This window comes from Shewanella japonica (assembly GCF_002075795.1).
Classification (GTDB): Bacteria; Pseudomonadota; Gammaproteobacteria; order Enterobacterales; family Shewanellaceae; genus Shewanella; species Shewanella japonica.
On record NZ_CP020472.1, the window covers coordinates 45,001 to 160,343 of the forward strand.

General features: G+C 41.4%; 94 protein-coding genes, 2 rRNA genes and 2 riboswitches (2 of these 98 only partly in view). Of the genes, 48 read left to right on the forward strand and 48 right to left on the reverse strand.

Features of this window, described 5'->3' with window-relative positions:
* The 3 genes from SJ2017_RS00190 to SJ2017_RS00200 all read left to right on the forward strand — a co-directional run.
* Positions 1–1,102, forward strand: a 23S ribosomal RNA gene (locus SJ2017_RS00190); it begins 1,790 nt to the left of the window's first position.
* A 161-nt stretch (positions 1,103–1,263) separates the two neighbouring features.
* A 5S ribosomal RNA gene (gene rrf, locus SJ2017_RS00195) occupies positions 1,264–1,379 on the forward strand.
* Between the two features lie 874 nt (positions 1,380–2,253).
* Positions 2,254–4,764 carry a bifunctional diguanylate cyclase/phosphodiesterase gene (locus SJ2017_RS00200; protein ID WP_080914509.1) on the forward strand — a complete coding sequence of 837 codons (2,511 nt, stop codon included), beginning with the start codon at positions 2,254–2,256 and terminating at the stop codon, positions 4,762–4,764.
* Between the two features lie 9 nt (positions 4,765–4,773).
* Here SJ2017_RS00200 and SJ2017_RS00205 read toward each other — a convergent pair whose 3' ends face one another.
* Positions 4,774–5,718, reverse strand: coding sequence for an alpha/beta fold hydrolase (locus SJ2017_RS00205; protein ID WP_244899744.1), 945 nt, complete (start codon positions 5,716–5,718; stop codon positions 4,774–4,776).
* A gap of 152 nt (positions 5,719–5,870) precedes the next feature.
* Positions 5,871–7,706: a DUF885 domain-containing protein gene (locus SJ2017_RS00210; RefSeq protein WP_080914510.1), complete on the reverse strand. Its 1,836-nt coding sequence runs from the start codon at positions 7,704–7,706 to the stop codon at positions 5,871–5,873.
* A 225-nt stretch (positions 7,707–7,931) separates the two neighbouring features.
* Between SJ2017_RS00210 and add the strand changes: the two genes are divergently transcribed.
* On the forward strand, positions 7,932–8,927 hold the full coding sequence (gene add / locus SJ2017_RS00215; RefSeq protein WP_080914511.1) for an adenosine deaminase: 996 nt from the start codon (positions 7,932–7,934) through the stop codon (positions 8,925–8,927).
* Positions 8,928–8,989: 62 nt separating this feature from the next.
* Here add and hemN read toward each other — a convergent pair whose 3' ends face one another.
* The 5 genes from hemN to SJ2017_RS00240 form a co-directional block, all read right to left on the reverse strand.
* Positions 8,990–10,366, reverse strand: coding sequence for an oxygen-independent coproporphyrinogen III oxidase (gene hemN / locus SJ2017_RS00220; protein ID WP_080914512.1), 1,377 nt, complete (start codon positions 10,364–10,366; stop codon positions 8,990–8,992).
* A 255-nt stretch (positions 10,367–10,621) separates the two neighbouring features.
* On the reverse strand, positions 10,622–11,083 hold the full coding sequence (locus SJ2017_RS00225) for a DUF2489 domain-containing protein (protein ID WP_080914513.1): 462 nt from the start codon (positions 11,081–11,083) through the stop codon (positions 10,622–10,624).
* A gap of 78 nt (positions 11,084–11,161) precedes the next feature.
* Positions 11,162–11,701: a Der GTPase-activating protein YihI gene (yihI, locus tag SJ2017_RS00230; protein WP_065110308.1), complete on the reverse strand. Its 540-nt coding sequence runs from the start codon at positions 11,699–11,701 to the stop codon at positions 11,162–11,164.
* Positions 11,702–11,756: 55 nt separating this feature from the next.
* Positions 11,757–12,419 carry a methyltransferase domain-containing protein gene (locus SJ2017_RS00235; RefSeq protein WP_080914514.1) on the reverse strand — a complete coding sequence of 221 codons (663 nt, stop codon included), beginning with the start codon at positions 12,417–12,419 and terminating at the stop codon, positions 11,757–11,759.
* Between the two features lie 813 nt (positions 12,420–13,232).
* Entirely contained in the window at positions 13,233–13,853 is a 621-nt protein-coding gene (locus SJ2017_RS00240; RefSeq protein ID WP_055025819.1) for a c-type cytochrome, read from the reverse strand.
* A 167-nt stretch (positions 13,854–14,020) separates the two neighbouring features.
* Between SJ2017_RS00240 and yihA the strand changes: the two genes are divergently transcribed.
* Positions 14,021–14,671: a ribosome biogenesis GTP-binding protein YihA/YsxC gene (yihA, locus tag SJ2017_RS00245; RefSeq protein ID WP_080914515.1), complete on the forward strand. Its 651-nt coding sequence runs from the start codon at positions 14,021–14,023 to the stop codon at positions 14,669–14,671.
* A 641-nt stretch (positions 14,672–15,312) separates the two neighbouring features.
* Here yihA and polA read toward each other — a convergent pair.
* Positions 15,313–18,072, reverse strand: coding sequence for a DNA polymerase I (gene polA, locus SJ2017_RS00250; protein WP_080914516.1), 2,760 nt, complete (start codon positions 18,070–18,072; stop codon positions 15,313–15,315).
* 385 nt (positions 18,073–18,457) lie between these two features.
* Between polA and elbB the strand changes: the two genes are divergently transcribed.
* On the forward strand, positions 18,458–19,111 hold the full coding sequence (gene elbB / locus SJ2017_RS00255) for an isoprenoid biosynthesis glyoxalase ElbB (RefSeq protein ID WP_080914517.1): 654 nt from the start codon (positions 18,458–18,460) through the stop codon (positions 19,109–19,111).
* Between the two features lie 102 nt (positions 19,112–19,213).
* On the opposite strand, the gene glpG is transcribed toward elbB, so the two are convergent.
* The 5 genes from glpG to SJ2017_RS00280 form a co-directional block, all read right to left on the reverse strand.
* The gene (gene glpG / locus SJ2017_RS00260; protein WP_080914518.1) at positions 19,214–20,068 is read right to left on the reverse strand and encodes a rhomboid family intramembrane serine protease GlpG; all 855 of its coding nucleotides are present in this window, start codon (positions 20,066–20,068) and stop codon (positions 19,214–19,216) included.
* Positions 20,065–20,373 (reverse strand): thiosulfate sulfurtransferase GlpE, encoded by a 309-nt coding sequence (glpE, locus tag SJ2017_RS00265; protein WP_080914519.1) that lies wholly within the window; start codon positions 20,371–20,373, stop codon positions 20,065–20,067. Before glpE ends, glpG begins: the two co-directional genes overlap by 4 nt.
* 106 nt (positions 20,374–20,479) lie before the next feature.
* Positions 20,480–21,505 carry an L-threonine 3-dehydrogenase gene (gene tdh, locus SJ2017_RS00270; RefSeq protein WP_080914520.1) on the reverse strand — a complete coding sequence of 342 codons (1,026 nt, stop codon included), beginning with the start codon at positions 21,503–21,505 and terminating at the stop codon, positions 20,480–20,482.
* 10 nt (positions 21,506–21,515) lie between these two features.
* Complete coding sequence (locus SJ2017_RS00275; RefSeq protein WP_080914521.1) at positions 21,516–22,709, reverse strand: glycine C-acetyltransferase; 1,194 nt, start codon at positions 22,707–22,709, stop codon at positions 21,516–21,518.
* Between the two features lie 273 nt (positions 22,710–22,982).
* Positions 22,983–23,639 (reverse strand): TetR/AcrR family transcriptional regulator, encoded by a 657-nt coding sequence (locus SJ2017_RS00280; protein WP_055025827.1) that lies wholly within the window; start codon positions 23,637–23,639, stop codon positions 22,983–22,985.
* A gap of 303 nt (positions 23,640–23,942) precedes the next feature.
* Here SJ2017_RS00280 and waaA point away from each other — a divergent pair, with 303 nt between their 5' ends.
* Entirely contained in the window at positions 23,943–25,232 is a 1,290-nt protein-coding gene (gene waaA, locus SJ2017_RS00285) for a lipid IV(A) 3-deoxy-D-manno-octulosonic acid transferase (RefSeq protein ID WP_080914522.1), read from the forward strand.
* Positions 25,233–25,240: 8 nt separating this feature from the next.
* Here waaA and SJ2017_RS00290 read toward each other — a convergent pair whose 3' ends face one another.
* Positions 25,241–25,957, reverse strand: coding sequence for a 3-deoxy-D-manno-octulosonic acid kinase (locus SJ2017_RS00290; protein WP_080914523.1), 717 nt, complete (start codon positions 25,955–25,957; stop codon positions 25,241–25,243).
* A gap of 104 nt (positions 25,958–26,061) precedes the next feature.
* On the opposite strand from SJ2017_RS00290, the gene SJ2017_RS00295 reads away from it, so the two are divergent.
* A complete protein-coding gene (locus SJ2017_RS00295; protein WP_080914524.1) occupies positions 26,062–27,093 on the forward strand; it encodes a glycosyltransferase family 9 protein in 1,032 nt (343 codons plus the stop codon).
* 371 nt (positions 27,094–27,464) lie between these two features.
* On the opposite strand, the gene SJ2017_RS00300 is transcribed toward SJ2017_RS00295, so the two are convergent.
* The 3 genes from SJ2017_RS00300 to SJ2017_RS00310 all read right to left on the reverse strand — a co-directional run bounded on the left by SJ2017_RS00300 (position 27,465) and on the right by SJ2017_RS00310 (position 30,610).
* Positions 27,465–28,313, reverse strand: a complete 849-nt coding sequence (locus SJ2017_RS00300) for a glycosyltransferase (protein WP_055025831.1) — start codon at positions 28,311–28,313, stop codon at positions 27,465–27,467.
* Between the two features lie 26 nt (positions 28,314–28,339).
* Positions 28,340–29,461 (reverse strand): glycosyltransferase family 9 protein, encoded by a 1,122-nt coding sequence (locus tag SJ2017_RS00305; protein WP_244899745.1) that lies wholly within the window; start codon positions 29,459–29,461, stop codon positions 28,340–28,342.
* A gap of 75 nt (positions 29,462–29,536) precedes the next feature.
* On the reverse strand, positions 29,537–30,610 hold the full coding sequence (locus SJ2017_RS00310) for a CDP-glycerol glycerophosphotransferase family protein (protein WP_080914525.1): 1,074 nt from the start codon (positions 30,608–30,610) through the stop codon (positions 29,537–29,539).
* Between the two features lie 149 nt (positions 30,611–30,759).
* Between SJ2017_RS00310 and SJ2017_RS21645 the strand changes: the two genes are divergently transcribed.
* Both SJ2017_RS21645 and SJ2017_RS00320 read left to right on the forward strand, forming a co-directional pair.
* Complete coding sequence (locus SJ2017_RS21645; RefSeq protein WP_244899746.1) at positions 30,760–31,641, forward strand: adenylyltransferase/cytidyltransferase family protein; 882 nt, start codon at positions 30,760–30,762, stop codon at positions 31,639–31,641.
* 94 nt (positions 31,642–31,735) lie between these two features.
* Positions 31,736–32,488 carry a glycosyltransferase family 25 protein gene (locus SJ2017_RS00320; RefSeq protein ID WP_080914526.1) on the forward strand — a complete coding sequence of 251 codons (753 nt, stop codon included), beginning with the start codon at positions 31,736–31,738 and terminating at the stop codon, positions 32,486–32,488.
* 90 nt (positions 32,489–32,578) lie between these two features.
* Here SJ2017_RS00320 and SJ2017_RS00325 read toward each other — a convergent pair whose 3' ends face one another.
* Together SJ2017_RS00325 and wecB are read right to left on the reverse strand one after the other, a co-directional pair.
* Positions 32,579–33,712: a glycosyltransferase family 4 protein gene (locus SJ2017_RS00325; protein WP_080914527.1), complete on the reverse strand. Its 1,134-nt coding sequence runs from the start codon at positions 33,710–33,712 to the stop codon at positions 32,579–32,581.
* Positions 33,713–33,725: 13 nt separating this feature from the next.
* Positions 33,726–34,859: a non-hydrolyzing UDP-N-acetylglucosamine 2-epimerase gene (gene wecB / locus SJ2017_RS00330; protein WP_268788288.1), complete on the reverse strand. Its 1,134-nt coding sequence runs from the start codon at positions 34,857–34,859 to the stop codon at positions 33,726–33,728.
* Positions 34,860–35,099: 240 nt separating this feature from the next.
* Here wecB and coaD point away from each other — a divergent pair, with 240 nt between their 5' ends.
* Together coaD and SJ2017_RS00340 are read left to right on the forward strand one after the other, a co-directional pair.
* Positions 35,100–35,591 (forward strand): pantetheine-phosphate adenylyltransferase, encoded by a 492-nt coding sequence (gene coaD, locus SJ2017_RS00335; RefSeq protein WP_055025835.1) that lies wholly within the window; start codon positions 35,100–35,102, stop codon positions 35,589–35,591.
* Positions 35,592–35,654: 63 nt separating this feature from the next.
* Positions 35,655–37,181 (forward strand): capsule assembly Wzi family protein, encoded by a 1,527-nt coding sequence (locus SJ2017_RS00340; protein ID WP_080914528.1) that lies wholly within the window; start codon positions 35,655–35,657, stop codon positions 37,179–37,181.
* A gap of 103 nt (positions 37,182–37,284) precedes the next feature.
* Here the strand turns inward: SJ2017_RS00340 and mutM are convergent, their stop codons facing one another.
* The 8 genes from mutM to SJ2017_RS00380 all read right to left on the reverse strand — a co-directional run bounded on the left by mutM (position 37,285) and on the right by SJ2017_RS00380 (position 44,482).
* Positions 37,285–38,100, reverse strand: coding sequence for a bifunctional DNA-formamidopyrimidine glycosylase/DNA-(apurinic or apyrimidinic site) lyase (gene mutM, locus SJ2017_RS00345; RefSeq protein ID WP_080914529.1), 816 nt, complete (start codon positions 38,098–38,100; stop codon positions 37,285–37,287).
* 85 nt (positions 38,101–38,185) lie between these two features.
* Positions 38,186–38,641, reverse strand: a complete 456-nt coding sequence (locus tag SJ2017_RS00350) for a hypothetical protein (RefSeq protein ID WP_055025837.1) — start codon at positions 38,639–38,641, stop codon at positions 38,186–38,188.
* Positions 38,642–38,814: 173 nt separating this feature from the next.
* Positions 38,815–39,801, reverse strand: coding sequence for a GTP 3',8-cyclase MoaA (gene moaA, locus SJ2017_RS00355; protein WP_055025838.1), 987 nt, complete (start codon positions 39,799–39,801; stop codon positions 38,815–38,817).
* Positions 39,802–39,824: 23 nt separating this feature from the next.
* Positions 39,825–41,639: a bifunctional molybdopterin-guanine dinucleotide biosynthesis adaptor protein MobB/molybdopterin molybdotransferase MoeA gene (locus SJ2017_RS00360; protein WP_080914530.1), complete on the reverse strand. Its 1,815-nt coding sequence runs from the start codon at positions 41,637–41,639 to the stop codon at positions 39,825–39,827.
* Positions 41,640–41,678: 39 nt separating this feature from the next.
* Positions 41,679–42,263 carry a molybdenum cofactor guanylyltransferase MobA gene (gene mobA, locus SJ2017_RS00365; RefSeq protein ID WP_055025840.1) on the reverse strand — a complete coding sequence of 195 codons (585 nt, stop codon included), beginning with the start codon at positions 42,261–42,263 and terminating at the stop codon, positions 41,679–41,681.
* Positions 42,247–42,957, reverse strand: coding sequence for an energy-coupling factor ABC transporter ATP-binding protein (locus tag SJ2017_RS00370; RefSeq protein WP_119968074.1), 711 nt, complete (start codon positions 42,955–42,957; stop codon positions 42,247–42,249). Before SJ2017_RS00370 ends, mobA begins: the two co-directional genes overlap by 17 nt.
* Positions 42,954–43,661 (reverse strand): ABC transporter permease, encoded by a 708-nt coding sequence (locus SJ2017_RS00375; protein ID WP_055025842.1) that lies wholly within the window; start codon positions 43,659–43,661, stop codon positions 42,954–42,956. The genes SJ2017_RS00370 and SJ2017_RS00375 overlap by 4 nt, the downstream gene beginning before the upstream one ends.
* Entirely contained in the window at positions 43,661–44,482 is an 822-nt protein-coding gene (locus tag SJ2017_RS00380; protein WP_055025843.1) for an ABC transporter substrate-binding protein, read from the reverse strand. The genes SJ2017_RS00375 and SJ2017_RS00380 overlap by 1 nt, the downstream gene beginning before the upstream one ends.
* Positions 44,483–44,782: 300 nt before the next feature.
* On the opposite strand from SJ2017_RS00380, the gene SJ2017_RS00385 reads away from it, so the two are divergent.
* Both SJ2017_RS00385 and SJ2017_RS00390 read left to right on the forward strand, forming a co-directional pair.
* Complete coding sequence (locus SJ2017_RS00385; RefSeq protein ID WP_080914531.1) at positions 44,783–46,165, forward strand: sigma-54-dependent transcriptional regulator; 1,383 nt, start codon at positions 44,783–44,785, stop codon at positions 46,163–46,165.
* A gap of 3 nt (positions 46,166–46,168) precedes the next feature.
* Positions 46,169–48,301 (forward strand): sensor histidine kinase, encoded by a 2,133-nt coding sequence (locus SJ2017_RS00390; RefSeq protein WP_055025845.1) that lies wholly within the window; start codon positions 46,169–46,171, stop codon positions 48,299–48,301.
* 931 nt (positions 48,302–49,232) lie between these two features.
* On the opposite strand, the gene SJ2017_RS00395 is transcribed toward SJ2017_RS00390, so the two are convergent.
* The 3 genes from SJ2017_RS00395 to SJ2017_RS00405 all read right to left on the reverse strand — a co-directional run bounded on the left by SJ2017_RS00395 (position 49,233) and on the right by SJ2017_RS00405 (position 52,229).
* Positions 49,233–49,688: a GNAT family N-acetyltransferase gene (locus tag SJ2017_RS00395; RefSeq protein WP_080917327.1), complete on the reverse strand. Its 456-nt coding sequence runs from the start codon at positions 49,686–49,688 to the stop codon at positions 49,233–49,235.
* Between the two features lie 257 nt (positions 49,689–49,945).
* Complete coding sequence (locus SJ2017_RS00400) at positions 49,946–50,623, reverse strand: 7-cyano-7-deazaguanine/7-aminomethyl-7-deazaguanine transporter (protein WP_080914532.1); 678 nt, start codon at positions 50,621–50,623, stop codon at positions 49,946–49,948.
* 247 nt (positions 50,624–50,870) lie between these two features.
* Complete coding sequence (locus SJ2017_RS00405) at positions 50,871–52,229, reverse strand: isochorismate synthase (protein WP_372038179.1); 1,359 nt, start codon at positions 52,227–52,229, stop codon at positions 50,871–50,873.
* A gap of 346 nt (positions 52,230–52,575) precedes the next feature.
* On the opposite strand from SJ2017_RS00405, the gene SJ2017_RS00410 reads away from it, so the two are divergent.
* The 3 genes from SJ2017_RS00410 to SJ2017_RS00420 all read left to right on the forward strand — a co-directional run bounded on the left by SJ2017_RS00410 (position 52,576) and on the right by SJ2017_RS00420 (position 54,837).
* The gene (locus SJ2017_RS00410) at positions 52,576–53,754 is read left to right on the forward strand and encodes an HD-GYP domain-containing protein (RefSeq protein WP_055025847.1); all 1,179 of its coding nucleotides are present in this window, start codon (positions 52,576–52,578) and stop codon (positions 53,752–53,754) included.
* A gap of 143 nt (positions 53,755–53,897) precedes the next feature.
* Complete coding sequence (locus SJ2017_RS00415; RefSeq protein ID WP_080914533.1) at positions 53,898–54,527, forward strand: paraquat-inducible protein A; 630 nt, start codon at positions 53,898–53,900, stop codon at positions 54,525–54,527.
* Positions 54,528–54,642: 115 nt separating this feature from the next.
* On the forward strand, positions 54,643–54,837 hold the full coding sequence (locus SJ2017_RS00420) for a hypothetical protein (RefSeq protein ID WP_167692871.1): 195 nt from the start codon (positions 54,643–54,645) through the stop codon (positions 54,835–54,837).
* A 97-nt stretch (positions 54,838–54,934) separates the two neighbouring features.
* Here the strand turns inward: SJ2017_RS00420 and SJ2017_RS00425 are convergent, their stop codons facing one another.
* Positions 54,935–55,867, reverse strand: a complete 933-nt coding sequence (locus SJ2017_RS00425; protein WP_055025850.1) for a YeiH family protein — start codon at positions 55,865–55,867, stop codon at positions 54,935–54,937.
* 191 nt (positions 55,868–56,058) lie between these two features.
* Here SJ2017_RS00425 and SJ2017_RS00430 point away from each other — a divergent pair, with 191 nt between their 5' ends.
* From SJ2017_RS00430 to SJ2017_RS00445, 4 genes are all read left to right on the forward strand, one after another.
* Positions 56,059–57,504 carry a sigma-54 interaction domain-containing protein gene (locus SJ2017_RS00430; protein ID WP_080914534.1) on the forward strand — a complete coding sequence of 482 codons (1,446 nt, stop codon included), beginning with the start codon at positions 56,059–56,061 and terminating at the stop codon, positions 57,502–57,504.
* A gap of 185 nt (positions 57,505–57,689) precedes the next feature.
* The gene (gene ccoG, locus SJ2017_RS00435) at positions 57,690–59,231 is read left to right on the forward strand and encodes a cytochrome c oxidase accessory protein CcoG (protein WP_080914535.1); all 1,542 of its coding nucleotides are present in this window, start codon (positions 57,690–57,692) and stop codon (positions 59,229–59,231) included.
* Between the two features lie 210 nt (positions 59,232–59,441).
* Positions 59,442–60,284 carry a formate/nitrite transporter family protein gene (locus SJ2017_RS00440; RefSeq protein ID WP_065110285.1) on the forward strand — a complete coding sequence of 281 codons (843 nt, stop codon included), beginning with the start codon at positions 59,442–59,444 and terminating at the stop codon, positions 60,282–60,284.
* Positions 60,285–60,365: 81 nt separating this feature from the next.
* Positions 60,366–62,087 carry a bifunctional protein-serine/threonine kinase/phosphatase gene (locus SJ2017_RS00445; RefSeq protein ID WP_080914536.1) on the forward strand — a complete coding sequence of 574 codons (1,722 nt, stop codon included), beginning with the start codon at positions 60,366–60,368 and terminating at the stop codon, positions 62,085–62,087.
* A gap of 96 nt (positions 62,088–62,183) precedes the next feature.
* Here SJ2017_RS00445 and cynS read toward each other — a convergent pair whose 3' ends face one another.
* A complete protein-coding gene (gene cynS / locus SJ2017_RS00450; protein ID WP_080914537.1) occupies positions 62,184–62,624 on the reverse strand; it encodes a cyanase in 441 nt (146 codons plus the stop codon).
* 235 nt (positions 62,625–62,859) lie between these two features.
* Entirely contained in the window at positions 62,860–63,378 is a 519-nt protein-coding gene (locus SJ2017_RS00455; protein ID WP_080914538.1) for an aldolase/citrate lyase/malate synthase family protein, read from the reverse strand.
* Between the two features lie 206 nt (positions 63,379–63,584).
* On the opposite strand from SJ2017_RS00455, the gene SJ2017_RS00460 reads away from it, so the two are divergent.
* The 3 genes from SJ2017_RS00460 to SJ2017_RS00470 all read left to right on the forward strand — a co-directional run bounded on the left by SJ2017_RS00460 (position 63,585) and on the right by SJ2017_RS00470 (position 67,771).
* Positions 63,585–65,108, forward strand: a complete 1,524-nt coding sequence (locus tag SJ2017_RS00460; protein ID WP_055025857.1) for a DUF3612 domain-containing protein — start codon at positions 63,585–63,587, stop codon at positions 65,106–65,108.
* Positions 65,109–65,272: 164 nt separating this feature from the next.
* Positions 65,273–65,917 (forward strand): YqiJ family protein, encoded by a 645-nt coding sequence (locus SJ2017_RS00465; protein ID WP_080914539.1) that lies wholly within the window; start codon positions 65,273–65,275, stop codon positions 65,915–65,917.
* Positions 65,918–66,019: 102 nt separating this feature from the next.
* Positions 66,020–67,771 (forward strand): flotillin family protein, encoded by a 1,752-nt coding sequence (locus tag SJ2017_RS00470; RefSeq protein ID WP_408005087.1) that lies wholly within the window; start codon positions 66,020–66,022, stop codon positions 67,769–67,771.
* Positions 67,772–67,930: 159 nt separating this feature from the next.
* On the opposite strand, the gene SJ2017_RS00475 is transcribed toward SJ2017_RS00470, so the two are convergent.
* Positions 67,931–68,644, reverse strand: a complete 714-nt coding sequence (locus SJ2017_RS00475; protein WP_080914541.1) for a type 1 glutamine amidotransferase — start codon at positions 68,642–68,644, stop codon at positions 67,931–67,933.
* Positions 68,644–69,357 carry a hypothetical protein gene (locus tag SJ2017_RS00480; protein WP_156003096.1) on the reverse strand — a complete coding sequence of 238 codons (714 nt, stop codon included), beginning with the start codon at positions 69,355–69,357 and terminating at the stop codon, positions 68,644–68,646. The genes SJ2017_RS00475 and SJ2017_RS00480 overlap by 1 nt, the downstream gene beginning before the upstream one ends.
* 497 nt (positions 69,358–69,854) lie before the next feature.
* On the opposite strand from SJ2017_RS00480, the gene SJ2017_RS00485 reads away from it, so the two are divergent.
* Both SJ2017_RS00485 and SJ2017_RS00490 read left to right on the forward strand, forming a co-directional pair.
* Entirely contained in the window at positions 69,855–71,774 is a 1,920-nt protein-coding gene (locus SJ2017_RS00485) for an alpha/beta hydrolase family protein (RefSeq protein ID WP_244899748.1), read from the forward strand.
* A gap of 470 nt (positions 71,775–72,244) precedes the next feature.
* A complete protein-coding gene (locus SJ2017_RS00490) occupies positions 72,245–74,197 on the forward strand; it encodes a BCCT family transporter (protein WP_080914543.1) in 1,953 nt (650 codons plus the stop codon).
* Positions 74,198–74,313: 116 nt separating this feature from the next.
* On the opposite strand, the gene SJ2017_RS00495 is transcribed toward SJ2017_RS00490, so the two are convergent.
* The 4 genes from SJ2017_RS00495 to SJ2017_RS00510 all read right to left on the reverse strand — a co-directional run bounded on the left by SJ2017_RS00495 (position 74,314) and on the right by SJ2017_RS00510 (position 78,580).
* Positions 74,314–75,234, reverse strand: coding sequence for a helix-turn-helix transcriptional regulator (locus tag SJ2017_RS00495; protein ID WP_055025863.1), 921 nt, complete (start codon positions 75,232–75,234; stop codon positions 74,314–74,316).
* Between the two features lie 277 nt (positions 75,235–75,511).
* Positions 75,512–76,867 (reverse strand): glutathione-disulfide reductase, encoded by a 1,356-nt coding sequence (gene gorA, locus SJ2017_RS00500; RefSeq protein ID WP_080914544.1) that lies wholly within the window; start codon positions 76,865–76,867, stop codon positions 75,512–75,514.
* Between the two features lie 273 nt (positions 76,868–77,140).
* On the reverse strand, positions 77,141–77,704 hold the full coding sequence (locus SJ2017_RS00505) for a hypothetical protein (protein ID WP_080914545.1): 564 nt from the start codon (positions 77,702–77,704) through the stop codon (positions 77,141–77,143).
* Between the two features lie 141 nt (positions 77,705–77,845).
* On the reverse strand, positions 77,846–78,580 hold the full coding sequence (locus SJ2017_RS00510; RefSeq protein ID WP_156003098.1) for a hypothetical protein: 735 nt from the start codon (positions 78,578–78,580) through the stop codon (positions 77,846–77,848).
* Positions 78,581–78,876: 296 nt separating this feature from the next.
* On the opposite strand from SJ2017_RS00510, the gene prlC reads away from it, so the two are divergent.
* Together prlC and SJ2017_RS00520 are read left to right on the forward strand one after the other, a co-directional pair.
* The gene (gene prlC, locus SJ2017_RS00515; protein WP_080914547.1) at positions 78,877–80,931 is read left to right on the forward strand and encodes an oligopeptidase A; all 2,055 of its coding nucleotides are present in this window, start codon (positions 78,877–78,879) and stop codon (positions 80,929–80,931) included.
* Positions 80,932–81,127: 196 nt separating this feature from the next.
* Positions 81,128–81,799 (forward strand): flagellar brake protein, encoded by a 672-nt coding sequence (locus SJ2017_RS00520; RefSeq protein WP_055026401.1) that lies wholly within the window; start codon positions 81,128–81,130, stop codon positions 81,797–81,799.
* Between the two features lie 81 nt (positions 81,800–81,880).
* Here the strand turns inward: SJ2017_RS00520 and ribB are convergent, their stop codons facing one another.
* Positions 81,881–82,537, reverse strand: a complete 657-nt coding sequence (ribB, locus tag SJ2017_RS00525) for a 3,4-dihydroxy-2-butanone-4-phosphate synthase (RefSeq protein ID WP_080914548.1) — start codon at positions 82,535–82,537, stop codon at positions 81,881–81,883.
* A gap of 93 nt (positions 82,538–82,630) precedes the next feature.
* A riboswitch (FMN riboswitch) is annotated at positions 82,631–82,806 on the reverse strand.
* A 239-nt stretch (positions 82,807–83,045) separates the two neighbouring features.
* On the opposite strand from ribB, the gene SJ2017_RS00530 reads away from it, so the two are divergent.
* Complete coding sequence (locus SJ2017_RS00530) at positions 83,046–83,600, forward strand: thioesterase family protein (protein ID WP_080914549.1); 555 nt, start codon at positions 83,046–83,048, stop codon at positions 83,598–83,600.
* Positions 83,601–83,646: 46 nt separating this feature from the next.
* Entirely contained in the window at positions 83,647–84,336 is a 690-nt protein-coding gene (locus SJ2017_RS00535) for a DNA-3-methyladenine glycosylase I (RefSeq protein ID WP_055026397.1), read from the forward strand.
* A 7-nt stretch (positions 84,337–84,343) separates the two neighbouring features.
* Here SJ2017_RS00535 and SJ2017_RS00540 read toward each other — a convergent pair whose 3' ends face one another.
* The gene (locus SJ2017_RS00540) at positions 84,344–84,964 is read right to left on the reverse strand and encodes a TetR/AcrR family transcriptional regulator (RefSeq protein ID WP_080914550.1); all 621 of its coding nucleotides are present in this window, start codon (positions 84,962–84,964) and stop codon (positions 84,344–84,346) included.
* Positions 84,965–85,070: 106 nt separating this feature from the next.
* Between SJ2017_RS00540 and SJ2017_RS00545 the strand changes: the two genes are divergently transcribed.
* The 4 genes from SJ2017_RS00545 to SJ2017_RS00560 all read left to right on the forward strand — a co-directional run bounded on the left by SJ2017_RS00545 (position 85,071) and on the right by SJ2017_RS00560 (position 91,591).
* Complete coding sequence (locus SJ2017_RS00545) at positions 85,071–86,162, forward strand: MBL fold metallo-hydrolase (protein ID WP_080914551.1); 1,092 nt, start codon at positions 85,071–85,073, stop codon at positions 86,160–86,162.
* Between the two features lie 378 nt (positions 86,163–86,540).
* The gene (locus tag SJ2017_RS00550) at positions 86,541–87,686 is read left to right on the forward strand and encodes an efflux RND transporter periplasmic adaptor subunit (protein ID WP_080914552.1); all 1,146 of its coding nucleotides are present in this window, start codon (positions 86,541–86,543) and stop codon (positions 87,684–87,686) included.
* A 9-nt stretch (positions 87,687–87,695) separates the two neighbouring features.
* Positions 87,696–90,854 (forward strand): efflux RND transporter permease subunit, encoded by a 3,159-nt coding sequence (locus SJ2017_RS00555; protein ID WP_080914553.1) that lies wholly within the window; start codon positions 87,696–87,698, stop codon positions 90,852–90,854.
* A 275-nt stretch (positions 90,855–91,129) separates the two neighbouring features.
* On the forward strand, positions 91,130–91,591 hold the full coding sequence (locus tag SJ2017_RS00560; protein ID WP_119968226.1) for a TlpA disulfide reductase family protein: 462 nt from the start codon (positions 91,130–91,132) through the stop codon (positions 91,589–91,591).
* Between the two features lie 84 nt (positions 91,592–91,675).
* Here the strand turns inward: SJ2017_RS00560 and SJ2017_RS00565 are convergent, their stop codons facing one another.
* A complete protein-coding gene (locus SJ2017_RS00565; protein WP_055026392.1) occupies positions 91,676–93,304 on the reverse strand; it encodes an AbgT family transporter in 1,629 nt (542 codons plus the stop codon).
* A gap of 576 nt (positions 93,305–93,880) precedes the next feature.
* On the opposite strand from SJ2017_RS00565, the gene SJ2017_RS21930 reads away from it, so the two are divergent.
* Genes SJ2017_RS21930 through SJ2017_RS00580 form a run of 3 tightly spaced genes read left to right on the forward strand, consistent with a single transcriptional unit; the run spans position 93,881 to position 96,780 of the window.
* On the forward strand, positions 93,881–95,095 hold the full coding sequence (locus tag SJ2017_RS21930) for a lytic transglycosylase domain-containing protein (RefSeq protein WP_420876294.1): 1,215 nt from the start codon (positions 93,881–93,883) through the stop codon (positions 95,093–95,095).
* Positions 95,096–95,103: 8 nt separating this feature from the next.
* Complete coding sequence (locus tag SJ2017_RS00575; protein ID WP_080914554.1) at positions 95,104–96,483, forward strand: M28 family peptidase; 1,380 nt, start codon at positions 95,104–95,106, stop codon at positions 96,481–96,483.
* 36 nt (positions 96,484–96,519) lie between these two features.
* Positions 96,520–96,780 carry a hypothetical protein gene (locus SJ2017_RS00580; RefSeq protein WP_080914555.1) on the forward strand — a complete coding sequence of 87 codons (261 nt, stop codon included), beginning with the start codon at positions 96,520–96,522 and terminating at the stop codon, positions 96,778–96,780.
* 184 nt (positions 96,781–96,964) lie between these two features.
* On the opposite strand, the gene SJ2017_RS00585 is transcribed toward SJ2017_RS00580, so the two are convergent.
* Entirely contained in the window at positions 96,965–97,807 is an 843-nt protein-coding gene (locus tag SJ2017_RS00585; RefSeq protein ID WP_080914556.1) for a 23S rRNA (adenine(2030)-N(6))-methyltransferase RlmJ, read from the reverse strand.
* Positions 97,808–97,957: 150 nt separating this feature from the next.
* On the opposite strand from SJ2017_RS00585, the gene SJ2017_RS00590 reads away from it, so the two are divergent.
* Positions 97,958–98,713: a class I SAM-dependent methyltransferase gene (locus tag SJ2017_RS00590; protein WP_080914557.1), complete on the forward strand. Its 756-nt coding sequence runs from the start codon at positions 97,958–97,960 to the stop codon at positions 98,711–98,713.
* 143 nt (positions 98,714–98,856) lie between these two features.
* On the opposite strand, the gene SJ2017_RS00595 is transcribed toward SJ2017_RS00590, so the two are convergent.
* Entirely contained in the window at positions 98,857–99,414 is a 558-nt protein-coding gene (locus SJ2017_RS00595) for a TMEM165/GDT1 family protein (protein ID WP_080914558.1), read from the reverse strand.
* Positions 99,415–99,505: 91 nt separating this feature from the next.
* Positions 99,506–99,626, reverse strand: a riboswitch (yybP-ykoY riboswitch).
* Positions 99,627–99,827: 201 nt separating this feature from the next.
* Between SJ2017_RS00595 and dmeF the strand changes: the two genes are divergently transcribed.
* The 3 genes from dmeF (at position 99,828) to SJ2017_RS00610 (ending at position 103,268) form a co-directional block, all read left to right on the forward strand.
* A complete protein-coding gene (gene dmeF, locus SJ2017_RS00600) occupies positions 99,828–100,823 on the forward strand; it encodes a CDF family Co(II)/Ni(II) efflux transporter DmeF (protein ID WP_080914559.1) in 996 nt (331 codons plus the stop codon).
* A 3-nt stretch (positions 100,824–100,826) separates the two neighbouring features.
* On the forward strand, positions 100,827–101,243 hold the full coding sequence (locus tag SJ2017_RS00605) for a MarR family winged helix-turn-helix transcriptional regulator (protein ID WP_055026387.1): 417 nt from the start codon (positions 100,827–100,829) through the stop codon (positions 101,241–101,243).
* A gap of 195 nt (positions 101,244–101,438) precedes the next feature.
* Positions 101,439–103,268: a tetratricopeptide repeat-containing diguanylate cyclase gene (locus SJ2017_RS00610; protein WP_225442140.1), complete on the forward strand. Its 1,830-nt coding sequence runs from the start codon at positions 101,439–101,441 to the stop codon at positions 103,266–103,268.
* Positions 103,269–103,464: 196 nt separating this feature from the next.
* Here SJ2017_RS00610 and SJ2017_RS00615 read toward each other — a convergent pair whose 3' ends face one another.
* A complete protein-coding gene (locus SJ2017_RS00615; RefSeq protein ID WP_065110240.1) occupies positions 103,465–103,920 on the reverse strand; it encodes a hypothetical protein in 456 nt (151 codons plus the stop codon).
* 340 nt (positions 103,921–104,260) lie between these two features.
* On the opposite strand from SJ2017_RS00615, the gene SJ2017_RS00620 reads away from it, so the two are divergent.
* From SJ2017_RS00620 to SJ2017_RS00630, 3 genes are all read left to right on the forward strand, one after another.
* On the forward strand, positions 104,261–105,112 hold the full coding sequence (locus SJ2017_RS00620) for an HAD-IIB family hydrolase (RefSeq protein WP_055025931.1): 852 nt from the start codon (positions 104,261–104,263) through the stop codon (positions 105,110–105,112).
* 1 nt (position 105,113) lies between these two features.
* Positions 105,114–106,334 (forward strand): glycosyltransferase family protein, encoded by a 1,221-nt coding sequence (locus SJ2017_RS00625; RefSeq protein WP_055025932.1) that lies wholly within the window; start codon positions 105,114–105,116, stop codon positions 106,332–106,334.
* Positions 106,335–106,398: 64 nt separating this feature from the next.
* A complete protein-coding gene (locus tag SJ2017_RS00630) occupies positions 106,399–108,141 on the forward strand; it encodes a sugar phosphorylase (RefSeq protein WP_080914561.1) in 1,743 nt (580 codons plus the stop codon).
* Between the two features lie 80 nt (positions 108,142–108,221).
* Here the strand turns inward: SJ2017_RS00630 and SJ2017_RS00635 are convergent, their stop codons facing one another.
* Complete coding sequence (locus SJ2017_RS00635; RefSeq protein ID WP_080914562.1) at positions 108,222–109,676, reverse strand: methyl-accepting chemotaxis protein; 1,455 nt, start codon at positions 109,674–109,676, stop codon at positions 108,222–108,224.
* 607 nt (positions 109,677–110,283) lie between these two features.
* On the opposite strand from SJ2017_RS00635, the gene SJ2017_RS00640 reads away from it, so the two are divergent.
* Positions 110,284–111,081, forward strand: coding sequence for a molybdate ABC transporter substrate-binding protein (locus tag SJ2017_RS00640; RefSeq protein WP_080914563.1), 798 nt, complete (start codon positions 110,284–110,286; stop codon positions 111,079–111,081).
* A 44-nt stretch (positions 111,082–111,125) separates the two neighbouring features.
* On the opposite strand, the gene SJ2017_RS00645 is transcribed toward SJ2017_RS00640, so the two are convergent.
* Positions 111,126–113,063: a sensor domain-containing diguanylate cyclase gene (locus SJ2017_RS00645; RefSeq protein WP_080914564.1), complete on the reverse strand. Its 1,938-nt coding sequence runs from the start codon at positions 113,061–113,063 to the stop codon at positions 111,126–111,128.
* 484 nt (positions 113,064–113,547) lie between these two features.
* On the opposite strand from SJ2017_RS00645, the gene SJ2017_RS00650 reads away from it, so the two are divergent.
* The 3 genes from SJ2017_RS00650 to SJ2017_RS00660 all read left to right on the forward strand — a co-directional run bounded on the left by SJ2017_RS00650 (position 113,548) and on the right by SJ2017_RS00660 (position 115,258).
* A complete protein-coding gene (locus tag SJ2017_RS00650) occupies positions 113,548–113,898 on the forward strand; it encodes a DUF4870 domain-containing protein (protein WP_055025937.1) in 351 nt (116 codons plus the stop codon).
* A gap of 107 nt (positions 113,899–114,005) precedes the next feature.
* Entirely contained in the window at positions 114,006–114,662 is a 657-nt protein-coding gene (locus tag SJ2017_RS00655) for a Bax inhibitor-1 family protein (RefSeq protein WP_080914565.1), read from the forward strand.
* A gap of 74 nt (positions 114,663–114,736) precedes the next feature.
* Positions 114,737–115,258: a GNAT family N-acetyltransferase gene (locus tag SJ2017_RS00660; protein WP_080914566.1), complete on the forward strand. Its 522-nt coding sequence runs from the start codon at positions 114,737–114,739 to the stop codon at positions 115,256–115,258.
* 5 nt (positions 115,259–115,263) lie between these two features.
* On the opposite strand, the gene SJ2017_RS00665 is transcribed toward SJ2017_RS00660, so the two are convergent.
* Positions 115,264–115,343: the 3' end of an NADPH-dependent FMN reductase gene (locus tag SJ2017_RS00665; RefSeq protein ID WP_055025940.1), read on the reverse strand. 460 nt of this gene lie beyond the right edge of the window; 80 of the gene's 540 nt are visible here — the last part of the coding sequence; its start codon lies off the right edge, out of view; its stop codon occupies positions 115,264–115,266.

A 115,343-nucleotide genomic window follows, 5' to 3' on the forward strand; every position in this document is an offset into this window, starting at 1 on the left:
AATCGCAAGATGACGTATACGGTATGACGCCTGCCCGGTGCTTGAAGGTTAATTGATTGGGTTATCTTCGGAGAAGCTCATGATCGAAGCCCAAGTAAACGGCGGCCGTAACTATAACGGTCCTAAGGTAGCGAAATTCCTTGTCGGGTAAGTTCCGACCTGCACGAATGGCGTAATGATGGCCACGCTGTCTCCAGCCGAGACTCAGTGAAGTTGAAATTGCGGTGAAGATGCCGTATACCCGCGGCTAGACGGAAAGACCCCGTGAACCTTTACTATAGCTTGGCACTGAACATTGAACCTACATGTGTAGGATAGGTGGGAGACTTTGAAGCTCAATCGCTAGATGGAGTGGAGTCAATCTTGAAATACCACCCTTGTAGTTTTGATGTTCTAACCGCGGCCCCTAATCGGGGTTCGGGACAGTGCCTGGTGGGTAGTTTGACTGGGGCGGTCTCCTCTCAAAGAGTAACGGAGGAGCACGAAGGTTGGCTAAGTACGGTCGGACATCGTACGGTTAGTGCAATGGCATAAGCCAGCTTAACTGCGAGACATACACGTCGAGCAGGTACGAAAGTAGGTCATAGTGATCCGGTGGTTCTGTATGGAAGGGCCATCGCTCAACGGATAAAAGGTACTCCGGGGATAACAGGCTGATACCGCCCAAGAGTTCATATCGACGGCGGTGTTTGGCACCTCGATGTCGGCTCATCACATCCTGGGGCTGAAGTCGGTCCCAAGGGTATGGCTGTTCGCCATTTAAAGTGGTACGCGAGCTGGGTTCAGAACGTCGTGAGACAGTTCGGTCCCTATCTGCCGTGGGCGTTGGATGATTGAAGGAAGCTGCTCCTAGTACGAGAGGACCGGAGTGGACGAACCGCTGGTGTTCGGGTTGTTATGCCAATAGCATTGCCCGGTAGCTACGTTCGGAATCGATAACCGCTGAAAGCATCTAAGCGGGAAGCGAGTCCTAAGATGAGTCATCCCTAGGAATTTAATTCCTCTAAAGAGCCGTTCGAGACTAGGGCGTTGATAGGCAGGGTGTGTAAGCGTTGTGAGGCGTTGAGCTAACCTGTACTAATGACTCGTGAGGCTTAACCATACAACCCAGATGAGTTTTTATCTGAGTTGATGGTAACTAGATTTATTACTTACTGTTGAAGGTAAGACTTAGTGAAGAATATAAAGCGCTTAGTAAAGTAGAAAACTCAAACAGCTTTCCGAATTTAGTTAATTGCGATAAGCGATTAACACCCGAATTTGCTTGGTGACAATAGCATTGTGGTACCACCTGATCCCATCCCGAACTCAGTAGTGAAACGCAATTGCGCCGATGATAGTGTGGGGTCTCCCCATGTGAAAGTAGGTCATCGCCAAGTGCCTAATTTCTCTTTTTAAGAGAGCAGATAGCCCGTTACTCACGTAACGGGCTTTTTTGTGTCTGTAATTTAAGATAAACAGGTTCAGGAACGAAGCTAAAGCTTAAGTTTAGACTCATCAACTGCTGACAGTGTGGTCAATATGCCCATGTAAAAGTAGGTCATTGCCAAGTGCCTAATTTCTCTTTTAAGAGAGTAGATAGCCCGTTACTCACGTAATGGGCTTTTTTGTGTCTGTAATTTAAGATAAACATGCTCAGGAACGAAGCTAAAGCTCAATTTTAGACTCATCAACTTCTGATAGTTTGTTTGATATGCCCATGTAAATGTTGGTCATTGCTAAGCGCCTAATTTCTCTTAATTGAGAGCAGATAGCTCGTTACTTACGTAACGGGCTTTTTTGTGTCTGTAGTTTAAGAATACATCCTCGGAAACAAAGCTATAGCTTAAGTTTAGACACATCAACTGCTGATCGTGTGATTGATATGCCAATGTGAAAGTAGGTCATTGCTAAGTGCCTAATTTCTCTTTTAAGAGAGCAGATAGCTCGTTACTCACGTAACGGGCTTTTTTGTGTTTGATCATTGAGGCAGGTTGCTGTGAAAGTTATTCTCATTTTTGTGTGAGCTCATTATGAGCACTGGTAGATTTTTCCTCACAATGTGTCACTTAAGCAAACGAAATTTCTTATTTGTGTTTTTATCTAATAGCTAATTAATTCGTATATAAAAATGCTGGAAGAGCGTTAATATCCCTTAATAATCAGACAAATGTATTATGTTTTGGTTAAAGTCGTTTTTATAGTTGTTGATTGTGTTTGTCTTTAGTATGTTATCAATGCGATACATTCTTATTAACAACTAACGGTGTACATTTGCCAAAGCGACCTTCTTTTTCACTATCGTTCTTAGTGCCATTTTTCTTATGTTCTCTGTACTTATTATTAGTTAGCGGAGAGTTTTACTATGAGAGAGATGAATTACGTTCAGAGGTCGCAGCAAGAGAGACTAAACAGATTCAGAAAGATCTATTTAGGATGATCCATGTGGTAGAGTCAGCTCTGTCTGTACAAGATATTTCGAGAATTGAGCAAGAAGTATCCTTAGTTTCTACTGATAGCCATATGATGGTGTATGTCATTCTTGATGCTTCTAGTAGGATCAAGTTTGCTAACCATGTAATTTGGCGAGAAAGTGATGCGCAGAATGTTGTTGAAGGTTATTCAAACGATATTCATCAACAAGTTGTTGCCGATGGTGAGTCTTTTATCAAGGTCAATAAAGACCGTTTATCAATTCAAGCTTATTACCCTATTAACACATCTTCTAATTACAGCTACTCAAGTGCTGTAGATGTGATTTATCTAGAATATGATATTTCTTCACTTATTGCTGATGCATCAGATCAGTTACAAAAACGCTTTGTTTTCATCTGGGGAGCAGGTGGCTTACTTGTCGTATTTTTCTGTTGGGCTTTATATTGGCTATTAGTCAGACCGGTAAAGCAATTAACTACAAGAGCAAAAAATGTTCTGCAATCTAAACCAGATAACACGAGAATTAATTGTCTAGTTGAAGAGGTGTATAACCTTGGCGAATCGTTATTGCAGGCTGAAAAGCTAATTCAAGATAATAACCAAAAGGTGACCAACTCTGAGCAGCGTTGGCTATATTCAATCAGTGCTAATAATAATGGCATATGGGATTGGAATACCCAGACGAATGAGGTCTTCTTATCTGATAATTGGAAAGAAATATTAGGTTATGAGACGAGTGAAGTTACAAATAATTATGACGCGTGGGAATCTAGACTGCACCCAGATGAGAAAAACACTGTACTACGCGCTATTGAGCAATGCTTAGCTAATAAAACCGATCACTATGAGAGCGTGCACAGGTTACTCAATAAAAGTAACGAGTACATATGGGTGCTGGATAAAGGACAGATTATTCAGTGGGATGACAAAGGTAATCCGATTCGCATGATTGGGTCTATTACTGATGTCACTGCAGAGCTGCAAAATCAAAAAATTACTGTAGAGCGCCAAAGTCATGCTGGTGTGTCTGATATTAAAGACCGTGAAGCATTAGCAAATGAACTATTTGATTTACAGGCTTATGCACGTAAGTCTGGTCAGTATTGCACTATGATGCTAATTAATTTGAGCAATATTAAGCTGGTTAATGAAGCTGTTGGCGAGCAATTGAGTGACAGATTATTAATGCAGATATCAGCACGATTAGCGGGGTCTTTTGCAGGAAGTTGCTTATTGAGCCGCTTAGGTGATGATGAGTTTGTTATTGCAGCTAAAAACTTAGGGGCGAACTTAGAACATGCTAACAAACGGGCTTTAGCGTTAGCGAGCGAAGTCAGGCAAGTTGTTGGACGAAGCTTTAATCTTTCAGGACAAGACTTTTCTGTTTTTACTCAAATTGGCATGGTCGTATTTGATGGTAAGGAGTCTTTAGACCCGAGTCAGTTATTATCTAGGGCAGATACTGCTTTAGGTAAAGCCATAGAGAGTCCCAATAACAGTTGTGTGTTACATAGTCTGCAGCTAGATGGAAGTCATCATGAACCTCAAAAGCTTCATCAAGAATTAAAGAAAGCCATTAAGCTCAATCAAATGTCTTTAGTGTATCAACCTGTTGTTGATATTGATGGTAATACAGAAAGTGTCGAAGTACTGATGCGTTGGCATCATCCTGAGTTCGGTTACATTAGTCCTAAGCAGTTTATTCCAGTCGCAGAGCTGTCTAACTCTATTTTTGAGCTTGAATTATGGATGTTAGATGAAGTGTGCCGTTTCATCGATAGCTTGCACAATACAGAACTTTCTTGTCCTTGTTTTTCGATCAATATTTCCTCGAGGCACTTTCATCAAGATATGTTTGTCAGTGTTATCCAATCAAAAATTGAGTCTAGAGGTGTAAAACCGGAATATATTCAATTGGAGTTGTCAGAGGATATCTTTTCGATTAATCCTGTGACGGCGAAAGCTAAAATACAATCGTTGCAACGTTTAGGTGTCAGAGTCGCTTTGGATGACTTTGGCTCAGGATTATGTCCGTTATATCGTTTACATGGGATCCATTTTTCACAAGTTAAGTTTGCAGCAAGTTATATCAACGATATTACGATTTCTGAAGACTCGAGAAACATATTCACCTCATTGGTTAATATGACTACAGAGCTTAACTACCCTGTCGTGGTAAAACAAATTGAAGACCGACAGCAATTAACCACACTCAGTCAGCTGAAGAGTAATCTATTCCAAGGATATGTGATTAGCCGACCGCTAACTCAACAGGACATAAAACACCTTCTAGAGTCAGAGTTGACCTTAAGTGTGGTTTGGAAGGTGCCTTTTAATGCCTTGTCTTAGTGCCTAAATTCAATACTGATTTAAAAAAGTGACTAAGCTACGTAGTGCTTGGTTGCGTGCCTCATCTGCTTCGACAAAGACTTCATGGCGACAGTTAGCAATCCTTTTTATCTGGCAAAGGTTATTCTCAGCTCTATTTTGCGCCATGTTATCGACAATTTCATCATCTAGCGCTTGGAGTATCAGGATTGGCTTAATGCTTAATGCTGCTGCATTTATTGCGCGCTCTGCGGCATCAATTGCTTCAAGTAACCAATGATTAGTGGGTGAGCCTAGTTGAATTTCAGGGTGTTGAGCAAACACATCTAAAATCTGTTGGTACCTTGCTTGACTATGTGTCAGATGGTTTTTTTCGAACTCTACTGCTTGGTAATTGGTACCGCCGAGTACGTAGTTAGGCTGTTTATTTGGTTGTTTTTCATTGTAAGTATCTAATAGTGTTGCCAATGAGCGGATGAAAGCCTTATTAAATGGCAACTTTATTCCATACATGGGGGCGGAAAATACAGCAGCATTAAATACTGTCGGATGTTGCTGCATATATAAGGTTCCAATTGTTCCCCCCATTGAATGGCCAACTAAATATAAATCTTGGTGCGCTTGTGGCTTAACCACTTGCTCAACGAAGTCATTTAGATCATCAATGTATGTTTGGAACTTATTAATATGCCCTTGATGCTTGTTGGTGGTTGTTCGAGTTGAAAGCCCCTGACCTCTATGATCGATAATATATAAACTAAAGCCTTGTTGATAAAGATCGAACATTAGTTCTTTGTACTTCAAATAGCTTTCAACTCGGCCACTGCTTATTACAATCGCTTTGCGACTATGTGGGTGATTAACATGAGCATAGGCGATGGAGATGTTCTCTTTGACCATGGTGGATTGCGTGACTGTTTGCCAGAATGCTTGTTGTTGATCGCTATTGAGTTGTTGTTCTGACGAAAAATACAAATCACTCACCTTTGGTTATCTGAGAATATATCGATATAAGATTGGGGCAGTGTAGCAAACTAACAGATGATATTTTAGTGAAAGTGATGTGTTGCGAGGAAACTTGCTATATTGACTGGTTTAGAGAACCAGTCAATATAGCGTTGACTTAGTTAAGCTTGTTTCTGTTGTTCCGCTATAAACTCATTTACTTTTTGCTCTAAAATTTCCATGGTGATTGAACCATTTTCTAGTAACGCATCGTGAAATAATCGGATATCGAAGTCTTCGCCTAATGCTTCTTCAGCTTTATTGCGTAAACGCTTAATCGTGAGCTCACCGATTTTGTATGATAATGCTTGTCCTGGCCATGAAATATAACGGTCGATCTCTGTGGTCACATTGTGCATTGATAGCGCAGTATTACTTGCCATAAAGTCAATGGCTTCCTGTCTTGTCCAACCTTTAGCATGCATGCCAGTATCGACGACAAGTCTTGCAGCGCGCCACATTTCATATGTTAAGCGACCAAAATTACTATACGGGTCTTGATAAAAACCTGCTTCAAGGCCGAGATATTCAGAGTATAAACCCCAACCTTCACCAAATGCAGAGATATAACTGTATCGTCTGAAGTTAGGTAAATCAGTTAGCTCTTTGTTTAAAGATATTTGTAGATGATGACCCGGTACAGCTTCGTGTAAGGTGAGTGCTTCCATTTCATAAAGTGGACGTTTATCTAAGGCATAGGTATTGACCCAGTAATAGCCTGGCTCATCGTCTCTATTGGAGCCAGAATAGCGACCTGTTGTGTACTTAGGTGCTATTTCGGCAGGTACAGGCTTAATACCATAAGGCGTGCGGGGTAGCGTTGCGAAGTATTTAGGCAATACGGCATCGGCTTTTTTGGCAATATATGCCGCTTCTTTTAATAGCTCTTCTGCCGTTTTGGGGTAGAACTGAGGATCTGTACGTAAAAAGTGTAGGAAGTCAGCGAAGCTGCCTTCAAACTCAACATCTGATATCACTTGTTCCATTTCCGCTTTGATTCTCGCGACTTCCTCAAGACCGAGCGCGTGTACTTCATCAGCTGTCATATCAAGAGTTGTGTAGTAAGCAACTCTGTTTTGATAAAAAGCTTTGCCATTAGGTAGATCGTTAGCAGCAATCGAGGTTCGCGCATTCGGGATATATTCTTGCGTCATAAAGTCAAAAAACTGCTGATACAAGGGGAGCACTTGTTCACTGACCACTTGTTTGCCTTTTTTCTCAAGTTTCGCTTTTTGCTCAGCAGTAAAGTGACTTGGAAATTGGGTAAATGGTTTGAAGTATCGACTTTGCTCTACAGGCACAATGTACGCGCTAATGCTGTCTTCGAACCCTGTTAAAGTCGCTTTAGCTGGTGTAATACCACTACTTAGCCCTTGTTTTAGCCAAAAGGTCTGTTGAGCAAAGTAATTTGATAACGCTGCTAATTTGGTTAAGTAGTTTTCATAATCTTGAGTTGTGTTGAATGTGGCGTTAGCCATAGATGCGACATATGCATGGAAACCACTTTCTGCGGTTATTGGTAGGTAATGATCTTTATAACGGTATAAATCAACCTCATTTTGCAGTTGGTATTGTAGCAACTGTGCATTTATCTTACCTGTTGCAGATAGCGTGTTTTGGTCAAGTTGCTTTAAAGATGACAGGAGTTCTTGCTGACGTATGTTTTTGGCTGCCAGTGTCTCAGGCGACAAGTCGGGTAGTTGTGAAGCTTTGGATTCATCACCAAGTGAATAAGCGAGCTGAGGAGAAAAATCTAAGTTAACTTGCCAGGCTTTATCTATAATTGATTGAAGGTCCATGTCTTCAACTTTTTTGCTGGCTGAGACATTTTGCGTTTCGCTTGCGACTTCTTCACTTTTGTAATTATCGCCAAGATAATATTGGGCTTTTGAGCCAGTGGTCATTTTACAGCCAGTTATTGACAGCATGATTATCGCGGGCAAGATTAGCTTACGCATGTTGTATCCCTATGTAGACTTTGAATTTTGGGTTAAATTTCTCAGTTACAACATAACAATTCAACAGTTAGCACGCTAGCGGTTCAGGCGGAAATATTTGTTACTGATTGTACTATTTAGGCGATTAAAACGTCATTTTTTTGTGGAGGCGTGTTAAACTTCGCCATGCTAGATGTTCATTATATAGAAAACAGATTTAGCTTAAAAAATTAATAGGGGTTAATAATGATCAATACATCCATTCCATTAGTTGATTTGCATCGTCACTTAGATGGCAACGTTAGAGTCAATACCATTTGGGAACTCGGACATCAGCATGGAATTAAGCTGCCTGCACAAACGTTAGAAGCTCTTGCTCCGTTTGTTCAGATCCAAGGTAAGGAAAACAGCTTAGTCGCTTTTTTAAAAAAGCTGGATTGGATGGTAGCTGTATTAGCGGACTTAGATGCAGTCAAACGTGTCGCATATGAAAATGTCGCAGATGCAGCCATATCAGGATTAGATTATACCGAGTTACGCTTTAGCCCGTATTATATGGCAATGAATCACAACTTACCGATTGAAGGTGTGGTTGAGGCTGTCATTGATGGTGTCAAAGCTGGTGTGAAGGAGCACGATGTTAAAGTTAACCTTATTGGCATTATGTCGCGTTCGTTTGGTCAAGAAAAATGCCGCTTAGAGCTTGAAGGTCTGCTTGCTCACCGTGATGCATTAGTTGGTATGGATTTAGCCGGAGATGAATTGGGTTTCCCTGGTGACTTATTTAATGAACATTTTAAATTAGTCCGTGATGCAGGCTTACAGATTACAGCACATGCTGGTGAAGCAGCTGGTGCAGAGAGCATGTGGCAAGCGATTCAAGAGCTAGGTGCGACTAGGATAGGGCATGGTGTAAATGCTATTCATGATCCTAAGTCGATGGAGTATTTGGTTAAACACTCAATAGGTATTGAATCTTGCCCTACCAGTAATTTACATACTTCTACAGTGGCTGATTATGATGCTCACCCATTTACGCAATTCTTAGATGCGGGTGTATTGATTGGACTCAATACCGATGACCCTGGTGTGAGCAATATTGATATTCAGCATGAATATCGTATTGCCAAGTCTGAACTTAACCTATCTGATGAGCAAATTGCCCAAGTACAACGTAATGGCGTTGAAATGGCATTTCTATCAGACAGTGAAAGAAAAGCACTATACGCATCAAAAAAGTAATCAATGTTTAGATAATAAAAAACCGCTGAAATCAGCGGTTTTTTTGTTTTCATTTCCGTGTATTAGATAACACGTGAGAACTGTTGTTGACGTGCTTTTTGACGATAATAAACATCAAAACACATACAAATATTACGAATTAATAAACGGCCTGTAGGGCTAATTGTTAGTTTACGATCTGTAATATCAACCAGTTTGTCATCGATGAAGGTTTGTAGCAGCTTTAAGTCTTCTGCAAAGTATTCTTCAAAGTTCAAGTCAAATTGCTGTTCAATTTTAGTTAAATCTAAATCGAAGTGACAGATCATTTGCTTAATGACGACACGGCGAATTTCGTCATCACGATTTAAGCTACAGCCTTTCCACAATGCATGACCAGTTTCATCAATTGACTCGTAGTAAGGGCGAATATCTTTCTGGTTTTGAGCGTAACAATCACCAATCTGGCTGATTGAAGAAACACCTAAGCCCAGCAAGTCACACTCTTCTTGCGTTGTATAACCTTGGAAATTACGGTGAAGCTTACCTTCGTTTTGTAGCTTAGATAACTCGTCGTCAGGCTTAGCAAAGTGATCCATGCCAATGAACTGATAACCTGCAGAGGTCAATGATTCAATGGTTTGGTGCAGCATGTCGAGCTTTTGCTGTGGCGATGCCATATCTTCATCTTTAATTTTACGCTGCGCTGCAAAACGAGACGGTAAATGAGCATAGTTAAAGATTGATAAACGATCAGGTGATAGCTCAATAACACGCTGAATCGTTTCAGCGAAAGTTTCTGGTGTTTGATGTGGTAAGCCGTAAATTAAATCGGCATTAGTAGACACAAACCCCATGTCTTTTGCTTTAGCCATTAGGTCAAAAATGAATTTCTCATCTTGCTCACGGTTAACAGCAACTTGTACTTTTTTATTGAAGTCTTGAACACCAATAGAAATACGATTAAAGCCGGCTTCTTTAAGTGTATCCAACATCGATAGTTCGATTTCACGTGGATCGACTTCAATTGAGAACTCGCCTTCATCTGCAAAGTTAAAGTGACTTTTTATTAATTTAGACAGGGTTAAGATTTGCTCTGGGTTTAAGAATGTCGGTGTACCGCCACCCCAGTGCATTTGAGTCACGGTGTAATGTTTGAATAAAGGAGCGCGTTTTATGATTTCGCTGGCAAGATATTCAATATACTGATCAGCCTTATGAGCATGACGAGTAATGACTTTATTACATCCACAGTAATAACAAAGCTTGGCGCAGAAGGGGATGTGAATATATAAAGACAGCTTATCGCTTTTACTGGTTTCGATAGCAGATAGTAGGTTTTGCTCAGTAAAAGTATCATCAAACTCTAATGCCGTTGGATACGACGTATAGCGTGGACCACTGTAGTTATATTTTTCGATCATCGACTGATCCCAACTTATTTGTGTGGGCTGCTTCAAGGCGCGTCCTCCGAGTAAATTAGCAATAGACGAAGTATGCAGCCATCTTTGACAAAAAACCTTGAACTACGTTGTAAATTTGAAACTTGATGTTGCTAGAAAGGCCATATTTAGCCAGAAAGCTGTGAAGTTTTGTGAATTTGTGCAATGGCTCACAGCCTTAGCTACGCACTTGGGGCAGAAACCTGCCTCATATTAACTTATTGATAATAATGAGACTTGTTATCAAATAGAAGTCTTAGTCGTTAATAAACTCTAATGCACGAAATGAAATTGTGTGATTTTTTTTGCATCATCGAGTATGCCTTGTTCTAGTTTAGCTTCAGACTTCATCCGCGCTAAATCTAGCTTCATTCGCTGTTGTTTGGCTAATGCTTTACGCTCATCTTTAATCGGATGCGCTTTGATGCAGTCGTAATGCTCAAAAATGCTCGGGAACTCAACAGCCATTTGTTCAGACATGGATAATGCTTCAAATAATTTAGCGATACGCATGGCACCCTCTGAAGGCTCACATCGTTCTTCAAGCATTGCTGAAGCGATATATTTAATATCATCCAATACTTTCAGCTTTTTTTGTTTGGCATCGTTTAAACGTTGCTGCTTGGCCGCTTGTGCTTCTTTTTGCTGTTTGTTGAGTTTGCTTAATAGGAAAACTGCGTAACACGCTAATAGAACTACAATAACAACGGCGATAACAATAACAATGCTAGACACAAACTATCCTTATTAACTTATTCACTATGCAAGATATAAAAATGGCATGCCGACTAAAGCATGCCATCTAAAACACTCTTATGACTGGTAGTCTTTTAAGACATCAGCACCTGTTTCAAAGCGATCATATAAATCATCATCAGATGCCACTTTACCTGTTTGAGGTGGAAGTTCTTCTGCATCTGAAATACCCAATTTTTCCATTAAGGCTTCAATTTTAGAAAGTTGACCATCTAACCACTTTTGATCGTCAGCGGATAGGTTTTTACCTTCTTCTAATAAGTCCAGTAATTGGTTAAATCTTGGGTCTTCTTCAAGCTTAAGTAATTTTTGCTCATCTGTTAGCTTTGGCTGTTTTACTTTTGCTTCGGCTTTTTCTGCGACAGGCGCAATATTTAACGCAACAGGCTTTTTACTGCCATGGCGAGGATCGTTATTTTTCGTCGTTTTGATATGCGGTGATTGCTTTTCAATTAGCGCTTCATTATGACGACTGCCAGACTTACGGCCGCTTTCTGTTTTTTTGCCGCCAATGGCTTTACGCTCAGATTTTTTGACTCTTGGTGCTTGTTTAGGGCCATTTTCGCCGCCCTTGCGCGATTTTTTGCTACGAGCCATCGGTGATCTCATGTAGTTGTATAAATTTGGCTAGATGGGTATGAGCCACCTCGCACTAAATAAGGATGCGCTTTATATCAGACTTTGATGTTTTTTGCATCAATACGAGCTCTTTAGCTGCAAATAATAGCTTAAATTCGCTATTTTGTGCCAAATAGTCGAAAGTTTGTTGGCTATAGAAGCTCACGTGGCTGGGATTGTTTTTAAAATGCCACTTCGAAAAAAGGCTTAAATCAGTTAGCAGTGAGGTGCTGATTGCTAACCAGCCACCTTCTTTTAATAAGCTAGATAATAAAACCCACTCTTTAGCGGGTTGTTGAAAATGCTCAAGTACTCGATAGCAACAAATGAAATCATATTGGCGATTAAATATATGCTGATCAATTTTTATAAATGGGTCGTATTGATAAAGACTGTGTCCTGCATGTTCTATTTTATCTAAACTATTACTGTCCAATACTCGGCCAAAATTAAGGCCAGTTAATGGCCCATGTTGCTGAGCGCTAATTTGGGTAAGTAAAGGTTGGATGAATTGAACAAGCTGTTTTTGCTTTGAGGCTTTATTGGCTCTGCCATAGCGTTGTTTTAACGCTGCAGGCATTAGATATGATTGTGGATTTGCAAAGACTAGGTGGCAGTCAGAGCAGGTATAAAATGCTCTTTTTTTGTCTTGAATAAAAAACTCAGCAGCATTGCTGCACAACGGGCATTTAATCATTGATATAAGAAGCGACCCAACAAAGATGATAATTATCAATCAATAGCAGATTTTATGAAAATAAGAAATAAAAAAGGTGGCAGTAAACTGCCACCTTGAAAGATAGTGCTTATCGCACCAAATTTTGATTCCAAGTATCCATACTTGCTATGTGACTATCCCGGTCAGTATCCATCTTATTTTTAGAGCTTTCCGTGCATTTTTAGTTGTTATCGGTCTTCAATGACACTTTTTTTATATCCTGTTGCCGTCCTGACCACAGCTTCCGTAGATGGTCTTCAATGACTCATCAATATCCTTAGTTGTCTTCAATGACATGAGTAAACAATCCGTGTTTAAAAGTACCTTCCAGTGATAAACAAGCCTCCGCAAGTGCATCCTAAGCAAATTAGCTTCCTATGCTGCTACTTTAATCCTTAAAGTAGTGTCCTTATGGGGTTCTATCTCTGTTGCGTAAGGGAGTGCTATTTAAGCGTATCGACCAATAAGGTCTGTTCCTTACAAATTCTGTATGACCTGGATTTCAAGCTGAAATCACGACTCTTATTATTATTAGTGAGTGGTCTTATTTATATTATTGTTATTTATTAATTTTATTCTTATATCTTAAATGTAAACGTATCCGAAATCTGTGAAGTAGAATTAATATTTTTGTTCTCACAGTTGGGTTCATCTCGGTACGGGGCTATTTAACCCTAAAAGCGTGATCTCTGTCAAGCGTGAATATTGATAAGTTTACGTAAACGTAAACATTGAGTAATAAAAAAGGGTGAATAATCACCCTTTTAGCTTCATCAATTTGTGAATAAAAAATTACTTAAGGCTTGAAATGTATTGAGATAAAACTTCAATGTCACTGTCAGATAACTTTTTAGACACATCCTGCATCATGCCATTTAAATCATTGTTACGACTTGTATCACGGAATTTGGTTAACTGAATCTTGATGTAATCAGCATGCTGACCACCAATAGCAGGGAAGCCTGCTAGCTCACCGCCTTTTCCGTCTGGTCCATGACAAGCCATACATGAAGTAATGCCACGAGCCATGTCTCCACCTTTATATAAAGCCTCACCTTCGGCTGGCACATTGGCCACATCAGCTACCGTTTGAGTTTGGCTTGCGTAATAAGCAGAAACATCTTTAATATCTTGTTCAGATAAAGGCAATGACATGCCAGTCATGGTAGGATCATTACGACCTTCTTTGCCGCCGCTTTTCGCTGCCGCTTGGAAATCATGTAATTGTTTTTCTAGATAAGATGCGTGCTGTCCGGCCAATTTAGGCCATATAGGAGCAATGCTGTTACCGTCAACACCGTGACAGGCAGAACACATAACTGATTTAGTTTTACCCGCTTCCACATCACCTTCAGCGATTGCAGGCGTTGATATAGCGGCAAATACAGACAGCGCAAGAGCTAACTTTTTCATGGCGTTCCAACTTCTTGTTTAATTTATTGTCCTGAGCTTACTAGGAAGACCCGCAAGCGTGGTAAAATCTACAAACTGTGATCAGGCTAATATTTTACACGAAAATGTGGAAAAGTAAGCAAATCTTACATAATTAAGGTATTACCTAAAAATTATTGGAGTAAATCGTGTCAGAAACGCGTATAGATTTTCGAAAAACCAAGTTTTTAATTAGTGCGCCAGACATTGCACATCTCGATCAGTACTTGCCTGGTGATACTGGAGTAGAAATTGCGTTTGCTGGCCGCTCAAATGCGGGTAAGTCTAGTGCTTTAAATGCACTTACTGAGCAAAAAAACTTAGCGAGAACCAGTAAAACCCCTGGGCGAACTCAACTGATTAACGTTTTTGAGTTAGATGAAAACCGTCGCTTAGTCGATTTACCTGGCTATGGTTTTGCTAAGGTACCTTTAGCGATGAAGAATAAATGGCAAAAAGCCTTAGGTGAATATTTGCAAGAGCGCGCCTGTCTAAGCGGTGTCGTTGTGTTGATGGATATTCGACATCCGTTAAAAGATTTAGATATGCAAATGATTGAGTGGGCGGTATTAAGTGAAATTCCAGTTTTAGCATTACTGACTAAATCCGATAAACTTGCTCAAAATGTCAAAATGAAAACGGTTAATGCCGTGCGCAAAGAGCTGGCTGAATTTGGTGACTGGGTAAAAGTTGAGCCTTTCTCATCATTAAAAGGCACTGGAAAACCTAAAGTCTTAGGTATTTTAAACGAGTGGTGCAATCCCAGCTGGTTGACTGAAGCTGAGCAGCAGGCAGAATAAGATAAAGAATAACTGATAGCGTAAATCGCTTTAATGCAGCCGTTGAGTTAATTCACTCAGCGGCTTTTTTGTGCTTAAGGTTTGAATATAAAGGTATATTGGCACTAGGCGGTGCATATTAAGCAAAAAAAAACCGACGACATAATGTCACCGGTTAAAAAAATTAGCTCTTTTGGGGAGAAGCTAAATTCAACAAGACTCAAGTGCCACCTACTCATCGATGACGCTCAATAACGATATAGTAATCGTTTTTCACACAGATTTAAAGTATTTACTCTAAAATAAATTTTTGGCAAAAAAAAGCTCCAGCACAAAAATGCTGGAGCGCCATAATTCGGCTTGTCACTATTTCTAGCGAATAAAAAAGGTCTGAAAGATGGAACATCTTAACCTCTGTACCCTACGCAGATGATAATACGTCATTAGCCTTAAAATGAAAAACTGTTTTTTATGAAAATGAACAATAATGTGAAGTTTGATACAAATGTCGTTGAAAAAATCGCCTTGTCGATGAAATTAGCTTCAAAAAAAACAATCCCGCAGTGATAAAACTACGGGATTGTCGGGTTTTGTATTGAAGCTGTTGTGATTTTTATATGTTAGGGCAACTTATATAAACCGAAATAACATATTCGATATGGCTAATGCGCTTCATGCCAGTTGTCACCGATACCAGCTTCAGCTAATAAGGTCACATCAAGGCTTGCTGCTTGAGCCATCAATTCACATACTTTTGCCTGTAGTGCATCTGCTTTTGATTCATCAATTTCGAATACCAACTCATCGTGTACTTGCATGATCATGGTTATTTCGCCGTTTGTCTCTGACTTAATCCATTGGTCGATGGTGATCATCGCCTTTTTAATGATGTCAGCTGCTGTACCTTGCATTGGGGCGTTAATTGCTGCCCGCTCAGCGGCTTGGCGTCGCATAGCATTACGGTCTTTAATATCTGGCAGATACAATCTTCTTCCATATAGGGTTTCAACATAGCCGACTTCGGCAGCAAGCGCGCGCGTGTCTTCCATGTATTTAAGCACTCCAGGATATCGAGCAAAGTAGGTATCGATATAGGTTTGAGCTTCTTTACGTGGAATATCCAATTGCTTAGCCAGTCCAAAGGCTGACATACCGTAGATTAGCCCGAAATTAACCGCTTTAGCACGGCGGCGCTGCTCAGTGGTGACTTCTTCAAAGTGAACGCCAAAGACTTCAGCTGCGGTAGCTTTGTGAATATCTTTATTCTCAGCGAAAGCGGTCAATAAACCTTTATCCTGAGATAAGTGAGCCATAATACGCAGTTCAATTTGAGAGTAATCAGCAGCCAGAACTTTACGACCTTCTGGTGCGATAAACGCTTGTCTAATCCGACGACCTTCCTCTGTTCGGATAGGGATGTTCTGTAGGTTGGGCTCGCTTGATGATAAACGACCTGTAGCGGCATTAGCTTGGTGGTAACTAGTATGTACTCGGCCCGTTTCAGTATTGACCATTAAAGGAAGCTTATCGGTATATGTGCTTTTCAGTTTGGATAAACTGCGGTGTTGTAAAATTAACTTAGGTAACGGGTAGTCTAATGCTAATTCAATCAATACATCTTCAGCTGTAGATGGTGCGCCTTTTGGCGTTTTTTTGATGATCGGGTATCCGAGCTTCTCAAAAAATAACGCTTGTAGTTGCTTTGGAGAGCTTAAATTAAACTTCTCGCCAGCAATGTCATAGGCCTTGGTTTCAAGCTCATCAATTTTCTGGGCTAACTCATCACTTTGCTGGCTCAGCAGCATGCTATCAATCAATACACCTTGGCGCTCAATGTCTGATAACACTTGAATAAGCGGCAGCTCTAGATCGTTAAATACCGAAGTTAGCTTGGCTTCTTTTTCTACTCTTGGCCATAAATGTTGGTGCAAACGTAAGGTAATATCAGCATCTTCTGCTGCATAAGGGCTGGCTACATCTAATTCGATTTGGTTAAAAGTCAGCTGCTTTGCACCTTTACCTGCAATTTCTTCAAAGCTAATATTTTTATGGCCTAAGTATTTAAGCGCTAATCCATCCATATCATGGCGTGAAGCGACAGAGTTAAATACGTAAGACTCAAGCATAGTATCAAACTGGACCCCTTTTAGGGTGATCCCAGCATTGGCAAAAATACTGATGTCGTACTTAAGGTTTTGGCCGACTTTTTTGATGCTATCACTTTCAAGAATAGGCCTTAGTTGCTCTAAAGCATATTCCATAGGAAGTTGCTCAGGTGCATCTAAATAATCGTGTGCTAGTGGAAGGTAAGCGGCTTTGCCCGCTTCAATGGCAAACGAAATGCCAACTAGCTTAGCTTCCATATAATTTAAGCTGGTGGTTTCGGTATCAACTGCAATGAGTTCAGCTTTAGACAGTTTACTAATCCAATTAGCTAAATCAGTTTCGGTTAGTATTGTCTCATATTCAACATCAATGGCTGGTGTAGCCTCTTGGACTTCGTTAGTCGTGGTGGCTGTAGCTGTAGAAAAGGCAGATTTGTTATCTAACACCTCAGCTAACCAGCGTTTAAACTCCATTTCCCCGAACAGTTTAATTAACTCGTCACGGTTTTGTGGTTGAATTTCGAGAGGCGCCCAATCATCATCCCATTCAACATCGGTTTTGATGGTCGCAAGATCGTAAGATAATTGAAGCATTTCTTTGTTGTCTTCAATCTTTTTAGGCATGGTTTTAGAGCCACGGAATGTCACATCTAAAACACTTTGTGGATTTGCGATTAGCTTATCGACACCTCCTACACCTGTCAGCATTGCCAATGCGGTTTTTTCTCCGACACCTGGTAAGCCTGGTATGTTATCGGCTTTATCACCCATCATGGCCAATAAGTCGATAATGAGCTCGGGTCCAACGCCAAATTTTTCGGTTACTTCAGCTGGGCCCATAATGGTATCTGTCATGGTATTAATGAGTGTGACATTGTCATCAACTAATTGCGCCATATCTTTATCACCCGTGCTGATAAGGGTGGCGCGGCCTTCTTTACTGGCTTTTAGTGCAATAGTACCGATGACATCATCAGCTTCGACACCTGGAATACAAATTAGGGGTAATCCCAGCGCATGAATAATGGCGTGAAGTGGGGCGATTTGTGAGCGTAAATCATCCGGCATAGGAGGACGCTGTGCTTTGTACTCACTATACATATCATTACGGAATGTTTTTCCTTTAGCGTCGAAAACCACTGCAATATGGCTAGGGTTATAGCGACTCATTAAGCTGCGAAGCATATTGACTACACCATAAACAGCACCTGTTGCTTCGCCTTTTGAATTAGTCAAATGTGGTGGTGCATAAAACGCACGATAAAGATAAGAAGATCCATCCACAAGGACGAGTGGGTTATTGGGGATTGTTGGCATAGTCTGTTTTCATTTTCAGTATTCTGAGATGGCCTTAGAATGCCACATACAAGGATTTTCGGCCACGGAAAATTATCTCTCAGGCTGTGGATAACTCTGTGAGTGAATTAATTTATCTTATAAAGGTGTTTTAATTACGACTGGGAATAAAACGTTTAAACTATTGAAAATAAATGTTTTTTAATATTTTTGTGAGTTTAATTGTAGTTTTTAAAAATATTCCTAATTTGTGGACTTTTTTAATATCTTTCTTGATTTAGTCAATTATTTGGTACAGTTTTTAAACCATGAAATAATTTCGAGAAACTAAGTTAGCATGTTTTTTAATCAGATCAATAGATTTGTTTAAAAAAAGTTAAATTAAGCCACTTTATAGGGATCTAAAATGAAAAATATTGCTGTGTTACTGAGCGGTTGTGGTGTTTATGATGGCGCAGAAATACACGAGTCAGTGTTAACCTTGCTGGCGTTATCAAAAGCGGGGGCTAATTATCAATGCTTTGCACCTGATGTTGAACAAATGCATGTGGTGAATCATCTTAATGGCGAAATAAATGCTGCAGAAACTCGTAACGTTTTGCAAGAGTCTGCCAGAATTTGTCGCGGTGAAGTGCTAAACGTTCAGTCATTAGATATCACTGAATATGATGGTTTGATTGTGCCTGGCGGTTTTGGTGCGGCAAAAAACTTATGCGATTTTGCCGTCGCAGGAAGTGGCAGTACAGTTGAGCCTAGTGTCGAAGCGTTTATTCAAGAATTTGCTTTAGTGAAGAAACCTATCGGGTTTATGTGCATTGCGCCGGTTATGATCCCTAGCATTTTTAAAACCAACCCTATTGGCACGATCGGTAATGATAGTGGAACCGCCCAGGCCTTCACGGAAATGGGGGGCGAGCACCGTGATGCTACCGTTGAAGATATTATCGTTGATACACACAATAACATCGTATCCACACCTGCTTACATGCTTGCGAATAGCATTGCAGAGGCAAATGTAGGTATTGAAAAGCTAGTGGCTAAAGTACTTGAAATGACGTGATTAAAAAATGTACTTGTCATACATTACTCTTAACGCTGAACTGGAATGAAGGGACATATTCGATTCTCGATAGCTTAACCTGTGAAGCTATCGAGACAGGAGTTACTGATCGACCCGAGTATTGCTTTGCCTTTGGCTATCAAAAAAGCCTTGCGCTAACCCGACTAACAAGCCTCCGATATGTGCGCCGTTGGCTATTGGCATTCCCAATAGATCGGTAAAGCCTAAAACTAACCAAATCAGCATAAAAGTCATATAACTATTGGGTAAGCCAATACCTGCATCTGGTTTTCGTTGACCCATAATCCAAGTATATCCAACAACGGCGTAAACGACGCCAGATAAACCACCAAAGTTAGGGCCTGTCATCATATATTGCACTAGGCTTGGCAAGGTGCCGGCAACGACCAGTAATATCAACAGTGGTCGTGTGCCAAGTTTTGTTTCTATTTTACCGCCTAAATACCACCACCAAAGTAAATTGAAGATAAGATGCATGGCTGAAAAGTGCATTAAGCTAGGGGTAAAGGCACGCCAAACTTGGCTAAAGTCGCTACCAGGAACTGCCCCAAAGAAGGACAAAGCGCTAAAAACGTGATTAGCAAAGCCGAGGTTCATCGCTGCAAAGACAACCATGCAGATAAAAAAAGTGATTAGGGTTAAAGGGCCTGCTCCGGTAATAAATTGTTGCACTAAGCCTAAAGAGGACGAGCCATAATCGAGCTTAGTTTGGGTTGAACCATTATCCCAAGAGGCTTCTAAATATTTCTTTTGATATGGGTTTTGTCTAAAAAGCTCAAATTCATGTTTTGCTTGTTCAGCTTTTGTTTCATCATACACGACCAGAGATACCCCGTTTGCAGTCACAACGGGTACACACTCAATATCTAACCCTTTCAAGTAGTCGATAAAGGCTTGAGCTGCGCGAGCGTGGGGTAACTGGCCGATTTCAATCATGCGTGCGCTGCGCTCCAAGCTGTAAAGCCACCGTCTAAGCTATATACGTCATCAAATCCTTGTTCAATTAAGTAACCTGCAGCACCTTGACTACTAATGCCGTGATAACAGACAACGACTAATGGCATATCCATGTCCGCTTCTGCTATTACATGAGCAATGTTTTCATTAGTGAGATGAATTGATCCTTCAATATGACCTGCTGCATAACTCGCAGCATCACGGATATCGACAATTTGGACATCATTTGAGTCTGCTGTCATATGGATTAATTCATTGATTGAAAGGTGCTTAAATGTGCTCATGCTATACCGCTGCTATGTGAAATGGGATAAAAGTAATAACTGAAGTATCTAATAAGGGGCTGTATTGATACAACCCCTTTATTATTGCGGTAATTTACGATGGGAATTAATCCCAGTTTAAAATGACCTTACCTGACTGGCCTGAACGCATAGCATCGAAGCCTTGTTGGAAGTCATCAATTGAGAAGTGATGAGTAATGATAGGTGATAAATCTAAACCAGACTGGATTAGACTTGCCATTTTGTACCATGTCTCAAACATCTCACGACCGTAAATACCTTTAAGGATAAGCCCTTTAAAGATCACCTTACTCCAATCAATGGCCATGTCGCCACCAGGAATACCTAACATGGCAATTTTGCCACCGTGGTTCATGGTATCGAGCATAGAGTGAAATGCTGAAGGCACGCCTGACATTTCTAACCCGACATCAAACCCTTCAGTCATGCCAAGCTCTTTCATGACATCTTTTAAGTCTTCTTTAGCAACGTTTACAGCGCGTGTTGCGCCCATTTTGCGTGCTAAATCTAGGCGGTATTCATTCACATCAGTAATGACTACGTGGCGTGCGCCAACATGTTTACAGACGGCTGCAGCCATGATGCCGATAGGGCCAGCACCGGTGATTAATACATCTTCACCAACCACATCAAATGACAATGCGGTATGAACGGCATTACCGAATGGATCAAATACAGACGCTAATTCATCTGAGATATCATCCGGGATTTTAAAGGCGTTGAAAGCAGGAATAACTAGGTATTCTGCGAATGCGCCATCACGGTTAACACCAACACCTGAGGTATTACGGCATAAGTGAGTGCGGCCACCACGACAGTTTCGGCAGTGACCACAGGTAATGTGGCCTTCGCCTGAAACTCTGTCTCCGACGGTAAACCCACGGACTTCTTGGCCCATATCGACGACTTCACCGACATACTCATGGCCCACTACCATAGGCACAGGAATGGTATTTTGTGACCACTCGTCCCAGTTGTAGATATGCACATCAGTGCCACAAATAGCGGTCTTACGAATTTTAATTAATAGATCGTTATGGCCCATTTCAGGTTTAGGCGCATCAACCATCCAAATACCTTCTTCAGGCTTTAACTTGCTAAGTGCTTTCATTGTTTAGACCTTAAATAATGCCCATTTCTTTACCAATGCGGGTAAAGGCTTCAATCGCTTTATCGATTTGAGCACGAGAGTGTGCTGCTGACATTTGTGTGCGGATACGTGCTTGGCCTTTTGGTACAACAGGGAATGAGAATCCGACCACGTAAATATTTTCAGCTAAAAGGCGATTTGAAAAGTCGCTTGCCAATTTAGCATCACCAATCATGACAGGAATGATGGCATGATCTGCACCTGCTAAGGTAAAGCCTGCTTTGGTCATTTCTTCACGGAAATAACGGCTGTTTTCCCATACTGCTTCACGAAGAGCATGACCAGACTTCAGCATTTCAAGCACATGAATTGATGCGCTGACAATTGAAGGTGCTAAAGAGTTAGAAAATAAGTAAGGACGTGAGCGTTGACGCAACCAATCAATGACTTCTTTTTTGCCCGAAGTGAATCCACCAGATGCACCGCCTAACGCTTTACCTAGTGTGCCTGTGATAATGTCTACACGATCCATTACTTGGCAAAATTCGTGAGTTCCACGACCGTTCTCACCGACAAAACCAACTGCATGAGAGTCATCAACCATAACCAGTGCGCCGTATTTATCAGCTAAATCGCAAACACCTTGAAGGTTGGCAATAACACCATCCATTGAAAACACACCGTCTGTCGCAATAAGAATATCGCGAGCACCCGCTTCTTTCGCTGCTTTTAATTGTGTTTCTAAATCAGTCATGTCGTTGTTGGCATAACGGAAACGCTTGGCTTTACATAAACGGACACCATCAATAATTGATGCGTGGTTTAATGCATCAGACACGATAGCATCTTCAGGGCCTAGTAAGGTTTCAAATAGACCTGCGTTGGCATCGAAACAAGAAGAATACAAAATAGTATCTTCCATGCCTAAAAATTCACTGAGGCTATTTTCTAGTTGTTTATGGATATTTTGTGTTCCACAAATAAAACGAACAGATGCCATACCAAAACCATGAGTATTTAACCCGTTTTGAGCAGCATTAATTAATTCAGGGTGATTTGCTAGGCCTAAATAGTTGTTGGCACAGAAGTTAATGACTTCTTCACTATTTACATTAATCGCCGTTTGCTGGGCTGAAGTGATAACACGTTCACTTTTGTATAAGCCTTCAGCTTTAACGTCGACAAGTTGTTGATTTATGCGGTCGTAAAATGAGGTAGAGGCCACCTGATTTCTCCTAAATATAGTTTTAATATGGAAATCTTTGGCGGCATTCTAACCTTAATTTTACTTGCTCTACAGTGTTTTTTTTAACCTGCGTAGCGATATAAAAATGATTAGGGCTAGGGCTGTTTTCACATTAGATATACTAATCATTAACACCGTTTTGTTAAGTGCTGAATAATGAAGGGCTTATCATGTTAAAAGTCAGTGAGCCGCCAATTTACAGCTATATTTTAGTCGTAAAAAGGCGGTTTGTATGCGTATGTTTGCTGGGTTTTATGCTGCTGCGTCACGTTCTTGAGACGCTATATCAAGATAATGTTGTTCAAGGCGGGTGAATGTTGGCTCTGAACTTTGGGTTGAATAGGCTTTGAAGATCATCAGCACTCGTAACAAGCCCTCATATAGCGTGGCTTTAGTGATAGTAGATGTACTTGATTGTGTAAGTTGATAACTAATCCAAAAACTGACCATCATCTTTATCGTATCGGCTAAAGCAGTAACCTTGGCGTCTTCTATCTCAAGAAAACCATCACTAATTAACTTGCGTAATACATCGCTTGAACGACGTAATACCTGTTCTTGCGCAGTTAAATATCGTGTTTTAAGTGCTTCATCACGGCTTAATATGTCTGCAAGATTGGCGTACATGAAACGGAACTGCCATAAGGTATAAAACATGGCATCAAAATAGCCCATCAATAGCTCAATATCGACTGTCGTGTCTTCATATGGCTTAAAGCCAGACTCTAAGTGACTTTCGTACAGAGCAAAAATAGAGTTGATGATGTCCTCTTTATTGCGGAAGTGATAATAAAGATTTCCAGGGCTTATTCCGAGATGAGCGGCAATATGGTTGGTGGTAATATTACGTTCACCGTGTTCATTAAAGAGTTCAAGACTGGCAAAAACAATTTTATCGCGGGTTTTCATATCGGTTCCAATTATCAATTGCTAACTATAGGAGTCTTGGTGACCCAATAAGACGCTTAATGCATATCCTTATGAATCTTATATTAAAACACACTTACATCTGGTCAGTTCAGCCTTAATCACATTGAGAACTACGTCTTGATGCCCAATGGCAGTTTTGAAGGCGACATAAACAACAGCATTTAGGTTATACAACATAGCTCACTATACGAAGAATATGTTGCTGTAACACTTATTTATGTGGTTTTGGTTTATGTTAACATTGTGTTTATCTGACAAGCAAAATTGATTAAGACTCTTTTCATGACTCGTGGCCTATATTCTATCCTCTTATACCTATTATCACCTTTAGTGGTGCTATATTTTGCTTTTCGTGGCATCAAAAGTCCTGCGTATCGTTTACGTTGGACTGAGCGTTTCGGTATTGCGCGCCTTAATGAAACGGATGTGCATATTCATAGTGTTTCAATGGGTGAAACGCTGGCGGCGATTCCACTGATTAACCATCTAATGGATCAATATCCCAATCTATCTTTTACGATTACCACGACCAGTCCAACCGGTTCAGATGAAGTGCGTAAAGCGTTTGCGCAGCATTTAGGTAACCGGGTGCAGCATTGTTATTTGCCATTAGATTTTAGTCTGAGTGTGCAGCGTTTTTTAGGTCAAGTTAACCCGAAAGTAATGGTAATTATGGAAACTGAGTTATGGCCGAACTTAGTTCATTTTGCCCGAAAGCGCGGGGTGAAAGTGGTGTTAGCTAATGCAAGGTTATCTGCAAAATCAGCGGCTAAATATCAAAAGAAACCTGCGTTAAGTCAGCCTATGCTAGCCAGTTTAGATGAGATAGCTGTGCAAACAAGTACAGAAGCGGAGCGATTTGCGTCTTTAGGTGTGCATGCTGAACAGTTACATATTTGCGGTAGCTTAAAATTTGATTTACAGATTGATGAGGGTAAACATCAACAAGCCAAAGCGTTACGCCAGCAGTGGGGGCGAGTACAAACGCCAATATGGGTCGCTGGTAGCGTACACCCTGGTGAGTTTGAAATAATGCTTGCTGCTCATCAACAAATATTATCCCAATACCCTAATGCACTTATGATTATGGCTCCACGTCATCCAGAGCAATTTAATGTGGCTGCGGTAACAACGACGCAGTTTGGTTTATCATTAGCAAGACGCAGTATGAATGAACCAGTGAGCGAAAATACGCAAGTGTTATTAGGTGACACCATGGGTGAATTGCTAATGTTATATGGCACAGCTGATGCTGCTTTTGTTGGCGGGACACTGATAGAAAATGGCGGTCACAACCCGCTTGAACCTGCAGCAATGGGGTTACCTGTCAGTGTAGGACCGCACCATTGGGATTTTGCAGAGATTACTGAGTTACTACAAAAAGCAGGTGGATTAACTGTGGTATCAGATGCTGAGCAGCTCGCATTGCAGCTATTAGCTTACTTTGATGATCAACAGCAACATCAAAATGCAGCTAATGCTGGCTTAGGGGTGGTAAGCCAAAACCGTGGGGCATTACAAAAGCAGCTTGATGTTATCGAGGAGCAATTAAAACAGGCGCAGATGATATAGATATCGTATCAATTATTAATGTTAGCCTGATAACCTTTTAATAATGCTTGCCAATGTTCAGAACAAAAGTTAAGCGAAGCGAGTTTGGTTTTTTCTTTATTAAATGAACGTAATAAACGCGCTAAGTTTGCTTGTTGCCAAGCACTTGCGGGTGTTTTTATTGCACCCCGATCAAAGTCGATGAGGTAAAATTTGCCTTTAGCCAACAGAATATTTTTAGCATTCAGATCGGCGTGATAAACCCCGCGATTATGAAAGGTCGCGATTAATTGACCTAATTGTTGCCATTGCTCATTTGTCATCGTTTGAGTGGATAAATAAGCGACTAAATCTTTGGCTCCATCAATGAGCTCGATAAGTAAATCAGCGCGGTACCAAATACCGAATCGTTCAACATTGGCTGCAATTGGGCGAGGAACAGGCAAACCTTCTGCATGTAGCTTTTCTAATAAGGCAAGTTCTGCAATAGCTCGAGTGCGTTGCATGCCCGTATAAATGTAAGCATCTCGGCTTAGCTTTTCTATTAACCCACCTCGCCAATAATGACGCAGCACCCATTGTTGTTGATTGTACTCAACAAACCAAGTGGTATAACGCCCTTTTGATTGACCGATGACAGCATTGCGCTGTTGCCAATAATCGGCTTGAAACTGAGCTGGAGTAAGGTGTTGTGCAAGAGGTTCGCACCAGGCGATAACCCCATTACCTGTTGATTCAATTTGCATAGGTCAATTAATAATGCGTTGATTTGTCTGTGGCTAAAAAAGATATTCTACATTAAGATCGAATGCTTGTACTTATATTCCCTTTGCATTGATAGTGGTAATCCATGAAAGCAGACTTTTCGTCAATGAAATCATTATGTTTACTCCGTTTATCCGCTATTGGTGATGTATGTCATGCAGTGGCAATGGTGCAAGCGATTCAACGTCAGTACCCTGATCTAGCCGTGACTTGGGTGATAGGCAAGGTTGAATATCAGTTGCTCAAGCATTTGCCTGACATCCGCTTTGTTATTTTTGATAAATCTCAAGGTTGGCGAAGTTATGGGAAGTTACGTCAAGACTTAGCGGGGCAGAGATTTGATGTTTTGTTGCACATGCAGGTGGCGCTACGAGCAACCATCGCTTCATTGATGATTTCGGCGAAAGTGAGAGTGGGCTTTGATAAAGCACGCGCTAAAGAAGGGCAGTGGCTGGTGACAAATCATGCCGTCGAACCCTTGGCAACCCCTCATGTGTTAGAAGGGTTTATGGGGTTTGCTAAAACCATTGGTGTGAAAGACTTATCGCCGAAGTGGAACATTCCAGTATTAGAGTCAGATAGCGAGTTTGCAAGTGAGCTGATTACTGAAACTGAAAAAGTGCTAGTCATTTGCCCTGCAGCAAGTAAAGCAGAACGTAATTGGTTACCAGAGCGTTATGCTGCAGTGGCTGATCATGCCGTATCAAAAGGCTATCGGGTCATATTGTGTGGCGGCCCTAGTCAGCTCGAAGTTGATTTAGCGGCATCAATTAACCATTTTGCCTCGCAATCGATAGAAAACAAGGTGGGGCAAACTACACTGACTCAATTATTAGCCGTGTTAAATAGGGCCTCTATAGTGATTGCTCCTGATACCGGCCCTGCTCATATGGCCGTTACTCAAGGCACCCCAGTGATAGGGTTATACGCACACTCTAACCCTGGGCGAACTGGGCCATATATGTCCTTAATGCAAGTGGTGAGTGTGTATGATGAAGTGATTCGTCAGCAATTCCCTAACATGACGATCCCTTGGGGAAAACGGGCCAAAGGGGATGACTTGATGAGCTTGATAAGCGTTGAGAAAGTGATTCAGCAGTTTGATAGTATGACTTAGCAATCTAATGATTGCTAAGTATCTACTTTAAATTAAATTTATAGCCACTTTCTACCAATTGTAGGCTTACCAATTGAGTTTAAAATGTTTTGAGGTGCATCGCTTTTTTGCGAGAAGTTTAGTAAATAAATTCCATGCATTCAATTTTATTGACGCTTCTCTTCTGGAGAGACATTATCTGAATATAATTGGCAGTAATTATCCACATAACGAACTTCACAACGTGGGCACTTAATACGATACCTTTGCCAGAGTAAAGAATAAAGCTGGCTTTTGATAACCTTTGTTTAAGAGTTATGTCACTTATAAGTCTCTATCACACGGCACAGCAATAAATGTTGTGTGTTGTTAATGTGACAGAGGCAAGGACATCAATATTTGTGTTGAGGGTGAAAAAGCCCAAAAACCGCGCTTAAAAAAGGAATTGGAAGTTTAGATTTTCTGTGTTGTTTAAGCATGTACCAGTGCCATGACTGCTGCTTAAACTCAAGCTTGTCTTGTTCAGATAATTCGTTTGAAAAAAAGTCACAATAATCAATAATATATTTTAGTTCACGCATAGGTATTTTTTCGCGATACCCCCTGCCTGCATAATGAATGAAGCTCGCTTCTTTATAGCCTTCTAAGCCAAGTAGAGGCATTCTATTAAATGATTTATCGATACAGTGGTACTTAATTTTCTCTCGAAAAATAAGATAGTTTATGTAAGTTTGGTCGTAAAATTTTACCTCGTTACACACCTTTTGCATCTCTTCTGCACTTGCATTGATAAATAAGTTTGATTGTTTAGAAACTAAAATCATACCAGAGTTAAAGTACACCATTGCATCATCAAGAGTAGGCCAGTCTACTTCACCTAAAATACTACTGATTTTGTTGGCATGTTCAGAGCGATCTTTATAAGCCCCTTCATTGAACATATATACAGTCTCTAAAGAATTGTATTGTTCAAATATATTTTCCGCCCAAGGTGTAATAATCATATCGGCGTCGATATATAGCACTCTATCGTATTCTTTTAATAACTCGGCTATATATAACTTTTCAGACCAAGCTGGACTTGCATCGTAGTATTTATTTTTAACGTTAAGCTGATAATGTAGCTCGTTTGAAACAATCAAATCAGCACCAACTTTGTCAGCGTAGGAACTGAAACTATCGATGGCGGCGCGATACATTGGGTTATCGCCTATGGCGAGAGTAAATATTGCTATTTTCATCTTGATTTGTTTTTAACCCTTAATATTTAGTGAACCATTGTTAGATATTGCTGGTAAACGGCTTCAACATTGATATCTGACACATGGCCCTTACCTTCAGTTGCATATAATACGTGAGACTGTTTACTTGCTGGCGGAGCCCAATAGGGCTTTTTAGATCTCATCATAGAAATTAAAGGGCGTTTAGCTGCAAATGCAAAATGCAAAATAGCTGTATCGACGGTGATGACAAAGTCTGAAAGAGAGATCAGTGATGGTAATTCAAAGAAGTGATCTTCTACTGTGAATACGACGACTTGAAAAGAAGTCTGGGATGTAAATTCATTTACTTTTTGCACCGTTTCATCAAAATTCTCTTTAGTAACATTAATAATGAAGCGCCCGTCAGTTGACACTTTTGCAAGTAAAGTTATTAATTCAAAGAGTTGTGATAAGTGCCAATCTTTTTTGGTATTTGTCGATAAATGATTGAGGAAATATAACTTTCCTTGTCTATCCTGGTTATTAAATTTATTTAATAACCATTTTTTACTCACACTATCCATTTGATTTGGTATGTCTAGAGTTGGCATAAATTGTGATTTATCGAGTGTAACGTTACATATTTTATTGAAAACGGCATAAAACCTATCAGTAATATGATGATTTTTATCTAGTTCACTAGTATCTAGCGCAATAACGTGATCACTATGCCTAAAAATCAAGCGATTAAACAATCCATTGTAAGGTTGCTTAGTGATACTTGAAACAATGAATGCTTTTGGTGCTATTTCTCTTGCTATTTGTGAATAACGAGCACTTTTACTTGCTGAATGGCAGATAATAATGTCGTAGTCATTAGCTTTAGCTTGTTGGATCTGTGCTTGATGATCTGAAGTCGATTTAGTACAACCGTAGCTGATATTAAACGAGGAGTCTGAAGCTATCCATTGTTGCAAAATTGCGCTTCTAGATAACCGCCAACTTGTGTCTGTACAACGGTTATCGTCTAGCCAAATATCCAATGTGATATGCGGATTTTGAGCTTTAAGAGCAATTAAAAATGTTTTTAGATATAGAAAGTCACCTAATGCTAGTGGCGACATGAATAACATTCGCTGACAAGATTGTAATTGTGATGCAGAGATAATAGCCATATTTTTATTCATATATTATTGAATCAACCGTTCAATAATTCCTATGTAAGTAAACCAGTTAACGAATTTATCAATTGTGGTAATTCTTTACGCTGATTGAAAATTCTCAAGGTATTCAACGATCCGCTTTGATGCGTTTCCATCTGTGGGGCCAACATGTTCATCCGTATATTTTTGCCTATTGGCTTCGTACTGTTCTGGGTGGGCTAATTGTTGTGGAATAGCAGAAATCAACTCAGAATATTTGTTTACATGTAACCCTATATCGCTATAAAGCACATTATCTTTACCGAAGCGCTTTACAAAACGAAAGTGAAAAATGCCGCGATATGACCATTTGAGTTTAAAAAAATTGCATACGATAACCGGTTTTGCCAATGCGGAAAACTCGAATAAAGTACTGGATGCTTCACTGAGTAAAATATCTGCATTCTGCATAAAAGGGAGCAGTGAAATATCTTCAGCAGAAGCAACATATACATTACTAAATGCTGACCATTTCTTTAATTTTAGCTGTTGATTTTTGAATTTATCTCTCATCTGGGTTAACGAATGAGGTTTAATAAGAATATTGTAATCAGCAAAATCTTTCGGCCAATTATCAGGAAAACACTCTAAGGAGCTCGGATTAAATGTCGGAGCGTACAGAATCGTTTTCTTATTACTATCTAGACCTATTTTGTCTAAATCTAACCCAGGCTCTTGATGATTAATAATTGGGTCTAATTTTGAAAATCCGACCTGAACAAAGTTATCGTCAGGGTAAAACTCTTTGATTTTGGCTAATCGCAACGACCCTTCAATAAATCTTACTGTCATCGGAGTGATAGATTTATGGTAATAAGAAGGTTTAGGACCTATACCGTGGCCAAGTTGAGCCGTTTTTGAGTACTGATGGATACTGTCGAGATAAGTACATTTATTACCGAAGAAAATCCAGTCAGGTTTTTGAGTGAGGTAGAGTGTTTCTGCTTCACTATCATCATTAACCCAAAGACACTCTAAATCTAATTGATTAAAAATTTGCTGAACGACATCCTTCTCATTGCGCTCATGATAACAAACGAGATTAACAGAATGACCTTGCTTTTTTAATTCTTGAATAATAGGAACGTACTGGGGAAGATAATACACATTGAGAGTATCGAAAAAAATTAGCATGATATTCCTATTAATTATGCTTCAAAGATGTTTACAGTGTTTAATTATATGTTAGTTAATCTTAAGCAATCAAATTCCAACTACCGATTTGTTACATTGGTACTTTCAAACAGACTAACTCGTAGACGGCTTTACAATATTGAACTAAAATGTTTCCCACAATTCTACTGTGTACTGAATTCATGCCTCAAGTAACGCTTAAAAAATTTGCCTACCCTGAAAGTCTTATTAAATCTTATCAGCACTGGGATTTATTACTCAGACCTGAACAACCAACATTAGGTTCAATGGTGTTGATATGTAAAGAGAGTGTGCATCAATATTCTTCGATTTCAAAAGAAGCTGCTGACGAACAGTCACTAATCATCTCTGATATCGAAAGAGTGCTAAAAAAGCGTTTTGATTATACAAAAATTAACTACTTGATGCTGATGATGGCCGACCCTGACGTACATTTTCATGTGATACCACGTTATGAGTCACCTGTTGAATTCTGTGACAAAGTGTTTACTGATAAACAATGGCCGAACCAGCCGAGTCTTGCTAATGAATTGCAACTTGATGATATTTATCAGCAAGAGTTATTAAAAACCCTCAAAAGTGACTTCATTTCTCTTGAGTCAAAAGAGACAACGAAGAAGTATCGACGAATGTATACATCTGGGTGTTTCGATATTTTTCATCAAGGTCATTTGAATATTCTAAAGAAAACCAAAGAGCTGTGCGATTATCTTATCGTTGGAGTGTCTACCGATGAGGTGATAATTAATTCCAAAGGTCGCCCTCCGATTATTCCATTTGAAGAACGGATTTCGATTCTGGAAGCCAACCGCTACGTTGATGAAGTGATCCCTCAGGTTGATAAGAATAAGCAGGCAGTAGTTGATCAATATAATATTGATGCAATATCAGTTGGTTCAGATTGGAAAGGGAAATATCCACCAGTTACGTGTGAAATGGTTTATTTTGATTACACGCCTAATGTTAGTTCAACCGTGTTAAAGCAAAAATTAAATATCACGCCAAAGTAGAGTATTACAGACAAAATGAAGAACCATCAATGAGTCGCTTTTTGACTGTGTAGAATATTATATAGATAAGCCCAAGGATGGTAGAAGAGACATTATGCAGTTTAAAGTGTTTGTAATAAATCTTGATAAAAGCACCGAAAGAATGGCTTTTATGCGTCAACAGCTAGAACTACTCAATATCGACTATGAAAGAGTACCGGCTGTATATGGCAAAGACCTAGATGATGCTGAAATCCACACTGTCTTCAATGAAAAAGCGAATCTTGCAAAGTACGATAAAGTGCTTAATGTGGGTGAAATTGGCTGTTATCTGAGCCATATAAACTGCTGGAACATGATGGTGTCGCAAGGGTTAGATTTTGCGCTTATTCTAGAGGATGACTCAGTGCTTAACCCTGAGTTACTCTCACTGATACAGAGCATTAGCCAATTACCTTCTTCATGGGATTATATTAAGTTATGTCATGGTCGAAAGCAGAAAAAAGTCATTGATAGTATTGAGTTAACAGAGCTATTTTCATTGTCGACCTGTTTAAAGTTACCGTCTTCCACTCGCGGGCAATTTGTATCGATATCAGGGGCCCAAAAGTTATTAGCTAGCGCTACTCCGATTACGAGGCCAATTGATATCGATATACAGTATTGGTATGAAAAATCATTAGCTTGCTATGTCGTTAAACCCTTTCCGGTATTAGAGGCTGATTTTGAAAGTGAAATCTGCACTTTAGAAAATAGAAATAATGCTAAAAAACATCCTGTGAGACGTATTTGGCAAAAGGTGTGTTTTGAAGCTAACGTGCGGATAAATAGAAATAAGTTACCTGATATTAATCAGTTAAAGCGTTAAATATTAATGTTTTTACTTTAAAAGCGACAATAGCAATATTGTCGCTTTTTTTGATTCTTGTGGCTGTGATTTTTAGTCGATAAACAAGATTTAATGACAAGCTTTAGAAGGTAAGCTTTTTATGACATCAACCCAAGCCCGAGACCATTGCGCTTGCGAGCAGACGTGTTTAATTGACTCATATCCATTGATTGCCAGCTGTTGAGTTTGGTTTATATCATTAATTGCTCGGTAAATAACCCGTTCAAACTCATTAGTATTAGGCATAACCAAATGGCCGTTATAGCCGTCGATAATTAAGTTTGAAAGGCCTCCTACATTGCTGCTTATTACCAAACAGCCCGCTGCCATAGCTTCAATCATGGACAATGATGTGCCTTCTGAACCTAAGGTTGGAATAACCGCTATATGATGTTGCTGGTGGATGTGAAAACTTTCTTGGGCTTGATACTGAGTGATTGTAACTCGAGGATGTTTTGCAAAGGCTTTTTCGAGTAAAGGCTGAAGTGGCCCCTCTCCAGCGAATGTGACCTCGAGGTGTTCAAATTGATTTAACAGTTTTTCAATTACTGGCGCAATTATCGCAATACCTCGGTAGTCAACGAACCGTCTTGCGATGATGAGTTTGAGAGGTTGCGGCGATTGAGCCCATTTCTGTAGCAACTGGTCTGTGGATAATCGTTGTTGATAAAAATTATAGATGACTTTGATTTGTTGGGCTTGGGGGCTGCACCAAGTGCGATACCAGTTTACAAAGTTATGATCGACGCAAATGAGTGTATCGCTTTTTCTAGCAAATTTTAGATACTTATAATGATTCAACAGCGAAGACACAAACTGCCCTAAAAATGACGAGTTAGTTTGGGGCTTGTCCCATGACACTCCATGTTGAATACCGACTGTGGCGAGTCCAGGTATTTTGACTGCATAAGAATCAGTGGCGAAGATAACCACATCGCCTTCTTTGGCATGTTGTTTAACCCATTGTGCTAACGCAAACTTTTTACTATTTCCCCGATATATGCCTGTTGTGACTCCATTGATAATCACGTCTTCTCTTTCAAGACAAAAAGACGTTTTAGCTGGTTGAACAATTTGAGTTCGCCATTGCTGAGTCTTAAATGTCTCAATGAGGCTCATAATATAGTTTTCAATTCCGCCAATGGTGTGTACCTCACCTTGTGGGGTAAACATTGAGCGATAGATGATAAAAATATTTTTCATGGACTAGCCTGCATTAAATGAGTTGGTAATGGCGCAATATTTGCGTTTGAATTCGTTGACAGGCTTGTCCGTCGCCATAGGGGTTACTAGGTTTTGTATTCTGTTCTTGTTGCTCAAGTAAGGTCGTGACAGCGTTAACGATACGATCAGTATCGGTTCCTACAAGGTTGACTGTTCCGGCTTCAAGCGCCTCAATACGTTCGGTTTTATCTCTAAGCACTAATACGGGTTTGTGAAGTGCTGGCGCTTCCTCTTGGACGCCTCCAGAGTCGGTTAAAATAATATCTGCACGATCCATGAGATAAACAAAAGAAGGGTAATCTTGTGGCGCAATGAGATGAACGTTATCAATATTACCAAGGTATTGATTCACAGGGGCTTGCACCTGTGGATTTAAATGTACTGGATAGATGATAGCGACATTAGGATATGTAGTGGCTATCTTTTGTAATGCCAAACAAATGTTCTCAAAACCTGTGCCAAAATTTTCCCGTCTGTGGCCTGTAACCAGTATCACTTTTTGATAGCTTACGCTGTTAAGTAGCTCAGTTAATGCCGTTGGCTGAAATCCATTTTCATGATTTGAAGCAACTGTTTGCAGTAACGCATCAATCACGGTATTGCCTGTGATATGGACATTATCAGGTTGATGCCCCTCAGCGAGTAAGTTATTTGCAGCCGTTTGAGTGGGCGCGAAATGGTGTTTAGCGAGTGTGGCTGTCAGTTTTCTATTGGCCTCTTCTGGCCAAGGTGATTGCAAATCGCCGGTTCTGAGGCCTGCTTCAACATGACCCACATCGACTTTTTTATAGAAGGCGGCAAGTGCAGCCGCAAATGAAGTAGTCGTATCTCCATGAACTAACACCAGTTGAGGTTGAAAGTCGTTAATAACATGACTTGTTCCCTCAATAATGGCGGAAGTTAACCATTCAAGAGATTGTTGCGACTTCATCAAGTTCAGGTCGTAATCAGGGGTAATATTAAATAAGCCTAATACTTGGTCTAGCATTTCTCGGTGTTGACCTGTAACGCAAACTCGCACCTCTAAACTAGGGTGCTGAGCAAGTAGTTTTGCCAGTGGGCTCATTTTAATTGCTTCTGGGCGGGTGCCGAAAACCAGTAAAACTTTAAAGGGGAGTAAGTTCAATTGAATAGCTATACAGGTCGAAATAGGATTAATGCTGATTTTACCTGTTATTTTTTATGATAACCATGCACTGAAAGTATTTGATTTACGTTATCGAGGCATTTTATCGATATTAATTTTGCTGTCATTGTCGGCCTTGTAGTATTATTTGGCGGCCTAGTTGACCGATAGTGAACCTTGTTTAGTTCTGAATGATATACTCTTCAACGGACTGAATTCACTGACATAGCGAATACTTACATGCATAGACGTGCAATATATCCAGGAACGTTTGATCCTGTTACCAATGGCCATGCTGATCTGATAGAACGTGCTGCGAGACTTTTCCGACACGTTATCATTGGTATTGCCTCAAATCCGTCCAAAAAGCCTATGTTCACGCTTGAAGAAAGAGTGGAGCAAGTGAACCTTGTGACGGCACATTTAGACAACGTAGAAGTTGTCGGCTTTACTGGATTGTTGGTTGATTTTGCTAAAGAACAACAAGCCAGTGTACTTGTGCGTGGTTTAAGAGCAGTGTCGGACTTTGAATATGAATTTCAATTGGCCAACATGAATCGTCGATTAAGCCCTGATTTAGAAAGTGTGTTTTTAACACCTGCCGAAGAAAACTCTTTTATCTCTTCAACTTTAGTTAAAGAGGTTGCTTTACACGGCGGCGATGTGAGTCAATTTGTGCACCAAGATGTGGCGATTTCCTTGTTGGATAAAATTGCCTCGACTAAGTCTTAGCAACGTAACGTGAAATGGACTTTTCAAATACGTTAATCTTTTTAATTACCTATTAAGCACAGCATGAAACTATCTCAGTCGTTATCTCAAAAGTGTACGTTATCAAAACGATCCATTAGAAAACATCTCACCACACTGAGCCTGGCTGGGTGTTGTTTAAGTGCTTCTGTTGTGGCTGCCCCATGGGTCGACACTTCTGATATTTATCTTCGTGCCGACATTCAAGCGCTTGCCGATGCAGGAGTGATTACCGTACCCATTAATACTTTTCCGCTCATGTGGTCAGGTATCGGTAATGATTTGAGAAAAGCTGAGCCATCAATTATGTCTCCGGCGCTAGTTGATGCTTTTGCGAGGGTTAACCTTTACTACCAAAATGCAATTGAAAATAGAGGTAATACGACAATTGCCGCAACGGCAGCGACTGATGAAGCTCGCTTTCAGCATTTTGGCTCAGATTATCGTGAAAAAGGTGAACTCACCGCTTCCCATGAATATCTTGGCGAGCGATTCGCTTATAAGGTTACAGCGTCAGCAAATTACGAACCACAAGATGATAAGACATTTCGATTAGATGATTCATATATGGCTGTGGTGTTAGGCAACTGGATTGTTACGGCAGGCACCATAGAGCAATGGTGGGGGCCGGGGTTTGATTCTGGTTTACATAAATCAAATAATGCCCGTCCAATGCCTTCGTTAATGGTCTCTCGTAACAATGCAGAAGCTTTTGAGACACCTTGGTTATCATGGTTAGGCACTTGGACACTAACTGGTGGCATCAGCATGATGGAAGAAGAAAGGTATGCTCCTCATGCGTTGTTATGGAACTTACGAGCTTCTATTAAACCGTTAAGACAGCTTGAAATTGGCCTATCTTGGACCACACAATTTTGCGGTGAAGGTCAGGAGTGTGATTTAGATAGTGCATGGAAGTCCATTACAGGGCAGCGTGATTGTCGCGGCTTTGAAGATGGTGACTGTTCCAACTATGGCAACCAAATGGCAGGCTTCGATGTACGCTATTCAGAAACCTTCTGGGATGTCCCTGTGGGGATCTTTTTAGAGCGTACCTGTGAAGACTCTAAAGGCGACCCTTGGGAAATTGTCGATTGTGGAAAAATGTACGGCGTAGATACCCGCTTTAGTTTCGACTCTCAACAGTACAAATTGTTTTTTGAGTACACAGACACCATGGTTTATTGTGGTGAAGACTCGACCAAGTTTAATTGTTTTTATGAACATGGAACCTATAAAAGTGGCTCACGTTATCATGGCCGAGCCTTTGGCAGCACTTACGACAGCGATGCGCAGGTATATGCTTTAGGGTTAGTAGGGCAATTTAAAAACAGCCATGCATTTACCTCAATATTTAGGTATGCACAGTTAAATAAAGATGGAGAAAGTCCAAGTCATGGCTGGGCGCCGCAGCCGCCTAAAGAAGATTTGTTGATGTTAGAGCTGTCTTATAGAATGCCACTGATGAGCGGTATGATGACCTTTGGCGGAACCGTGTCACAATCTGAATTTGAAGAGGAAGACTCTGAAACCGACGGTACTTTATTTACGCGCTACGAGTACAAGTTCTAGGATGATTTGCTAAAAAAGCCTCAACAATGATTGAGGCTTTTTATTAGCGATATTCCATTAAATTACTTTCTGAAAAAACTCCACAGGCTAAAGTCTAGTGAGCTTAATGGCTTTGGCACACACCACAAAAAACCGTAGTCCGCTGCCCCAGCTTTATTTCACTGAGTAAGTTACCACATGCGGTGCAAGTTTCACCGCCGCGGCCATAAACATGGAGCTTTTGCGCAAAATACCCGGGTTTACCGTCTGCGTTGGTGAAGTCTTTAAGTGTTGTGCCGCCTTGTTTGATTGCTTGGGCAAGGATTTGTTTTACTTCAGCGACCAATATTGTCAGCCTGTCTATATCAATGTTGCCAGCCGCTGCTTGCGGGTGAATTCCGGCGGCAAAAAGTGCTTCGTTAGCATAAATGTTTCCTACACCCACCACGATGTGGTTGTCCATTAAACACAGTTTGATGGCTTTCTTTTTATTGGTTAATTCCTGTTGTAACTGTTGTGGATTAAAGCCGTCACTAAGAGGCTCAGGCCCCAACTTTGACAGTAGCGGGTGTCCATCTTCTGGCAGTTCATACCAAAGCCAAGCCCCAAATCGTCGAGGGTCGTTGTATCTCAGTACTCGGCCATTTTCTAATACGAGGTCGATATGATCATGTTTCTCGACGGGAGTATTCGCTGGCAGGATGCGTAAGCTGCCAGACATACCAAGGTGGACAATGGTAATCCCCGCATCGGTGTCGATTAATAAGTATTTGGCTCGGCGGCGAACCTGCTTAATGGTTTGCCCTATAATGTTTTTACAAATATCAGGTACAGGCCAACGCAAAGAGGCGTTTCTAATGACTAAATCGCGTACGGTTTGATCAACAAGATGCGGTGATACACCTTGCTTAGTGACTTCTACTTCTGGTAATTCAGGCATATGAATCCATTTTATTGTCTATTAGCTAAGTTTGACGCTGGTGGCGTTTACTTGGTCTTTATCGTTACTCACTAGATGATGATAATTATTGGGTTGAGATAATCGGTGCTAACTCATTGCGTAAGCTTGGTGGTATTTGATACCAATTGCTTGATGCCGATTGTAAAAGCCCTTCAGCAGGATAGTACTGCCAATGTTGCGCTTGTTGTTGATGATTTATGGCAATGGTCAATGTTACGGAGGCGGTAAGCAATTGGATCTCATTCGCAGGCATTTGAACCGCTGAAACCATTAGTTTTGACCAAGCAGTAGCAAGGGGTTGGCAATTGAGTACGCTATCGTCACAACGCCATTGAGAGGCTGACTTATTAAGCCAAATACCATTAAATTGCAATTGGGTTAACTGGTTGCTTTCATCAAATAATGCATGAGCATCATCTGGCATTTTATTGGTTTTGGAGTCGATAAAGGTTAACACTGCAACCATAAAGACACAGGCAATGATGAGAATGTTGTTCCATTTTTTTCGAGATAAAGCCATAAACTAATGCATTACTGCTTGTGAGTCCGATCGTGTCCCTAAGTGTATAGCAAAATACTGGTGAGCAAAAAGTGAATAGTTATCGTTAGTTGAAAATGGCGTTGACTGAGTCATCTAAAAAAAAGGTGATGCATTATTTAGCATCACCTTTCGTTAACTGAAGTTGATGTTCACTAGCCGCCTGTTGAATTCATAAAACGTAAGATTTGCACGTCATCATCGGTGCCAAAGTAATGTTCTTTTGGCTTGTGTTGAATTCCTTCTAATATGGCCTCTTTGAGTTTGCCGATATCCCCAGGGAATTCACGAACGATTGACTTCAAGTCCACTGAGTTCTCATTGCCTAAACACAACAATAAACGACCTTCTACCGTCACGCGAACACGATTACATTCGTGGCAGAAATTATTACTGTGAGGTGAAATGAAACCGATATGAATATTGCTGTCGGCCATTTTGTAATAGCGAGCAGGCCCGCCAGTACGTTTACTTGATGGAATTAATGGATAAGCTTCTTCAATTAGCCCTCTCACTTCTTCACTTGAGCAGTGACGACTACGTTTGCGCTCATCCATTACACCTAATGGCATTTCTTCAATGAAAGCAATATCTAACTCACGGTCACGGCAAAAATTGATTAAATCAATCACTTCGTGATCGTTTTTGCCACGTAAAATCACCGCATTGATTTTGATGTGTTTAAAGCCTGCGGCTTTTGCTGCATCAATTCCCGCAATCACTCGTTCGACTTTGCCATTGCGAGTCATTTCGGTAAAGAGATCAGGGTTTAAGGTATCTAAACTGATGTTTAGGCGCTTAAGGCCTGCATCATGCATTGGCTGAGCAAGCTTACTTAAGCGCGAACCATTAGTGGTCATCGACAAGTCATCTAAGCCCGGTAGTTGACCGAGTAACTCAATTAATTTGTCACAGTCGGTTCTAACTAAAGGCTCACCGCCAGTTAAGCGAATTTTCTTTACACCTAATTCGGTAAAAGCTTGTGCAATCCATGCCAGTTCTTCAAGGCTTAATACCTGTTCTTTTGGTAAAAAGCTGGGATCTTCACTCATGCAATATACACAGCGAAAATCACAACGGTCAGTGACCGATAAACGTAAGTATTCTACTTTTCGGTTAAACTTGTCGACTATTAAACTCATGAATTAGCACATCTTTTGGTTAGTTATAACAGTTCAGCAAAAGGCTGAATATAGACTTGTTGGCCTGGCACAACTGAATCTTCGGCTTCGCCGATAACAATCAGACAGTTTGCTTTGACCATTGAGTTCAACATCCCTGAACCTTGCGCCCCTGTAGAGGCAACATGTAAACGTCCATCATTGCTTAAATGATACTGACCACGAACAAATTCAGTTCGTCCTGTTCTACTGCGCAACATAGTATCGGTAATAGCTGGTAAATACTGTGGTGTATAATTGATTTCGCCAGCGAGTTTTCGAATAGCAGGTTGAACAAACTGTAAAAATGACACCATTACAGCCACAGGGTTACCTGGTAAACCAAAGAACAAACTCTCATTCACTTTTCCGAATGCGAGAGGGCGACCTGGACGCATGTTAATACGCCAGAAGTTAATTTCGCCAATTTTAGCGAGGACAGTCTTAATATAATCTGCATTTCCTACAGATACGCCGCCTGAACTGATAACAATATCCGCATCAACTGATGCCTTTGACAATGCGGTTGTTAATGCTTCTTCGCTATCTTCGATAATGCCTAAATCAATGACATGGCAACCTAACTTTTGCGCCATAGATTTGATGGTGTAGCGGTTTGAGTCATAAATGCAGTTGGCTTTTAGTGGCTCACCTGGTTGGCTGACTTCATCGCCTGTAGAGAATACGGCAATAGTAGGCTGTTTGACCACATCGGCAGTGGCTAAACCCAATGAGGCTAATAACCCCTGTTCAGCGGCATGTATGCGGTGACCTTTTGCTAATGCTAAGGCATCTTTAGCAATATCTTCACCTGCTAAGCGTACATGTTGCCCCGCAATAACTGGCCCTTGTAGCTGTACTTGTCCATCTTGCTCGACGACTAATTCTCGAGCTTCAACGGTATCAGCGCCTTGGGGTACGGTTGCCCCCGTCATAATGCGCACAGCTTCACCTGCCGCTAAGGTGCCTGGGTACTCGTGGCCTGCCAGCACTTCACCCATTAATGTAAGTGGTGCAACTGGGTGTTCAGGGCTGTTATCTTGACTATAAGCAAAGGCATAACCGTCCATTGCCGAGTTAGTTTGTTGTGGTACGTTTACGGGAGAAATCGCATCGCTTGCCAGTACACGGTTAGCGGCATCATCTATCGCAACTTGCTCACTGTCAGTGAGTGGCTTCACCATCGCCATTAATTGTTCTAAGCCTTGAGCAACAGATAAGAACTTTTGCTCGTCTGATACTGGTGTTGCTTCAGCAGGTATCGGCAGTTCAATGTCTGGTGCTTGCCAGTTTGTTTGGTATTCAATTACAAAGTCAGCAATTTGGCCGACATTATTTAAATCTAAACGAGTTAACTCTGCTGGCGTTTCAGTTTCGTCACAACAGGCAATAGCCACAATGTTGTCATCATGAGTATGAATAAGGGGCTTGCCGTGCGCTGCGCGGTGTAATTCAATTTTTGGTAGCTCGAGCTTTTTAAAGCCTTCAACTAAAACGATATCGACTTTATCTGCTTCAATTTGCGCTAATAAATGCGGTAGTTTTGGATCGCCCTCAACAGCATCTTCAGTCATTAACGCCCAACGAACATGTGAAGCGACCAACATTTGTTTAGCGCCTGCTTTGCGCATTTCGTAGCTGTCTTTACCTGGAATATCGACATCAAAATTATGGTGGGCGTGTTTTATTACCGCTAGACGCACCCCGCGGCGGTTAAGCTCAGGAATAAGTTGTTTTAATAAGGTGGTTTTACCGGTGCCGCTATAGGCACAGAATCCGAGAACGGGAATATTAAGCGGATTGGAAAACGGTATACTCATAAAGACCTCATTGTTGACTTTTCGCTGTGTTGCCACAGGTTATTTGGCATTCTCGATGACAAGTTTTTGTTCAAGTGTATTCACATTCACAAATGCATTTGGTTGGTCAGCGAAACTGGTGACCACATACTTGTGTTGTTCATACCAAAGGAAAATTTTACGATCGCCTGCATCTAAAAATGCCTGCATAGAATCTTTTAAGTGTGGTTTGAGCAGTAAAACCACTGGCTGATGATGTTCACCGTCACTGGCGACCACAATATCGGCATCGGCTTCTTTAAGCGATGCATACATACGTTCACACAAATCAGTCGGGAGCATCGGACTATCACAAGGCACCACTAGCAATAAGTCAGCATCGGTATTGTTCATGGCTGTGACCATTCCGGCTAATGGGCCTAAATAACCGCTTTCTTGATCGCTTAATACATCAAAGCCTAACTCAGCATATTGCGCTTGGCTGCGATTAGCATTAATCATTATACGATCAACTTGTGGCTGAACCCGAGCGATAGTATGAGCAATCATTGGCTTACCGCTAAGTTCAACTAAGCCTTTATCAATACCGCCCATTCTTCTGGCCATACCGCCAGCTAAAATCACCGCATCAATTTGCACTGACATAGTGAAACTCCTGAGATTGTTCAAAGCGAGGTATATGGTTACTTTCAACAACTTTGTGCTCTGATATATGCCAGTGTTTTTGGCATAAAGCTGTTAAACCGCAAGTTTGATGGCTACTAATTAGCAATCCTGTACCATCTTGTTTGAGCTGATTTATCATCGCAAGTACTAATTTTTGCGATTGCTTATCCATATTGGAAATTGGTTCGTCGAGCATGAGCAATTTGGGCTGAGTGATCCAGGCTCTAGCAACTGCCAAACGTTGCCGCTCACCGCCAGATAAATCTGTTGCATCGCTTTTTAATAATGCGCCCAGTTGTGCCATGTTAATTGCTTGCTCAACTCGCTCTTGTTGTTGCTGAGGTGATAACTGACTTTTTGGTAAAGCATAACGAATATTATACTCTACAGAACCATCAAATAAATAAGCATGCTGATGCAAGTATACCGCCTTGCCAAGCAATGAATTTTTGCGCCACCATTTTGTTGGCTCAAAACCTTCAGCTGTAACAGTGCCAGCGCTAGGTTTAATAATGCCAGCAATCAATTTCATCAATGTTGATTTGCCTGAGCCATTGTCGCCTTGAAGGTAAATAACATCCCCTTGGCAAAATGTGAGTTGCTCAAATTCAAATAACAGTCTGTCTTTAAAGTTTTTACGTATATTTTTTGCAACTAATTTGACTGTCATTATTGGCTCCTAGGCATGGCTTTACCACGCAATGAACCGATAGCGAAATTAATCACAATCGCCAAGATTAATAAAACCAGTCCTAGTGCAATAGCTTGGGCAAAATCACCCTTACTGGTTTCAAGCGCAATGGCAGTGGGAATATTTCGAGTATGATGCAGAATATTGCCACCTACCATCATCGAACAACCAACCTCAGTTAAAATACGGCTAAATGCGGCAATCACAGCCAATAATAATGGCACGCGGAGTTCGCGGCAAACCGTCCAAATAGCTCTAGACCAAGATGCACCTAAGGTGCGTGAGGTTTCGTAAGCACGTTTATCAATACTGCTAAAGGCTGCTTGAGATAATGCAATCAGTACTGGCGCACAAATCATCATCTGACCGAGGATCATACCTTGTTGAGTAAACAACCAGCGTAAATCGCCCAAAGGACCGTTTCGAGTTAGCAGTAAGTAAGCAAGTAAGCCTATGACAACAGTAGGAATTGATTGCAAAGTTTGAACTATGTTAGTGACAAACCAGCGACCAGGAAATTGGTATGATGCAAGCAGAAAGCCAAGCATGATTGACGGGATTAATGTGATGATTAATGCCGCAAAAGAAACCGAAAAAGATACACTTATGATAGACCATACGTCTGGGTCTAAAGAAAGCAGCAAGCTAAAAGCTTGCTGCGTTAGGGCTAACCAGCCATCATTCATTACTTATATGTTGCCTTAAACAATTGTTCTCCCTGAACTTTGAAATCATTAATCATCTGTTGTGCTTGAGGGCTAATAAACCAGTCGCTCAAAGCTTTTGCTCCTTGATGATTTAAATCAGGATATTTTTCTGCACTAATTAGCATGATTTGATAAGGGTTGGCTAATGCAGCGCCACCTTCAAAAGTGATTGCTAAATCTAATTTAGATTTATAAGCAACAAACGTACCACGATCAGTTAATGTGTAAGCTTGTTTCTCATCAGCCATTAATAATGTCTTGCCCATGCCTTGGCCAATTGAAGTATAGCCTGAAAAATCTGGGGTAACAGCAGCTTCTTTCCAAATTGCGAGCTCTTTCATATTGGTGCCTGAATTGTCACCACGAGAGATAAAGGTGCTCTTGCTTTCTGCTACTTTTTTGAACGCTTCAACAACATCTTTGCTGCCGTTCATTTTGGCTGGATCATTTTTAGGTCCAAGCACTACGAAGTCATTTTCCATAATGCCACGAGGGGTTGTGCCATAACCTTCATTGATAAATTTTGCTTCCGCAGCTGGAGCGTGAGTCATGACGACGTCTACATCTCCTTGACGTGCAAGCTTTAATGCTTTGCCCGTTCCGGTCGCAATCACTTGTACTTTGTAACCAGATTCAGCTTCAAATGTCGGTAAAATTGCGCGTAATAAACCTGAGTTATCTGTGCTGGTTGTGGTTGCTAACTTAATCGTTTCTGTCGCTTCAACTGAATCACTGACCATTGCACTACTGATTAGTGCCATACCTAAAAAAGCAGTTAAACCTGACTTTAAATTAAACATTTTATCTCCTTGATAAAAAAGTAACCTGCTATACAACGTGATTGTGTTGCTGATGGTTTTTAATGAACTCGGGCAACGTTGCCCGTAACAAAACTCACAGAGCAAGAGGTATGCCAAAAGTAACAAAAAAAATATGGATCACGACTAAAATAAAACTGTGATCACCCTCACATCGCAAGTTTCGGTTTTATAGACAAATTGTCTCAAAACGAGGATTCTGCAGGGCAAACTGACCCATTTATAGGTTTTTAGTGATACGATAATGATTAATATAGTCAAAATGTCCAAAGTAGAAGCCATATGAATAATAATGAATCAAACTCAAAACCACTTCCGACAGCGGTATCTGTTTTGATTGTTGACGATGAGCCAGGCATGCGCAGTTTTTTAAAAAAGGCGCTTTCCAAGAAGTTCGCATTAGTTGAAATCGCTTCTACCATTGCAGAGGCTGAAAAGCTTCGTAGTCGTGGCCATTTTGATTTATTAATTGTTGATATTCGCTTACCAGATCGTTCAGGTATTGAGTGGCATGAAGCACTCAATGAAAAAGAGCGCCGTTCAGATATTATTTTTATGACCGGCTATGCTGATATGGACGTAGCGATAAAAGCACTGCGTGCTGGCGCATCCGACTTCATCATGAAGCCGTTTCACTTAGAACAAATGATGACATCAGTTGACCGTTGTATTGAGCGCCGTTTATTAAAGCGTGAAAACTTCATGCTACGCCGTGAGTTATCAAGTGGTCACTCAACCACCATGATTGGTAATAGCGACGCCATGATGGAGGTGAAGCAAGTTATTGAACGTGTTGCGCCAACCAATGCCGTGGTATTGATTGAAGGTGAATCTGGTACAGGTAAAGAGCTCGTTGCAAGGCAATTACATCAACTTAGCGGACGTACAGGCCCGTTTGTACCCGTTAACTGTGGTGCTATTGCGCCAGAATTGTTAGGTAGTGAGCTGTTTGGTCACACCGCTGGCGCCTTTACTGGAGCTAAAGGTAATCGAGAAGGATTATTTAATTTTGCCACCGGTGGAACGATTTTCTTAGATGAAATTGGTGAAATGCCAATGAAAATGCAAACCGCACTACTACGTGTGCTTGAGCAAAAAGCGATTCGCCCTGTGGGCAGCGAAAAAGAAGTGGCGATTGATGTCAGAGTTGTGGCTGCAACCAACCGAAAATTATCCGAAGAAGTGGCAGAAGGAAATTTCCGTAGCGATTTATATTACCGCCTTAATGTGCTTAATATTCTTATTCCTCCATTGCGCACTCGCCCTGAAGATGTCATTGAATTAACGCATCATTTTACTTGGCAACTTGCACGTGAGTTAGGCGTAAAAGAAGTTGTATGGAGCCATGAAGATTTGTTAGTGCTGCAACAACATGAATGGCCAGGTAATATTCGAGAATTACGTAATATGATCGAGCGATGCATTTTATTGGGCAAGCCGCCTGCTGAATATTGGAAAAAATCCCAAGAGACAGAAGTAGTGACTCAAGCGGGTTATCCACTAAGCTGGCCATTAAAAGAAGTTGAAAAACAGCATGTCATGAGTGTGGTTGATGCCCATAATGGCAATAAATCTGCTGCTGCACGTGATCTAGGGGTTTCTCGTAAAACGTTAGATCGAAAATACAAAGAATGGTTCGAAATCGAATCGGATAAGGAAGACTAAATCGTGTCTGTTTTTCGTCAGTTCTTCGGTGTTAGTTGGCAGCAAATGCAAGCCAAGGTGCGTTATCGTATTTTGATTCTAACCTTGCTTCCTATTTTGCTGACGTTAATTAGCCTCGTGTTTATTACGATTTATTGGAATATTAGTTATACAGGTAAGCAGTTGTTTATGAAGGTTAAGGCTGACTTGACCGTTGCCATAAACACCTTAGAACAAGTGCAAAAGCAGCAAGAAATACAGTTGCACAATGTCAGTCAATCTTGGGATTTTCAGCAAGCATTTAAACGAATTCAGCAGGGTGACAAAGAGCCTATAGCGATAATTGACGGCTATTTAGCACAACAAAAAAAGATTCTTGATCTAGATGTATTGCGACTCATTAGAATTGAAGAAGCCAATGCTGATCCGGACTTGAGGCAGCTATTACCCAAAATCAGTAATAATCAGGCTTATTCTGGGCTAATGGTGTTATCTGCTAAAAGGTTAGATCGGCTTGACCCCAATTTAGCCGATCTTGCTAGAGTGCCTTTGTCTGCGACTTTGCGAGCACAAGAACCGCAAAAGTCAGAAGAGACTCGTGGCATGCTCAGCCGGACATTATTACCGATAGTTGATCAAGATGGGCAAGTGAGCTGGTACCTTGATGGGGCCACGTTATTTAACCGTGATACGGCTATTGTCGATCATATTCGAGATTTAGTGTACGACCAAGGTACACTGCCAGAGCGCTCGATTGGTACTGTGACGATTTTCTTAGATAATGCCCGTGTCAGTACCAATGTGCCGATGGATTTGTTTTCAACTAAGCAAGCCGCGCAATCACGTGCTTTAGGGACACTGGTATCTGATGAAGTACGACAGAAAGTCTTGGTTGAAGGCACGCCGTGGGTAGACCGAGCATTTGTACTAAATGACTGGTTTATTTCTGGTTATTCGCCGTTAGAAGATGTACGTGGTAATCGAATTGGCATGATTTACACAGGCTTCTCTGAAGCTCCTTTTATTCATACTTATATTCTCAATATTATCGAACTCGGCACGATATTAATGTTAGTGCTTTTAGTCTCTGGTTTTTTAGTATATCGAGGTGCTAATAGTTTATTAGAGCCTATTGAGCGCATCCATCATGTTGTAAAAGCAGTACAGTCTGGTCGAGATCTTCGCATTGGCGAACTTGGCTTAGACAGAGATAATGAACTGTCTAATTTGGCAGAGCAGTTTGATCATATGCTGGATTTACTGCAGAGACGTAATCTTCAAATTCAAGCCGCAGCAGAACAATTAGAAGTGAAAGTAGAAGAACGTACTCGCAGCTTACAAGACAAGACAGAAGAGCTACAACGTAACGTTGCTTTACTCAATGAGACTCGTCAACAACTTGTCACCAATGAGAAATTAACTGCTCTTGGTGAGTTAACCGCTGGTATTGCTCATGAGATTAATAACCCAACAGCGGTGATCCTTGGCAATATGGAGCTAATGAAATATGAACTTGGCTCCAATGCGAATGTGGTTGAAGAAGAGATAGAGCTAGTCATTCAGCAAGTCGGACGGATCAGCACTATTATTCGAAGCTTGTTGCAATACAGTCGTCCAGGTGAATTTAACGCTCCGCTTGAAATGCATCAAGTTCAATCCATGATTGAAGAAGTATTAGTATTGGTTCGCCACTCGATTGAAAAACAAGAAGTTGAGTTGATTCAGGAGATTAATACCACTGCAGATGTTCAAGTCAATCGCCCTCAAGTTATTCAAGTCTTGATTAATCTAGTGGTCAACGCAGCCCATGCAATTGAAAGTAAAGGCCGCATTTGGATTAGAGCCAATGATTGGGTTGAACAAGGACAAGTCGTGGGTGTAAAAGTTGAAGTGGAAGATGAAGGTGTCGGGATTGCGCCAGAAAGATTAAGTCGTATTTTTGATCCGTTTTATACCACACGCAAAGATGGTACTGGTTTAGGTTTGTCACTGAGCTACGGCATTATTAAGCGCATAGGCGGCACAATTGAAGTGAAGTCAACCTTAGGTAAAGGAACCGTATTTACCATTGGTATGTATCACAAAGCTAAAGAAGAACAAGGTGATAACCCTTATGAAGGGCTACATTTTGGAGATACTAAGCGACTAGATGACTAATTAAGGCTAAATAACGTCGACTGAATTTATCGTCAATAATAGATAAAGTTGAGCGTTAACTTAGACGATAAAAAATAGACAAAAAAAAGCCGGATGATGAGTCCGGCCACAAAGAGTGTGTGAGCAATGTCGTGCTTGCATACTCAGAGGGGATTAATAGGAGATGAAGCTATTAATTTGATTACTGAGTTTTGGAACGCTCATAAATAATAATCATTCTCATTATCGTTTGCAAATATTAATTGGGCTTTTTCACTTACTTTACATTCCCTTTACATCCAGTTTTTTTACAATGGCAAATTCAGCCCGTTACAGTGGCATTCACTTCCTTGATTTACACATAAGCATAAGAAGTTCGCGCCTAAAATACTGAAAGGTATTTGTGTGGGGACAATGAGTGATTTTAAGCTTTAGAGCTGTCAGTATCTGAAAAACAGGCAAAGAAAAGCCAGGTGATGAGCCTGGCTATAAAGAGTGTTGGAGCAATGTCGTGCTTGCATACTCAGAAAAGTTAATAGGAGATGAAGCTATTAATTTGATAACTGAGTTTTGGAACGCAAATAAATAATAATCATTCTCATTATCGTTAGCAAGTTTTTATTACATTTTGTTATCGGCTTTACATAGTGTTTACATTGGGGGTTAATCATTGTGTGAATTGCAGGCAAGAAAAAGCCAGGTGATGAGCCTGGCTAAAAGAGTGTTGGAGCAATGTTGTGCTTGCAGACTCAGTTAGGTTAATAGGAGATGAAGCTATTAATGTTGATAACTGAGTTTTGGAACGCAAGTTAATAATAATCATTATCATTTGCGTTTGCAAGGTAATTGCTCAATTTTTTTCCAAATATATGTCTACATTAGGCGCTAACCATAATCGTTAACCGGTTAGCACTAACAATAGGGAACATAACTCTTTGTTCAAATGTTTGTTTTATAGCACTTTTTGAAGGTGAAGTTTGTTTTTGTCGATGCTAGGGTGGCTTTCAACTTGCGTAATTTGGTACTGATTAGCTACCAACATATTTAGCATGGCTTGAAACTGATTACGGGTTTTCACTTCTAGGCGAGTATAGCCTTGTGCTTTTGCCCATTTTTCTTGATATTCAAGCATAGACTTTGCTAAACCAAGTTGACGAAAATCTGCATCAACACCACCTAGCCAGCTATAAAAGCAATCTTCTTCAGACTGATAACCTAATTTAAAGCCCGCTAATTCGCCTTCAACATAAGCAAATAGAATTAAACTAGGCTTATCACCTATGCGTTCAACAAGCGACTCGGCACTTTGAGTGCGATCGAGCTCACTAATACGAGACATTAATAAAGCCAGTTTTTCTGACACTTCAGCTGAAAGCTCTGTATGAGCTTCGATTTGGATATTTAACATTTTATCTTCCGCAGGGCTGAGAACCTTAATACAGCAAGTTACTTCAAGGTGAGTAGACTTGTTATTAAAGAGACCTTCACGTGCTTTCAATTTACCTTTTGCGATGTATTAGCAAATGATTGAAAACTGTGAAAGTCTTTTTGAATCTTGGTTAGCAGCGAATAAACACTGGATTATTATATCTCATCGTACCAGTTGGCGGGCAGGATTGATTGAAAAATGCCGCATTGATCAATTAATCGACAGTTAAGTGATGTTTACGACTTAGTTTCGTTAGTCAAAATCAAATTTTCTGCCGGTGTCTCGATAAGTTTATCACTCAGCACTTTTAACAAAACACCATAAGCAGGCAAAAATAGCCCTAAGCTAACGATTAACTTGAAGCCATAATCGACCATCGCAATTTCAGGCCAATGTTGAGCCATAAATGCGTCGATTGAAGCGTAAAAGGCGACGCTGAAAAAGACGATAGTATCAACGAGGTTACCAAAAAGGGTCGAGGATGCTGGTGCTATCCACCACGCTTTTGCTTTACGTAATTGAGCAAATACTGTGATGTCCATGAGTTGTCCTACGAGATAGGCCACAAAGCTTGCAAAAGCAATTCGGAACACAAATTGATTCCACTCAACTAATGATGCAGCGCCCTGAAATGCGCCTTGATGAAAGATAACTCCCATCACATAGGAAATCAGCAACGCAGGTAGCATCGCTTTAAAAATAATACTCCGTGCGGCTTTCTGGCCAAATATACGTACCGTTAGGTCGGTTGCTAGGTATACAAAAGGAAAGCTAAATGCGCCCCAAGTTGTATGGTAACCAAATATTTGAAACGGAAGCTGCACCAAGTAGTTGCTTGCGCAAATAATGATGATATGAAAACTGACTAGAAACATCAGTGCACGGCGACATTGCGCCTGAGATAGTTTTAACATCTTGTAGCCTTTTTATTGGGTTAGACGGGGTGAGGGAACCCGTATTGAATTAAGGATGGCAGTATTATTGTTAGAAAGCTGATTAGTGATATGCCATAAACTGGCTTAATCATAGCCTATCGGCTGTTGCCAAGGAGGACGCATTATAGTGATCGAAAAATAAGATGCAACTCTCAAGCTCATAAAATGGAGTTAGTCTAAATGAATTGGCAACAACAAAGGTAAATGTCAGCGATGATATGCGAGGTTAGAGCTCCACTAATATGGATAAAATAGTCGCGAGTTTATTTTCTAGTTCTTGCCACTCAGCTAAGGGATCTGAGCCTGCAACAATGCCTGCACCTGCAAACAAATTAATGCGCCCAGGTTCAATTAATGCACTGCGTATCGCCACGGAAAATTCACTTTCGTATTTGTTGAGATAACCGCAAGCACCAGCGTACCATCCACGGTTATACCCTTCACGTTGACGAATAAAGCTTAGTGCTGACTGTTTTGGTAGTCCGCCGACAGCAGGTGTTGGGTGTAAGCCTTGCAGCAGCTGAAAATCATTGACGCCCGCTTTTAATTCAGCACGAATAGAGCGGTGTAAATGCTGAATATGAGTCAGTTTAAAAATTTTAGCTGATTCGTCTGCGCCAATGTAGTTACTGAGTGGCGTAAGTACATCAACAATTTGCTGTCTGACTAATTGGTTCTCATAACTGTTTTTGGTGTCTTCGAGTAATTGCTTAGCCAGAAAATCATCTTCTTCCTGATTGAGCCCACGCACAGTTGTGCCAGCTAGTGCTTCAGTAAATAATTCTTTTTGCCTGCGTAAGTACAAGCGTTCAGGAGAACAAGAGATAAACGTTCTATCTGGGCTAAACTGAAACCCAAACTGAAAACTATTCGGGTTACGTCCTTGCCAACAGGCCAACACCATCCAAGGATCGACCGCATCGTTAATCTCAAGCTGAGTTTGTCGAGATAACACGACTTTGGGTGTCGTTTGATTAAACTTGGGATGAGTGACTTGCTCTACAAGTTCTTTCCAGCGTTGATAGTTTGGCAAATCACTGCGGCCCATTAGGGGCAGTTTATTGGGTGGCGATAATGGCTTTGCTGGTTGAAGTTGTTTAATCGCATCAATCGCGGCATCGCACTCATCAACTTGCGAGTTGTTTTCAAAATCTAAGTTAATGAGTAATTTTACAATTGTACCGTGACGACGTAACTCAATACGCGGTAAGACAAAACGTGTTCTGCCAAAGTCTGGCCAGCACTCTACGGTACGATCAAATGCAACGCCACCATAATAGCGGATATCTTGGTTGCTGCTTTTACCTCGTTGAGATTGGTATAAGCTTGAGAGTAACTCATCATCAATCTCTTGCTCTTGTTTGAAATCTTTGCAGGCACCAATAGCGGCAATTTCTTCCTGCTTTTCTCGCCCGTGCCAATAAATACGTGGATATTGGGTTTGTGCGCCCAACCATGACAGTAACGGGATCGACTTCGCTTCGACAGATATTTGCACAATAGGTTCTTTGGCAACGGCCAACTTCATAGCGTTTAGCTTTTCGATTAACTGGCTAAATTGCTCAGAAAAAATTTGGCTAGGCAACAAAGACTCCAAAGGTTGATATCTCAAACAGGTGAAATGATAAAGAGAGGTATTCGTTTTAGTAAATTATGCCTTAAGTTAATGAAGGGTTCAAAAACTGTCAATGCCAAGCCGCTCATGCTGTGATCTGAAATGCTAATATAATCATAGTATCGGCGGTTTTTAAAAAGAGCAGCCTGCTAAGCGACTGTATTTTAAAGGTGATACAAAATATAACATTTAATTTGGAGTATTTAGTCGAGACAAGATAAAATGTCATTAACATTGTTACATTGTCACTAAATTCCATCATAAGTATTATCATTCTTGTCGGTGTTTTGGTTGTCGTTTGGAGAGTTAATCGTTAATGTCCTCCGTTGAAGAATCTAAAGACGTTATCCGTATTCCCGTTAGCCGTTTAGGGCTCGGGATGTTTGTCGTTGCTATCGATCGCAAAGAGAGCAAAGTGGCTATCAGTAATGCTGGCCAGATAAAACATAAAGATTCGATTGCGAAATTAGAAAAAGCCGGCATTAAAAGTGTGTGGGTAGACGTTGAGCGCTCATCGGATAGCTGTGGCTTGAAGAAAAAGGCTGCTCCGTTAAAGGCGCGTAAACCGGTTATCACCAGAGCTACCAAACAAGCGCAAGCTAAAAATATCCTGACCGAAGCAAAGACCCTTGTTCGCAAAGTGCTTTCAGAAACCTATGAAGGCAAAGCGGTTGAAGTTGCCCCTTTTGAAGACATTGCCGATAACATGATTGAATCGGTGATGGATGATGCCGATGCTCTTAAATGTGTGTCAGCGCTTAGAACTAAAGATGCTTACTTACTGGAGCATTCAGTGAATGTCGCATTTTTACTGGTGACTTTCGGTAAACACTTGAACTTAGATAAGTCATTGTTGAAAGAAATGGCTATCGGCGGCATTTTGCACGATATAGGCAAAATTCAAGTTGATAATAAAATCTTGCATAAACCTGGGAAATTGACCGAAGCAGAGTTCGAAGAAATCAAAAAGCATCAAACCTATGCAATTGATATCATGAATGAAACCGTTGGCCTTTCGCAGGTGAGCAAAGATGTGTGCTTGATGCATCATGAAAAGCTAGATGGCAAGGGTTACCCTAAAGGCCTTAAAGGTGATGAAATTCCTCAACATGGCCGCATGAGTTGTATTGTGGATATTTTTGATGCGTTAACGGCTACTCGTTGTTACAAAGAGGCGATGAGCCCAGCGGCAGCGTTTAAAATTTTAATGAGTTTGACGCCTTTTCATCTAGACCAAACATTAGTTTACGAGTTCATTCGTTGTGTAGGCATTTACCCTGTAGGTTCTTTAGTTCAGTTATCTGATGAGCGGGTTGGCATTGTCTGGGAGTCAAAAGGGCGGGATGCGTTAAACCCTGTCGTTAAGTGTTTTTATTCATTAAAACATCGACGCTATACCGAAGTGACCTTTGTGGATTTGAAAAAGTCAGATTTACATATTGAACGAGGTATTTCACCACGTTCACTTGATGTTGATCCAAGTCCTTTCTACTAATTACCTTTCCTAAACAGGATACGACTTTGTAAAGTGCGGTGTCGCCACTGGACTTAATGTTGCGATCCGTTATTTTATGGCGTTTAACGTACTATTTTTCCCTCATTTGATGTGATTGGCTGTGATATTTACTTGGAGTACCTATGAAACCCTTATTTAGCTCATTGGTCATTATATTGTCATTGGCTTTACTGATCCCTGGAGTCACTCAACCCATTTTGACGATACAAGGCAGTATTGAGAAAGCTGAATTGGTAGAAACTGGCGTGACGATGTTTACCGAGAGTTTATCTGAAGGAGCACGTGGTAATGCCCGCAGCATGCTCGACATGGCGGTGAGTATGTTTGGTTTTGATAACCTCGAAGGCGAAGTGGAGGTGTTTTACAAAACCCGCAGCATTGTTGATACCGTGAAAGAACTTTACCTATCTAATAACGTGCTGGTGGCTGGGCTAGTTGGCTTATTTAGTGTGGTCATTCCCGCCACTAAATTATTACTGCTGTTGACTATGTGTATTCCTGCTACGGCAAGGTATCAGTCAGCGGTGAACCGGTTTATCGGTGCAATCGGTAAATGGTCGATGGCTGATGTGTTTGTTGTGGCATTAATTATTGTCTACATGGCTGGAAATGCCTCCGCTGGAATGGGAGAGATGTTAAAAACCACTGCTTCATTCGAAATTGGTTTTTATTATTTTACAGCTTATTGCGTATTTTCTATTGTAAGTCATAGGCTTGTGTCAGCTTGGATAGCCACAGACAAAAAGACTTAATGCGTTATCTAGCCTGGTAACAGTGGGCAAAAGTCATTATGTGAATAACATAGTAATATTTGATATTGGCAGCGAAATACTGGGATTTAGATAATGGTCTACTTAATTGGAGACCATGATGATGTCCTTGATACAAAGTAAGACCTTTAAAGCTGTTGCGATAATATGCCTTTGCATTATTGCAGTAGTGGCATCTGTGCAAACCTCTGGGCTTACTCGTGCGGTAATTGAGTTATTAGCTTTTGGTGGGTTAATCGCCCTGGCTTTGGCAAAACCTTATATACAGCAAGAGATAAACGAAGAAGAGTGATTAATATTTGTTGGCAGCAATAGTCGGCTTTAGTGCTGAAGAGACCAATTTAACTAGCCTAACTTAATTTACTTTTCAATGAACAACTAAAAAGCGATTAACTCTGCCAGAGAATCACTCCCAACGATATTCCACCAATTGCAATCCACAATAGCACGCCCAATAACAGTGGCTTAGGCCCATTCGCTCGCATTTTACTGACGGTGATACCTGCACCAATTAAAAATAAGCACACGATAAGTAATTGCTTCGAAACGCTAAAGAGCACCTGATAAACAGCTTGCCCCTGAGGAAATAAATAGGCCGTAATTATGGCGAGACAATAAAAGCCAATAAAATATGGAATAGATATTTTTGACTTGTCGCCACCGAAGATAATCGCGCTGAGCAGCGCAATAGGAATAATCCACAGTGCACGAGCCAGTTTAATTGTGGTGGCCGTTTTTAAAGCTTCGTCACCGTAAGCTGACGCTGCGCCCACAACGGATGAGGTATCGTGAATCGCAATCGCACTCCACACACCAAAGTCATATTGGCTTAATGATAATGCATGACCAATTGTCGGAAATAAGAATAACGCGGCTGAGTTTAATAAAAAAATACAGGCAAGCGATACCGCAATTTGATCGTTCTTAGCATTGATTGCTGGTGCAACGGCGGCAATAGCGCTACCGCCACAAATTGCGGTGCCGCAACTGATTAAATGACCCGTTTTATCATCAAGTTTCAATAGTATCGTTAATCCAAAACCTAACACTAAGGTTAAAAATATCGAACCGACAATTAGCCCTAAATTGTTGCTACTTGCTGCAATTGCTTCAGGTAAGTTGATTCCGAAACCTAAACCAACAATTGAGTATGCTAATAGTTTTTTAGTGAGCTTATTTAAGTCGATATGAGTCGGTACCATACCTAAACTCGCCAATGTAAAGCCCATCAGCAAGGCGATAGGAGAAGAAATTATGGGTGTTAAACAAATCAAACCCATGGCGATAAATAGCCATAGTTTAAATGTGGAAGAGATTTGCATGCTGATGGTGATCGCCTAAATACAGATGCCTTATTGTAGCAAGATGCAGGCTGATGAACGATATTTGATAGTGAAAATTGGTCAACAACTGTATCTATCGAGCTATCTTTTGAAATAGAGCCCATTTATGTAACGAAATATCGTGATCTAATGTAATATGCTAGATATCACGAAAGTTGAGGCCATCAGCGATGAATGCAAAAACCAGTGTCACCACCAGTCACTTTTTACCTGAAAATACCCTTCTCCTGAATGCCATCACGGAAGGGGTATACGGCTTTGACCTTAACGGTAATGCGGTATTTATCAACCCAGCTGCAGAGCAGATGACTGGCTGGAAAAGTGCAGAGTTGATTGGCAAAAATATTCATGATTGTCATCATCATAGCCATGCCGATGGTAGCCCATATCCACAACATGACTGTCCAATCTATCGAACCTTGCATGATGGTATTGCGCGGCAGGTTTCAGAGGACGTGTTTTGGCGCAAAGATGGCAGTTGTTTTCCAGTGTATTACAGCTCAACTCCCGTTTATGACCAAGATAAATTGATTGGTGTGGTAGCGATATTTCGTGATGTCAGTGTGCAAAAACACACTGAAACATCGCTGAGAGAAGCGCTTGCGCAAGTACAGGCATTATCAGAGAAGCTTGCCTCAGAAAATCAATATTTACTAACCGAGTTGCAGGGCAAGCAAGGCGCAATGGGCTTGTCAGGGCATAGTGACGCTATTAACCATTTAACTCAGCAAATTAATTTGGTTGCTAATACTGATAGTACGGTGCTTATTTGTGGTGAAAATGGCACAGGTAAAGAACTTGTCGCAAGAAGCTTACATCAATTAAGTCGCCGTAATGAGCAACCCATGGTGAGTGTCAATTGCGCTGCATTTTCAGCATCGATACTGGAAAGTGAATTATTCGGCCATGAAAAGGGAGCCTTTACGGGAGCGACAAGTCGCCGGAAAGGCCGCTTTGAGTTGGCGCATAATGGCACCTTATTTCTTGATGAAATTGCCGAGTTAAGTTTAGAAGCACAATCCAAGTTACTGAGAGTGATTCAAGAGCAGTCTTTTGAGCGGGTTGGCAGTAGCGAAACCATTAAAGTGAATATTAGACTCATTGCTGCCACCCACCATGACTTGCAGGCAAGGGTTGAGCAGGGCTTGTTTAGAATGGATTTGTATTATCGTCTAAATGTGTTTCCAATTGTGGTGCCGCCACTTCGTGAACGCCCAGAGGATATCCCGTCCTTAGTTAGTGACTTAGTCACATCGTTAAGTCAAAAGCTCGGAAAAAAAGTGACTCGAGTCAGTGCTAAAGGGTTAAAAAAGCTGCAGCAATATACTTGGCCTGGCAATGTGCGTGAATTACAAAATCTCATCGAAAGAGAGATTATTTTATCGCAAAATCAAGTGCTAGAATTTAATAGCCTATCGCTTAGCGGTTCGCAACATGCCGATGAAACCAAGCTTAAACAACCGCTAACGATGGCTGAAGCAGAAGCAGAACATATACAGCAGACCCTAGAACATACTCAGTGGCGCATTTCAGGGCCACAAGGTGCTGCTGCAGTGCTGAATATGCCGCCAAGTACGCTGCGCTCAAGAATGAAAAAGCTTGGCATACAGCGTTAAGTTACTGTCGATACGATAAAGTCACGATATTTCACGGAAACGTGATATATCGTGACTTTTTTGTTTGATAAAAATTGGTAAATGTCTATTAATCAGTGTTTTAGGTTTATTTTTGGGTTGGCTCAGGTTTTGCTCTATTAGCTTTGCGAATGAAAGCAAGTTACTAGAGCAGTAGGATCTTAGATATGTCAGAGCCAATAGCGAGTCAGCAAACACCCTCACTATCACAAGTACCATCACAAGTACCATCACAAGCCACGTCTGCTGTGCAGCAGCAACGTATTCCAGTTATCAATATTAGCGATTCGGGGAAGATTCATGTGCGAGAGCAGCAAGGAATATTTCAGCGTCTTAGGTTGCACACTAATACGGTGTTGATTGCGTTATTTTTCCTTATTCCATTTATCAATTTCCAGGGCCGTCAGGCCATTCTATTCGATGTAACAGAGCAGCAATTTTTCTTTTTTAATGTCACCTTATGGCCGCAAGACTTTACCGTGCTTGCTTGGTTTTTTATGGCCGCAGCATTTGCATTGTTTTTTATTACTGTTTATTTCGGCAGAGTCTGGTGTGGTTTTATGTGTCCTCAAACCGCTTGGACAGCTGCGTTTATGTGGGTAGAGGCAAAAGTTGAAGGTAACCATCATCACCGTGCCGCCCTTGATAAAGCGCCAATGTCAGTGAATAAAGTGACTAAAAGAGTTGCGAAGCACACTGTTTGGGCGTTAATGGCATTGGTGACTGGCTGTGGTTTTATGGCTTACTTTATGCCTGCAAGGGCGCTTTATGTGGATATTTTTAGTTTTAGCAGCGGCTTTTGGACAGGAGTTTGGGTTTGGTTTTTTGCACTATGTACTTACCTTAATGCTGGATGGATGCGAGAAATGATGTGTTTACATTGTTGCCCTTATTCGCGTTTCCAAGCAGTGATGTTCGATGCGAATACTAAAACCGTTAGCTATGATGCTGCTCGTGGTGAAAACCGTGGTCCGAGAAAACGTAATAAAAAAAGCATCAAGAATCAGGCAACGACAGAGTCTAGCAATGGCTTAGGCGACTGTGTTGATTGTCATCTTTGTGTGGATGTGTGTCCAACAGGGATTGATATTCGAAATGGTCTGCAATATGAATGTATTAACTGCGGTGCCTGTGTCGATGCCTGCAATCAAACGATGAGTAAATTTGGCTATTTGCCCAATTTGATCAGCTTTACCAGTGAAAACGCCCTAAAAACGGGCCGCACTCCGTCAATGTGGTCATTAAAAGCCTTAGGTTATGCGGGTGCATTAGTGGTGATGCTCGTCATGATTGTTTTAGATTTACAAAGCCGAGCGGATATACAGCTTAACGTTATTCGAGATCGCCAAAGTTTATATCGTGTTGTCAGCACTGAGCCAACAAACCCCGTCATCGAAAATAGCTATTTACTGAAAATACGTAACAAAACCCAGCAAGCCGCTTTTTATCAGATCAGTGTTAGCTCCGATAAGTTATCTGCTCATGATTTCAAAATAACCAATAACACCTTAGTATTGATTAAAGCGGCTGAGCAACTTGAATACCCTATTACAGTCACCAGCTCGATAAAGCATCCTGATAAACAGGGGATATCTCAAACACGCGAAGCGCTGACATTTTTTATCACCGAAGTGAACTCGGGCGGTGAAATTGTCCAAGGAAAACCGCTTAATCAAGTGGCTCAATCTTCACGCTTTTTTAGGCCTTAGTCATTCAACTTTAAGGATAAATACAACTTGATTGAGATCTTTGATGACGTTCCAATATAGGGCGGGGTGAATAAAAAATGAACTATTATAGTGCTTTAGCTAATTAGCTTATGGTACACCTTTATGTTAACAAGTTGTTTAATTTGACTTTTTTATAGTGGCATAGAACTCGCAAAACATGATCAGAATTAAATCTAGGAGTGTGAAGCTATGTCGTATATTGAACCAAAAGAGTTCGCAGCCAAAATGGTCGATGCTGGTGAACAAAAAATTTTCATGTCAACGAAAGATACATTTGTTCGTGCTTTTATGGCGGGGGCTATTTTAGGTCTAGCGGCATTTTTTGCCATTACAGTGATAGTTAAAACTGGCAGCTTATTAACGGGGTCACTTTTGTTCCCTGTTGGTTTTATCATGCTGTATTTAATGAAGTTTGATTTGTTAACCGGGGTATTTACCTTAGTGCCATTGGCGGTTTTGGATAAACGAAATGGCTGTACCGTCGACCAAATGCTGCGGAATTGGGGCCTAGTGTTTGTGGGTAACTTCGCTGGTGCCCTCACGGTTGCTTTCTTTGCATCGTTTATTTTGACCTATGGTTATAACACTGATGGTGGCGTACTCGCTGCGAAAGTGAGTAGCATCGGTGAGTCACGTACTCTGGGTTATCAAGAACATGGCTTTGCAGGTTGGATGACCATTTTTATTCGCGGCATGTTGTGTAACTGGATGGTATCGATGGGAGTCGTTGGTGCAATGATTTCTACTTCTGCAAGCGGCAAAATGATGGCAATGTGGATGCCAGTCATGCTGTTCTTCTTCATGGGTTTTGAGCATTCAATTGTCAATATGTTCTTGTTCCCATTCTCAATGATCATGGGCGGTGAATTTACGGTTATGGATTACCTCGTTTGGAATGAAATCCCTACTGCATTGGGTAATTTAGTGGGTGGATTTGCGCTTGTTGGGTTACCGCTGTATTTAACTCACGTGAAAGAAAGTCCAGTGCGTAAGCGCAAACAAGCAGAAGCTCGTCGTGAAAAGCTTGCTTAATATTGGACACTTAAGTGAGTTCTTACCGTCACACGATTACCTTAATGGCACTGTAATTGTTGTGGCGGCAAGGAAGCTTTAATGCAAAATTCGCTAAAACTCACCATTGCACAACAAAGCGTTTGTGGACTAAAACAAATCAATCAAGATTGCTGTGGCAGTATGCAACCAGATAATGCCCTGATACATAGTAAAGGCGCAGTGGTTGCGATTGCTGATGGTATTAGCTCTAGTGACGTCAGTGGTGTTGCCAGTGAAAGTGCGATAAGTAATTTTATCAGTGATTACTATGCAACTTCTGAAGCCTGGTCAGTTAAAAAGTCTGCGCTTAAAGTGCTGCAGGCACTTAATCATTGGCTATATGCCCAAAGCCAAAATGGCCCGCATCGTCATGACTTGAATAAAGGTTATGTCTGCACTTTTAGTGGGTTAGTATTTAAATCAAATACAGCACATATTTTTCATTGTGGTGATTCTCGCATCTACCAATTGAGCGGGAATAGTTTAGAGCAATTAACGGAAGATCATCGACGTTATGTCGACGATGAAGTCAGTTACCTTAATCAAGCTTTAGGCATTAACCCGTTACTCAATAGTGATTATCACTCCTGCTCGATTAACTTGGGCGATATTTTTGTATTGACCACCGATGGTGTGCACGAGTTTTTAACCACGAGAACCATTGCCAATGCCATTAATGATGCACTAGAGCAAAACAGAGATTTAACCAATGTGGCGCAAGAACTGGTTCAGCAAGCGCTTGATGCTGGTAGCGATGATAATTTGAGTATTCAAATTGTGCGGGTAGATTCTCTACCTGATCCAGACGTCAATGAGTTCAAACAGTTATTGAACCGACTCCCTTTACCGCCACCATTACATAGCGGCCAAGAATTCGAAGATGTGGTGATTCAACGTGAACTATATGTGAGTAGTCGCAGCCGAGTTTACCTAGCTCAAGATAAAGCCTCTGGTCAGCGTGTAGCAATTAAGGTTCCTTCTGATGAAATGCGCCAAAATGAAGACCACTTAGAAACCTTGTTAATGGAAGAATGGGTAGCGCAAAGGGTATCTAACACGCATTTATTAAAACCTGTTAAGTCGCGTGTTCCTAAGGGTTACCTTTACACGGCAACAGAGTATGTTGAAGGCTGCACGCTAGCCCAATGGATCCACGATCATGAACAGCCCGATTTAGATTCAGTGAGAACGATAGTGGTTCAAATCGCTCGAGGGTTACAAGCTATGCACAGACAAGAGATGGTGCACCAAGATTTACGCCCTGAAAACATCATGATCACCACTGAAAGTGTGGTCAAAATTATTGACTTCGGTGCGACAGCTGTTGCGGGAATCATTGAAACTCAAGGGATTGATGATCACATTTTGGGAACGGCCCAATACAGTGCTCCTGAATATTTTGTGGGCGAGCTTGGCGATGGTCGCAGTGATATTTTTTCTTTGGCGGTAATAACTTATCAAATGCTGACTGGTCAGCTGCCCTACGGGGTGGATGTTGCCAAGGCAACGACGTTAAAAGCGCAGCAAAGCTTACGCTATGTTCCTGCCCGAAGTAGAAATGCCGCAGTGCCTCAGTGGGTAGATTATGCCCTTGAAAAAGCCCTTGAAGTGTCCCCGTCGAAACGCACTGCTGAAGTATCGGAGTTTATTTATAACCTTAAACATCCTCACCCTAAATCAATACGTGAGCACACGCCTTATATTGATAAAGACCCCATTTTATTTTGGCAGCGTTTATCTTTCTTATTAGCTCTAGGGTTAGTGATAGCCTTATTTTATTAAGCACGACTTTAATGCTTGTCTGTATTAACGCAGCAGCAAGAGTACTGCGTTAATACAAACCCGATATTGAGCTTTTATCAGGCTACCAAGGATTAATTACCATGCTTTATAAGGTAAAAACTTACCGTTCATGGTAATCACGACCCTATCGCCCTTAGGATCAGTTTGTTTTGCAACATCCATTGAAAAATCAATGGCGCTCATTATGCCATCACCAAATTGTTCCTGAATGACTTCTTTTAATGTGTCGCCATATACACCAACCACCTCATAGAGGCGATAGACCAGTGGATCTTGTGGCACATCACGTTGCCATTGTTTGGTCGGGTAAGCCGTGAGCGCAGCTTGTGAACCTGCAGGAAGCTCAAGTAGCTGGCACAACTTATCAGCGACGTTCTCTGGCATGCTGTTCATGCCTAAACATGCTGAGGTGACCCAAACACAGCCCATTTCTAACTCATCTGCAATATTTTGCCAACTTAGTTGGCGGGCATGTTTCGCTAAAATAATCGCTTCAACCACTTGTTCTTTATTCATTATAAATTCCTATAGGCATGATAAACGTCTATAAGAACGCGCAAGAGTTAGACCACTATTAAATAATATATTAATCAATAAGTTAATTTTTTATAGGATAGGAGTACGGCTATTTTAGTGCATTATTAGCTAATTGTTGGTGCGACAGGAGAAGACGTTTTTATTCACTGACAAGAAGGCCGGCAATAATGCCGACCTTGAGAGTGCAATGTAATCTAGCGGCTTATTGCGCTGATTAACGTTGATGCATGGCGTATTCAGTGCCATCTTTTGCAGTAAATACTTTGCAGTTACTTTCAGTAGGTAGGCAGCGAGAATGCAGCATACTAACCCATTGTTTATATGGCGTTGGTAAGTTTTTAATTGGCAGCGCCACTTGAATATCTTCAATATGCGCAGGATCTTTCGAGCCTAACTCGCCATTTCTGTCAAAGCTGACTTCAACATGGGTATCGTTATTTTTAAGTACAATCGATGTTGGTTCGCTTTTATGACCTGTTAAAGCAACAAATTGACATGGGTTCTGTAAACCACATTGGCTGCCATCTTTCATAAAGGCTAGAAGATGAGTGTAGTAAATAACATAGCTACTCACATCGGCGTGTGAGCCTTCAGTAAGTGGGAAGTTGTCATCTAAAAATACCTTTGCATTGTTAATTTTGTCTGCGTTGGTACTGGTTGCCACAAATTGTTCCTCAATGAAGCTGTTAAGGTTGTGAGCGGCTGTGTTGGTGTGCATTGTTGTCATAGTCATAACCTTATCCTCTTCGCTTGGGTCATTACACGGGGCTAATTAAATATTCATATCATTAGGCCGTGCTTACATCTTTTGTTATCGATTGCCTTAGTCGCAATGGGAATCAAAATGATGAACACTGTTTCCCGATTGCTTAATTTGTAGTCTAGTGTATTTTTCACTACAATTTCACAATAAAAATTTTACAGTGTGAATTTTACAAAATGCGTAATGAACAAAGCTTGATGAGAAAGTCACATTTCCTGGGTACAAAGATTCGAAATCTGCGTAAACGTAATCATCTGACAATGGAAGACTTGTCAGCCAGATGTATACGTGTAGATTCGAGCTCTGCGCCTTCGGTGTCATATCTATCAATGATAGAACGAGGTAAAAGAGTGCCCAGTGCTGGTATGCTGGCGGTGATTGCTACTGTGTTCCAAAAAGATGTCGATTGGTTTTTAGATGACATGCCAGAAGAGCAATCAATCACCCCAGAAAAGGGACGCCGTGGCGGTATTAGCGGTATGCCACTCGAACCAAGCTTTTTATTTTCTAATGACATTTTACAAATCGCGATACCTGAAATGCTGTCACAAACGGGCACATCAGGTCGGCAGTTTGCTCAGTTATTAATTCGCGCACACCAAGAACACCATCAAAATCATTTCCCTGATTTAGAACGCGCCGCTGAAGAAATTGGCAGAAAACAGATGCCGCTAAGTGCTGATGAGATGCTTAGCATTGCTAAGAGTATGGGACTTAAAATCAAATGGATTGATGAAGTTCCGACTGAAGTGTTAGATGAAACTGGCGCTCGTTCTTCTCGGTTAACCACTTCTTTTTTTGAACCACCTGCGACAATTTTTATCAATAAAGCGCTCAAATCCAATGCGCCAAGGCTTAAATATGACTTGGCAGTGCACATTGGTCATTGCGTGCTCCACAATAAAGACGGCTTGAAAAGTGTCATGACATCGGGGCGTCGAGTTGAGGCGGATGATGATGCAACTGTGCAGTCAAACACACTTAATGCCCAAGATATCTTGCATGCATGGCGTGATTTTGAATCAAGCTTTTTTGCAGGGGCATTACTCTGCCCTAAAGTGCCATTCAGACAGCTATTAGATCGTCACGGCTACGAGATTGATATCCATAAACAGTTACAGGTGTCGGCGTCGGTTGCCATGCGCAGAATGACAGTTGTCTCTCCTTACCCTCATTGGCATTACTTTGATGCTTATGCACCAGGTAAGCTTAAAGCGGTCTATCGCGGTAATGGTATTCCACTGCCTTGGGGCAATATGCGCATAGTTGAAGACCCTTGCCACCATTGGGCTGTATTTAGGAAAATTAACGAGCCGACATCGGGAACATCTGCTCAAATTTCAATATTAAATGTAGGTAATGAGCCGCGAATTTACTGTTGTGAATCAATAAAAGTCGATGATTCAGCGGGTAATCCACATGTGTTATGTGCAGGGATAGATTTAAACCCCGCCATTGAAGCGCAAGGTAAAGATGCTGCAAAAATTACCGAAGATTTAAAGCAAACGTGTGTTGAAAACGGCGGCTTAGTCGCCATTCCAAAACACATCAAAGCAGATCTGGTTAGCGTGGCTAAAATCTTGAATATTAATTGGATTGAACGTGGTATAGAAAACGATGCCAGAGTGATTTGCTCTCGTGGCGCAGTATGCCCACGACAACCTAGCTGCTATGCCAGTGGTCAAGCACAGTGCGAATAAGTCGGTCATCACAAAGACTGATAATCTAATTCACTTCTAAGGAAGTTTTTGTTAAGGTGATGTTGTTTTTGACAGATATAATCTAATTATATTAATTGCTTATAAACTTGGCATAGGATGACTGCCAGGTTGAGTGATTAATCTAGCTGTAAAGGAATACAGTCATGCTCGATTTTTTACTCATAAACGCCAATACCCCATTTGCGATTGCGATGACGATGGTGTTGATGCTTGCACTGTTAGAAGGTGTTGGCTTAGTGATAGGCTTTAGCATTTCAAATCTGATAGACCACCTTTCTCCTGTTGAACTTGATGTCGATGCCGACCTTAATGTGGCTAATACTGGGCTGACCCCATTAGTTGGTTGGCTGTGCCTGAATAAGTTACCGTTATTAATCTGGCTAGTGTTATTGCTTACTTGCTTTGCACTCATTGGCTACAGTTTAAATTTTATTAGTTATCAATACGCTAGTAATTTACTTTCCCCAATGATTAGTGCTCCAATTGTATTTGTACTGAGTCTGCTCAGCACATCCATCATTGGTAGACCTTTGGCAAAAATCCTCCCCAAAAATGAATCCCATGCCGTTTCTAATACTAGTTTTAGTGGTTTATTGGCCAAGATTACCGTGGGCACTGCCAGAGTAAACAGTCCTGCAGAGGCGGTGCTGGTGGATCAACATGCGCAGAAACATTACGTGATGGTCGCGCCAGAGTTTGCAGAAGAAAGTTTTAACCAGCATGACCAAGTCGTGTTGCTGAATAGAAAAAATAATATTTGGATAGCAGCAAAACTCGATAGTATTTAGCCGTTTATTCATGAAACGAAGATTTTTATAGTAGTAATACAAGGAAAGAAAATGGAAGGGATTGAATTATCTGCAGGGTTAAATACCACCTTTATTTTAATAATGTCTGGCGTGGCAATGTTGGCGTTTATCACCATAGGGTTAATTTTTGCCAAACTCTATATTAGAGCCACTAAGGAAATTGCATTTGTCCGAACTGGTTTAGGTGGGGAGAAAGTCGTTAAAGATGGTGGCACAGTGTGTTTACCTGTGTTGCACGAAACTATTCCGGTCAATATGAACACATTACGCATCGAAGTTGAGAAAACACAAAAAGATGCGCTGATCACCAAAGATAGAATGCGTGTCGATGTTAAAGCGGATTTTTACCTTCGTGTGGCACCAAGCCAAGAAGGCATCTCGATGGCTGCGCAAACTTTGGGTACACGTACCATGCGCGTTGAAGAACTTAAAGTGTTAATGGAATCAAAATTTGTTGATGTACTTCGTGCTGTGGCTGCTGAAATGACCATGACTGAAATGCATGAGCAGCGTGCTGACTTTGTCCAAAAGGTTCAGCAAAATGTGGCCAATGATTTAGAGAAAAACGGGCTCGAACTTGAGTCTGTTTCATTAACTGGCTTTGACCAAACAGACCTACAATTTTTTAATGAAAATAACGCATTTGATGCTGAAGGTCGTGCACGTCTTGCAAAAATCATTGAAGAAAAACGTAAAGAAACCAATGATATTGAACAAGAAAACCGCGTTAAAATTGAGCGTCGGAATTTAGAGGCTGAGCGTCAATCTTTAGAGATTCAAAAAGAAGAGGAAGAAGCTCGTTTAAGCCAAGAGCAAATTTTGGCATTTAAACGTGCAGAGCAAAAAGCGGAAATTGCTAAAACGCGTGAAAATAAACAGCGAGAAGAGCGCGAAGCTGAGATTGCGAAAGAGCAAGCGATTGAAGCGGCAGAAATTGAAAAATCAAAAGACATTGAAACCCGTGAAATTGCTAAAAGAAAAGCCCTTGAGCAAGCTCGTATTCAACAGCAGCGTGATATTGAAGTCGCTGAACAAGATAAGCAGATTGCGGTAGCAGAAAAATCAGAAGAAGAGTCAGCTGCACGTGCTAAAGCCGCAGATGTTGAAAAGGGTAAAGTTGAAAAAGAAGAGGCCGTAATCACAGCCAAGCAAGTGGCAATGGCAAATCGTCAAAAAGAAATTGAAGTCATTGATGCGAAAAAAGAAGCAGAACGTGAAGCCGTTGGGATTACTGTGCAAGCCGCTGCAGATAAGCAAGCGGCTGAAGATAAGGCAACAGCCATATTAACTGAAGCTCGCGCTGATGCTGATGCTAAAAAGTTAAAAGCCGAAGCGGATGAAAAAGTCTTTGCAGTTGAAGCGGCAGGTAAACAAGCTTTGTATGAAGCAGAAAATACTCTGAAAGATGAGCAAATTCAGCTGCAAAAATCCTTGGCTGTACTGCAAGCGTTACCAGAAGTGGTTGCTAATGCAGTCAAACCACTAGAAAACATTGAAGGCATTAAGATCTTACAAGGTTACCACGGCGCTGGCGCTGCAACCGCAAATGGTAACCAAATCATGCAGGGACAATCTGGTGGCGTAGCCGAACAAATCACAGCGGCAGCATTAAACTATCGTGCGAATGCGCCAGTAGTCGATGCCATGTTACAGGAGCTGGGGTTAGTGAATGGCGACACTGGCACGTTAACCGATTTATTAAATGGCGAGAATAGTTTGACCGATCAAACCCGTGCAGCGATTAAACAAGCTAATATTCAAACGGCTATGCCATTGAATGGTGCCGAATCTGAGGTGGTAAATAATACTGTAGCTTCAAGTCCAGCTTCATAGCGCCACACATAACATAGGAGTGAAGTGATACTGTTAAGTTGATCATTGTTAGCTTGCAGCATTGAATTCATTGTTTGTATCGACAAGGCGGTAACAGTCAGTTACCGCCTTTTTCATTATCAGCTTATCGCTGTATTGTCCCGATTAGCGTTACTACCCTTAGTCATCGCTCGTTATTGCAGAACGAAACACAGTATCTAACAAGTTAAAAAACCAGTGTTGTAACTGTGTCTGTTCGTTCATACGTGATTTAGCATATAAATCTTCTGGGCACTGCTCACTAAATGCTTGTTGTAAATAAGCCAGTTGCACAGCGTCCCATTCGGGATGAAATTGAATGCCATATTGCTGTTGATGCCGAAACACCTGCTGAGGGCACAATGATGAGTAGGCTTTTATCTCAACCGATTTATGGGTTAGCGGAGCTAAGTGACTATCAAAGTTAAACCCAAAATAATGCCATTGAGGTACGGCTAAATTAATCAAATTTTTGTTCGCTAGACTTGCTGAGCTTACGTTGGCATTAACTCTGAGATCATACCAACCTAATTCAGCCTGTTTAAGTGGGTAAATTTTAGCACCTAATACCGATGCTAATAGTTGCGAGCCTAAACAAATACCGATTAGCGGTTTGTTGATTTCAATCGCCGAGTGAATCAAAGAGCGCTCTTTTTGCATCCATCTCGGGTTATCTTCTACATCCATAGGGCCGCCCAAAATGATGATGCCACCAAATTGGTTTAGATCGGGCAAGCAACCATCGGGCGCCATGAATCGGGTGATCTTATTTCCCGACAGTTTGCACCAGTCAGAAATGCGCCCTGGTCCTTCAGCCTGATGGTGCTGAATGATTGCCAGCGATAATGAACCCATTACTGTAACTCGCCAGTTTCTAGATAGATTTCAATGATGTGCTCGAGGGGAATTGATAGCTGATCCGCTAAATCCTTTGGACTAGGATGCAGTTTACCTTTGAGTGGCACGGTTATTTGAGTCGTTCTAATGAAATCATGTTGAATCACTCGCAGCAAGTGGTCTGCTTCAGGACGATTTTCAATGACCTTAACTAAGAATTGGTTTGAGCTATCTTCAGTTGGTGTAATGACTCGATATTGTGCATTTGGCGCCTTATCTTGCCCTGCCTTCATGCTTAATTCGGTGAACATAATGATGCGATCAATAATGAGTGATTGTTGAGAAAACTGGTTAATGCCTCCTCGCTCAAAGTGACCTTTTACAACATCAACTTGCAGTTGTTCGATTGGGTCGGTTGCCAGAGGGCTGAGACGCATTAAGTCAAAAGGCTTGGGTACAATAGTCCAAAGCTGCTCTGGTGCTGTCGCCATTGCTTCAAGCTGCTGCTTTATTGCATGATCAGTTTCAGGATCGGCAAAGTGAAATTGCATGACCATTTGTACATTGTGGGGATGGTGATACATAGGCAAATGTGAGGCAAATAAGCCATCTTTTCCGCCAAATAGAGTCATACCATGTAAGCCCATATGGCTTTCATTCGCTGAGGTTGTGGGGGATATGCAAAAAATAAGGCTGGTAACAATAACGCAAAAGTAATGAGAGATTCTCATATGGGCTCCTATCTGGAAGTTAGTCAGAAGGGGCCGTCCCCGGATGGAAGCCTGTTTACCAAATTCATCAATTCGATGTGATTGATTGTGGTGCTCAACAGGTTGAGGTCGTCCTCAGACACAATTTTACTACAAATTTTTAACGATGAACATTGCCACTCCCCCTCAATATTTGGACGTCACTTTTTGCATTCAGTGATTAACAGGGGAAATTCCGTCATGACTCAGCCAGTGTTATTAACTATTGAGTCAACCTAGCCTAGTGAGAGATGTTGTTTTGTCGGTTAAATATGCCAAATAGCAGCTAATCTATTGAATCAATGTGAGTATCGCTGCAAAATTAATTGAAACATGACTATCTATGTTTAGGAAGTATGATCCCAAGGAGTTAGGGAATATCGCATTACCTCAATGTTATTTCATCTACTTCTCGTGCCATATCGCTTCAAGGTTTTAAGGATAAAGCTGTCTCTATGAGATGGATTAAAGGAGTTTCCATGATGTACATCAAATTGATGATATGGGGAATGCTATTGTGCATTTCAAATATTTGTCTCGCCGCTTCTGTTGAAGATTATTCACGCCATAGTGATTACTATAATGTAAAAATATCCCCTGACGGCAAGCATTTAGCCGTTTTAATGAATGATGAAGGTCGAAAGAGACTTGCCTTTTTACGCACCGACAACTTTGAAGTTACTTTTGCGCTCAATTCCAGTGGCCGGGATCAACCTGCAGAATATTACTGGGTCAATAATGAACGTGTCATCGTTCAAGTGGTACAGAGCCGTGGCAGATTAGAATTACCGATTAATTTAGGTGAAATCTTTGCCGTTAATTATGACGGCAGTAAGCGTAAAATGATTTTCGGTATCCGATCTCAACCAGGTATTGTGCTGTCGGGATACGGTGGTTTTTTATTGGATAAACTTGAAGGTGATAACAAGCACGTCTTAATTACCAAACGTTTGCTAAGTCGAAATGGCGATGTGCTGCCTGAAGTGACTAGACTTAATGTCTATACAGGCAAGGAGCGTAAAGTTAAACGTGCGCCAATTTCTTACAGCCAGTTTTTAGTTGATAATGATAGTGTGCCTAGGTTTGTTGTGGGAGTAGATAAAAACCATGACACTAAAATGTACTATTCAGAGGGTAAAGGAGAAGATTGGCAAGTGTTTAATACAAAGTTTGACGGTGAGTTTACTCCGCTGACTTTTAGTAGTGATAATAAGTCAGTTTACGCATTAAAAACTGAAGAAAATAAACCGAAAGGCCTGTATCGCTACGATTTAGATACTCAAAAAGAAACGTTTTTGTACCGCAGTGATATTGCTGACCCTACCTATGCTATTAGCTCTGATTTAAACGAAGTGTATGGTTTGAGAGTAGATGAAGACTATTCTAGTTATATTTTTATTAAACCTGACACCCAAGAAGCCAAACTCCATAAAGCATTAATTCAAGCGTTCAATGGTGACAGTGTCGAAATTACCAGTAAAACAAAAGACGGTAAGCAAATGGTGGTGCGTGTTTCTAGTGACCGCAATCCCGGCTCATTTTATATATTCGATACAGACACAATGAGTGCACGTTATTTATTGTCGAGCAAACAATGGATTAAAAAAGAGCAGCAAGCTGAAACAGAACCTTTTCGAATTAAGTCTTCTGATGGTTTAGTGCTAAACGGTTACCTAACCCTTCCTATCGGTAAAAAACAAAATTTACCCACAGTGGTATTGCCTCATGGAGGCCCGCATCTTCGAGATTATTGGCGATTCGATCCCCAAGCTCAAATGCTCGCAAATGCCGGTTATGCTGTCATTAAAGTGAACTTTCGAGGCTCTGATGGTTACGGAAAACACTTTATGGAAGCTGGCTACGGCGAGTGGGGAACGGGTATTCAAGATGATATAACTCAGGCATTAAATTATGCGATTCAAACCGGTGTGACCGATAAAAATCGTGTATGCATCTTTGGTGCGAGTTTTGGTGGTTATAGCGCTTTACAAAGTGCAATTCGAGAGCCGGATATGTATCAGTGCGCAATTGGCTACGTAGGGGTTTATGACCTACCTATGATGTTTGATGAAGGGGATATTAAGACATTAAATTGGGGAGGGTCTTACCTGAATAAAACTCTCGGTACTAACCCTGCTGAACTTATTGCCCAGTCTCCAAGTCGTAATGTCGATAAACTTAACGCGCCAGTACTTATTATTCATGGTGAGGATGATCAACGTGCTCACTTTGAGCATGCGTTAGCACTTAAAGAGGCGTTAGATGAAAAAGGCCATCCCTATGAATGGTTAGTTAAAGATAAAGAAGGACACGGTTTTTATAATGAAGAAAATATTCTAGAGGCCAACAAAGCGATTTTAGCTTTCTTAGAAAAGCACATTGGTGATTCGGCAAAGTAATCCATAGCTGATAACACAATAAGCCCGTTAAGCCCCGCAATTTGTGGTGAGTTTATCGGGCTTTATTATTCTCAATATGTTGAGTTAATTGTGCTATTGATTAGTTAATCTATGACTCTCTTTACCTGCTAGATAACCAAATGCCAGCCAAAATCTTGTAGGTTTTTGTACAGGAAATAACCGTGCTAAATCAGCACATGGTTACCCTTAAATCTTGGTGAGATCTCGCTCACAATCTGAATCGATTGTTAATATAAGTTAGTCGACAGTTTACGTGATTAACATTATTTTAGCGTGCCTGTGTTGCCGTTAATGTCACAAACATTAAACGACCTGGCGTTTTATAGAAAACGGTTCACGCACAGTATTCCAACTCTTCAAACAGTAAACCAACCTGGCTGTCTCGCAGCACGGGGAAGCACTTGTGGTGTGGACTCTCTTAATCAGTTTTATTGTTTCGGACAAATAAAATGAACAAACACTTCGAGCTTATTGATAAACCGACTTTTTTCGGTGCGTTGATATTACTTTTTGCTGTGGTTATCCCTTTACTTATTTTCCCAGTTGAAGGGGCACAGTGGGTTGCTATCGCTAAAACATTTATGACAGATAAACTGGGCTTTGCTTATTTAGGTCTAGGTATTGCTGCTTTTTTCTTTATGATTTATATCGTTTTTTCAGATATAGGTCAGATTAAACTAGGGGATCCTGACGAGTCACCTGAGTTTGGGTTAGCCTCATGGGCAGCCATGCTGTTTTGTGGTGGTATTGGCGCAAGCATTTTGTATTGGGGCACCATTGAGTGGGCCTATTACTACCAGAGCCCACCTTTTCAATTAGCGGCGGGAAGTGAAGAGGCAATTCGCTGGGCTGCGACTTATGGCTTGTTCCACTGGGGACCTATCGCTTGGTGTATTTATATGATCCCAGCGATTCCAATTGCGTATTTTTTCTATGTGCGCAAGCAGCCAGTATTAAAGGTGTCAGCTGCACTAATGCCTGTGATTGGTGAAGCCAATAGCTTTGGTAAGCTTGGTAAAGTGATTGATGTATTGTTTATTTTTGGTTTATTAGGTGGTGCAGCGACAACATTAGGCTTAGCAGCGCCATTAATTAACGAAGGCATTAGTTATTTGTTTGGCATCCCTGCAACAACGGGTAGTCAAATTTGTGTGTTGATGTTGTGTACGGCTATTTTTGCCTATTCAGCTTATATGGGCATGGATAAAGGCATCAAAATTCTCAGTAATATTAACTTTTGGGGCGCATTAGGCTTGTTAGTCTTTGTATTGGTTTGTGGCCCAACAATTTTTATGCTGGAAACCGGTCTAGACTCCATTGGCCGAATGCTATCTAACTTTTTTGTTATGGCAACATGGGCTGAGCCGTTTGGTGGCCTTGGCACCTTTGAAGATACTCACTTCCCACAAGATTGGACAATTTTTTATTGGGCTTGGTGGCTAGTATTTGCGCCGAGTATGGGCTTGTTTATTGCCCGAATTTCTCGTGGCAGAACCATTAAGCAAATGATCACCGGAGCAGTCTTTTTTGGCTCTTTGGGTTGCTCAATGTACTTCATTATATTGGGTAACTATGGTTTGTCTTTGCAGTTATCTGGGCAACTTGATGTAGTCGCCCTGTTGAATAGCGAAGGGGCAACTAGGGCCATTTTCGCTATTTTAGAACAGCTGCCATTTAGCACTGTGGTCATCGCAGTCTTTACTTTGTTGTGCATCATTTTTACTGCGACAACGTTCGATTCGATTTCCTACATTTTAGCCTTAGTAGTACAAACCAATGTGACCGAAGATCCGATGCGTTGGAACCGATTATTTTGGGCGTTTACATTATCCTTTATGCCTTCTGCTTTGATGTTTATGGGGGGCTTAGCTACCTTGCAAACTGCCGCAATTGTTGGTGGTTTACCGCTCCTTGTTATTGCAGTGATGTTGATGATTTCAGGTGTTAAAGCCGCGTCATTGGATTTAAGCCATCAAGATGACTATGTCGACCCTGTGATTAATATTTCTGATTTACCCGATGTTGATCCTTGGAGCAAAGAAGGCCAAGCCTTAGCGCGCTTTGAATTGTTACGTGACAATGCTATTGATGCTGCCAATGCCGAACGAGCAGCCAATGAGGCAATATGGTTGCTGAAAAAGCAGTTACGTCGAGAAGCATTATCACGTGGTGAGTCGAGTGTAGAGTTAGGGAATGCACCCGATGATATTATCGAGCAGCTACAACAATTAACCGCTGACGCGGCAAAAGCTAAAGAGTCTAAACTTGCAGCTTCAACACTGGCGCAAGAAGCCAGAACATCATTTAATGATTTGATGCGCAGCAAAGAAGAACAAGAGTTGCAATTCGAACAAGAGGAAGTGAAGTTAGCGATTCAAGCTAGGTTAAACTCATCTAATTAAGGATAAGTAACGACTAATAAGATGGCGAACACTGGATGAGTTAGCCATCTCTTTTTAGTTTTGCTGTTTGCGTTGTGCATTGAATTAGTAGAAGTCTTACATAGCCAAGCAGCAAGTTACTCTTGGCCGTTCCACAATAATTTGCCTGTATTGGTGAGGTCGTATCCGCCTAACGTGGCAGCTAGTCTGATGGATTCAGGTTGTTGCAGTAAATCTAGCAACTGCTGCAATTGGCGTCTAAAGTAAATGCCCTGTGGCATCACTAAATCAAAGGATTCCGTTAAAATCGGTACAAAGCTTAATCCGCTTTCAAGCGCTACAGATTGGCAACCAAAACCGATATCTGCATTATGTCGTGCTATATAACCTGCTAATTCCCGTTCGCTTTGCGCCACCAAGGTAGAGTTAAGGTATTTGAAGTTAAAACCTTGTTTTAACAACCATTGCTCTAGGTGTTGTTGGCTACCAGAGCCTGCTTGACGAGCGACCCAACGCCATGATTTAAATGAGGTATTGGTGGCAGAGTTTGCTAAGGCTTCGTATTGCTCAAACGTCTCTGAGCGCATCATTAACCCTTGTTTGCGGTTATAGCCATGCACCAACAACCATTGTTTATGATTTGGGTAACTGGTTAATAATTCATGATAACTCAGGCTATCGTCTTCAAGGCTTCCCCAATGCAATGCACAGATATCAGCATACCCTTGAGATAATACATCTAATCCTAAGCCTGAACCTGTTGAACTATAGCTAATGAGTTCAGTGGTACCTACCTGTGACATGGTTTTAGCAACCAACATAGACAGTAGTGGATCGTCGCTGCCCGTGATGTGCATTCGATCAGATAGCATTCCGCTATGACAAGATTCCATCAGCCACCGATCTACCAGTATTTTGGGAAATAGCCATTTCCCCGTAGCTTTTGTGGCAGGCAAAATACGCTCATTGGCCATTGAGCTGACCGAGTCTTCATCGAGCGACAAGTACTCTGCAACCTGAGTTAAACTCATGTAGGTCAATTCGTTAGCTTGGGTCATGCAATATCCTTAAAGAGCGTATTTCTGTTTAAACAATATGTGTTAAACGTATTTGTCGATTATAAAAAATGTGCGGCCAAATAGCACTGCTTGTATATCAAGAACCGTGAATAGATATCGTGAATAGTGACTTTGTCTATAAAACTGCGGTTTGAGTCACAACGGCTTAGCTTTTTTAGGTAAAGCAATTCAGTGAGTTCTGTGGAAAGTAGGCACAAAAAAGGCGAGAAATTATTCTCGCCTTTTGATGAGTTGAATCCGTCAAATGATTCAGTGCTTAGCGCATAGTGACAAACTCTTCTGCGCCAGTTGGGTGAATCGCAACAACTGCATCAAAGTCTGCTTTTGTCGCGCCCATTTTCATGGCAACACCAAAGCCTTGGAGGATTTCATCCATACCAAAACCAATGCCGTGAATACCAACAACCACTTCATTTTCACCTGCGCAAATCAGCTTCATTTTACACGCTTGTCGGTGAGCTGTAATAGCGGTGTACATTGAAGTAAAACCAGAGGTATACACTTTAATGTTGTCTTCGCCGAATTGTTCAACTGCTTCTGGTTCAGTTAATCCCATAGTACCAATTGGTGGGTGACTGAATACGACCGTTGGGATCACGCTGTAATCCATTTTTGCATTTGGCATGTTGCCAAATAGACGTTCTGATAATAAGCGACCCGCTTTAACGGCAACTGGTGTTAATTCAACACCGCCTTCCATGATGTCACCGACACAATAAATACCTTTTGCTGTCGTATTTTGTTGCTCGTCAGTGACCACGTAGCCTTTGTCATTCAGTTTCACATCAGTGTTTTCAAGGCCAATGTTTCCTGTAGAAGGAGAGCGCCCAATAGCCCAAATTAAGCTATCAACAGTGATGCTTTCACCATTTTCAAGTTCAAGGGTTAGGCTGTCATCTGCATTTTTAACCACAGCTTTTGGAATGCTGTGCGTGTGCAGGGTTGGGCCATCTGTCGCCATCGCTTCTACAAGCGTGTCGGTCAAAATAGGATCAAAATTACGTAGTGGGGCATGTTTACGTACTAATAAATGCGTTTCGCTACCGAGTGCATGTAATACGCCAGCAAGCTCAACGGCAATGTAGCCTGCACCCACAACAGCAACACGTTTAGGTTGCTCACGTAATGCAAAGAAGCCATCTGAATCAATACCGTATTCAGCGCCAGGAATATTTGGAATAGTCGGCGCACCACCAGTGGCGATAAGGATATGATCAGCCGTGTAATGCTCGCCATTGACTTCAATGGTATTACCGTCAACAAACTTACCGTAACCGTTCAATAGGGTGACATTATTACTGGCAAATCCGCGGCCATATGCCTCATGAATACGGCCAATATAGGCTTCACGGTTATCGACTAACGTATTCCAATTAAAGTCGTTCACTGTAACGTCAAAACCGTAATCTTTGGCGTATAAATGCATGGATTCAGCAACATGAGCGCCATACCACATGACTTTTTTCGGTACACAACCCACGTTGACGCATGTTCCGCCAACATGTTTTGCTTCAATAACCAAAACTTTTGCGCCACGCATTGCCGCGCGATTACCTGAAGCGATACCACCACTACCTGCGCCAAGGCAGATATAGTCATAATGTTGAGCCATGTTAACCCTCTCTATTATTGATACTTGAATCAGATTGCTAATACGGCAACCTGACTTTTATTAAGCGTTTATGTGAGTTTGACAATTTTTATTGCAGCCATTGTAGGGGGGAATGTCATCACAAGCTAGTTTCTAAGACCGTAAAGTCGGCTAATTTATTGCAGTGAAAAGCTGACACTGTACCTTCAAACGCTCAATCAATGGTGCTTAAACTTGAGAAAGTAACGCATTATTAATTCAAGTACGCTCACTCAGTATGACCAAGTACTAGGTTTATCGGCGATATTGACATTCAGCCTGTTGGCCTTGAGTAGGGCCTGAACCTTGGCAGTCCATACATTGCCACTCATCTTGTCGATGGGATAATTCTGTTTGCAAATAGCTGGCATCTTTATTGTGCTTGAGTTGTGTTGATAATTGTTTGATGCGACTAGCCAACCAGCGGCAGCTCGGATCGTTGGCAACCACCATCTTGGGAGAAACCTTGGCGGCAGAGGCATCGCGCATTGAGACTGGGTTTGATGACACTTGTATGGTGTCCGCTCTATCTAACTGCATTTCATCTGCAGCATATTCAAGCGCACTTTGTGACTGTGGTATGGCGATGGGTTGACCTTGGCTGTCTAGCACGCTGCCAATGGGAAGCGCATTTGTGGGGTTTTGTTGATTGATATTTTTTGATTGACGCAGCTGGGTTAAATCACTTGCTTGCGTTTGAAGACTAAACAATAGCAATACAGTGATAATAAAAGAGGTAACCAGTAAATGAATATGATGGGAAAATTGGCGGATAAACCAATAGCATAATAGGCGATATGATCCCTGAGTGTGTTTCATCAGCATTCCTTTGCTTTAGTTAAACGAGTACCACATCATGTGGTATGACTCACTTAGCTTAGAAGGGAATAGGGGGATTTGCCAAACACAGAGATGTTTTAGTCTGAGCTAAGTGTCAGGCACTTTAGGTATTACTGATAATTAAAAGCGCCAAGTTAAGTAAATGCCGCCAAAGCTTTCGTCTAAACTCCCTGTATAACCTTCGGCTTTGGCCTCTTGTTTAATATCATCCATGGCGATGACATGGCTGAATTGAGCACTAAGAGCAAGGTTATCTGAAATTTCATAATTGGCTTCAATTCCCATTTGGAAATGGTTTGCCCCATTATGCTCTTCAGTTGCATATTGAAAATCAAATCCTTGGGTAATATATGGCGTAACAGTAAATCGCTCACTGAGTTGCCAAGGGCTATGGAGGCTCACTTCAACAAAGTAGCCGCCAGCTTGCGTTGAATAGGTATAAGCAACAGAAGGGACTAACCATTCAACGGCGGTATAAGTCATCTCAGCAAACAACTCGTTGTCGTTAGCGCGTTCATCGCCGTAAAACTCAAGACGTTGATAACCTATAATGGTTTCTAGATTGTCATGGAGGTGAAGTTCATACTCAAGCCCCCAATTATATTCAATGTAATGCGTTGAATCGCCTCTGATTACAGCTGCATATGCTGTTAAATCACCTGTTGATACTGCAGCAGCACCAGAATATATGCCACCACTTTCTAGGTTGTTGCGCCCTTCTGAGATGTATTTTGAATCCCAACCTAAAGCAACACCAAAACTGAGGTCTTCGGCATGGGCATGAGACGATGTTGTTAGGCATGTGGATATCAGGCTTAGTGTTGTCACTAATAAAGGGGATAATTTAGTTCGCATTTCGACAACCTTTCTCAAAATCATATATTCAATAAAGGAGAATACCTGAAAAACATTTTTTGGAAATGATAACGAGTTAGATTTGCGATCGAGTTGTCAATATCTTCAGTGTAAAGTTTGCGTAAAAAAATCTGGGTGTTCACTCACGTTTTTTAAGCTTATTTTAATATACGTGTTTAGTGTATAGACAATACCAAATCGGTGAGCTCAAAACTGCTATAGACTTGAATTTACAGCTTGTTGCCCTTATTAATGGATAAAGGCCACAATTACCCTATTTCCCCGAGGAATCACCTATGAGCAATACATTGCTAGATAATCCTTTACTCGAGCAGAGCGAGCTTCCGCAGTTTTCGAAAATTAAAGCGGAGCACATTCAACCAGCTGTAGAACATGCTATTGCTCAATGTCGCAGTAAAATTGATGAAGTCTTAGCTGAAAACAGCACATATTCATGGGAAAACTTAATTGAGCCATTAGAAGAAGTGGACGATCAGCTCAGTAAAATTTGGTCGCCTGTATCACACATGAATTCTGTGACCAGCACTGATGAATGGCGTGAAGCTCATGATGCTTGTCTGCCGTTATTATCTGAATACGGTACGTTTGTTGGCCAGCACCAAGGCTTGTATCAAGCCTACAAATCCATTCAAGAGTCGGCGGCGTTTGATACGTTGTCTACGGCACAAAAAACATTACTAACTCAAAGCCTTCGTGACTTTGAGTTGTCGGGCATTGGACTCGATGAACAGCAAAAAATCCGATATGGCGAAATTGTAAAACGCCTTTCTGAACTGACTAGCAGTTTTTCTAATCAGTTATTAGATGCCACACAAGCGTGGACTAAATTGATTACTGATGAAACTGAGCTAGCAGGCTTACCAGACTCTGCGATTGCTGCGGCCAAGGCGATGGCTGAAGCGCAAGAAAAACAAGGTTGGTTATTTACGCTAGATTTCCCATCTTACTTACCCGTGATGACCTACAGTGAAAACCGTGAACTGCGTGAAGAGTGCTACCGTGCATTTGTCACTCGAGCGTCAGATCAAGGCCCGAATGCTGGCGAGTTTGATAACAGTGCCAACATGGACGAAATCCTAGCGCTGCGTCATGAGCTTGCTAACCTATTGGGTTTTGATAGCTATGCTGATAAATCATTAGCAACTAAGATGGCGAATGATCCTAGCCAAGTATTATCGTTTTTAAATGAATTAGCCTTGCGTTCAAAAGAGCAAGGTAAAGCCGAGCTAGCAGAGCTTAAAGCCTTTGCTAAAGCAGAGTTTGGCGTGACAGAGATGGCGTCGTGGGACTTGAGTTTTTATGCTGAAAAGCTACAACAGCATAAGTATGAAGTGTCACAAGAGTTATTACGTCCATACTTCCCAGAAGACAAGGTCTTATCAGGTTTGTTCTACACTGTGTCACGCTTATTTGGTTTAACCATTGAAGAGCAACATGGTTTTGATAAGTGGCATGATGATGTGCGTTTCTTCCATATTTACGATGCGGATAACGTGCATCGTGGTAGCTTCTACTTAGATTTATATGCACGCAGCGGTAAACGAGGTGGGGCATGGATGGATGATTGCCGTGGCCGCCGTGTAACAAGCAATGGTCTGCAAAAGCCAGTTGCCTATTTAACCTGTAACTTCAATGGTCCAGTTGATGGCAAACCAGCGCTCTTTACTCATGATGAAGTGACAACCCTATTCCATGAGTTTGGCCATGGTATTCATCACATGTTGACTAAAATTGAAGTCGGTGGTGTTGCTGGGATTAACGGTGTGCCTTGGGATGCCGTAGAGTTACCAAGTCAATTTATGGAAAACTGGTGCTGGCAAGAAGAGGCATTAGCTGAGATCTCGGGTCATTTTGAAACGGGTGAGCCTTTGCCTAAAGCCTTATTAGACAAGATGCTAGCGGCTAAGAATTTCCAGTCAGGCATGATGATGCTTCGTCAGTTAGAGTTTTCGTTGTTTGATTTTAGAATGCATCATGAGTTTGATGCTGAGAAAGGCGCTGATATTCAAGGTATCTTAGATGAAGTTCGTAGCCAAGTTGCTGTGAATGTACCGCCTGCTTTTAACCGTTTCCAACATGGTTTTGCACACATTTTTGCTGGTGGCTATGCAGCTGGTTACTACAGCTATAAATGGGCAGAAGTGTTATCAGCAGATGCATTTTCTCGTTTCGAAGATGAAGGGATCTTTAACCCAGAAACAGGCAAAAGCTTCCTTAACAACATCCTTGAAATGGGGGGCAGTGAAGAGCCTATGACCTTATTTGTGCGCTTTATGGGGCGTGAGCCAAATACTGATGCGCTATTACGTCATTCAGGCATTAATGCGTAACCTTGTGAGAAATAAACAAGCATACTGTTATAAGTGATTGTTTAGGCACTGCAAAAATTAAATGATAAAAGGCACCTCAAGGGTGCCTTTTTTGTCTTTATGCTACTTAGGTCAATTAATTTTGCTGATGAACTTATTAATTCAGTAAAGTTACATTACTATGTTATCGATAGCATAAATTGAACGGACTCGTACTTTGACAGAGCAAGCATCTCCAGAAGAGCCAGTATTCTTCACCTTAACTCCGGGCAGAACCGTAGATTTACAAATTGATTTCCCAGTCAAATTCAGAATTAAAGCTACTTTGGTAGGCTATGAAATGGGTAAATATATCATTTTAAAACATCCTGCTCCGCAGCAAATGAACAATTATAAAGATGTGTTCGTTGAAGGTAATGGTGTGGTTGTTCGTTACTTGCTAGAAGGTCAGCAAGGCGAATGTTATGCATTTAAATCGATTATTCGCAATATCACTAAAATTCCAGAAAAGTTTATTTTTCTGTCGTATCCTAAGCAGATAGAAAACCGTCAGTTACGCACCCATCAACGTTATACCACCCATTTGCCAGCAATGATTCAAGCCAAAGGTGAAAACGACACCGCTCATGGTTCTCAGCTAAGAGGTATTATTTCTGATATTTCTATAAAAGGCTGCGGTTTCGTCTTTAAAGCTGACAACCCTAAAGTGAAAGTGAGCCAAAAAGACATCACAGTTACCATTCGTAATACCAATAACGAAGATATTTATATTTCTGCCAAGGTGTGCAATAGCCGGTTTGAGCATGGCAAAGTGAATGTTGGTATTCAGTTTGAAAATGATGATGAGCAAGTCAAAACATTACTGACTCAGCTATATATTGATTTGTAATGCAGGGTTGAACTCAGATTTAGATTATAAAAAAGCGACTGATAACAGTCGCTTTTTTGTCGATATACTATTGATATAAGTTTACGCCAGTTTCAACTCATATTGCTGACGATACATCACCATATCTTCAATCGTCAGTACTGGCATATTATGCTTAAGGCCGAAGGCGACTATTTCAGGGGCTTTTGCCATAGTGCCATCTTCGTTAGTGACTTCGCATAGTACGCCAGCTGGTTGTAGCCCTGCCATTTGCATTAAATCTACCGTACCTTCAGTGTGACCGCGACGTGACATAACGCCGCCAGCACGTGCACGAAGTGGGAACACATGTCCTGGGCGAGCCAAATCAGATGCTTTAGCGTCAACTGCCGTGGCAGTTTTAACTGTTGTCACGCGGTCTTGAGCTGAAACGCCCGTGGTCACGCCTTCTTTAGCTTCAATGGATACGGTAAAAGCCGTTTGATTAGCGCTATTGTTATCCGCCACCATTGGCGGCAGTTCTAGCTTGTTGGCTTGCTCATCAGTTAAACATAAACACACAATGCCGCTGCATTCACGGATCATTAATGCCATTTGTTGACTGGTGAGGTGCTCTGCTGAATAAATAATATCGCCTTCATTTTCGCGATCTTCATCATCTAGCAATAATACGCCGTTACCTTCTCGTAAAGCAGATAAGGCTTTTTCGACACGTTCGATAGGATCGCCAAATGGCGAAAGTAGTGATAGCTGATTCATGGTTAACTCCTAAAAAATACCAGAATCAGGGCTTTAAAGAGGGTTTTTACGCCAACCGAAATACACCAGCAAGCACAATGCTCACTGGCGTATTTCTATTCTCTCTCATCCGGACTATAACCGTCGGCTCTGGAATCGTAGACATTACATCTACATCACCAAATCTGCTGACCTCGACGAATCGAGCGCTCGCGGGCTTAGTTAAGTTTACATTAGGGTAAGTTAACATCACCGCCGGTGGGGAATTTCGCCCCGCCCTGAGAATTAAAATAATCTGCTTAACACCCTATGTGCTAAACAGCGCCGTCATGGTAAGCCAAAAGTTTGGATTTAAAAAGTGATAAGGCACTCAGAGTTCATAAATATTTTTATCATTAAGGTGGCTGAACTTTGGCGGAGACATTTTCGTATAAGTTGTTCTATTTAATCATTTGTTAATTTAGTGAGTGGACTTGATAGCTGGTATGACCTCTGTTAGCCTGATGCGTTCATAAGGAGTAAGCAGTATATGAATTTATATTTTCGTCTCATTTGGTTGATGTTGTGGCGTAATCGCCAAGCTAAAAAAATTGGTTTTTTAGATACCAGCCGTATTAGTTACCGTGCATTGCCGCTAGATTGCGACATCAATATGCATTTAACCAATTCTCGTTATCCTGCGTTTATGGATCTTGCTCGTACTCATATGATTGCAGAAATGGGCCTAATGCAGAAATTTCTGAAGCTGAAATGGCTGCCTATTGTGAATGCATCAGAGTTTACTTTTTTCCGTGATATCAAACCGATGGAAAAATTTGAAATCGAAACTCGCATTGTTGGATGGGATGAGAAATATTTTTATATTGAACAACGCTTTGTGACCGCGAGAGGCTTACATTGCATCATGCATGTACGTGGCGTGTTTATTTGTAAGGGTAAACAAGTTCCGATTACTGATTTAGTTGCTACAGCGGGCTATGAAGGGCCGACACCCGCTATGCCTCCGGAGCTGGTTAAGTGGAAAGAATTTTTACAAGTTAAGAAAGACCAAAACCTTGCTCCTAAATTGAGTTTAGCTTCGTAAACGTTATTATATCCAAAGATAATAATGTATTGAGTAGGTAACCTAAGTGGCCACATTAGAGAAGTTTAGCGATATTTTTGACCGCGCAGCCGAACGTAAAGGTGGTGCTAAAGCGCTAGGCTTATTAATGCCGCAAACATTAGATGCTGATGAGATTGGGCAATTTACCGATGCCCAATTGTTATCTGCAATGAGCAAGCAAGTGTTTCAAAGTGGCTTTGTTTGGCGAGTGGTTGAGAATAAATGGCCTGCTTATGAAGAAGCCTTCTTTAACTTTGAGCCTTTTAAAGTGTTAATGTTGTCTCCTGATCAAATTCAAGAGCGTGCCACAGATGCCACGCTTATCCGTCATCAAAAGAAAACCCAATCCATTGTTGATAATGCTTATATGGTGCAGCAATTGGCAGCAGAGCATGGCAGCTTCGCTGAGTTTATTGCTAACTGGCCAGAAGATGACATTACTGGGCTTTGGCAAGTACTGAAGAAAAAAGGCAGTCGCTTGGGTGGTAATACTGGGCCTTATTTTTTGCGCACGGTTGGTAAAGATACCTTTTTATTGACCAACGATGTGCAATCTTATCTAAAAGCCAATAAGGTCGTTGATGCAGGTTTTACCTCGCAAACTGCGCTAAGACAGGCGCAAGCTGCGTTTAACCATTGGCAACAAGAGTCTGGCTTAAGCCAAGCTCAAATCAGCCGTATTATTTCATTAGGAGTGGGTGACAATCGCGTCTAACGACGGGCTAAGTTGATGCATTTTGATAGCGACACAAAAACATTTTGGCGACTTCATTGGCTATTTCTTGCTGCTCATCATGGTTAAGTCTGTCAGCAAATTGCATGACTTGAGGCCAAAAACAACTTCCTTTAATCAAGCTATGTATTTGCTGTAGTGCCAATTCCTCATTAGTGACTGAAATCTTTTTGTCGGCCATGGCTGCTCTTATCCAGCGCATTGTGGCGCTTTCTTGCTTTTTAACACGTTGAAACTCTTGGTTCATGGACTCTGGTGTATAGAAAAAATGCCCAATAGCCATACGTGTCAGCTCTATGTACTCATGGCTACTGATAAAATTGATTTCTTTAAATACCACTTCCGATAACTGCTCAAGCAAAGGTGTATTGCTTTGGTATTCTGCAACATTATGTTTGAAAGAGCGGTCCCATAGATCAGCCATTAAGTTCATAACGATCGCTTCTTTAGTGTCAAAGTGATTGTAAACCGTGCGCTTAGACACGCCGGCAACTTCGGCCAGCTTGTCCATACTGGTTGCAGCAACACCAAACTCAGTGAAGGTTACTTTGGCTGCGTTGATGATGGCAGCACGTTTTTTTTGGCTCAAAGTCATTTTTTCAGTCGGCATGGTTTTTACTCGTAATGTAAATCTCGAGACATTCTACACTGGGTAGTTTACTTTTCAATCATATTTTAATAAACTGCACCGTGCAGTTTACTTTCTGGGTTTTACAATGAAATATTTTTTGATTTTGGTGGGGGTATTGGTGATGGCTTTTTCAATTAAATCATTTTTTGCAGCTGATAAAACTGACGCTGTTAAATTTGAAAATACCGATATTCAATACCAATCAGGCTTCAGTGATATTTGGAATATCGCTAAAAGCTACATGACAACCAAACGTTTACATCCAGCTCCAGTGGTTGAAGTACCTGTACAGCCGATTACGGCAACGAGTTTAAGCTTTAGTAATGAAGATCAGCTCTTTCGTCTAGGTCATTCAACGATACTTATTCGTCTTGATGGTGACTATATCCTGTTAGATCCCGTATTCAGTCAGCGTGCTTCGCCAGTACAATGGGCAGGGCCTAAGCGTTTTCATCAATCGCCGATCAGTATTGAGCAATTACCGCCAATTAAAGCGGTCATCATTAGTCATGATCATTATGATCACCTAGATAAATCAGCCATTACCGAGCTAAGCGATAAAGCGGAGCATTTTGTAACGCCCGAAAAGGTGGGCGATTATTTGATTGAATGGGGTGTTGAGCCGAGTAAAGTCAGTCAGCTTTCTTGGTGGCAAGAGCTCACTATTGGAGAGTTAACCTTAGCGGCAACACCTGCACAGCATTTTTCAGGTCGTGGATTACGTGATCGTGATACAACGTTGTGGGCAAGCTGGGTTATTAAAGGTACTAACAGCAATCTATTTTTCAGTGGTGATGGCGGATATTTTTCAGGTTTTAAAGAAATTGGAGAACGTTATGGGCCTTTTGATATCACGATGATTGAAACTGGCGCCTATAATGAAATGTGGAGTCAGATCCACATGATGCCTGAACAAAGCCTGCAGGCACATATTGATTTAAATGGTTCTGAATTTGAAAGCAGTGTGTTGATGCCAATTCATAATGGCACCTTTGACTTGGCGCTACATGATTGGTTTGAACCTTTAGAGTGGATTAGCGACTTAGGCGAACAGGCCAATGTGTCAGTGATTACTCCCGTTTTCGGAGAGCCGGTTAATGTCGCCTCACCGCAAAAAACACAGGCTTGGTGGCGTGAGATGCTATCGAATGATGAATGGATTTTACAATCTCAATAATTTTTTGCTAAGAGATAGAAAAATATCTGGTTTCACCTACAATAAACCAAGTAAAATACTATTTCATATGCATTTTTTTTAACGTTATGTTGTATATTGGAGTTTTTTTAACTCATTCAGTTGTAACGTTATAGTAACATTCAAGGCTGTTTAATTTTTGTTAGTACAGCCTTGTTAACAAGCTTGAAACAAAGCCGCAAAACTTATTATTTGTTTACAATTTATAATATTTTAAGTGGTTGTTGAGTTCACATGGGTATGCGATAACAGTGCCCATAAAGTTTAGTCAATTTAAAACGTTAGGATTATCGCTATTTAGCAATCGTTACGTAATGAAGCGTAAGGTTACTGATGATGTCATTAGGAGTAAGAACAGTCATGCATAAAGCACTGAAAATAGCCTCAGTTATCACTGCGGCTTTATGGATTACAGCATGTGGTCAAGCCCAAAAGGCTCAGGCCCCGCAAGAAGCACCACCCGTTCCAGTTGGCGTGTTGAGTGTGACTGAGCAATCTCAAGCTATTCATGTTGAGTTACCTGGTCGTAGTCGTGCATATTTAGAAGCAGAAGTTCGTCCACAGGTCTCTGGCATTATCACGAACCGTGGTTTTGTTGAAGGTAAGGACGTTGAAGCTGGCCAATCACTATATCAAATCGATTCAGCAACATATAAAGCGGCGCTGATTAGCGCAGAAGCTGATTTAGCAAGTGCAAATGCGTCTTTAGCATCGGCTAAAGCGACAGCTGATCGTTATGCTGCATTGGTACAAACCAATGCGATTAGTAAACAAGATTTTGATGAAGCAGATGCGGCTTATAAAGAAGCGATTGCCAATGTAACGGTAGCTAAAGCGGCAATTAACACAGCAAACATTAACCTTGAATACACTGAAGTTAAAGCACCAATTTCAGGTCGTATTGGTAAATCAAGTGTAACTCCAGGCGCTTTGGTAACAGCTAACCAGTCTGACACCTTAGCTAAAATTCAGCAGCTTGATCCAATTAATGTTGATATTGCTCAATCAAGCGCGCAATTACTGCGTTTAAAGGCCAAGTTGAAAGCTGGCAAGCTACAGCAAAGCGAGAATGCTGAAGTGAAGTTGATTCTTGAAGATGGGTCGACTTATGAGCAAACAGGTACATTGCAATTCGCCGAAGTGAGTGTGGATGAAGCAACAGGTTCTGTGACACTACGAGCTGAGTTCCCGAATCCAGATGGGGTGTTATTACCTGGTATGTATGTACGTGCAATTCTTAATGCAGGGCAAGATCCAAAAGCGATTTTAGTGCCTCAAAAAGCGCTGACACGAAACACCAAAGGCCAAGCTGTTGCTATGGTAGTTGGTGCAGAAAACAAAGTAGAGACACGCATTGTGACTACTGCTGAAGTCATAAACCACCAATGGCGTGTGACTGACGGATTACAAGCGGGTGATAAACTGATTGTTGATGGCTTGCAAAAAATCCGTCCTGGCGCAGTCGTGACACCACAAGTTTTATCTGCCACTCCAGCAACTAAATAGGGTAACGTTATGGCTCGTTTCTTTATCGATCGCCCTATTTTTGCTTGGGTGATCTCAATCTTAATTATGTTGGCAGGGGTCTTGGCTATTAAAGATCTTCCAGTAGCACAATACCCAAGTATTGCGCCGCCAACCGTAGAGATTACAGCGTTCTATCCAGGTGCGTCTGCAAAGACCATGGAAGACACAGTAACTCAGGTCATTGAGCAGCGTATGACAGGTATTGACCACTTACGCTATATTTCGTCTAGCAGTGACAGTTTTGGTAATGCGACTATTACCCTAACTTTCAATGCTGAAGCCGATCCAGATATTGCTCAGGTTCAGGTACAAAACAAGTTGCAAGCAGCAATGACTTTGTTACCACAAGAAGTACAGTCGCAAGGGGTTAACGTTGTAAAATCAAGTGCGGGTTTCTTGATGGTTGCTGCGTTCGTATCTGAAGATGGTTCTTTACAAAAAAGCGATATTGCCGATTATGTTGCTGCGAACATTCAGGATCCACTTAGCCGTGTTGCTGGTGTAGGTGAAATCCAATTGTTTGGTGCACAGTACGCTATGCGTATATGGCTTGACCCATTAAAGCTAACTCAATATAACTTAACCAGTATTGATGTTATGGCTGCGATTCAAGAGCAAAACGCTCAGATTTCAGCGGGTCAATTAGGTGGTGCACCTTCTATTGCTGGTCAAGAGTTAAATGCAACTGTAACAGCGCAAAGCCGTTTACAAACACCTGAACAGTTCCGCGAGATTATCCTTAAATCAGACTCATCAGGTGCTAACGTTTATCTTAATGACGTTGCTCGTGTGGAATTAGGTTCTGAAAGTTATTCAGTTGAATCTTTCTATAACGGTAAACCAGCTTCTGGTGTCGGTGTTCAGCTTGCTACAGGAGCTAACGCACTTGAAACGGCTAACAATATTCGTGAAAAAATTGCCGAGTTAGAAGCCTATTTTCCTGACGGTTTACAAACTTATTATCCGTATGACACAACACCATTTGTTGAGAAATCAATTGAAGGGGTTGTCCATACTCTGATTGAAGCGGTTATCTTAGTGTTCTTGATTATGTATCTGTTCTTACAGAACTTCAGAGCAACATTGATTCCGACAATTGCTGTACCTGTGGTACTGCTGGGTACATTTGCTATTTTATCAGCAACTGGCTTTACTATTAACACCTTAACCATGTTTGCGATGGTGTTAGCAATTGGCTTGCTGGTGGATGACGCCATTGTTGTGGTGGAAAACGTCGAGCGGGTCATGGCTGAAGAGGGATTAAGCCCACTTGAAGCAACCCGTAAATCGATGGATCAGATTACTGGCGCATTGATTGGTATTGGTTTAACCCTATCTGCTGTATTCGTTCCTATGGCATTTATGTCTGGTTCAACGGGTGTGATTTATCGACAATTCTCGATAACGATTGTGTCAGCGATGGCATTGTCAGTATTGATTGCGATGATCTTAACTCCGGCACTGTGTGCTACGATGCTTAAGCCTATCCCTAAAGGTCATACTCACATTAATACCGGTTTCTTTGGTTGGTTTAACCGAAGCTTTGATAAGTTAACTTCGCGTTATGAAGCCAGTGTTGCAGCCATCTTAAAACGTACTGTTCGTATGATGGGTGTTTATCTTGTTCTGGTTATCGCTACCGCATGGATTTTCATGCGTATGCCGACGGCGTTCTTACCTGATGAAGACCAAGGTATCTTGTTCACTCAGGCTATTTTGCCAACTAACTCAACCCAAGAAAGCACCATTAAAGTGCTTGATGAAGTCAGTGATTTTTACCTGAATGAAGAAGGCGATACGGTCAAATCTGTATTCAGTGTTGCAGGCTTCAGTTTCGCTGGCTCTGGTCAGAATATGGGTATTGCATTCGTTGGTCTTGAAGACTGGGCTGAGCGTGGTGAAGGACAAGATGTTCAATCATTGTCTAACCGTGCAATGGGTCGCTTCATGCAAATGAAAGAGGCGTTAGTGTTTGCCTTTGTGCCACCTGCGGTAATCGAGCTAGGTACGTCGAATGGTTTCGATATGTATCTGCAAGATCGCAGTGGTAAAGGTCATGATGCACTTATTCAAGCTCGTAACCAGTTACTGGGTATGGCCGCACAGAATCCAAACCTAGTTGGTGTTCGTCCTAATGGACAAGAAGATGCACCAATGTACGAGATCCATGTTGACCAAGCTAAAATTCGTGCTTTAGGTGTTGATATTGATAACGTCAACAGCGTACTGGCTACCGCTTATGGTGGGTCGTATGTGAATGACTTTATTGACCGTGGTCGTGTGAAGAAAGTATATGTTCAGGGTGAAGCCGAATACCGTATGCAACCAAGCGACTTAGACACGTGGTATGTACGAAATGCTGAAGGTGAAATGGTACCATTCTCTGCCTTTACAACAGGTACATGGGAATTTGGTTCACCACAGCTACAACGCTTTAATGGCTTACCTGCAATCAATATCCAAGGTGCGACAATGCCTGGCTATAGTACAGGTGATGCAATGCTAGATTTCGAAGAAATGGTGAAGCAATTACCACCAGGATTCGGTATCGAATGGAACGGTTTATCATACGAAGAAAGATTATCAGGTAACCAAGCGCCAGCGCTCTATGCCTTATCTATCTTAGTTGTATTCTTAGTACTTGCAGCGCTATATGAAAGTTGGTCTGTACCATTTGCAGTTATTCTAGTCGTACCGTTAGGTGTGATTGGTGCACTGCTTGCGATGAATGGCCGTGGTTTACCTAATGACGTATTCTTCCAAGTGGGTCTATTGACGACGGTGGGGCTTGCGACCAAGAATGCGATCTTAATTGTAGAATTCGCTAAAGAATTCTACGAAAAAGGTGCTGGCTTGATTGAAGCAACACTGCATGCGGTGCGTGTACGTTTACGTCCAATCCTAATGACTTCGTTAGCGTTTGGTTTAGGTGTTGTGCCACTTGCTATCAGTACCGGCGTAGGTTCAGGTAGTAAGAATGCACTGGGTACAGGTGTACTTGGTGGCATGATGAGCTCAACCTTTATTGGTATCTTCTTAATTCCACTATTCTTCGTTGTGGTAGAGAAAATATTCAGTAAGAAAGAGCGCAAAGGTTACAAGCCGCCAGAAGCGGAAGCACAAACTGAAACATCAGATAAGAGTTAATAAACCCTCTTAACTGGTTCATACTAAAAGCCTGCATCAAGCAGGCTTTTTTATGTCCGAACATAAAATATAGCGATACATTGAGCCGCATTGATCTTTAGCATGAGCTATAAACGTAGTTATTAACAGCGAGTCGTTAACTGATAGAAGTGGCCAATACGGGCAATTGATGCAAGTCGTCATTTTTATGAGGGTTAACTGAATAGACATCGGCATATAGGGACAGTAAAGATATGACAAACACACAGCCTGTTAAGTTAATGGTCTTTGGTTTTATGCTGATAGCTGCAATAACAGTATCGAATCAAGTTAACGCCGCGCCGTCGTTAACACACATGGTACAAAACGAACTGGGTGAGCAAGTCAGTTTGAATGAGTTTGAAGGTAAAGTTGTTTATGTGGATTTTTGGTCTTCATGGTGCGGACCTTGCCGTAAGTCGTTTCCGTGGATGAATCAAATGCATGCTAAATATCAACAGCAAGGGTTAGCTGTAGTGGCAATTAATTTAGATGTTGAATTGTCGTTAGCGCAGCAGTTTTTACAAGACTTTCCTGCTGAGTTTGCCGTTCGTTACGATCCAGATAGTGAGGTCGCAAGGTTATTTGCACTTAAAGGTATGCCAAGCAGTTTTATCTTCAATCGCCAAGGTGAGTTAGTGCAGCAGCATACAGGGTTTAACTTGGATAAACTCGAGCAATATGAACAAGAATTGGTTGAGCTTTTACAACCTAAATAGCTTATAAAGCGATGAGCGAACATAAAAAAAACCAGTAACATGAAATATGTTACTGGTTTTTATTTGTCAGCTTAACCTATGTCATTACGGCGTGTAGTAAGTTGCTGCACCAGGGCCTACCGGGAAGCCAAGTACGAATACCCAAAGGAAGAAGAACAAGGTCCAACCGATAAAGAACACGATCGAGTATGGCAACATGGTTGCGATGAGTGTGCCGATACCTAAATCCTTCTTATAGCGACTCGCTACCGCAAGGATAAGCCCGAAATAACTCATCATTGGGGTAATCAAGTTAGTGACTGAGTCACCGATTCGGTAAGCCGCTTGAATGGTTTCTGGTGCGTAACCTACCAACATCAGCATAGGAACAAAAATCGGCGCTGTCACAGCCCATTGAGCAGAAGCACTACCTAGCATTAAGTTAATCACGCCACACAGCATAATAAACAACACAAACACTAAAGGCCCTGTTAAGCCGATACTGCTTAATGCATCCGCGCCTGTCACGGCAAGCACAGCGCCTAAGTTCGTCCACTTAAAGAAAGCAACAAACTGCGAGGCGAAGAACACAAGAACAATATACATGCCCATGGTGCTCATACTATGTGACATTGCATTAATCACGTCAGTATCTTTCTTCATTGTGCCGACGACTTTACCGTACACTAGGCCCGGTATTGCAAAACCAATAAAGATGAAAGCGACAATCCCTTTTAAGAAAGGCGAACCAGCAACTAAGCCAGTTTCAGGGTTACGTAAAGCTCCCCAGTCAGGCAAGATAGTGAGCGCTAATAATGCTGAGAAAACCAATACAGAAAGTCCCGCCATTTTTAACGCATATTTTTCAGTTTGAGTGACTTTATCCATCTGCTGTTCAGATAGATCATCTGCAGCCTCAGAGACATCGTATTTGCCTAACTTAGGCTCAACGATTTTTTCAGTCACGATGGCGCCTAGCCCAGTGATTAAGAAGGTCGAGACAAACATGAAGTACCAGTTCACTTCAGGGCCGACGATATAGTCTGGGTCAATCATTTGCGCTGCTGCTTCAGTAATCCCTGATAGCAAAGGATCAACCGTGCCTAATAATAAGTTAGCACTGTAACCGCCTGATACCCCAGCAAAGGCTGCTGCTAAACCAGCTAAAGGGTGACGCCCAAGCGAATGAAATATCATGGCTGCCATTGGAATTAGTACCACATATCCCAACTCTGAGGCCGTGTTAGATACGATACCGGCAAACACAATGGTTAAGGTGACAAGGCGTTTTGATGCCCCCATGACCAATAAACGCATTGCTGCAGAAAGTAGACCTGAACGTTCGGCAATCCCCACACCCAGTAGTGCGACTAACACTGTGCCTAATGGGGTAAATCCGGTGAAGTTGGTTACCAAGTTTGAGACGATCATTCTCAAACCTTCAGCATTCATTAGGCTGACAACGTGAATGAGTCCGTCTTCACTTCGGCCTGAACTGCCTATTGGCCTAGGGTCTGCAACGGTGAGTTCGAAGTAACCTGCTATGCCACTGAGTGCGATCACCGCTAAACAGAACATGGCAAATAAGGTGATTGGATGCGGTAATAAATTACCTAAACGTTCAACAATATTAAGAAATTTTACGAAAGCCCCACTTGAAGCGAGATCTTGTGGCGTGTTGCTTGGTGGCGCCCCGTTGTTAGGCGGTGTGGTATTTGATGGAGTAACGGACATGATCTTCCCTTTAGCTTGGCTTATTTATTATGAGTTTGAGATTTTGCCAACTTACAGACTAGCTGATAAATTTTAAATTAAGCTTAAATTAACGATGAAACAGTTGATAAATAATACTTAACAACAGTTATTCAATCAACGCAACGTAATGACAACTCATTTTAATTGAAATTGGTATTTAAACCATGATTTTTTTGTAAGAGGGTATAAAAAACACCCACTGCTGTTTTGGGTTAGCTTTATGTTTTTAAATAATAAAAAAAACAAACGATATTTTTTGTTCATGATTTTGTTGCTTAATCAGTATTTCGTCGTAGCTATTTGTAAAGCATTCATTTTGTAAGGTTTTAACCCTTATTTTTGTCAGGTTTTAGCCAAGGTTGTGAAAAAATGACTAATAAAAAAACACCTTCATTGTATTACTAAGATGAACTTTGTACTGAAATATGGCTATTATGGGGAAGTGATAGCAGTAAGCCTTACGCTTTAGTGGGGCGATTCGATATTAAAAAGTGGCAAGAAATTTACTGCTTAAACAAACTAAAATAATGTGATTTATTAGATAATTATAAGAAAATGAATAAAATTGTGTGTGTAATTTACAAGGCTGTTGTGACATATGCCATTGCTGCGTTGTGTGGTAGTGCACTGGCTGATCCTAACAGTGCATATCTTCCAGAACCTAAGGCTGTGATAAAAGCCAAAGTGTCAATGCAAGCTAACGATGCCAATGATGAAGTCATTACATTAAAACCGCAAAAAACGCTTTCGCCTTCAGTTGTGGATAACACAGATATTGTTGCTGATATCCAAGATCAAGCTATCGTCAAAACCAAAACCAAAACCAAAACCAAAGCACAAAAACAATTACAACCATCCCTAGCTCAACATAAGCCGACTCGGGTGTCAGTGCCTCAAGTTGCATTAAGCAATCAAGATAAACCTAAGTCACGACAAGTTTTGTTAGCGCCCATTGTGGTGCTGCCAGCAGAAGATGATAATCAAGATGTTGAAAGCCGCTTACACTTAAAACCTAAAAAGCAGCAAGTGCTCCATCCGGCTGTTGTGGCACTGCCTGATGAATCACCTAAACCTATGCTAGTGCTGCAACCTAAAGTTATCGCCCAACCTGCGGTGGTCGTTGCTCCATCTTCGCCCAGTAAATCCGTGAGCAAGCCTAAGTGGGTTAAGCCATCAAAAACCGCTTCTTTTTCCGATCAAAGCCTCAATATCGGTAATAAACCCAAACGTAAAATCTACCAATATGAGCAGGGTGGGATTACGACGTTCTCAAATATTGTGCCTGACTCAGCGGACTTTGAAGTCTTACTTTACGACTGTTTTGCTTGCCAAGTGAACTCACAAGTTGATTGGCATCGTATTCCCTTATTCGCTTCTAAACACAGCGACTTTGTCAGCGATGCTGCCGAGCAGTTTGACTTGGATCCTGCTTTGATACGGGCAGTGATCCATGCGGAATCTGCATTTAATGCCAAAGCGCGCTCAAAAGTGGGGGCGATAGGGTTAATGCAATTGATGCCAGCAACGGCAAAAGAGTTAGGTGTCAGTGATGCCTATGATATTAAACAAAATATTTGGGGAGGCAGTCAGTATTTAGCGTATTTACTTAAACGCTTCGATAACGATATTGATTTAGCCTGTGCTGCCTATAATGCTGGACCGACAACAGTGACGAAATACCAAGGAATACCGCCTTATCCTGAAACCCAAGCCTATGTAGAGCGAGTCAAAATACTCTTAAAACGTTACCGCACTGCACTGCAAAGTTAGAGGAAACTATGAAAAAAACATTACAATTAACCCCTATGGCCGCTGCATTGTCTGGGCTCATATCATTATTCAGTTTAGGCGCGAGCGCTACGCCAGCGCCTTCGCAAGAAGACTTACGTTTATATGATATTGCTGAGGCGCCGCAGGCAAGCAGATTGCATAACGATGTCGCTAAGCTAGTCAGCTTCGGTACTCGACATACTTTATCTGAAACCGAATCTGATACTCGTGGGATTGGTGCTGCAAGGCGTTGGATTAAATCTGAGTTTGAGCGAATTTCTGCAGACTGTGGCGGTTGTCTTGAAGTCGTTATGGTAGGGGAAACCGTATCTGGAAAACGGATTCCCGAACCGACCGAAGTGGTCAATGTATTTGCCATTCAACGTGGTAAAACTGACCCTAATCGAGTCGTCATGATGAGTGGCGATATTGATTCGAGGGTAACCGATCCGATGAACGCTACCTCAGATTCTCCAGGGGCAAATGATAATGCTTCAGGCGTTGCTGGTGCACTAGAAGCGGCTCGAGTGTTATCAAAGTATCAGTTTAACGGCACCATTGTTTATGCAGCACTGTCTGGTGAAGAGCAAGGTCTATATGGCGGTGATGTGTTAATCAATTATGCCAATAAGCATGACTGGCAAATTCAGGCTGTTTTGAATAACGACATGATTGGTAATATTGCTGGTATTAACGGGGTGATAAACAATTCAACGGTAAGGGTTTTTTCGGAAGGCGTCAGAATTGCTGAAACGAAAGAAGAAGCCAAAGAGCGTTATTTTAGCGGCGGAGAGAATGATTCCGCGTCGCGCAATTTAGCTCGAAATATTAAAGCCTTGGTTGATCAATACATGACAAATTTAGATGTTATGTTGGTATACCGTCTTGACCGCTTTGGTCGCGGTGGGCACCATTTACCGTTTAATAAAGCAGGCTTACCCGCTGTACGTGTAATGGAAACTAACGAACATTATGATCGCCAACATCAAGATTTACGCACCGAAAATGGCACTGAATACGGTGATGTGATTGAAGGTGTCGACTTTGATTTTAATGCCAAACTGACCGGGTTGAATGCCATTAGTCTAGCCTCTATGGCATGGGCGCCAGCGCCGCCAACAAAGGTGAGTATTAAGGGGCAAGTCTCGGCGAATACGACCCTAAGCTGGGCAAGTGCGGATGATGATACCATTGCGGGATACCGTGTTTATTGGCGCCTTACCACAGAGCCTGAATGGACTCATAGTCGCTATGTGGGAGACGTGAATGAATTTTTGTTAAAAAACATGGTCATAGATAACTACCTATACGGTGTTGCAGCTGTGGGTAAAAATGGTAATAGCAGTCCAGTCGTGTTTCCGGGGGCTGCAGGTGCCTATTTTGATTAGTGTGACATGAGCTTGTTAATGTAAATGGAGAGATAGATGCGGAAAAGGATGCTGTTTATATGTCTACTAATGCCAATGATGATGACAGGATGTTCGTCTCGTTCTGCGTCAAATGCTGGGTGTGACTTTGTCACTGGAGCATACGGGAATGCTAAAGACAGAGAGGAGAGGGAATCGCGCTCTCACCGTGTGTCTTCTAGTGATAACAATAAACAAGATGCGGCAGTCGGCCTTTTTAGTGCCATGTTTGGTGCACTGGGCCGCGCATTGAATAATGATGAATCCAGTTGTATTTAGTGCAGGTATTTAGCTTTTGTAAGTCGCTCTTTATATAGCCGCTTTTTATATAGCTGCTTAGCTTAAACTGGCTCGAAGTATTAAAGCCCATGTACTCTCTTTTATCACAAAGAGCGACATGGGCTTTTATATGAATGCACATCAATTCACTAAATGAACTGACCTAAATGATTGTTTTAGTGCTCTATTCTGGTACTTCTAGCTTAACCACAGTCTTACCGCCGCTTTGCCCTAAGCATCGCTCTAAGTAATCCAAGGTTTCTTTTGCTGCAATATCTAACTGCCAAGGCGGATTAATAATCCATAATCCTGCAGCAGTCATACCAAAAGCATCGCTGTCAGGGGTAATGGATTGCTCAATTCGCAATTGATTTTTAATGCCACTATCTGCCAATATTTTCAACATGGCCTCTGTTTGCGCTCTATCCACAACAGGATACCAAAGCATGTAAACCCCAGTGGCAAAACGTTTGTGAGCCTTAATGATTGCATTGGCGACATCTTGATAGTCTGTTTTGATTTCATAACTTGGATCAATTAGCGCAACACCACGACGTTCAAGTGGCGGTACAGCCGCTATTAAGCCTTTAAGACCATCACCTTTTACAACTCGTATATGGCGGTCATTGGCAAATTGTTCATCAAGGGAAGCGAAGTCAGTACCGTGTAGCTCATGTAATACCATGCGGTCTTTTTCGCGCATATTCATGTCAACAAATGCTGGTGAGCCTGGGTAAAAAGCCAGTTCTTCTTCACCTTGATTAAAATGTTTTACATCATCAACACATTGCTGCAAAGGCTCAGGTAAGTCGTCTTTGCCCCACAGTTTGTCGACACCGTCTAAATACTCGCCCGTTTTTTTTGAAAACTCATCGGTAAGAGCATAGCCGCCAGCACCCGCATGGCTATCAATGTAAGCCATAGGCTTATGTTTTTTGTGCATAAGTTTAAGTACTTGCAGCAACATAGTGTGCTTTAGTACATCAGCATAATTGCCAGCATGGTAACCGTGACGGTAACTTAACATGAGAAGGTCCGAATATGAGTAAGCAGTAAAACTGCAAGATGGACACATTATAGGGGCTAAGTCATAGCAGGTATAGGTATTCACTGTTGCAGGCTTTTGGCATAATAGTCTTGAGTCTCATAAATACTGGAAATACTTTTGCACATACCAATGTTTTTTAATCAGCAATATCCGTCACTGGTCGATATTAGTGAACGTTGGGGATTGGAATGGGATAAAGCCGCGTTATTTGAACTGCGCTTTGAACACAACACCTTAAGTTTGCATAAACGTGATGAGCCAAAGCTAGATGGTATTAGTGTTGATTTTGTTTCTGGTGCCGTCGCACATCGTCGTAAATTTGGTGGTGGCCGTGGGCAAACGATTGCTAAAGCTGTGGGCTTAAAGCAAGGGATTAGTCCCACAGTGGTCGATGGTACGGCGGGCTTAGGTCGTGATGCATTTGTATTAGCCAGTTTGGGCTGTAAAGTGATTATGGTAGAGCGTCACCCCGTAGTGGCTGCGTTACTTGAAGATGGTTTACGCCGAGCGTATGAAGATGCTGAAATTGGTGAATGGATGCAACAACGAATGAGCTTATTTCATGGGTCAAGTATTGAAGCTCTGGCCGATGCCGCGGCGGCATCGGGTGAAGAAATTGATGTGGTTTACCTTGACCCTATGTACCCTCATCGTGAAAAATCGGCATTGGTTAAAAAAGAGATGCGTCTGTTTCAAACCCTTGTTGGCGCAGACTTAGATGCTGATGCTCTATTAACACCTGCGCAAGCGTTGGCGACAAAAAGAGTTGTGGTTAAACGCCCTGATTATGCGGAAGACCTTGATGGAGTAAAACCCAGTATGGTGCTCGCGCAGAAGAAAAATCGCTTTGATGTTTACGTCAAAGCGGCGATGAAGGCAGGGTAACGTGCTTTCTAGCGTGCTCGATGCATTGCCTATTCGCCGTTCAAGATTGACTTAATATCACACCCTCTCTTTGTCAGTGATGGCATTGACTATCACTGATGTTAAGACTTACCTCTTATTCAGGCTACTAGCCGCCCAGCACATTATGTAATAACGATTGCCGACACAGCGAGTATGACAAATAACCCAGCGGTGATTTGGCGTATCAGTTTTAGCGGCAACTTGTCTGCTGACAGTTTACCAATGATCACCACTGGCACATTGGCAAGTAACATACCTATGGTAGTGCCTAGCACCACCATCAATAATGCATCGGCATATTGAGCGCCTAATATTGATGTCGCTATTTGTGTTTTATCACCTATTTCAGCAATAAAAAAAGCGATAAAGCTGGCTACGAATGGCCCTCTATTTGACACTTTCTCATCATCATCGAGCTTATCTGGTACTAAAATCCATCCAGCCATAGCAATAAAACTGGCAAAAAGAACCCATTTAAGCATTGTTGGAGTGATGATATCGGCAATGATGACACCTAAATAGGCAGCCAAGGCATGATTTGCAATAGTGGCTAAAAATATCGCTGCAATTATAGGGATAGGTTTACGGTACCGACTGGCAAGCAGTAATGATAATAGCTGAGTCTTATCACCAATTTCGGCTAATGCGACTGTGGTAATTGATATGGCAAGTACGCTCAAGAGGCTCTCTTTTTAGAGGTGGGGAAAATTAACAACCAAGACAACACTCGCTCCCCACCTCGGGTTGCGATTGTTGTCTATGGTCTCACTCAGCTCTGTGGTGACAAAGCCTTGAACGCCATGATGATTTTGCATCAATTATGTTGACGAACAAACCAACTTATTTAAAGATTGTTTAAATGAGTGGCAAGTTACTCCCCAAAGACAGCGGCATTGTAAAGATTGTCAGCGTTCTTTTCAAGTTAGCGTTTGCTAAATAACGGCCGAAGTCGCGCCATTATTGGCTTTATCCACTCGGTAGCTTTCTTCGTTATGTTATCTATGTCATTGGTTTAAAAGAATGGTGTTGAAATAGTTTGATAATCAAGTTAAATTCTAAATAATACTTTGATTGTCAAACTATAGGTGCCAGCGTGCGATTTACTACAGAACATCAACATGACTTTTGTGCCCAACAAAGTTCCGGTGAAAAGAGAACCCTCTACGTATTGATATTGACTGTGACGGCGATGGTGGTTGAGATCATTGCTGGCACAGTATACGGCTCTATGGCTTTGTTAGCTGACGGTTGGCATATGGGCACCCATGCCGCCGCTTTTTGCATTACATTGTTTGCTTACCGTTATGCTAGGAAACATGCCAATTCTGATAAGTTTTCATTTGGGGCTGGTAAGGTGAGTGTTTTAGGCGGGTACACCAGTGCGATTGTACTTGGTGTGGTGGCACTATTAATGATGGTGGAATCAATTAATCGTTTATTTAACCCACATGAGATTCATTTTAATGAAGCTATTATGGTGGCTTTTATTGGTTTAGCGGTTAATGTGGCAAGTATCTTTTTGTTAGGTGATCATCACCATCATGATCATTCGCACGGCCATTCGCACGGTCATTCTCATGCCCATGACCACACACCACATTCTGATTCCCATGAGCACCATCATGAACAGCATGCACACGGTCATCATCACGCATCAGGTGAAAAACACCATGACCATAATCTACGGGCGGCTTACATGCATGTGTTAGCAGATGCATTAACCTCTGTTTTAGCGATAGTGGCGTTGGTGTTCGGTAAGTTTTATGGGTGGCATTGGCTTGATGCTGTGATGGGGATGGTGGGTGCAATTGTGATTACTAAATGGACGCTAGGATTAATGAAGCAAACCAGTCCTGTGTTATTAGATGAGAGTATTGATGCTGAATATAAACAGCAAATTGAACAGGCATTAGCCCCTTATGCTGATGTCAAAGACATGCATGTTTGGAAGGTCAGTGGTCATCATTATTCGGCGGCGATAACATTAGTTGCTAAACAAGCAACTTATTCTTTGCATGAATATAAGACCTTATTAAATCAGTTTGATAAAATCCATCACCTGACACTTGAAGTACACCCTATGAGATAAGCGATGCCAAATACTGAACTGCTAAATCAAACCATTACTGAATTTTATGACAAGATGTCCTCTTGGGAGCAATCGGTTGTAAAAGAGACTGGCTACAGTTTAGCTCAGACTCACACTATAGAAGTGTTGGGAAACTTTGGCGCGTTAAGAATGAATGCATTAGCGCAAAAACTGGGGATCACCACAGGTACGTTAACTGTACAAGTCGATAAATTAGTGAAGCTTGGGCTGATGGTACGTTGTGCTGATCCTAAAGATGGTCGAGCCACATTATTGAACTTAACCGAGGAGGGCCTGGCAATTCATCGCCAGCACCATCAGCTACATGTCGAGTTAATGCAAGATTTAACCTTAGAGATGTCTCCGTCAGAGGCTGAAACCTTGATATCTGCTATGCAAAAAATGAATAAATTATTTTAAAAACTGTTAACTAGGCACTTCGTTATTAATGTAACTAAAGGTAACATTATCCCCATACAATCAATGCTTTAATATAGACGTATTATCATGTTACCCTGCTGGCAAGCATAATACGAAAGGATGATAAAATTGGGGCGGTATATGGATGTATTGTTATCAAGAGGGTGGATCTTCTGCTTATGCGGATGCCTTCTGATGTTCACTACTGAAGGATTAGCAAACCCCACACTTAATCAGTTAGAAACTGATGTTTATGCCGTTACTCCCGCCGAAGCAATTAACTTGCTGGATCAGTTTGAACTGAACAATCATGATTTTACACCTGAAGAGCAGGCCAAAGTGTACTTCCTGTATGGACAAATACACGAAAAGCTACGCCAGCTCGACCTCGCCATCAGTAGTTATGATAAAGGTATTGCTCTAGTAAAATACCTCCCGATCAGTGAGGTGTTAATCGACAGCCATTTAGAGCGTTCATTTGCTTGGTATCTTAAAGCGAATGACCCCGCAAGCTATTGTCCTGATAGACACCAAGCACTCGAATATGCTCGTAACTATGACAATGCAGAATTATTAGCTAAGGCGATGACACAAACTGCTTTTTGCTTTATTGAACCTGACAATGTCTATAAGGGCATAGACTTGTTAGATGAAGCATTGCTGATTGTGGATAGAAGTGACAGTTTGAATGTCAATCGTAAGGCAATGATATATAACGCCACAGGCAGCTTATATCGTCGAGTAGGCTTACACCAACGCGGCTACGAAAACTTTCAAAAAGCGTATGAAACTTGGAAAACCATTAACGATATTGAAGACATGTTCAATATGCAGCACAACATGGTGAGCCAAGCGATTAAGCTAGGTGACTGGGATAAAGCCGAAGACAATATTCAGCAGCAATTTGAACTTGCCCGTCAGGCCACAAAGCCAAATGATCTGTTATTTTTCTCCCATCTTAATGCTGGCAGAGTGGCGCTAAGAACCTTTGATTTTAATCAAGCGGTATTGCATCTCGAAAAAGCCATATCGTTAAAAGACACCACTAAAGAGCAGTATTTTGTCACAAGTGGGTATTTGTATCTGGCGATTGCGTATGTTCGTAGTGGTAACCTACCTCGCGCTGCGGAAATGGCACAGATATTTAGGCAAAATAAAAACTTCCCAGCCAACATGAAAGCCATGTTTTTAAAAGCGGATGCGATTATCGCCCTTGCGGCAGGCGAGTCGAATAAAGCTGCTAACTTGTTTTTGGAAGTTATTGATGTTGAAAGGGAAGATAATCAAAGCATTATCGATAATAAGGTACTGACAACGTCACTTGATCATAATATAAAACTGGCGAGTTTTGAGAATGAGTTATTAGCCAATCGCTTAGCCATTAATGAACTCAACTGGGCCGCAGTTGCTGATAAAGAACGCATTAGCGATCTTAAGCTAACCTTATTTCTGGTCTTGGCCATTGTATTGTTTAGTGTGATTTTAGTGTTACTGCATTCTCGAAAGACGTTGAAAAAACGTGCTCAAACCGATTATCTCACCGGATTATCAAACAGAGGCTATACCTTCCGAAAAGGCCAGCGCATTATAGAAAGAGCCATCAAAAAACAGCGCCCAGCCTCAGTGATAATTTTTGATATTGATAACTTTAAAGCAATTAATGATCGCTATGGGCATCATATTGGTGATTTAGCGATTAAGGCGGCTGCCAAACGTGCAAGCAGTTGGCTCAAAAAACAAGACTTAGTCGGGCGTATTGGTGGAGAGGAGTTTTTGATTGTATTAGACAACACCACGCTGGACGAAGCTTTTACCATCTCAGATAGGTTGAGAAACGGTATTGCGGCTCAATCATTTCACTTTGATGGGATTGAAGTGGAGTTTACGATTAGTTTAGGCGTCGCGACATTGAGTGCTGGTCAGCCATCAAATTTATCCGATCTTACCAAGCAAGCAGATGATGCATTATACCAAGCGAAGTTTTCTGGTAAAAATAAAGTCTACCTTGCTCCCCAATGTGCTTAAAGCCCAGTTAACGAGGCGAGAGTATATCCAACAGTGCAGAAAAGTAGATAAAAAAAGCAAGCAACGAAACCCTTGGAGTGGATGCAATGTTTAGTTGAGTTAAACATTCTCGTTGCCTGCCAATGTCTTTCGACGTCAGAATGATAAGTGAAAGGTCGCAAAGGCCAAACTCGCATTTGAAGGATCAGATCCTCACCTACATATCATCCATACGATTAACAGCTTGAGCTAATTGTCGATGGCGTTGATTAAGCGAATCAGTGATGTTCTGTAATTGAATCAGCAAATCTTGATTGGGGATTACGTTGGTCGTGACATTAAGCCAAACGATGATGTTTTCATGAAGCGTGTCGACGTGCTCCATCAACTCATGGGTTTTGACATTAGAGGCAACATGAATATCTTTTGTTGCACTAATAATGCTTTTCTCGATATCTTCATCTATCCATGTGTTAAGCAGTGACTCTGGCATTCTCAATTTTATATCGCGTATGTACTGGATATTTTCACGTTGTTTTTGAATTAAATAATGCAGCAACATCCGAGATCGTTCAGTTTCTGTTTCATCTAATAAGCGTTCACACGCCATCGAAATAGCTTCATAAACATCAATCAAATGATCTAATACCTCAAAAGCCTGGTTAAATCGCATGCTCACTCCTTACATAGCGGGTTTCGCTAGTTCAAATAAGCCATTTCTAGGTTAAATTTCAGCCCTAATGTAATGACAGTTTATTAAGGTGTAGTCGATAGTGTGAACAATGTAAAATTGCACCTTTATAGTGCATCGATGATGTAAAAGTCAGCACAACATTGTTTGAATCTTGAATTTTTAATCCTATTTATGATTCCGTGCATTAATAAATTAATATTTAAAATCAATGTCTAAAGTCAGTAATTAACCAATTTGGTGCATTTTATATCAAGCTGACATGTTCCCTGTAACGTTTAATTTAATCACACAATGATTAGCGAAATGGCAGGGGAAGAAAATGACGACTCAACCGCTTATTTTTACCGATATGGATGGCACTTTACTCGACCACTATGACTATAGTTTTTCGAGTGCAATTGGCGTGATAGAGGCGTTGGTTGAAAAACAAATTCCTATTATTCCCAATACCAGTAAAACCTTTGCTGAAATGGAAAAAATTCAACAAACCATTGGTTTTAATTCTCCATTTATTTCTGAAAATGGCGCCGTGGTATATATCCCAATTGGCTACTTTGAACAACAACCTGAAGATACTGTGACCGAGGGGTATTACTGGGTTAAAGCCTTTTGTGAAACAAGGCAACATTGGCTCAGTCTATTAGATAATCAAGCAAGTGAATTTGCAGAAGACTTCATTGGCTTTTCATCACTCAGTGCTGATGAGCTATGTGAACTCACCGACTTATCCGCAGAGAAAGCAGAACTTGCCTTAGTAAGGCATTACTCAGAGCCGCTATTGTGGACGGCTGATGAAGAGCGCAAGCAACGCTTTATTGACCATATGCAGAAGCTTGGTGCCAATATGTTGCAAGGTGGTCGATTTTTGCATGTGGGCGGCCATACCGACAAAGGGTGTGCAATGAACTGGCTGGCACAGGTTTATGCTAACGCATATCAGGTAGGGGTTAACACAATAGCATTGGGCGATAGCGGAAATGATAGTGCCATGCTTGAAGCCGCCGATATTGCGATTCAAATTAAGTCGCCAACCCATACTTTTCCAACAATTCAAACCAGCAATAAAACCATGCAAAGCCGCCACTACGGTCCCAAGGGCTGGGCTGAATGCTTGCAAGCGTTATTACTTGATTCTCCCACCCCAAGTTTATTTACAGCTGAGGAGGCATAACATGGCTGACTTTTATCAGAATGGTATTGTGACCACATTACATAATTTAACCCAGCGTACCCATGAGGAAATGGAAAAGGACCTCATGAAATTTGCCAAAACTCGACCACTAGGGCTAATTTTACCTTCGCTATATTCAGAGCTAGAAGGTGAAGCGTTACCCAATATCATTAATAAATTGAAAGATGTGCCGTATTTATCGGAAGTGGTAATAGGTTTAGACCGAGCTGATAAAGCGCAGTATCAGCAAGCGCTAAAATTCTTCAATCAATTACCGCAACATCACCGAGTGTTATGGAACGATGGGCCAAGATTACAAGCACTAGATGCAAAACTCAGTGCATTGGGTTTAGCGCCCAAAGAGTTGGGGAAAGGACGAAATGTTTGGTATTGCATGGGCTATATTTTAGCATCAGGCAAAACTGAGTCAGTCGCCCTGCATGACTGTGACATCGTCACCTATGAAAAGTCATTGTTAGCACGCTTACTTTATCCTGTTGCTAACCCGCAGTTTAATTATGAGTTCAGTAAAGGCTATTATGCCCGCATGTCAGACGGCAAAATTAATGGTCGTGTGTCACGTCTGCTGGTCACGCCATTGATCAAAGCGCTGCAAAGAGTCGTTGGTCATAACGATTACCTTGAATACATGGACAGTTTTCGGTACCCACTGGCAGGTGAATTCTCCTTTCGACGTGATGTGCTAAATGATTTACGTATCCCGAGTGATTGGGGCTTAGAAATTGGCGTGCTCAGTGAAATGCACCGTAACTATGCCCACAACCGTATTTGCCAAGTCGATATTGCCGATAATTATGATCATAAGCATCAAGATTTGTCGCTCGATAATGCCGAAGCGGGGTTATCAAAAATGTCGATAGATATTACTAAGGCGTTTTATCGCAAACTGGCTACCCAAGGTGAAACCTTCAATACAGAAGCCTTTAGAACATTAAAAGCAACCTATTATCGTATTGCCTTAGATTACGTGGAAACCTACCATAATGACGCATTGATGAACGGGTTATCAACCGATATTCATACCGAAGAAAAAGCCGTTGAAATGTTTACTCAAAACATTGTGACAGCAGGTCAGCGCTTTTTAGATAACCCAATGGAAACGCCATTCATGCCAACATGGAGCCGAGTGATCAGTGCTATGCCTGACGTACTTGAGCAACTTAAATCGGCAGTAGAAGCAGATAACGCTGAGTTTATGTAATGAATAAGGTCGATAAGGCTGGTGGGCTGCCAGTCTAATCTGAAAAACGTTAGAAGATAGGCTTATGACAGAAATAGAAAGTTTAAAGCATAAACTGATTCAACAGCTTGGATGCATTTATAAAGATGTTGAGCTAACACAAAGTTATGATGAACTTGCTGATGTGTTGGTCGATATTATGCGCATTACTCAAGGTGGCTTTACTCCTCGACCATACAGTAATCATTGGTCTGAAAAAGATGTGGTAGTGATAACCTACGGCGACAGCATTATTGCAGCAGATCAAAAACCGTTAGCCACGTTATCCGACTTTATGGATACGCATCTTGAATGCATTAATGCGGTGCATATTCTGCCATTTTTTCCATTTAGTTCGGATGATGGCTTTGCTGTTATCGATTACTCAAGCGTCAATGATGGCTTGGGTGATTGGTCTGATATTACCGCCATAGCGTCAAAGCGCAGACTCATGTCTGATTTAGTCATCAATCATTGTTCTAGTCGAAGTGCTTGGTTTCAGAACTTTATCAAGGGTGAAGGTATTGGGCATGATTACTTTTTTACCGCCAATGTTGACGATGATTTATCTCAAGTGGTTCGCCCAAGAACCTCTGCGTTATTAAGGCCAACTCATACAAGTAAAGGCTGGCAGCATGTCTGGTGTACCTTCAGTCATGATCAAGTGGATTTTGACTTTAGAAATCCACAAGTGCTTATCGAATTTACACGTATCATTAGGCAATACCTTGATGCCGGCGTGAATATTTTCCGCCTTGATGCCGTGGCATTCTTGTGGAAAATTGCCGGCACGAAATCAATTAACTTACCGCAAACCCATGAAGTGATCCGTTTATTACGCACTTTAATAGAGCATGCTCAACAAGATGCAGTCGTGATCACCGAAACCAATATTCCCAATACTCAAAACCTGACTTATTTTGGCAACGCCAACGAAGCGCACTGTATTTATAATTTCTCATTGCCGCCTTTACTGATTAATACTTTGATTACAGGAAGCTGTTTGTATTTAAAACGTTGGCAAATGAGCATGCCTCCAGCACAGGATGGCACCACTTATTTTAACTTTATTGCTTCACATGATGGTGTGGGTTTAAGGCCTGTTGAAGGGATATTAGAGCAGGATGAAATTGACAGTCTAGTAGAAACCATGGTGTTGTTTGGCGGTAAGATTTCCAGCCGAACGAGCGAAGATGGCCATAAAAAGCCCTATGAAATGAACATCGCACTCATCGATGCCTTGCAAGGTACAACGAAAGGCAAAGACCAATTTGGTTTAGCGCGCTTTACCTGTGCCCATGCCATTATGTTGGGGCTGGAAGGGATCCCTGGGATATATATTCATAGCTTACTGGGCACCGAAAATGATTATGAGAAACTGGCTAATACCTCTCATAATCGCTCTATTAATCGTCATCGCTGGGATGCAGAGCAACTGAATGGCTTGCTTGCCGATGACAATAGTACCCATGCTAAAGTGCTTGCTGCACTGACTAAGCTGATAACTATTCGAACCAATCAAGCTGCATTTAATCCCAATGCGACTCAATTTACCTTGCACTTAGGGTTGCAGTTATTTGGCTTTTGGCGTCAGAGCCGCGATCGTAGACAGAGCATTTTTTGTATCAGTAATATTTCAGACCAACCGATAGATTTACCCTTGGCCGAGCTGAACTTAATTGGTACCGAAACCTGGTTTGATTTGATTGACGGCGAAGTGATCCACGATATTACTGCTACGCAATTATTAGAGCCTTACCAAACGGTTTGGATTAGTAACGTACCTTAACGATCAAAGCCTATTAACGAAAAATACAATGAGGCGAAGATGTGATTCGCCTCAATGAGTTAGCGAGTACCTAAGTCGGCTTATGATTTAGCCAAACGATACTGTTTTAAAATATCATCTAATCCAACAGATGCTTGAGTGAGTTGGTTTGCAATGGTCACTGAGCGATGTGATGTTTCATGTATCGTTTCTGCTTGGCTACGAATGTCATGCAGTTGCTGAGCAATATCACGAGAAGCTGCGCTTTGTTGCTCAGAAGATGAAGCGATTTGCGAGCTCATATCAAACACATGGTTAATTGAAGTGACCATGCCATCAACATCTTCACCTACCGAGGCAATGGCTTGTTGCCCTTGCTCAGCTTGTTTAACAATGTCTTCAGTAATATGCGATAAGGTGCCCGTGTCTTTCTGTAATCCTTCTATCATGGTTTGTATTTCTACTGTCGCTTGCTGAGTGCGACTAGCCAAAGTACGTACTTCATCGGCAACGACAGCAAACCCACGACCTTGTTCACCCGCTCGTGCCGCTTCAATGGCAGCATTAAGCGCCAATAAGTTAGTTTGCTCTGAAATACTATTAATCGTGGTGACCACTTCACCAATATTGGCAGCAGCTTTTGATAGCTCATCAACAGAGATAGATGCCTGCGAGATGCGACCTGTTAAAGTGCCAATACGATTGACGGCTTCACTGATTTGCACTTGGCTATTGTTGGCTTGCGATGAGCTTGTTTGAGTTTGTTCACTGGTACTGCTTGCATGGTGCGAGACAGCTTCAATCGCCGTGGTCATTTGCGACATCGCCACCGATACCGTATCTAAAAAGTTATGTTGATACTCAGTAAGTTGCTCACTTTGCTGCGCTTGCTGATTAAATTCTTGTGCAGCATTAGACAAGGTTTTCGCATTGGCTGCAATGGCGGTCACCATTTCGCTCATGTTATCGGCACTGCGATCAATTTCTCGGGCAATAAGACTGAAATCATCCGTACCAAAAAAATTAAGGCGGCAGGTTAAGTCACCTTCAGCAAGACGTTTGATGGCAACATACATGTCCCATAGTCCGCCACCTAACGAAGTCGAAATCCAATAACACAGTAGGTACAGAGGCAATAAACCGGCAAGTGCCCAAATCAGCATGCTGCTTGCGCTGGATAAGGGTTCTGCCTCTAATTTAGCGACATTCACTGTTAGAATTAACGCTGAGTTATTGACGGGGGCGCTTACGGTAATGTTGTCTTGATAGCGTGTAGCCTGAGTTAATTGGCCAACTTTTGCATCAATGAGATGAGCGAAATCAACTAATGCTTGATCATCAAGCCCTTGAGCTTGAGCGCTTTGTGCAAAAGCATTGACTCTGGATTGAGCGAATTGCTCTGAACTGTATTCAATTTGATTGGTGTAATTGACGTATTGAGTCATAGCTATAGCGGCGGTAATCGCGGTGACAAGAGCGCATATAACCCAAAACTTACCGTTTAAACTGAGCTTAATGAGTACAGCATCTACTTTACGAAAGCTAATTTGTTTCATGTCGAGCATTCCTTTAGTCAAAGCAACAATCTAGCCCTGACATTAAGTTGCAAATGCGGTCAGTGCCTATAATATATTCTGTAAATTATATTGATAATTTAATTCATCAATACAAAGTGTTACATGTAATAAGCTGGCATGTTACCGAGTATTACCAGTGAATAAATCGAGACAGATCTCAGTCTGACAGTCACTGATTGTTTTTTATCTTTTTTTAGCGATTTATCTGTTGATTAATTTCACGTTACATCACCAATCAAACCTAATTAATTGGTAGAGCTAAATGAGGTGACATAAACACATTGTTTATTGGCACTGATAAAAGAGATATCGGCGCAGATAACAAAAAGTTTAGCGAGAAGTGCTGTGTCATTGGGCTAATAATGTCATGCCAAATAGCGAGCGATAGTCACTAACGTTATGTTATTTACCGCTGTTTTCCTCTATGTAAATTATTGATGTGAATGTTTGATTTTGCGATGAATGCCGAGTTTATTTTGTGCCGAAAAGCATAGTGTAAGCGACTGAGAATATTGTAACGGCATGAATCAATAGTGATTAATGCCAAATCATTGACCTTAAAATATTAACTTGTGAGCGAATCAACATGAAAAAATGGTTAGTCACCTTAGCTGTAATGAGCAGCTTCTCAGCGAGTACGGTTGCCGCTGAGACAGTAGAGTTTAGAGCTGCAGGAAGTTTAAAGACGGCAATGACGGAAGTCGTTGCTCAATATCAAGAACAATATGATGTAGCAGTGGCGTCGCAGTTTGCCCCATCTGGATTATTACGTAAGCGAATTGAACAAGGCGAGCATGTCGATTTGTATGCCTCTGCAAACATGAAACACCCAACGACTCTTAATAAAGCTGATAAAGCAGGGCCTGTAGTGCGATTTGCTGGCAATAAGCTCTGTGCCATTGCCCAGCAAAATGTCTCACTTACCAGTGAGCAGTTATTGGATAAAATGCTAAGCAAGGATATTAGAGTGGGCACATCGACACCCAAAGCGGATCCTGCGGGTGATTATGCTTGGAAGTTATTTGCCAAAGCTGAACAGTTACAAACTGGTGCAGAGCAAACATTACAACAAAAAGCGTTACAGCTAACAGGTGGTGAACACTCAGCTAAAGCGCCTGAAGGGCGTAACCCTTACGGTTGGGTAATGGAAAATAATCAGGCAGATATCTTCTTAACCTACTGTACCAATGCGGTATTGGCACAAAAAGAAGTGCCAGCGTTACAAATTATTAGCGTGCCAGAAGCATTATCTGTTGGCGCACAATATGGGCTAACGCTTGTGAATGGGGCTAACCCAGATGCCGCTGGTTTAGCGCACTTTATTTTATCATCGGATGGCCAAGAAATTTTGGCTAAATACGGTTTTGATACCCCATTAAAATAGTGATTTTAGGCCAGTATCGCTGGCCTAAATCAAGCGTTTTAGCTTTATACGACACTCAGTTTCGAGCTTGATGTCATTCGTATCTGAGTGTTGCTCGTCGTTGTCGCATCATATTGTATAACCTGATTTCGCCCCGCTTTTTTTGCTCTATACATGGCGATATCAGCATGTTTATAGGCTAAGGTTGCATCGTCTTTTACTTTAGTGACTCCACCACTAATGGTGAAAGGGAACTGCGAATTGGCATCAATAATACGGCAAAGTCGATTAAGCACAGCCTCAGCTTGAGCAGCTGAGGTGTGTGGCATTAACACTGCAAACTCTTCTCCACCAATGCGAGCGACAATGTCTGTCTCACGGCATTGCTGATTTAAAAAATGGGCTAACTTTTGCAATGCAACATCACCTGCATCGTGTCCATGCTTATCATTGATGACTTTAAAATGGTCTATATCGATGATCCCTAAACATGCTTGGTAATCAGGGTAACGTTTAGTATAAACCGTGAGATTATCTAGCTCCTTGTCAAACTTACGACGATTCCAGACTCCGGTTAAAGGATCCGACTCACTTTGGTTTCGTAACTCTTCTTCAAGCAGTTTTCGTTGCGTAATATCGATAAAGGTAATCACGTACTTTTTGACTTGCCCTATGTTGTTTTTTAACGTTTGTATTCGGGTTATCAGCGTATATTGCAGGCCTGATTTGTTATGACCGACAATCTCACCTTTCCATAAGTCATCCTTTTCTAATTGTATTTTTATGGCGGCAACTTGATGCTCATTGAGCGACAGGTTTAATTGATACAGTGATTTATTGAGTAGTTGTTTTTGGGTATAACCCGAAACCCGCACAAACTCTTGATTCACTTTTATTAATGCAAACTGTGGATTAGTAATAATCACGCCCGCAACACCATTAAAAGCGGCTTCAATCAATTGGCTGTTAGCCAATTCATTTTCATGCTGGTTGTATAATTTGAAAATGTAGCCACAAATACCCGCAATCAGTAGCAAAATGAGTAAGCCATTCACCAGCAGGTGTTGTTTTTGTTGTTGCACATAAGGTGAATCTGTCGGGCTCGATATAACAATATACTGGCCAAGTGGGCTGTAGGCCTCTCCAAGGGATAGCCTTGCATAAGAGTAGACTGCATCATCTTGAGTTAGGCGGCCATTTTCAGACGATTGAATTTGCTTCCATAAATTAGGCATAAGCTCAGCCAAGCTAGAGCCAGCTTTGTTATGAAGTAAATTATCTAATGTTTCATTAGGTTGATCGCTTGCAAGTAAGTGGCCTTGATGTTCAAATATTTTTGTCACGACATTATCTTGATGAAGCCCATCAATGGCGCTTAGCATGTTAGAAATGCTCAGGTTTATCACCATAAACCCTTGACGTTTTTGTTGGTGATAAACAGGCGAGATGATACGCATGCTTGCTTGAATAGGTTGTGATAACTCACCATTTTCAATTTCTAAGTCGACAGGCCAAGTACCAACTTCACCTTGTTTTAGCTGCTTTGCATACACAAAATACGGGCGTTGAGACTTGTTTTGTAATTGCGCTGTAGGCACTCGCAAGGGTTGAACACCTAGGTTATTAACCCTAATTAGTTCAATACCATCATTGTTGATATAACGAATCTGCGAATATATGGCTTCATTTTTTGCCACAAAATAAAACATATTCTCAAGCGTATCGCGGCTGCTCTGACTAGGCTGCTCAGTAAATTTCATGATCTGTGGGCTCGTAGTGAGCTTTTTGATGATGTCATCAACGCCCTCAATAACAGCTGCGAGCTTGTCTGTTGAAAATGTTAATCGCTGACTGTGCTTGTCATTGATACGCTTCATTTCGTCATTTTCAATTTTTTGGTACTGATTAAATATGTAAAAACCCACACTGATACTGAACATCAATATGACACTAAAAATCAGCTTGAATACGCGAATATTTTTTCTTCGTTGAGTTTGTTGCATAAGCCTACTTAGATGATAAAAAGTTGATAATCAATATGGCAGCACGTCACCAAACAGCCGCTCTTGGGTGATAACTAGCTTAATAAAAGTCGTAATTAAAGAGTTACCATTTAATGCCACAGAGCCTTGTTACGACTTTTTATTGAGGCTGATGACGCTGTAGTTTTAAACAATGACGCAAGGAAGGAGAGTCAGGTAAGCGTTATAAGATGATGTTTTTAAATGTTTAATGATAATTGTAAAGTGTGATTTTAATCAAAGAGTACTATTGCACTAACGTGGTGAGCTGGGTAATCTAAGTTAAGAAACATATTGTCATTCGAGACGTGAAGGATTGCTATCGAGTACGTGAAAAGGAGCTTTCAGATTTATCCTTACACCAGCTTTTGCATATTCCTGTCATAAACTCTGCTTAATATGCCTTCGATAACCACAACAACTCTAAAAGAAAAGTGCCTAAATCAGGCAAATAAGGATTGCAAAAATGAGTGAAGAAACAACATTACAAACTCAAGAAGTGAGTCAAGACTCTAAAAATTTGGCACTACTTTGTTGGATAGGCACCATCTTTTTTGGTTTTATTCCTGGTTTGGTTTTATATCTCGTCAAGACTGATGATGAATATGTTCGCCAGCAAGCAAAAGAATCGTTAAACCTCTCGATCACCGTTATCATTGGTTACTTTATTTCAAGCCTTCTATTTATTATCGTTATTGGCATGTTGACCATGTTTGCTGTTGGGATATTTAACTTAGTGTTTTGCATTTTAGGTGCGATTGCGGCATCAAAAGCAGAAGACTTTAAAGTGCCTTATATCTTACGTTTAATTAAATAAACGTCACTGGGTCAGTATGACCAGAAAGGCTCAATGACGAAAGCTGCGCTTTCGTCATTTTTATTTGAACGTAAGTTGAAGAATGATTGAGTGACAAGGAAAACTAAGTGGAAACAAATGTATTTGATCGAACATATACCACAGACAAGATTATCAGTGGGCCATTATACAATTTATTGATTGGGTTAACCCTATGCTGGGGCTTTGGCATTAACTGGTGGATGGTGACTAATATTTCCCCAGAAGCCATTGAATCTGTTAATTCTTGGGTATTTTTTATTGGTTACTTTGCATCATGTTTTTTAGGTATTTACCTATTTTCATCGTCAGATAAACCTGTGGTGAGCTTTATTGGCTACAACTTCGTGGTCGTGCCATTTGGTTTCATTATTAACTTGGTTGTGAGTCAATATGACGCTGCACTCGTGTCTGAAGCCATTCGTATTACTGGGTTAGTGACTATTGCAATGATGTGTTTAGGCACATTGTTCCCTGCTTTTTTCAGTAAAATTGCCGGAGCGTTAACCATTGCGCTGCTGTTGGTTATCGTCATCGAATTAATTGAAATTTATGTCTTTGGGATCCACCATGGCATATTAGATTGGATAGTCGTGCTGATCTTTTGTGGCTATATTGGCTACGACTGGGGGCGCGCAAATCAAATTCCTAAAACAGTTGATAACGCGATAGATAGCGCTGCAGCCTTGTATATGGACATCATTAATTTATTCCTAAGAATTTTACGTATTTTAGGTCGCAAGTAAGTGCTCATTAGGCGTTAACATTAAAGAGCCGTGAGGCTCTTTTTTTTGTCTCAATTAATATAGGGAAAGTATCATTGAAACTCGTTAAACCCAGTGCAGAATACCAATCCAGTTATCTTGCTTATATTGCAGAACTAGCCGATGAAGAGCGTTATCCTTTTCCACTGGATTTTGAACATCAAGATTTTGAAGCCATGTTGCAAAAAATTCAGAACTTTGCTGATGGGGTTAACTTGCCTCAAGGTTATGTCGCCAGCGAAACCTATTGGTTAGTTGATGAGGCTGAGTTAGTTGGTGTCGCCAATTTACGCTTGCGGTTAAATGACGCTATTAGACATTGTGGCGGGCACATTGGCTTGGGCATTCGTCCAAGTTATAGAGGTCAAGGCTTAGGGGCTGAACTCATGGGGCTGGTTATTGCTAAGGCAAAACTCAAAGGCATTAATGAGCTACACATTCATTGCTATAAGCACAATGTCGCTTCAGCAAAAATGATTATGGTAAATGGCGGGGTACTAGCCTCAGAGATATCATTGTCAGACGATCAGAGCTCAGATAACGCTGCGGCAATAATACAGCGTTATCGAGTGGTTTGAGTGACTTAGCTAACTAATTGAACCACAGCTTGATTCAGTTCTGCGACAAGTTCTGCATTGGTTAACTGACCTTTCTCGGTATCAA

What these genes read in the sequence shown, in the direction of transcription:
- SJ2017_RS00560 (WP_119968226.1), top strand. Translation starts at nt 91,130, where the DNA reads ATGCTGATAGCTGCAATAACAGTATCGAATCAAGTTAACGCCGCGCCG.
- SJ2017_RS00550 (WP_080914552.1), top strand. Translation starts at nt 86,541, where the DNA reads ATGCATAAAGCACTGAAAATAGCCTCAGTTATCACTGCGGCTTTATGG.
- SJ2017_RS00400 (WP_080914532.1), bottom strand. Translation starts at nt 50,623, where the DNA reads ATGTTAAAACTATCTCAGGCGCAATGTCGCCGTGCACTGATGTTTCTA.
- mobA (WP_055025840.1), bottom strand. Translation starts at nt 42,263, where the DNA reads ATGTCAGTGCAAATTGATGCGGTGATTTTAGCTGGCGGTATGGCCAGA.
- SJ2017_RS00545 (WP_080914551.1), top strand. Translation starts at nt 85,071, where the DNA reads ATGAAATATTTTTTGATTTTGGTGGGGGTATTGGTGATGGCTTTTTCA.
- SJ2017_RS00300 (WP_055025831.1), bottom strand. Translation starts at nt 28,313, where the DNA reads ATGAAAATAGCAATATTTACTCTCGCCATAGGCGATAACCCAATGTAT.
- SJ2017_RS00295 (WP_080914524.1), top strand. Translation starts at nt 26,062, where the DNA reads ATGAAAGCAGACTTTTCGTCAATGAAATCATTATGTTTACTCCGTTTA.
- ribB (WP_080914548.1), bottom strand. Translation starts at nt 82,537, where the DNA reads ATGAATCAGCTATCACTACTTTCGCCATTTGGCGATCCTATCGAACGT.
- SJ2017_RS00495 (WP_055025863.1), bottom strand. Translation starts at nt 75,234, where the DNA reads ATGACCCAAGCTAACGAATTGACCTACATGAGTTTAACTCAGGTTGCA.
- SJ2017_RS00635 (WP_080914562.1), bottom strand. Translation starts at nt 109,676, where the DNA reads ATGAAACAAATTAGCTTTCGTAAAGTAGATGCTGTACTCATTAAGCTC.
- ccoG (WP_080914535.1), top strand. Translation starts at nt 57,690, where the DNA reads ATGTCAGAGCCAATAGCGAGTCAGCAAACACCCTCACTATCACAAGTA.
- SJ2017_RS21645 (WP_244899746.1), top strand. Translation starts at nt 30,760, where the DNA reads ATGTTTCCCACAATTCTACTGTGTACTGAATTCATGCCTCAAGTAACG.
- SJ2017_RS00650 (WP_055025937.1), top strand. Translation starts at nt 113,548, where the DNA reads ATGAGTGAAGAAACAACATTACAAACTCAAGAAGTGAGTCAAGACTCT.
- SJ2017_RS00430 (WP_080914534.1), top strand. Translation starts at nt 56,059, where the DNA reads ATGAATGCAAAAACCAGTGTCACCACCAGTCACTTTTTACCTGAAAAT.
- SJ2017_RS00280 (WP_055025827.1), bottom strand. Translation starts at nt 23,639, where the DNA reads ATGAAAACCCGCGATAAAATTGTTTTTGCCAGTCTTGAACTCTTTAAT.
- SJ2017_RS00380 (WP_055025843.1), bottom strand. Translation starts at nt 44,482, where the DNA reads ATGTTTAATTTAAAGTCAGGTTTAACTGCTTTTTTAGGTATGGCACTA.
- SJ2017_RS00375 (WP_055025842.1), bottom strand. Translation starts at nt 43,661, where the DNA reads ATGAATGATGGCTGGTTAGCCCTAACGCAGCAAGCTTTTAGCTTGCTG.
- SJ2017_RS00630 (WP_080914561.1), top strand. Translation starts at nt 106,399, where the DNA reads ATGACAGAAATAGAAAGTTTAAAGCATAAACTGATTCAACAGCTTGGA.
- SJ2017_RS00395 (WP_080917327.1), bottom strand. Translation starts at nt 49,688, where the DNA reads ATGTTAAATATCCAAATCGAAGCTCATACAGAGCTTTCAGCTGAAGTG.
- SJ2017_RS00320 (WP_080914526.1), top strand. Translation starts at nt 31,736, where the DNA reads ATGCAGTTTAAAGTGTTTGTAATAAATCTTGATAAAAGCACCGAAAGA.
- SJ2017_RS00490 (WP_080914543.1), top strand. Translation starts at nt 72,245, where the DNA reads ATGAACAAACACTTCGAGCTTATTGATAAACCGACTTTTTTCGGTGCG.
- gorA (WP_080914544.1), bottom strand. Translation starts at nt 76,867, where the DNA reads ATGGCTCAACATTATGACTATATCTGCCTTGGCGCAGGTAGTGGTGGT.
- SJ2017_RS00540 (WP_080914550.1), bottom strand. Translation starts at nt 84,964, where the DNA reads ATGCCGACTGAAAAAATGACTTTGAGCCAAAAAAAACGTGCTGCCATC.
- prlC (WP_080914547.1), top strand. Translation starts at nt 78,877, where the DNA reads ATGAGCAATACATTGCTAGATAATCCTTTACTCGAGCAGAGCGAGCTT.
- SJ2017_RS00555 (WP_080914553.1), top strand. Translation starts at nt 87,696, where the DNA reads ATGGCTCGTTTCTTTATCGATCGCCCTATTTTTGCTTGGGTGATCTCA.
- SJ2017_RS00615 (WP_065110240.1), bottom strand. Translation starts at nt 103,920, where the DNA reads ATGCGATTTAACCAGGCTTTTGAGGTATTAGATCATTTGATTGATGTT.
- SJ2017_RS00290 (WP_080914523.1), bottom strand. Translation starts at nt 25,957, where the DNA reads ATGCAAATTGAATCAACAGGTAATGGGGTTATCGCCTGGTGCGAACCT.
- SJ2017_RS00360 (WP_080914530.1), bottom strand. Translation starts at nt 41,639, where the DNA reads ATGAGTATACCGTTTTCCAATCCGCTTAATATTCCCGTTCTCGGATTC.
- SJ2017_RS00470 (WP_408005087.1), top strand. Translation starts at nt 66,020, where the DNA reads ATGTCTGGCGTGGCAATGTTGGCGTTTATCACCATAGGGTTAATTTTT.
- mutM (WP_080914529.1), bottom strand. Translation starts at nt 38,100, where the DNA reads ATGCCTGAATTACCAGAAGTAGAAGTCACTAAGCAAGGTGTATCACCG.
- SJ2017_RS00485 (WP_244899748.1), top strand. Translation starts at nt 69,855, where the DNA reads ATGATGTACATCAAATTGATGATATGGGGAATGCTATTGTGCATTTCA.
- SJ2017_RS00475 (WP_080914541.1), bottom strand. Translation starts at nt 68,644, where the DNA reads ATGGGTTCATTATCGCTGGCAATCATTCAGCACCATCAGGCTGAAGGA.
- add (WP_080914511.1), top strand. Translation starts at nt 7,932, where the DNA reads ATGATCAATACATCCATTCCATTAGTTGATTTGCATCGTCACTTAGAT.
- tdh (WP_080914520.1), bottom strand. Translation starts at nt 21,505, where the DNA reads ATGAAAGCACTTAGCAAGTTAAAGCCTGAAGAAGGTATTTGGATGGTT.
- SJ2017_RS00445 (WP_080914536.1), top strand. Translation starts at nt 60,366, where the DNA reads ATGCAAAATTCGCTAAAACTCACCATTGCACAACAAAGCGTTTGTGGA.
- glpG (WP_080914518.1), bottom strand. Translation starts at nt 20,068, where the DNA reads ATGATTGAAATCGGCCAGTTACCCCACGCTCGCGCAGCTCAAGCCTTT.
- SJ2017_RS00455 (WP_080914538.1), bottom strand. Translation starts at nt 63,378, where the DNA reads ATGACTATGACAACAATGCACACCAACACAGCCGCTCACAACCTTAAC.
- SJ2017_RS00480 (WP_156003096.1), bottom strand. Translation starts at nt 69,357, where the DNA reads ATGAGAATCTCTCATTACTTTTGCGTTATTGTTACCAGCCTTATTTTT.
- SJ2017_RS00510 (WP_156003098.1), bottom strand. Translation starts at nt 78,580, where the DNA reads ATGCGAACTAAATTATCCCCTTTATTAGTGACAACACTAAGCCTGATA.
- SJ2017_RS00235 (WP_080914514.1), bottom strand. Translation starts at nt 12,419, where the DNA reads ATGATTAAATGCCCGTTGTGCAGCAATGCTGCTGAGTTTTTTATTCAA.
- SJ2017_RS21930 (WP_420876294.1), top strand. Translation starts at nt 93,881, where the DNA reads ATGAATAAAATTGTGTGTGTAATTTACAAGGCTGTTGTGACATATGCC.
- moaA (WP_055025838.1), bottom strand. Translation starts at nt 39,801, where the DNA reads ATGAGTTTAATAGTCGACAAGTTTAACCGAAAAGTAGAATACTTACGT.
- SJ2017_RS00350 (WP_055025837.1), bottom strand. Translation starts at nt 38,641, where the DNA reads ATGGCTTTATCTCGAAAAAAATGGAACAACATTCTCATCATTGCCTGT.
- SJ2017_RS00415 (WP_080914533.1), top strand. Translation starts at nt 53,898, where the DNA reads ATGAAACCCTTATTTAGCTCATTGGTCATTATATTGTCATTGGCTTTA.
- SJ2017_RS00605 (WP_055026387.1), top strand. Translation starts at nt 100,827, where the DNA reads ATGCCAAATACTGAACTGCTAAATCAAACCATTACTGAATTTTATGAC.
- polA (WP_080914516.1), bottom strand. Translation starts at nt 18,072, where the DNA reads ATGCCAACAATCCCCAATAACCCACTCGTCCTTGTGGATGGATCTTCT.
- SJ2017_RS00340 (WP_080914528.1), top strand. Translation starts at nt 35,655, where the DNA reads ATGAAACTATCTCAGTCGTTATCTCAAAAGTGTACGTTATCAAAACGA.
- SJ2017_RS00610 (WP_225442140.1), top strand. Translation starts at nt 101,439, where the DNA reads ATGTTCACTACTGAAGGATTAGCAAACCCCACACTTAATCAGTTAGAA.
- cynS (WP_080914537.1), bottom strand. Translation starts at nt 62,624, where the DNA reads ATGAATAAAGAACAAGTGGTTGAAGCGATTATTTTAGCGAAACATGCC.
- waaA (WP_080914522.1), top strand. Translation starts at nt 23,943, where the DNA reads ATGACTCGTGGCCTATATTCTATCCTCTTATACCTATTATCACCTTTA.
- SJ2017_RS00645 (WP_080914564.1), bottom strand. Translation starts at nt 113,063, where the DNA reads ATGCAACAAACTCAACGAAGAAAAAATATTCGCGTATTCAAGCTGATT.
- SJ2017_RS00530 (WP_080914549.1), top strand. Translation starts at nt 83,046, where the DNA reads ATGAATTTATATTTTCGTCTCATTTGGTTGATGTTGTGGCGTAATCGC.
- SJ2017_RS00460 (WP_055025857.1), top strand. Translation starts at nt 63,585, where the DNA reads ATGCGTAATGAACAAAGCTTGATGAGAAAGTCACATTTCCTGGGTACA.
- SJ2017_RS00425 (WP_055025850.1), bottom strand. Translation starts at nt 55,867, where the DNA reads ATGCAAATCTCTTCCACATTTAAACTATGGCTATTTATCGCCATGGGT.
- SJ2017_RS00590 (WP_080914557.1), top strand. Translation starts at nt 97,958, where the DNA reads ATGTTTTTTAATCAGCAATATCCGTCACTGGTCGATATTAGTGAACGT.
- SJ2017_RS00565 (WP_055026392.1), bottom strand. Translation starts at nt 93,304, where the DNA reads ATGTCCGTTACTCCATCAAATACCACACCGCCTAACAACGGGGCGCCA.
- SJ2017_RS00620 (WP_055025931.1), top strand. Translation starts at nt 104,261, where the DNA reads ATGACGACTCAACCGCTTATTTTTACCGATATGGATGGCACTTTACTC.
- SJ2017_RS00575 (WP_080914554.1), top strand. Translation starts at nt 95,104, where the DNA reads ATGAAAAAAACATTACAATTAACCCCTATGGCCGCTGCATTGTCTGGG.
- SJ2017_RS00410 (WP_055025847.1), top strand. Translation starts at nt 52,576, where the DNA reads ATGTCCTCCGTTGAAGAATCTAAAGACGTTATCCGTATTCCCGTTAGC.
- glpE (WP_080914519.1), bottom strand. Translation starts at nt 20,373, where the DNA reads ATGAGCACATTTAAGCACCTTTCAATCAATGAATTAATCCATATGACA.
- SJ2017_RS00625 (WP_055025932.1), top strand. Translation starts at nt 105,114, where the DNA reads ATGGCTGACTTTTATCAGAATGGTATTGTGACCACATTACATAATTTA.
- SJ2017_RS00385 (WP_080914531.1), top strand. Translation starts at nt 44,783, where the DNA reads ATGAATAATAATGAATCAAACTCAAAACCACTTCCGACAGCGGTATCT.
- SJ2017_RS00465 (WP_080914539.1), top strand. Translation starts at nt 65,273, where the DNA reads ATGCTCGATTTTTTACTCATAAACGCCAATACCCCATTTGCGATTGCG.
- SJ2017_RS00420 (WP_167692871.1), top strand. Translation starts at nt 54,643, where the DNA reads ATGATGATGTCCTTGATACAAAGTAAGACCTTTAAAGCTGTTGCGATA.
- SJ2017_RS00585 (WP_080914556.1), bottom strand. Translation starts at nt 97,807, where the DNA reads ATGTTAAGTTACCGTCACGGTTACCATGCTGGCAATTATGCTGATGTA.
- SJ2017_RS00210 (WP_080914510.1), bottom strand. Translation starts at nt 7,706, where the DNA reads ATGCGTAAGCTAATCTTGCCCGCGATAATCATGCTGTCAATAACTGGC.
- SJ2017_RS00640 (WP_080914563.1), top strand. Translation starts at nt 110,284, where the DNA reads ATGAAAAAATGGTTAGTCACCTTAGCTGTAATGAGCAGCTTCTCAGCG.
- elbB (WP_080914517.1), top strand. Translation starts at nt 18,458, where the DNA reads ATGAAAAATATTGCTGTGTTACTGAGCGGTTGTGGTGTTTATGATGGC.
- SJ2017_RS00580 (WP_080914555.1), top strand. Translation starts at nt 96,520, where the DNA reads ATGCGGAAAAGGATGCTGTTTATATGTCTACTAATGCCAATGATGATG.
- yihI (WP_065110308.1), bottom strand. Translation starts at nt 11,701, where the DNA reads ATGGCTCGTAGCAAAAAATCGCGCAAGGGCGGCGAAAATGGCCCTAAA.
- coaD (WP_055025835.1), top strand. Translation starts at nt 35,100, where the DNA reads ATGCATAGACGTGCAATATATCCAGGAACGTTTGATCCTGTTACCAAT.
- SJ2017_RS00440 (WP_065110285.1), top strand. Translation starts at nt 59,442, where the DNA reads ATGTCGTATATTGAACCAAAAGAGTTCGCAGCCAAAATGGTCGATGCT.
- SJ2017_RS00325 (WP_080914527.1), bottom strand. Translation starts at nt 33,712, where the DNA reads ATGAAAAATATTTTTATCATCTATCGCTCAATGTTTACCCCACAAGGT.
- SJ2017_RS00505 (WP_080914545.1), bottom strand. Translation starts at nt 77,704, where the DNA reads ATGAAACACACTCAGGGATCATATCGCCTATTATGCTATTGGTTTATC.
- SJ2017_RS00310 (WP_080914525.1), bottom strand. Translation starts at nt 30,610, where the DNA reads ATGCTAATTTTTTTCGATACTCTCAATGTGTATTATCTTCCCCAGTAC.
- SJ2017_RS00305 (WP_244899745.1), bottom strand. Translation starts at nt 29,461, where the DNA reads ATGAATAAAAATATGGCTATTATCTCTGCATCACAATTACAATCTTGT.
- SJ2017_RS00240 (WP_055025819.1), bottom strand. Translation starts at nt 13,853, where the DNA reads ATGAAAAAGTTAGCTCTTGCGCTGTCTGTATTTGCCGCTATATCAACG.